Below are 96,362 nucleotides of genomic sequence, written 5' to 3'. Positions count from 1 at the left end.
GGCTTCCACCCCTGGCTCATTACTTGATCGGCGCGGTGGCTCACTTCTACTTCGGCGCGGACAGGCTTCGTGAAATCGCGTCGCCATCTCGTCGCCAATTGGGGATGTTCCGTTTTACCGATTGCGGTGATGTACGCCCGCAGCGCCGTCAGGTGATTGCGAAGTATCTGGGTCGGGTCTGATGCTCGGGTTTCGCGTCGAACGCGCTCCTCGTGAAATGTGATGAGTTGCTGGTATGTTGCCGCCATTTGCGCTGATGGCGAGCCGATAGTTGAATGGACTCCGTTTTTGAATCCCGTTATCGAATAACGGAAAATCTGCAAGTCGTTGATTTTCATGAACTTCTTTCGAATGTGTAGCCTGTACGCTTAAGAGGCAGAAGTTCAATGAATCGTTATTCAGGTCGGCTCGTCGCTTGGGAAGTTGTTGGTCTTCCTATAGCGATTCGTTTTAAACGAGTCCTCAGGGATATCGGGCCTCCTGCGCGATTTTGCGGCGATGCCACGACGGGCTGGCCCAAATCAATCAACGGAACGTGGCGTTGGGCTTGAGGCCCGCGAGTCGAGCCGGGCGGTCAAGACTGCTTTCGACGCTATGTACCCGACCTTGTCGTTTGGCGACGCAAGACCACAGGGCCGCGTGACTGCGAAATCGTTGTCTTGAAGGCGACTTGTTCGTGCCGACTTCACAGCCTTTGAAGTTCGTGGGTGGACTGACTGCAGGTAATCGAAGAACCGAAAGCGGCGTTACGGCGCAGGCATAGCTGCATCGCTCAACGTGTAGCGAGTCCTGGCAGCACCCAATCTGTCTAAAGCGCTTTCTAGCTGGACCGCAGCATTGAGAAGTATTGGCCCGCCGTGACTGCGTCAAGTAGCGCTAGTACTGAACGCTCCTTTGCCGGGGCAGCCTTTCTTGGTCGGCTAAGTCCGATAAGCTATCTTCAACAGCAAGACAGGATGTCGAGGATGGCCATTGCCTACTTTCATATGGAGAACGGGGACAAGCGTCCTTTCGTCATCCGCCTAGAGAATGACGAACTCAATGCCCACGCGCGGCATCTGATGGCTGGCACGATGACGAGCAAGTCTCGCGTTCAAGGGACCATCGTTTCAAATCTGGACGACCACAACCCTGGCTGGAGCTTTCACCCTCGAACCCGCCTCCATCGCGTTCTTCGACTACGCCATGGAGGCGTGCGACGCAGCTTCGCGCCATGTCGAAGAGCATTTGGGCGAAGTTGGTGGCCCTTTGCTTCCCGATGCCCACTGGTGATGCCCCTGGGGCTCGCATCTGACCGCAGAGGTCACAGAGTTTTTTGCACCGGGCAGTAAAGCAGAAGACGTTCTCTACGCTCGAGTAAACCAGCGCACAAATACTCATGATTGACCCAATCGACTCACTTGCCTTCTCGATGCACGCCAACAAGGGGGTGTTTGCCGTCCTCCTCGGTTCTGGAGTCTCTCGGTCTGCTCGAGTCCCTACCGGCTGGGAGGTCACCATCGAACTGGTGCGAAAGGCGGCTGCGCTCCAGGGAGCGAACTGCGAGCCGGACCCCGCCGCTTGGTTCCTGCAGACGACCGGCAAGGAGGCAGACTATTCGGCTTTGCTGGACGCGGTGGCGAAGACGCCTGCAGAGCGGCAGCAACTGCTGCGTAGCTACTTCGAGCCCACAGATGCCGAGCGCGATGAGGGCGCCAAGATGCCGACCAAGGCGCACAGAGCTATCGCGGAACTCGTGAAGCTCGGCTACGTCCGAGTCGTACTCACCACCAACTTCGACCGCCTGCTGGAAGTGGCGCTGAACGACGTCGGCGTGTACCCCACGGTGCTAAGCACGCCCGACCATATCGAAGGGGCACTGCCTCTCGTTCACACCGGGTGCACCATCGTCAAGGTTCACGGCGACTACCTGGACACGCGCATTCGGAACACGCCTGAGGAACTTTCTGCCTACCCAGAGCAGTTCAACCGTCTCCTTGACCGCGTGTTCGATGAATTCGGCATGGTCGTAGCCGGGTGGTCCGCGGACTGGGACGAGGCGCTTCGTTCAGCGATGACGCGCGCCCCATACCGACGCTTCTCCACATACTGGTCCAGTCGAGGTAAGCCGAGCGCGAAAGCCGCTGACCTCATCGCTAGGCGAGGCGCAACCCTCGTCAACATTGAAGACGCTGACTCCTTCTTCCACCGGTTGGCCGAGAAGGTCAAGTCTCTGGAGGAGTTCTCCAGACCCCACCCCCTGTCAGCGGCCGTCGCCGTGGCTTCGCTGAAGCGGTACCTGTCAGAACAGAAGCATCGAATATCTCTCAACGACCTGGTCAACGGCGAAATAGCGCAGGTCGCCTCCCACACAACTGGACCGGGGTTTGACGTCAATGACCGGGAGGTCTCGGGTCAGAGCGTGCTGAACCGCCTGCGGGCGTATGAGGCCGTCGCCTCGACGCTCATGCAGATGGCGTTCGTCGCCGGTCAATGGAGTGAAGGGGAGCAACTCCGTGTTTGGGAGAGAGCGCTGACAAGTCTTGCGACCCGGCGTGCCCAAGGTGGTGTTGTGCTTTGGAGTGAGCTGCAGCGCTATCCGGCGACGCTGCTCTTGTACGCGATGGGCATGGGTGCAGTATTGGCCGAGCGTTGGGAGACCCTCCATCGGCTGTTTTCTGTCCACGTGGGACGAGAAGGGCGAGAGGACAAACGCGTCGTGGAGGTTGTGCCGATTTGGGGCCTGTTCGAACTCGGCGCCGACGCCATGAAGGTGCTGCCAGGCCGGGAACGCGAGCACACGCCTCTGCAGAATCACATTGAAGGTCTGCTGCTTGACTTGGTCGGGGCCCACTTCGACTCACCGGCGGCCTTCAGCTTAGTGTTCGACCGCTTCGAGGTGATGGCCGCCCTAGCCTACGCTGCGCCCCAGGTCGCACGCTCGCAAACGGGCGAGCGGTATTGGACGCTGCCCGGCGCCTACGGCTGGCGCTCAGACAATCGGCAACGCATTTTTCAAGAAGTCTCGGACAGTTTGACCTCTACAGGAGACGGTTCGCCGTTGGTTACGTCCAGGTTGGTCGGCGCAACGGCGGAACTCGGGCAAGCCAACCTGAAAGAACTTCAGCAGTTCATCCCTCAGTTCCGATGGCGTTAGCGACAGCGGGCGTTCAGCGGCCGCGTCAAAGCGGTGGCTGATGCGGCGTCCAGCCAAGTCGCTCTTCAAAGGCCGTTCGAAATGTAGTACGAACCTGCAGCGGCGCCTTGCGCACGTACTCCTCGGCTTGCGCGAATACCGCGGGCGGTCTTGAGCGCAGGTAGTCCACCGCCTCCCTAGCGGAGGTAGGTTGTCGTCCATTCTCGTTCATGAACTTGGGGCCCAATGCTGTCCACAGCACATGGTCGAAGCCTTTGTTTCTCGCCCACGCCGCGATGGTGCCCCCGCCAAGACGCTTGTGCTCGTCAGGTCCCGGCCAAACGCCCACCCCTCCCGGCAAGCACCCTTCCCTAACCATGAGTGCCTCACGAGCGTCTTCCAGGCTTTCGTAGTCCAGGAGCACCCAGAGCGACTGAACCTCGGGAACGCCTGGTGTAACGACCAACGTCAGACGCCCCTTGCCCTCGTCCGACGTCCGCGTGAATTCCAAAGGGAGCATCGGGCCATCTAGTTGCCAGCCGCCGGCCGTCCGCAACTCTTTCGGCTGCCAACACAACGAACCCCAGCCCAAACAGGCAATCTTCGGTGACGTGGACGTCATGACATGAGCCTCCTGAACGACGCGCGATAGTCCATCGGTTCGAGGTGAAGCTGCTTGGCCAGTTCTCCTTGCAGCATGTACAGCCTCGGCGAGGTGCGAAATTGAAAGACGCGGTAGAGGTGAAAGGCAGGACCGACCTCGTCGGCAAAGTCGAGTTCGTTGCGACTGATGACGAATGACGAGGTGTACGACCCGTTCGTCGTCTTCACCTCGATAAATCGCTGCTGGTCGGCCTCGTCGAACGAAAGGATGTCGTAGCCAAGCCCATCGCCCACTCGGTCGGCCACCCAGTCCACACGCGCAAAGAGTTCAGCTAGGCCCGCCCGATGCAGCCGCTGCTGTTCGTACTCCAGCACCCACTGCTCGCCGGCGCGCCCGAGCTTGCGGTTGTTCTCGTCTCGCGCCGCATAGTCGACCTTTCGCGGCAATCGCGTTCGTTTCACCGCTAGCGCTGGCTTTGCCACCAGTTCCAATGCGGGTGCTTCGACGAGCACTGCCTTGAAGGTCTTCTGCGCTGGAGTCTTGACCTCTTCCATCGCATCGACGATGCGATGAACCAGTTCCGAATGCGCCAGAACGAACTTCTGGACCTCCTGACGCAGCAACAGCTGCGTGTTGCCGCGTGGCTTATAGCCGGAGATGAACGGGAGGCCCAGTACACTGAGCGCCGCGCTCACGTTCTGGTGCTTCATCTCTACTGAGCCCTTGCTGCGGTCCTTCAGCGTCTCGCGCAGCAAAGCGTTTCGCTGCGACTTGTTGTACTTCTCCTGACGAGCCTCCAGCAGGAGCATGTCGAAGTAAGCTGCGACCGTGTGGCTCACCTCTTCAGCGGACCAGTCGTCGCCGACCTTGACCGTCTCGTAGCCCAGCAGCTGCAATCTGGGAACAACGGTGGAATCGCCGCCGGAAAAGTCCGCGGCCGTCAGCGGGCCGACTTCCGGATGCTCAAACCCGAAGGCTGCGCCAACAATGGCCTTCGAGTCCGCAAGCTCACCTGTGCGCGGATTTCGCACGAGGTAGTCGCGAGACTTGCCGAAGCCATACCGCCTTAAGAACCCCGCTCTGCCTAGGTCGCCGTACTCATCCAGGGCGGCCTGTACTGCAGCGGGGCTTCGTAGGCGAGAAAGGTCTGATGCCAAGGTGTAGCCCCTCTAGCTCAGCGCCTCAACGAGCGCCGATAGTTCGTTGTTTTGACAGGATGCGATTTGTGGTCCACATCTGCTACTTAGCGCCTGTTCGATGCGTGCAACCTACCGACCGCTAGCTGAAGAGCGAATCGAGGACGGTCCTGGGATTGCCGAGAAGCGAAGTGGGCACAGCCGAGAGGTCAGCACGAAAACGCACGGCAGTGATTCGCGGGTTGCTCGGCTTATCGGGCGCGGGTACGTCGCCCATGGCATAAACGGCCAAACTGCGCTCAGCATAGGACGAATCAAATCGCCGGTCCAGCCGCTCCGAGAAGTCACTTCCAAGCGCGGCCGCGATGCTCTCCCAAAGCTTTTGTCGCAACCGCGGCTCGTCTGCGACACCGGATTCAATCTCGTTGGCGAGGTCCATGATGCCCACGCCACCGCCCTGAGGCTGTAGCAGTACCGAAACGACGTACCCTGCCCCGCCCAGCGGCGACTGTAGTTGTTCCAGGGCGAACTCATGCTGGCGCAACTCTCTAACCGCGGCTTTCACCTCAAGGCAGCCCGACGGCCAGGAGAAGTCAAAGCGCTCGAACTGGTCTGCGTGCCAGGCGCTCAAGGCCCGGGCCATGTTCTTGCTTTTGGCAACCACAAAGAGTTCAGCCCACAGGCCGGTCACCTCTCGACTGCTTGGCCGACCGAGCGAGCGAAAGAGGTCTAGAAGCGACTGCAGGCAGCGCTGCAGGTCCGAGGTTCCCACTGCGACCGGCAACTGTTCGACGGCCGCCGCAAGGCATCTGACGAACACCTCGTGGAGTTCAGGAACGCTTGCGTCGCAGGAAATGACCGCAAACTGGTCGTCGACCGAACCGCCGGCAGTAGTCACGCGACAGGTGCTATGGAACTGGACGGAGACATTCCTGAGTTCAATGGCAGGCGAGTAGCTCGCTGGACTTGAGTCCTTCAGAAGGAACACCGGGCCGCCGTCGCTTCCTCTGGCGAGGAAGTCGGCGCGAGGGCCGGGCAACGACAGAGCCGAGAAATCTGCGGCCGACGTGGCAGGCTGCAACGCTTGGAACGAGGCAAACAGGTTCACTCAGCTACGCTCCTCGATGAGCAGCGCCTTGCGCAACTTCGATGGAACATTCAGCGCAAACCAGGTTACATCCCTGACGTCGGCAGTACTTTGGTCTCGCTGATGAGTACCTAAATCGAACCGGCGTAGCTGCAGGCTGATGCGGTCCTTGAAGCAATGGTCACGGTCGTTGACCCCGGTTCCGGCACTCTGGCTGAAGTATTGGTTGATGGGCGCGTAGCGATGGGTCGCCGGAAGGCCATGGCCGGCAATGCGGGTGCGATAGCCAACGGGCGTCTGAAGCCGGTTCATCAGAAAGACGTCGACCTTCATTGTTTCGTCCTTCGCGAGCATCGACGCCAATGCAATCAACATCGCAGTGTGCTCCTCGGAGTCTCGCGCGTCACGCACACGGACATCGAGCATGAAGTCTTCGAGCACCGCCCGCAGCGGAACGGCTTCGATGACGTCATGCGGAGAGCTTGTCGCGCCAGGAAGAACCGTCGCAGCGTTGACTGGTTTGCCATAGGCCTGAGCCCACTTGGGCACAACCAAAGCCAACAACGTCCGATTGTCGGCGGCCGCGTCGTCGTCGTTTTGCATTGCAGCCGGAACCAGCCAGCCGTTGACTGGAATCCGACGAGTGCCCAATCCCACGACGTTCGCTCTTGTGGGCTTCAAGAGGTCAGTGAGAAGGAAATCTCGGCGCCAGTTGGAAAGCGGTTTGCCGCGATTGGCGGCCAGCGCGCCCCGCACGAACTCCTCGTGCTCGATGTACTCGGTGAAGGCTGCCTTGACGGTGGCTTGAAGGTATATGCGGCACAAGCCCAGGTAAGGCGCTTTGTAACCAAAGAAGCGAGCTCGCTGCTGCAGCGTGTCGGCCGCCGGCGAAGTTCCAAGCGGGCGCGGCATGTAGGTGGTGCATAGCCCTTCAACCGTGTAGCCCCGGTCGAGCTTGGCACCGCCGACCAGCACCCAGTACCGCGTGGCCTTCCAGTTGACCTTCTCCTCGGCATCCTTGGTGCCGTTGATTTCGACGACGTTGAGTTCGTCAAACACCTCATCCACAAGTTCGGCCGTCAATTCGGAGAGCGGTCGAATGCCAGGGAAAGTCTCGAGCAGCGAGTCGTACTCGTTCTTGAAGAGTGCTTCAGCCGCGGCAGGATTGCCGGCCTGAAGCTTCTCCATTGTCGACTTGAGCGTTCTCAGACCCTTGTCGAGCCACATCTTGTACTGCTTGTGCGAGGTAGTGGTGACTGCCGGATGCACCATCATCGACCGGTTTCGGTCCTTTGGCTTCGGCCCTCGCTGGCGCGTCAGTGAGTGATGCGCCGCCACCAGCAGGAATGACCTGAATGCCTCAAGCAGGGTCTTCGGAGGACTGGTGAGAGCACGCGTCGGCGTCGGAACCTGAGCTGGCGGAATGTCCACGACGAGACCAGGGGCCCCCGTGAAGAACGCCATACCGCCTGTGTACGCATTGCCGGGGGTGACCAGTTCGGCGAAGTTCGGGTTCAGGAAATCCGTCTGGGCCAGCAACAGCATGGCCTGCGGCGTGGCGGTGTACTGCAGGTACGAGTGATGTGGCAGCACTGCCCGCAGCGTCAAGATGGACTTGTAGGTGGTGCTGACGTCGGTAATAGCCGCCAGGCCCGCCTTGATGCGCGCTGCTTTGGTATTCAGGCTGGCCTGGTCGCTCTCGTCATCGATGATGAGACTAGGTACTGCATCGAGGTTAACGCTCTTCAGGACATTGGCAAGCTTCTCGAGCCAGCCACCGTGCTTGAGAACCGTGATGAGAACTGCCTTCTTGGTGGGCTTCCTTCGCCAAGCTGCAACTCTGGTTTCAATCTGGGCCTTGTGGCCCATTGTCGGATTATTCAGGTGATACCAATGGTCATCGCCATCGTCGATGCCGAAGTCCTTCTTCAGTCGTTCCTCGGACTGGTCAAGGAGGTTGTTCTTGGTACCCGCCAGCACGATGACGACGCCGTAGCCGTTGTCGCGTGCCAAGGCAATGACCGTCTCGAACGACAGCGTCTTGCCGCTCTGCACGTAGCCGGCGACCAGGCCGGTCTCAGAGGCACCGCTTTCCGATGGCGGGAGGCATCGTCCAAGGATGCGCTGCGCCTCCTGCAATACCGACTCCGGCCCCACCGTCAGGTCGTCATAGCTCGGGCCATTTGGGTCCCGAGACTTGCTTTCCAAAAAGGCGTGAGTGAATTCGCGTTGCTCAGGCACCCAACGGAGCGGTGGCTTGATGGTGTTGAGCACTTTGATTGAGGCGGTCATTCGTTGTTCAGGGCAGCGTGACTCAAGGCGCCGCGCATTAGCTGGTTGAAGTGGAGAAGCACAACCTCAGGGGCTTGCGTCGTGTAGTCCTCTGCAAGCACCAGCGAGACGCAAACTGCTGTTGCAACTCGCAAAAACAACTCGATGTTCTCGTTGTTGGCGCCAAGGAACTCGCTCGAGAATGGGTGCGCAAGAGCAAGTTCAACGACGAGTCGTCGGGTGTCGACAATGTCGCCGGGCTGAGGGTCTTGCTTGGCCAGCGAAACCCAGTCCTCCCGCGCCGGGTCGACGGACGTGCGAATGGTGATGACCCAGTCGTAGTCTCCATCGTTGATGCAGACAATCCGCTCGGACGACTGCAATGCGCTTGGCACCAAGGTCTGCGGCAGAGCGAGGGCTTCAGTTGGATTTACCTTGGCTTCGACGAGGACCGGCGCCACGTCATTTTCGATGTAATGCGCGACCGCCTCCGTGGCCGCGGCGGCTCGAGCCTCAATGCTCTTCTTCGATGGAAGCGCCCGGTAGTTCTCCGCTTGGGCCAGCAGGTTTAGCGGCTCTTCCTCCAGCTTCTCCTTCAGCAGTTCAAGAAAGACGTCTTCATACTCTTCCCAGCGAAAGCCGTCTTTGGTGTGACTGACCTCAAAACCTTCGACGTGCAACTCGCCGAACAGGCGCTGATAGGGGTAGCTGTTGGTCTGCTTGAAGATAAAACTTGGACGGTAGGTTTCGTCGTGACTGCCCTCAATGAGGCGCTTGCGCCGGAACAGTGCAAAGCCGGCGAGTGGCGTCGAGCCCGTCTCACGCAAAGCCGCAAAGCCCGTCACTCGCTGTCCCTCGCCAAAGTCCAACTCTATGTCCTTCCGCCATTCGACTGGACCCGCATCGGCGCCTGGGGCCGGCGCACCGGGGGAGGTGTATTTTCGCGCCTTCAGGACAGGGACTGCGGCGTACGCCAATGGGTCCCCGTTAAACTTGAGCACCATCAGGCCTTCTCGAAAAAACACGCGATAGATGCTCGCCAGGTGCTCCTTGATTTTTCCGAGCGTGCGCCCCTGTGGGACGTGGTGAAGGCCGCGCAGGGTGACCACCGTGTAGTGGGCCGACGGATTGCCGACGTCCCGGGCTTCCGTATTCAGGCTCTCAATCTTGTTGTCGACGATATGGCGAATGTCGAAATGAATCGTCCGCTCAAGAGACTCGCCGAAGGCCTTGGTCCGAACGCTCCACTGCTCCGCAAACCAGCAAGCCGCGCTCTTCATGCCCATGCCAAACTCGGACAGGCCCGTGCGGTCCGTGGGTACTTGAGCTGCGCGGAAGGCCCGCGGGAAGTCCGCCGTCGAGATGCCTGCAGCGTTGTCACTAACGACGATGAGGCCAGGTCCCGCCGTGTCGATGCGAACATCGACTTCAAGGCGGAAGTCAGGGCCGTGCATGGCCTCCAACGCCTTTTTATTCGCTAAGTAACTCTGCAGGGCGTTGTCGATGAACTCCGCTATGGCGAACCACGCCTTGTAGTTCAGGTGACGTAGCACCGAAAGCATCGTGACCTCAGGCCGAATCTCAATCGGCCCGGTGAACTGAGCGTCCTGCGTCGACCCCATCAGGCTGCGACCGCCACGGCCTGCCGGCGGCCCTTGTTGGTCTTGGGCGGCGGCTGAACTATCAGCAGCGCCCGCGCCACCTTCTCTACGACTTTAGAATTCACCGCGTTGCCCAATGCTGCGAACGCCCGGTTGGCGCTCTTCGGCAGTTCCTTGAGGCTGTCGAGGCTCTGCAGACGCGCGCATTCGCGCGGTGTCATGTAGCGCTTTTGCCAACCGATGATGGGCACCTGGGTGTCCGTCATCGCAATCAGGCTCGGAGCGGTGGTGCGTCGCTTGACCCGCACACCCGAGGCGCGGAACTGGATGACGTAGTCCCAGACGTTGCGCTTCCCGCCCTTCACGTTCCATTCGAACTTCTGCAGGCTCGACGGGAACTTCAGAATCCTTGGCAACCACGGGTCAATCCAGGCCTTGTTGTCTTCGTAGAACTGGCGGTTCTGCCGGATGAAGTCCTGCTTCCACTTGGGAAAGGTCAAGTCCGCAGTCCGTGCGTGGCTGGGCAACGCTTCCCACCGCCCGTTCAGCGACTTGAGGGTTCCGACCTTGATTCCATGGCTACCCTTGAAACCCTTCAAGCCGTCCAGACCGAGGAACTCCTTCAGTGCATGGGGTGTGGTCGTCTCGTACGGATAGGTCGCGCCCCACTCCATTGACCACAGCGGATACGACGGCAGCTCCACGTCCTTCGGACAGGCCTTCAGGAACTCATCCCAGACCTCCAGGCATTCCACAACCTGCGCCGACAGCTGCTTCGCGTCCGCCGGGTTGTCGTCGAGCACTGTGTCGATGTTGGTCTCGTCCTTGCTTGTTTTGGGCCACGCGAAGTCGTCGAGTGGCAAGAGCGAACCGACGATGTACACGCGCTCGCGAATCTGCGGGATGCCGAAGTGGTGCGGCGACAGTCGCTCTGCCCGAATGTCGTAGCCTAAGCCACCCTTGCCGACGCCCAGAATCTTCTGGATTTCCACCCACGTGCGGCCCTTATCGTGCTTGAGCAGGTTCGGCACGTTCTCAAGGATGAAGTACGTCGGCTTTTTCTCTTTCAAAATCGCCGCCACGTTGAAGAACAGATTGCCCTGCTCCGTGCATTCGAAGCCAAGCTGTTCTCCGGCCTTGGAGAAGGGTTGGCAGGGGAAGCCCGCTGTCAGAACGTCGTGGTCGGGGATGTCGTGCGGATGAACAAGAGTGATGTCGCCGGCGGGCTTGAGACCGTGGTTCGTCTCATAGAGCTCGCGCAGGTGCTCTTTCCACTCTGCGGCGAATACACATTGGCCTCCCATACGAGCAAGCGCCAAGTGAAAGCCGCCCAGGCCGGCAAAAAGGTCGACAAATCGGAAAGCTTTCATGTCCGTCGCACGCATTTATTGGTTTTTCATATTGACGGCGACGCTCAAACGCCGCACCAGCCCCGCACTTATCCAACGCTCTGATGGCCAAGACCCCGAACATTGGTAGCTGCCGGACAACTGTGTTTATATACAGCAATCCCGTTCGATGGTCAATTGCGAATTCATTACGACCAGGGGCTGCTCACTCCATCGTTGTCTCGAAGGTACATCTTGCCACGAGTAACGTCCGGTAACGCCTTCGCGGCTGGCGAGAATCCGCCCGTCCGCGTGCAACTTGCGAGGCGGTGGCGCCCTCAAAAGTCAGGACCCAGGAGGCCGCTGTGGCCGATGTCCGTTGCAGCCCGCAAATGGACGACGGTCGCACAGGCATATCGGCGCCAGATTCCAACTCCGCCGGTTGGAAATTGGATGAAAGTCGCGCACGGAAAGCCGACGCTCAAGCCCCCGGGCGCACCCGAGACGTTGGCGGCCCTCGAGCCCGCCCGAAAAGCATCGTCCACCCGAGGTCAATCGCGTGGCTACCGACGAGTTCCCCGAGTTCGAGGTCAAGGTGCGCGTCGCCCCGGAGGAGTTGACACCGTTTGCTGCGGCAACCCGGCGCATCTGTTCAAAGCGAAGCGAAACTGGCCACACGCTGTAGGCCCAGATGACGTTAAACATGTTGCGCGCTGCGGTCGAAGGTCTGAGTTGCAAATCAGTCAATGTCAGTGTCGTCGTCCAAGTGCAACCATGCGGCATTTTCGAAGCGCTCTGGAAAATCGCGGGCTATTTCGCCGCTTCGAACCCATTCCAATTCAGGGCGTTCAAACGCAGAGAACGTGTCTTGCACGCTCTGGTGGCCAAACAATGCAGGTCCGACAAACGCGCTCGACTCGGCGGCGCACAAGATGAAATCAAGATGCGTGTCATTGAGATTGAGTCTCGAAAATCTTAGACTCTCCCATTCATCGTCGAAAATATTGGGAATTGAGGTCGTCTTTGGTTTGGCCCGATTTCTTAGGAGAAGAAAGTATGTTGAACTCCAAGAGGGGTCAGGGAGCCTTTCTGGATAGTCGCTTCGACAGATGCTGAAATCAAATTCTTTCGCCATGCGAAGGAAAAGTCTGGGCATTACCTCTATTGCGGCTACCTGTGCGGGGATTTCTAATTTCGCCGCAACGATGCGACAAAGACTGTCTGTGTCTGCGCTCTTCAATATTGATAACTTGTCGCGTCCCACGACGACGGGCCAAGAGGGCTGTGAGATGAAAACGAAGTTGGGGACGCGAGTAACCCATTTCCATGCCTTATCGATTTCATCTGGCGAAGGCAATGCGTAGAAGTCGATGCCTCCCGGATTGCCGCGAAAATTGGTCTCCGTTGTCCAAATAAATCCCCGTGCCTTCGCGTAATGAAGCGCCTGATTGGGAGAGGAAAGGAAGTGGGTGCGGCCGCTCTCTTTGGCATCGGTTTCAATTCGATACCAGGTCGCAGGTGCGCAATTCATTGCGTTAATTAACCCTTTCTTATTTACCGCTTCAGAGAAGCTTCTATGGTAGTCAATTAGCAATTTTCTGAGCCAGCGCGCATGGTTCTCGAGTTCGCCCTTGGTCCATCGAAGAAACGCCTCATCAGGCTCGACGAGACGCTGCGTCAGTACAACTATCGGTGCCGCACCTCGTGCGCCGGTGTCGGAAACACAGGAAGGACGGTCCATCTGTTCGGTCGTGCTCGTTAGCGTGAGGACTGTCTTGTCGGGCTGCCTGTTCTTTCCGCATTCGTACGCCGAAAAACAGCTGGCGTTCAGGTTGAGAGCGGCGGACGGCGGGCTAACACGCTCAATCCCTCGAGCGTTTGTGCACAGAACGGCCGCGCCTGTTGCGCGCAAGGCGTCTCGAACTCGGGTATGCGGCAGCTTATAGGTGCCGTGCGCGCTCACGATGGCGATACGCGGTCTGAGCCAAAGGTAAGTTTGTTCGACGACTCCCGCATCTTGTTCGACTAGGTTGTCATCTTTCCTGTCCGCAAGGTAGACCATGCCTCCGTGGTGAGGCGCTTTGAGGACATCTATTCCTAAGCCTGCAGGGTGCCTCGAAGCGATGTACGACCAGTTTTCTTGGTCGCCAGTTAGCAGCACTCGTCTTCGCCGCTTGCCATCTAGCCAGACGTCTACCGCAATCACCAGGGACGTGTCGTTGAGCACCCGATTGCCGAAGAAATTAGGTTCTTTCGCCTCATCCTCGTACAGACCGGTCTTCTCACTCGGCCTGCTAGGCTCAGAGAAGGGTTCGGCTGGAAAGTCCTCGGGAATACTGAACGTGCGCTGTTCCAGGTCGAAACTGAATTCATCCTCCTCTCGCTCCTGGTCACTGGGGACCATCAGCCATTCGAGAGAAGTAGGTTGGGAGTTCAACAGCGCTTCCAAGTCCGAGTGATTCCCCGACATAAGTCGCTTGAGGAGGCGGGCCGGCGGCGAGATGACGCTCAAACTGATGTTGCCCGACGCTCGCCTGTCGGTGTGGCCTTCCATCGGGTAGTAAACGCTGACGCCTTTATTCTTGAAAAGGCGTTCCAACTCTGCGGCCCGGTCCACGGAATTCTGGACGCGCTTTGAAAAGAGCCACTTCAGTCGACGAAACGCGGGGAGGCAGGGGCCCCAATATTCGCCGATGCTTATGTCGTTGTTGTCAAGCAACTTGTGCAAGCCGCCCTGATGGTCGTGGTCGACGTGCGTGAGTACAACGATGTCCAAGTCCACGCCGCTCGAATTCCTGTTCGCGGTCAGGTAGGCCGAGAGCTGACCAATATGGTTCCCGGAATCCTTTCCCGCATCGCAAAGCATTCGAAACACTGGTGTGCCGCGTTGCTGAAGCTCGACGAGCACGCAGTCCCCGTGGCCGACTCCGAACGTGTGGATTTCCAACTTGTCTTCTGGTTGCGGTAGCACGCTCAATTCACTCATGTCATCCTTTTGCGGTTTCGTCGTCGTTTGAAAAGGCCGGGCGCGCGTCGGTCGCTGGGCGTTCTACGTGCCATTCCAGGGAACGATGCGGGAGGGGCGGCAGCGCTACGAGGCTTGACGAGGTCGTTGTGCGCCGATATGCGAGACGGCAAGACGTCGTGTCTTGGGTTCGCTCTTCTTGCGTTTGACTAGCGCGAGCCGAGTCGCGGTTGGCTCCGCTTGCCGAGGGTCGCAGCATGCCGGTCCAGGGTGACCCAACGCGCTCGAAGCTAGTACGTATCCGTGCGCATCCACTCGATGTGCTTGGACAGCCCGTCGAGGTCCGGGAAAAGGCTCGCACGATGAATGCCGTATCTGAAAAGAATGCTCTTCAGGTCTCTGCGGAACGCTTTGTCGATGATGAGCCTATCGACTTTCGCGCGATTCTTAAATGGCTGCTGTGGGTCGGGATGCGCGGTGAAAAGACCGGCCTGGGCCGTGATGCGGCGGGTCACGTGCCGAGGGATGAATCGTTCAACGCTGTTGATATCGAACGGGCTCTGATGTTTGTCTTTCAGGCTCTTTGATGACCGGTAGGCGTACACCGCGCTGTCGCCGCCTTGCGATTCCTCGACGGCAAAGTATGCAGCAACGAGTGGATTGCGGGACCAATCAAGCAGGCGTGTTGGTAGCCCATGATGTTGCGCGAGTGCGAGCCACTCCCATTCATTTTCCGGTTGGAAGCTGAGGTAGGGCGTAGCCTGGTCCTGGAAGAGCTTCAGGATTTGGCGCTCCTCCTTTTGCCGGTCGTCAGAGTGAAGCTTCTTGTACCGGCCAACCTTGGGGAGCAACTCAAAATCGACGCTTCGAACGCCGCGGAACACGACGGCGACGTCACTGTACTTGGTCACGATGTCGTGGTAGTCCGCGAAGGAGTTGATGCGATGTTCTGCCATGGGCGCTCAGTTGGCTCCGAGTTTTGGTTCTTGTTTCGACGTCACTTCTGCTGCCGCAGGTTGACAACCTGAAGACTTTAACTGCCGAGGCGTCGTTCGTTAGCCGAGCCACGCGTGGCAAGTTGCTCGAGGACGAACGATGGAAATTTCCAGGGGTGAACTCTATCGACGGGTGTGGGAAGCGCCGCTGACCAAGTTGGCAAAGGAGTTCGGCATTTCGGACGTCGGCCTGGCAAAGGCCTGCCGGCGCCACAAGATTCCGACGCCCCCGGTTGGCCACTGGATGAAAGTCGCCCACGGCAAACCCACGCTCAAGCTGAAGCTTCCAGGTGCGCCCGAAGAGACTGTGGTCCTCGAGCCCGACATGCACCGGCCACCGGAGGTCAATGGTGTGGCCGCCGAGGAGTTTCCCAAGCTCAAGGTCAAGGTGCGCGCCGCTCCTGAGGAGTTGGCGCCGTTTGCCGCGGCCACCCAGGCGCATCTGCTCAAAGCGAAGGCAACCTCCGGCCCTGTGTATTGCAGGGGACCTTCTGTCTTCAACTGCACCGTCAGCGCGGGCCAGGTTAAGCGCGCCGTGAGCTTGCTTGACGCCATCGAGCGGGCCTTGCCTGAGGTCGGAGCGAAGGTGGTGCGCGGCAGCAAGGACAACAATCCTTTGCATGTCGACGTCGAGGGGGAAACGGTCCTCTTCTCGCTCACCGAGAAATACAGCCGCTCGAGCTTCATCCCTGACAGCGAGCGCAAATCCGCGTACCCCCGCTACGACTACGAATACGACTTCAGCGGCGACCTGAAGCTCACGATTGACGGCTATTTCGACGGCCGGAAATCGTGGTCGGATGGCGTGCGGGAGCGCCTGGACACGAAGCTCGACGAGGTCCTCTTGGGGCTCGTCGCTGCGGGTCGGGCCATGCGCAAGCGCCGGGAAGAGGGCGAAGCGGAGCGCCGGAGGTGGGAGGAAGCGGCCAGGATTCGAGCGGAGGAAGAGAGCCGCCAGCGGAAGCTCCAGGCATTCCGAAGTCACTTCGCCCATGAGGCGGCCGCCTGGTTCCAGCATCGGCAGGCGGTCGCGTACCTTGAACACCTGAAGAACTGCATGGCCGGTGAGGAGGCGCTGCCCGAGGCGAGTGCGCACTGGCTCGAGGTCGCCGAGGCCTGTGTGGCAAGCCTGGACCCTTTGCCGACCCGGCTGCAGCTTCTGCGTGAGGGGTACAAGCCGGACGAGTGGGATGCACCATTCGGTGGCGTGTTGGTCGAGGAGCCGGTACCCACCAGCTCTTTCGTGGAAGGGACGTTGACTCCACGGGGTAGGCCGAGCTGGCTCAATAGGTAAAGCCCGTCTTTGGGCCACGCTCGCTACAATGAATTGACCCCTCGATTTCTGACACCATTTCTGTCAAGGGCGATGGGAAGGCAGTGCGAATGGCTGCGGATGAACGGATGTCAGTTGTCGTTCACATCGCGCTGAGCACTTGGGTTTGTTGAGAGTTGTGTGTGAGAGCGCATCACTGCGCACGCGGATGTCCCATTGAAAATCCGCGTGTCGGTGGTTCGATTCCGCCCCAGGCCACCAAATTCAGCAAAAGCCCAACCTTCCGAGGTTGGGCTTTTTGCTTTCTGGCGCCGTGCAGCGCCATGCCAAGGGGACTGCGCTCCCGTTATTCGGACTGCGCTCCCTCGATGTCATGCCCGCGGCGTTGGCGTTCGGTCTGCATCTTCTTCAATGCCGCCTGGCTTTGCTTTGCAGCGGCTTCGCAGCGTGCATGCAGCGCGATCAGTTCCTTGTCGGTGAGTTTCTCGATGCCGATGAATTCGTCCTGCGCGTCCGAGGTCCGGATCAGTTCGTCGATCTTGGTCTGCAGGGCAACGCTGTCGCGGTTCTGCGTGTTCTGAATCAGAAACACCATGAGGAAGGTGACGATGGTGGTGCCCGTGTTGATCACCAACTGCCACGTTTCGGAAAAACCAAAAAATGGACCCGCGGCGGCCCAAGCCACGACCACGACCACGCAAATCAGGAAGGCCGGGGGGCTGCCCGTCCAGCGGGCGACGGTGTTGGCAAAAGAATCAAAAAGTCGTTCCATGCGCGTGTCCTCCAGTCGGCGCGATGCTGCCGCGACGCGGCGCGCGACCGCGTCAGCCGGAACCCGCCCCGCATGGCATCGCAATTCCACGGACGCTGTCGGCGCAAAGCGGTGTGGCGTCGAACCCTCGGACAAGGCTTACACGCGTCGTCGGGACGAGACGACAGGCGATGTGCGGCGCCGTGTCGACCATGAAGCCTCATTGCAGTTTTTCTCAACCCGGTCGTCGCTGCGGCGCGACCCCTCATGGAGCAAGCACACATGGCCAACGATATCCACGCAACTGCCGCGGACGCAGTGTCGAACGATCAGGTGATCGACGTTCTGAACGACCTTCTGGAAAATTCTCGCGACGGCGAATACGGCTTTCGCGCCTGCGCGAAGGAGGTCGACTCGGCGCAGCTGAAGCCGGTGTTCGAAAGCCGCGCCTCGCAGTGCGCAAGCGCGGCGTCCGAACTCGTCGCGCTCATTCGCCAGCTCGGCGGCAAGGCCGACGACGGCGGTACGGTCAGCGGCGCAATGCACCGCGGCTGGGTGCACGTGAAGGGCACGGTCGGCGCGAACAGCGCGCTGTCGATGCTTGAGGAATGCGAGCGCGGAGAAGACGCGGCGGTTGCGCGCTACCGCAAGGCGCTGAAGGAAAACCTCCCGCCCGAGGTGCGCATGGTGGTGCAACGCCAGGCCGACGGCGCCCAGGCCAATCACGACCAGATCAAGGGCCTGCGCGACCAGTTCCGCAGCGCCAAGGGCTGATCGGCCCGCAAGGGGCTTTTCACCATGACAGGTGACCACCTCACGCCCGCCATGCCCAACTCGCCTTTGCCGCCGTCTGCGACCGAAAGCGCAGACGGCGGGGTCGAGCGTCTTCTCACCTTCAGCTATCTCGGCTGGTGGTTTTCGTGCGGCGCTGAGCAGGTCGACGGACAGACCTTCCGGCCGGTGGTCTTCTGCCGCGCCTACGGGGGCGGTGACGCCGAAGGCCCCGAGCACCGCTTGCCGCCGGACACCGACAACGTCGCATATGGCAGCGAACCCGAGGCACTGCGGCATGCGGAGCAGCAGGCCATTCGATGGGCGCACGACCGGTCGGGCGATGGGCAGGGGCAGTTCTGAGTTCCCTGTCCAGCTGTTGCGGATTCAGCCGTGGACGCGTGCGACGGTTGCCTCGTCCCGCATGCCATTGAAGTAACGCACCAACACATCGCCAAACACGGGTGCTTCAGGCGCCACGATCTCGAACAACGTCATGCATGAGCGCAGTTCCAGCGTGTCCGGCGAGCCAAAGATCGCATGCGCATCGGTGCTGTCGGGCCGTTGGAGCGGAAAGATGAACCACACCCAGTGCGTGCGCTTGTGGGCTGCAGCCAGTTGCGCGCAGACCTGCGCGTACACGGGCGCTTGCGCCGCCACGAAGCGTTCGAGTTGCCAGTCGACGGCCATCTTGCTCAGGCCCCTGGTGCCGATGCTGCCGCCGGATCGTGCTGCAGACGCGGGGGCAATCGGTGGTCGAGCCAGTCCATGCGCCACGCCAGCAGCAGCACCGCGCCGACCACGCAGGTGACGGCGGCCAGCGCGCCGGCGAGGCCGGGCCGCTGCCGGTACGGATCGGGCGCGATGCGCCGCGCCCCCGGTGGCACGTGCGCCGTCTGCGACAGCATGCCGCCCAGGCGCACATTGACCTTCATGCGGCCGTTGATAGCCCAACCGCTCGCATCAAGGATGGGCCCCAGGCTGCGCTGGCGCAGCTTCAACCACGCGATCAGCATGCTCGGCCCCGAGATCGCGATCACGATGCCGACCAGCGCCACGGGAATCCACTGACCCAGGTCGATGAACTTGCCGAAGATGCCGACAAGCACTGCGCTGATGCTGCCCAGCGCCACGCCGATGGCGGCCACGGTGCCCACATCGATGCGGCTGCCGCTGGGCAGGACCGGCCCCGGCCTGGCGGGCGCCTTCGCCGCCGTGCTGGCGTCTGCCGGCCGGTCCGCGGTGGCGACCCTGCCGGCCAGCGATTGCAGGGCGGTCTGCGAACCGGCCTCGCTGGCCGCCGCGCGCTTCGCCACCTGCTCCTCGATCAGCCGCACGAACTTCTTGTACGGCGCGAAGAAGGCCTGCGCCACGCTCGTGGGGTTCTCGATGAGCCTGGTGATGGTCGCGTCCCAGTCGCGGCCCTGGCGGTCGTAGAACACGCCGTTGCGGCCGACGAAAAGGAAGTCGACGTCGCCTGCGGTGAAGGCGGCGACGATGCTCATCTTCTGCCCCTGGCGCGTGCAGTCGCAATACGCGAGGCAGGTCTTCGCCAGGCCGGCCAGTGCAGCGTGACGGGCGGCGTCCTGCACCTGCACCGTGAGTTCGCAGCTGCGCCCGTCGAGGTAGAGCGTGCCGGCCTGGAAGATCGCGCCCTCGCGCCGGTAGAACGCCTTGAACGAGACAAAGTTGTGCAGCAGCACATGCAGGTCGCGCTGCAGACGCAGCAGTTTTTCGAGATCGGTCAGCAGGCGGTTGTGGTGTTCGGCCGCTTCGTCTTCGGCGATGAGGGCGAGCAGTGCATCGCCTGTCGCGAACAGGGCGTCGATGCGCTCGCGTGACAAGCCCGCGAGCGCGTTGGCCGGACGCGCAGCGATCCACGCGTCGCACGGCGCGAGCTGGCGGCGCAGCGATTGCCACCCGTCCTCGTCGAGCGTGTCGCGTGCGCCGAGCAGCGGCGCCACTGCGTCGCGCGCGAACGTGGCCATGGCCTCGGCCCAGGCGGGGTTCAGGCTGGCACCGCCGAGCGGCAACGCGCGATGGGGCGTCACGGGTGCCAGCGGCAACTCGGCCACCGGCTGCACGCTTGCATCGAGCGTGTGTCCGGCGAGTGCGTCGTACGCCTCGGGCGAGGGATTGAGCGCAACCACCGCCTGAACGTCGTACGCGGCGACGCGGCAGCGCGCGAAGAAGTCGTCGATCTTGGCCGCCACCGCGCGCACGGCCTCGGCAGCAGCCAGCGTGCGCGCGCCCAAAGGCAGCAGCGCGTCTTCGTCGCCGCGCGCATACCAGTCGCGCATCGCGTGTACGTCGGCCATGAAGGCCTCGGCGCGTGCGCGATCGAGGCCGGGCGTGTGTTCGTGACGGTCGGGCGTGCTGCCATGGGTGCGCATCGCTTCCTCGATGATGGCGCGCAGCGCGTCGTCGGTGGCGGTGGCCGGCGTGACCACGCCATCACCGTTGAAGCGCATCGCAGCCAGCCATTCGCCCCGATCGGAGATGTCGGCGAGTGTCAGCGTGTGCGTGTCTTTCTTGCCGAGCAGGTCGAGGATGCGGCGGCCTTCTTTTGCAAGGTCGGCACCTGGCGCGCGCGTGTCGTCGAGATCCTGCAGCGACAGCGTGCCGCCGCCGGCAAGCAGCACATCGGCACTGCGCAACCGCTCGCAAGCCCACTGGCAGGCCGCGATGACTTCGGGCGGGCGCACGCGACCGTCGCCGTCGGTGTCGATGAGGTCGAGCGTGCGCGCATCGAAGTCGATGCCGCGCGTGGGGCAGGCGAGCACGACCCAGAGCTTCTGGTCGAGCTCCGCGATGTGGGCGATGTCCTCGCCGTTGCGGAACACCACCTGGTCCACGCCGCCTGCACGCAGAAATTGCCAGCGGTGCGGCGCCCGGGTGGGCGCTTCGGTGCCGGGCGTGCCGGCGGAAGTGTGGGGGGTGGCGGTCGTCAACGGACTGGTTTCCTTCGGAACAGCGAACGGGGCGGAGATGACGCGGCGCGCGCGCGAGGCGTGGCACGGCGTCAGCCTAGATCGCGTGGCGCGCACGCGTTGAGGACAGACGGCGCGCAGCGATGTCGTCCTGCGCCGACATCGCACTCGCTCCCCATCGGAGGGGGCAAGCGAGGCTTGTGGGGCCGGGTGCCTTGGCGACTTATCCTCGTTCGCCATGGAGGCCGAGGCCACGCGCATCGATCTCGATTTGCCCCCCAGGCTGGAATTGCTGGCTCGAACTCCAGCAGTCTGCCCAGGCCCACTCGGCAAGGCGGGAAATTGCGAAGGCGAAAAACGAAAAAGCGACCTCCGAAGAGGTCGCCTTTTCTGGTGGGCAAAGGGTGTCGTTGCCCCCCGAATCTCAGGTCTGGTATGGCGCAGGTGAGCTGATAGGCACCAATTGGTAGCCCTGCCCATAGACCGCCCGAAGCACGAAGCCGTTTTCTCGCTGCAGCAGCAGCTTGCGCCGAACGTTGGTGGCGCAGGCATCGAGCGAGCGTGTGACCGGGCGCTCGGGCGGAATCTTCCACACCGAACTCATGAGCCAGGAGCGCGTCAGAACGGTGCCCAGGTTGCGGAACAGCTCAAGCGCAAAGGAGAACTGCCGAGGCTGAAGCGCGATTTCACGGTCGCGGTGCAGCACCGTGTTGTTGCCGTCGACGAAGCGGTATTCGCCCCAGGTCCAGCGGTCCGGGGTGGACTGGCGTGTGAGCGTGCCCGCGTCCTGCTCGGCGTACAGCGTCTGCATGTGTTGCACCAACGCTTCGTTCGAGACCCGGCGCAGGTCGAAGCTGATGCCGCCGCCGCTCGGCAGGGGCATCTCTTCGAAGTAGGAGGGCAGTGCGACCACGTCTGGCTTGCCCTGCGCGGTGATGGGGAGGGCCGGCATGCCCAGCACCCAGCACACGGAGAGAAGGCTCTCGCTGCTCATGGCATCCGGTGCGGCCAGCAGCAGGTCGAAGCGGGTGCCACGGCTCAGGGTGGACAGCAATTCACCGATGCCGCGGAACATGACGGGCCGGTGGCCCATGGCGCGCAGGCGTTCCTGAAGCACGGCGCAGCGCGAACTGCTGTTGTCCAGCAAGGCCAGGGAGAGTTTTCCCTCAAGGGTCATGGAATGGTCGTTTCCAAAAGGAGGCAATGACTCACAGCGAAACAGGCCAGCGATGTCGCATTGCTCGCAAGGAGCCGGGGCTGCTTTCGCGGTGCGCGAAGAGTCCACATTCTTCTCAGAGTGAGACGTTTTTTTGATCCGCTCCTGCTGCTCGATGATGTTCCCGTGACCAGCTTTTTGCGACGACCCATCTTGGCCGCCTGTTGCGTGCGATTTGCCCTGCCAGTTGTGCTTCATGGACGACCAGGAACGGACGCAGACCGGCGAGTCGGCGCAGTGGTGTGCGATCAGTCAGCACCGCGACACGTTGTCGTTGCGGGCATGTGCGGACCCGCTGGCCGACGGACTGTTGGCTGCGTTTGTGACCGCCGCCTACGACTGACGGTACATCCCTGCATTGGCGCGCAATGCGCCTGCTGCGGCGACAGTGCCAACGCCGGTGCCTTCCATGTCGAAGCGCGAGATGGGCAGCGTCTGGCCCTGGCTGTGGCGCATCGCGGTCTGCAGGCGGAACGCCTTGGGCGTCATGCCCTTGATCTTCAGGAAGCGCCGGTTGAAATTCGCAATGTTGTTGAACCCCGCGGCGTAGCAGATGCTCGAGATCTGCTGGTCGGTTTCCATGAGCAACTGACAGGCCTTGCCGACGCGCAACTGGTTCACGAAATCGGTGAACGCGACGTCAGTGGCCTGGCTGAACTGGCGGGAAAAGCTGCTCAGGCTGATGCCCGCGTGTTCGCAAACACTCGGTGCCGACAACGGTTGATCCAGGTGCAGCCGGATGTACGCAACGGCCTTGCCGATCGTCTCGACGTGCTCCGCATGACCCTTGATCGGTAGCCAGCCCGAAGAGAGCACGCGCTGGTTCTTGCATCGCACGAGTCGGCTCAGCAGCCGCAGGAATTCGGCAAACCGCTCCGGCCCCTCGGTGCATTGCATGCGATCGAAGTGCTCGCGCACGCTGTCGCTGATGCCGAAGAACTCGACGCCGTGGCGTGCCTTCTCCAGGAGCGGCGCGGCTTCCTGGAGTTCCTTGAACACCTCCATGCCCTTGCGCAGCGGCGCGTCGGCAAACTGAAGGGCCTGGCTGCGCAGTGCCACACCCTCGCACGGGAGGTTGTGCGAGACCCAGTTGTGCGGCAGCCGAGGTCCGGTGAGCACGAGGTGACCGGGCTCGAAGCGTCCGACGTGGTCGCCGATGAAGGCCCAGCCCCGGGTGTCCGCGATCAGGTGCAGTTCATATTCGTCGTGGCAATGCCAGCGTTCCAGCGGAGACGGACTGCCGTGCTGGAGGCAGTGCAGAAAACCGCGCTGGCCCGAAGGTGCGGGACCGGCCTGCGAGGAGCGCATGAAGCTGTGCTCGACTTCCGGCGCGGGGTTGCGTCGCGCGCTGGACGATGCCGCGGGTCTCATCGCGGACGCGGCGTGACTGTATGCGGTGCAATCGTTGTCTCGGCTCCTGGCATCGGACGCTCCTCCTTCGCATGTCTTGTGTCGGGTGGCAGGACCTCCGGCATCACGCGAGCGAGCGGTTGACCTTCAAGACGCTATTGGGGCGGAGCTTGGTAAATAAAAAGTAAATAGTGAAAAGAGATGACGAAACACTCGCAATGCAAACAAGTGTCTCGCTCCGCGCGCCCGCATCGGGAGGCTGCGGACGCCAGCTCAGGCAGAGCTTGCGATGAGGGGTGGCGCGTCGACGCCGTGTGGCGCGAGCGCGTGGGCGACGGCCTGGACCAGCGCGTCCGTGAGGAACGGCTTGCGCAGAATGCGCGTGTCCGTCGGCACTGCGTAGCGGCGTGCGAGCAGATCGGTGGGAAGGCCCGAGATCAGAACGACCGCGGTGTCGGGGTAGAGCCGATGCACGTCGCGCGCAAGTTGCAGTCCGTCGCCGCCGGGCCCCAGGCCGACGTCGGAAAGCACCAGGTCGAAGCCCTGGGTATCCAATGCCGCGGCCGCTTCTCGCGAGGAGGCCACCGCGCGCACGTGTGCACCCTGCCCCTTCAGGAATTCGAAAGTGGCATCGCGCACATCGGTGTCGTCGTCCACCAGCAGCACGCGCATCTGCGCGAACGACAACGTGGGCCGCACGGGTGCGGCCGCCGGCGATGAATGCGCAGGGGCCTCGGGCAGCGTCAGGGTGAAGGCGGTGCCCTGGCCGACCGCGCTCTGCACCCGGATGTCGCCGCCCGATTGCTTGAGGAAACCGTAGACGATGCTCAGGCCAAGTCCGCTGCCGTCGTTTCTCTTGGTCGAGAAGAACGGCTCGAAGATGCGTTCCTGCACATGGGGCGGCATGCCGCTGCCGGTGTCGCTGATGCGGATTTCTACCGTCCCGCCCTGCGGTCCGTTGGCTGCCGCGCCTGGCGCGGCAGGGCACAGTGCGCTGTGCAGGGTGAGCACGCCGCCCCGAGGCATTGCAGCGCCCCCGTTCAGCGCCAGATTGAGAATCGCGTTCTCGAGCTGCCCGCCGTCGACCAGCACACAGGCCCCACGGGACTGCAGATCGAGTTCGACGCGGATGTCCTTGCCCAGCGAGTAGGCGACCAGGTCCTGCAGACCGGTGAGCATCTGGTCGACATCGAGCACTTCGGCGCGCAACGCCTGCCGGCGAGCGAAGGCCAGCAGGCGCGTCGTGAGCACTGCGCCGCGCTCCGAAGCTCGGAATGCACGGTCGACGATGCGGCGCATGTCGGGCGACAGGTCGTCGCGCGATTGCAGCAGCTGCAGGTTGCTGAAGACCGCCGCGAGCAGGTTGTTGAAATCGTGCGCGACGCCACCCGTGAGCTGGCCCAGCACCTCCATCTTCTGGGTCTGCCGCACCTGCCGTTCGAGTGCGCGGCTTTCGCTCTGGTCGCTGTACAGCGCGACGAAACCGCCGGCCGGCATCGGATGGTTGCGCACGGCCAGCACCTGGCCGTTGTCGAGCAGATGGTCTTCGCGCTGCCGCGGTGCATCGGGCGCACCCAGCAGTTCGACGGCCGGACGGCCGCCGGCCAGCGGCGGCAGCGCGTCGCGCAGTGCGTCGAGCGTCGCGCCGGTATGCACCGTCTGAGAAGGAAGATGCAGCAGGGCGGCGAACCGCGGGTTCCAGGCGACGAGCCGGCCTTCGGCGTCGAACGCGCCCAGACCGTCGTCGATGCTGTCGAGCACCGTGCGCAGCAGGCGTCGCTGTTCCGAGATGTCCGCGCTCATTCGTCGCATCGATAGCGTGTTCGCCCGGAACACGTTGAACGCATGGATGAGCGCGCCGACCTCGTTGTCGCGAGGCGCGATCGAGTCCGTGACATCGGGCGGAGCCGTCGCGTTGCCATGCGACAGCTCGGTGATCGCAGCGGTCACCCGGGTCAGGTCGCCCAACGATTCCCGCAGGCTCCAGAAACCGAGTGCGAGCGCGGCGGCGGCGACCAGCAGCGCAACGACGACCGCGATCAGCCCTGAACCGACGATGAGGCCGACCGAATGGTCGAGCGATGAAACCTCGGCACTGAGCGTCGCGACGTGCCGATCGACCGAGCGCGTGACTTCTTCCGACAGCAGGCGCATCGCGTTGAGCAGGACGTTCTTGCGATCGCGCAGCGACAGGTGTTGCTTGCGCAACGCGAAGATGTTGTCGGCCTCGGTGGCGATCTGTGCGCGCATTCCCGCATCGATGCGCTGCATGGGGGCCGTCTGCAGTTGCGCGCGATAGACCTGCTCGGCATCGACCAGGTCGGTCACGTTGTGGGCGTACAGGGCCACACGCAGCATCTGCAGCAGATGGTCGGCTTCGCGCCGCTGCGGTGCCGGCAAGTGAAGGACCCGGCTCTCGAGCTCGTCCAGCGCCTGGATGCGTTCGCGGCCTTCTTTTCGCAGGCCGAGGTCCTGGCGCTTGAATTCGATCAGGTCATCCAGCGTCGCCTGCATGGCGCTCAGGACCTTCGTCACGCCGGTGGCCGATCCACTGTCTGGCGGCAGTTGTGCTGCGAGCGCCCGCAGCTCCTGCTGGCGCTGCCGAAGCGTCGACTGTTCCCGCTCGAGACGCGGCAGGTCGTTGATTTCCGCCACATAGGGCGCTGCCGCCGCGAGATCCGTGACCCGCTCCGACAACGCGAGCGATTTGGCGACCGACGGCAGGATCCGCTCGTCGAATCCCCGGACCGCGGTTCGGGCATTGAACAGCGCCACCATGGCCACGGCGGCCAGCACGATCAGCGCAATGGCCAGCCCCCCGAAGGTCAGGCTCCACCGGTTGCGCATGTTGCATGTCGGGCGGCGGCGGGCGCCAGACGGACGCCGGAAGACGTGACTCACGGCGTCGGAAAGCACCGCTGCCGGTCAGCAGCGAACCACATGCGCGGCAAATCGGTAGCCCGCGCCGCGTTCGGTGCAGATGAAGCGCGGGTTGTCCGGGTCGTCCTCGATCTTGCGGCGCAGCCTGGACACCAGCACATCGATCGTGCGGCTCACCGCGTCCGACTGGGTGCTGCGCGTCTTGAGCAGCAATTGCTCGCGATCGATGACCCGGTTCGCATGCAGCACGAAGACCTCGAGCAACGCGAACTCGCCGTGGGTCAGCTCGCACGGCGTACCGTCGCTCTGGCGCAGTTCGCGAGCGGTGATGTTGAGGGCCCAGTCGCCGAACAGGTAGCGCTCGTGGCTCAGGCGGTCGGTGCGCAGCGAGCGGGGCATGCCGCTTTCGGACGAGCGACGCAGCAGTGCGCGGATGCGCGCGACCAGCTCGCGGTTGTCGAATGGCTTGGCGATGAAGTCGTCCACGGCGGTTTCAAGACCCAGGATGCGCTCGGCGGCCGTGCCCTGGCCGGTGAGGATGATGATGGGGATGCGTGAACGCGTGCGCAGCTGCCGCGCGAGTTCGATGCCGTCTTCCTTCTTCAGCCGCAGGTCGATGATCACGAGCGAGAAGGCGCGCTGGTCGAGCCGGACCGCCATGGCCAGGCCGTCCGGCACGGCCTGTGCGCGAAAGCCGGAGGCTTCCAGCAGATCGACCAGCGTCTCGCAGACCTCGGGATCGTCGTCGACCACGAGGATTTCGGGTTTCACTACATCAAGCATGAGAATTCCAAAAGGCTGGGCGTTGCGCCCGGCCATTCAGAATTTTTACAGACGTATGAATACCAATTGATACTAAATGGTGACGTGTGACGTTTGTTAATGCCGGTTTGAGACTTAATGCCAGCGCCCCTTTACACATGCATCAGCGAAGGTGTTTGCGCCGCGTCAGGAGGCTGGCGGCTCGACCGGCAGCGCGCGCTTGTGGGCGCTCTTTCGATGCGTCGACAGGATCACCGCGCGCGCCGCCGCCGACACGGGCTTGCCTTCGAGGAAGTCGTCGATCTGCTCGTAGCTCACGCCGAAGGCGTCTTCGTCGGGCTTGCCAGGCACGAGCGATTCGAGGTCGGCGGTCGGCACCTTGTAGACCAGCGCATCGGGCGCGCCGAGCAGCGCCGCCAGGGCTCGCACGCGGCGCTTGTTGAGGCCGGTCAGCGGCGTCACGTCGGCCGCGCCATCGCCGAACTTGGTGAAGAAGCCCATGAGCGCTTCGGCCGCGTGGTCGGTTCCGATCACGAGGCCGTCGTGCGCGCCGGCCACCGCGAACTGCGCAATCATGCGCTGGCGTGCCTTGATGTTGCCGAGCACGAAGTCCTCGTGCGCCGCGTCGCGAAAGACCTGGCCACCCGCGTGCAGCGCGGCCAGCATCGCATCGGCGGCGGGGCGGATGTCCACCGTCAGCAGGCGGTCGGGGCGGATCACCGCCAGCCCGGCCTGCGCTTCGGCTTCGTCGCGCTGCACGCCGTAGGGCAGGCGCATCGCAATGAAGGTGGCGTCGCGGCCCTCGCCGCGCAGCTTTTCGACCGCGCGCTGTGCCAGGCAACCGGCGGTCAGCGAATCGACGCCGCCGCTGATGCCCAGCACCAGCGCCTTCAGGCCGGTGCTGCGCAGGTAGTCCGCGAGGAAGTCGGTGCGTCGCGCGAGTTCGGCGGCGGCATCGAAAACGGGCGCCACGTGCAGCGCCGAAATGATCTCGCGCTGCGTGGCATCGACTGGGGTGAGGTCTGCACTCATCGGTAAGGCCTGGAAGTGAGAAAGATCAGAAATCGACAAGACTGAGGCCGATGCTCAGCACGGTGCGCTTGCGGTTGTAGTCCACCAGCGTGTCGCCGTAGCCGTGGAACAGCTGCGTGTGGAAACGCAGGTTGCTCTTGGTCGGGTCGCCGATGGCCTTCAGCCATTCGAGGCGCACCGAGCCGCGGCCGCTGTCGCGCAGGTTGTTGCGCACCGTGATGCCCAGCTGGTTGTCGCGGTTGAGGTTCCAGCGGCCCGTGACTTCGGCGCGGCCGATGTAGTCGGCGATGTCGGGGTTGTCGTCCTTCGCGGCGCTTTCGGACATGCGCTTCCAGATGCGGCCGGTGATGGTGAAGCGGTCATCCAGCTCGACGCCGCCCATCAGGTACACGCGGTTCCAGCTGCGCGACAGCGGCAGGCTCTGACCGTTCGACTGGTGCACGATGCCCACGCCCGCATAGCGCCAGCGCCAGCCGCCGGGCAGCTTGAAGTCGGTCGGGTAGACATACATCAGCTCGGGCTCGTGGTCGGTGGTGCGAAACGGCCGCGAGATGTCGCCGTTGAACAGCTGCCATGTCGACTGCTGCGAGTACGCGAACCACAGCGAATCTTTCTTGACCGGGTCGTTCTGCGTGAGCATGCCTTGCGCGAGCTTGGTGCGCACCGACAGGCCGATGCGCATTTCGTTCGCCTGGTAGGCCACGGGCTCGGCCGTGTGTCCGGCCGACGGCGAAGTGGGCGGCTGCGGCTTGTCGGTGGCGGCCGAAACCGACACCGTGAGCGGACGGTAGCCGCGGAAGCCGAAGGTGCCGCAATCGGTCGCGTTCTCGAGTTCCCAGAAGCGCGACAGCGACGAGTACTGGCGGTCGCGACAGCCTTCGGTGGTAGCGACCGAGACCACGCGCGTGGCCGGAATGCTGCCGTCCACCGGCGGCTGCGTGCTCGCGAGCACGGGCGGCGCCACGGGCACGGACACCGAAGGCAGCGTTTGCTGCTGCGACCAGCGGTCGTAGCAGGCCAGGCGTGCCTCGTTGTTCGCGCCGAGTGCGGCGCACTGCTGCCAGGTGAGCTGCGCATCGGCCAGCGGGCTGGCGGGCTTGTCGACGGCTTGTGCTTGCGCGGCAAGTGCGCCGCCGAGGCACGCGGCCACGGTCGCAACGGTGCGCAGATTGAAGAATGAAGCAGGGTGTCGTCGTGTCGTCTTCATGGCTTTCCTTCCTGTGCGGCGGTCTTGCGCAGCACGAACGGGTAGGTGCGCTCGGTCGCGGCATCGCGCCACGTGCCGCGGAACTCACGGCCGCAAGCGCCGGGTTGCAAGGTGCCCGACCAGACGCCGCTGATGGCGCGCCCGTCCAGCGATTCGTCGATGGACAGTGCGCCCTCGTCGTCGACATCGCCCGCGAGTTGCGCGACCGTCGTCTTGGTCGAGGTGTCGGTGTGGCGCGTGATGGTGCCGCGCACGCCGGCGTATTCGGGGTGCTTGCCCAGTTGCACGACGGCCGCGCCGGGCAGGTCGTCGAAGCGGGCTTCCCACTGGCCGTACAGCGCCTGCAGCGGCAGCTCGCGCGCGTCGGCGGGGCAGTTCGGGTCGCGGGGCGCGGCGCAACCGGCCGCGAGGGCGGCGGCGAGCAGCGCGGCCGCGATCCTCGCCGTCTTCATGGCATGGCCGCGGCCTTGGCCGCACTGTCGAGTGCCTTGCGCGCAAACTCGGCACGCAGCGCCTTCAGCTTTTCGCGCGGATCTTCCTTGGTCGTGGCCTTGTCCAGGCCCATCTCGGCGATGAAGCGGCTCGGCATGCAGGGCACCATGTCGCGGCCCTGCTTGCGCTTCTTGGTCCAGCTCACGGCCAGGCTGCGCTGCGCGCGGGTGATGCCCACGTACATCAGGCGGCGCTCTTCCTGCAGGCGCTGCGTGGTCTCGTCGCTCACCACTTTCTGGCGGCCGTTGTCGTCCTCGAGCTTGAAGGGCAGCAGGCCCTCGGTCACGCCGATGAGCATCACGTGCGGCCATTCGAGGCCCTTGGACGCATGCAGCGTGGAGAGCGTGACCACGTTCTGGTCTTGTTCGCGCTCGCTGATGGTCGACAGCAGCGAGATGGTCTGCGCCACCTCGAGCAGGCTCTTGTGTTCGTTCGGGTTCGTGTCGTCGGCGCCCGAGGCGTCGTCGAGCGCACCGCCGGCGCGCTGCGACATCCAGTCGACGAACTCCAGCACGTTGGTCCAGCGCGTGGCGGCCGCGGCTTCGCTGTCCTCGCCTTCGTAGAGATGGCGCTCGTAGTCGATCTCCTTGAGCCATTCGAGCATGAACGCACGCGAGGCTTCGGCGCCCATGGTGCGGCGCGCGCGGTATTCCAGGTCGTTGATGTAGCGGCCGAACTCGTGCACGCCCTCGAGCGTGCGCTTGGGAATCACGCTCGGCAGCGACGGGCTGAACAGCGCCGCGAACAGGCTCAGCTTGTACTGGCTCGCGAAGCTGCCCAGGCTGGCCAGCGTGGTGTGGCCGATGCCGCGCTTGGGCGTGGTGATGGCGCGCAGGAATGCCGGGTCGTCGTCGTTGTTGACCCACAGGCGGAACCAGCCACACAGGTCCTTGATCTCGGCGCGGTCGAAGAAGCTCTGGCCGCCCGACACCTTGTACGGAATCTGGGCCTTGCGCAGCGCCTGCTCGAAGATGCGGGCCTGGTGGTTGGCGCGGTACAGGATCGCGAAGTCGCGGAACTCCTTGTACTGCTTGCCCTGCGACACCGTGTCGCCCGCGCGCAGGCTGATGATGCGTGCCACGGCGCGCTCGGCCTCGTGCAGCTCGGTGTCGGCATCGACGATGCGCACCGGTTCGCCTTCGCCGAGTTCGGAGAACAGCGTCTTCGGAAACAGCTTGGGGTTGGGGCCGATCACGTTGTTGGCCGCGCGAAGAATGGCGCTGGTGGAGCGGTAGTTCTGCTCCAGCTTGATGACCTTGAGCGTCGGGTAGTCGACCGGCAGCTTCTTCAGGTTGTCCAGCGTGGCGCCGCGCCAGCCGTAGATCGACTGGTCGTCGTCGCCCACCGCGGTGAACTGGCCCCGCTCGCCGGCCAGTGCCTTGAGCACTTCATATTGCGTGGCGTTGGTGTCCTGGTATTCGTCCACGAGGATGTGGCCCAGCGCCGCCTGCCACTTGGCGCGCACCTCGGGAAACTCATACAGCAGCTTCAGCGGCATGCCGATGAGGTCGTCGAAGTCCACGCTCTGGTAGGCCTGAAGCCGCTCTTCGTACTGGCCCATGATCTCGGCCGTGATGCGCTCGTTGTCGTCCACCGCGGCGGCCGCGGCCTGCGTGGCGTTCAGGCCCATGTTCTTCCACTTGCTGATCGTCCACTGCCAGATGCGGGCGGTGGCAATGTCGACGGTGCCGCCGCAGTCTTTCAGGATCTTGGTGACGTCGTCGCTGTCCAGGATGCTGAAGGCTTTCTTCAGGCCCAGCACGTGGCCGTCTTCCCGCATCATGCGCACGCCCAGCGCGTGGAAGGTACAGACCACCACCTTGCGCGCGTCGCGTCCGATCAGGTCCTTGGCGCGCTCGCGCATTTCGGCAGCCGCCTTGTTCGTGAAGGTGATGGCCGCAATGCGCTCGGGCTTCAGGCCCGCCTGGATCAGCCGGCCGATCTTGTGCGTGATCACGCGCGTCTTGCCCGAGCCCGCGCCCGCGAGCACCAGGCAGGGACCGTGCATGTAGTTGACCGCTTCTTGCTGGGCGAGATTGAGACCGTGGGACATGGGGGGGGGGAACCGGGAAAGCGAAAAGGCGGAACGCAGGAGGGGCCGCAGGGCGCGACCATCATCGCAAAGCGCGCAATGATACGGGCCCGGCTCCGGCCAGCCGTGTCAGCGGGCATCGCGCGGGAAAGGAGGACGACAATGCCGGCGTGCTGCCTGTTTTTCTTGTTACTTTTCCTTTCTTCGCCCTGATTGCGGCCGGCTACGCCGCCGCCCGCACCCGCGTCCTGCCGCTGGAAGCAATTCCCGGGCTCAACACCTTCGTGCTGTATTTCGCGCTGCCCTGCATGCTGCTGCGTTTCGGCGCGGGCACGCCCATCGCACAGCTGCTGGACGGCAGCGTGGCACTGATCTGGGGCATCTGCGCGCTGGCCGTGGTGGCGGGCGTGGTGCTGTTCACGCGCAATGCGCGCATCGGCTGGAACGACGCGGCCTTCGGCGCGCTGGTGGCAGCTTTTCCGAACACCGGCTTCATGGGCGTGCCGCTGCTGGTGGCGCTGCTGGGCGCGCAGGCGGCCGGGCCGATCATCATCACCATCGCGTTCGACCTGGTCGTGACCTCGTCGCTGTGCATCGCGCTGTCGCGGCTCGACGGCGCCGGCAGCGCGGGCCGCCAGGGCGCCACGCTGGCCGCGCGCAAGGCGCTGCGCGGCATCCTCGTGAACCCGATGCCGTGGTCGATCCTGCTGGGCGTGCTGTTGTCGGCCATGCGCTGGCAACTGCCCGGGCCGGTCGAACGCACCATCGCCATGCTGGCCGATGCGGCCTCGCCCGTGGCGCTCTTCACCATCGGCGCGGTGCTCGCGCGTTCGGCGCTGGTGGCGCGCGAGCATGGCGCCAGCGCCATGGTGGCGGCGGCCATGGGCACCGGTGCCGGGCCCGCGCCAAAAGCGCCGCTGGCCGACGTGTTGCCTGTGGTGCTGGTCAAGCTGGTGCTGCATCCGCTGGCCGTCTGGGCGCTGGGGCGTGGCGCCATCGCACTCGGGTTGCCGCTGACACCGTCGGCGCTGGCCGTGATCGTGCTGGTCGCGGCGCTGCCAAGCGCGAGCAACGTGTCGATGCTGGCGGAGCGCTTCGGCGCCGACAACGGCCGCATCGCCCGCATCATCCTGTGGACGACGGTGGCGGCGTTCTTCACCTTTCCGGCGGCGGTCGGCGCGCTGCGCTGACCTGGCAGGCGCTACTCGGTCAGCACACCGAGCTTGTACGGGTCGGCATCCGAGAGCCGCTCGCACTTCGAGAAATCGCGGCCCTGCGTGCCGTCGCAGTAGTAGGTGTTGTAGACGCGGCCGAACAGCGTCGGGCTGGCCGTGAAGAGCACGCCGTGGTCGGGCTGCCAGTTGTCCCTGGGCGCGGGCGCGGTGGCTTCCATCGGGCGGGCCGCGTCGGTGGTGCCGGGGGCGGGCGTGAAATCGGCCAGCGTCTTGCGGGCTTCCTCGCCGCGCCAGCGCACCGCCAACTCGGCCGCCGCGGGGCGGGCCGCCACTGGCAGCAGGATGCCGTTGACCTGCAGCCCGTCTGCGAAGCGGTGCGTCTTGCCGGCCAGGAAGGCATATGCGCAGGCCGCCATGCAGTGGCCGCGCGCCTCGGTCTGCACGCCGCTCTCGCGGATCGCGTCGGCATAGGCGCCCGCGGCTTCGGCAGTACCGCCGAACGAATCTTCGAACACCACGGTGCGCACCGCGCCGCTGCCCAGGTGCTCGATGAAGGCCTTGACCTTGCTGCCGTCGAGCGTGCCCGACACCACCAGCCGCCGACCCTGCAGATCGAGTTCCGCCGCGCCCGCCAGCTCCGCCATGGCAAGGCACGAGAGCGACACGGCGACAGCAACACCGACCCCAGCCAGAAGAGACGACGAGTTCACGGCGACCTTTGCATCAAGCGAGCGGGCACGAAACACCGCGGACCCGGCGACGGGAGCCGCACGCGCACAGCTTGTGCAAGGCGCGGGGTACCGTCAACTCCTTTTGCAGATTATTTCGGGGTAATCCCGGGGCATGCCTTAAGGCATAGCGTGCGTTATCTCTTCAGATGAATGCTTGCGTATGCAAATGCGCTGCTACAGTGATTCCGAGTCCAAGGTGGAATGGTGCAAGTGAGGCAATGGGGCGCGCGATGGCAATACTGGTTCGCATCCTGATGTGGTTGGCCTGGCTCGCTGCGGTGGGCTGGTTCTGGCATGCCGGCACGCTCGGCACGGGCGCCGCGCTCGCGCTGGCCGCGCTGAGCCTCGTCGTGTTCGCCTGGCCGAACAGCATTGCGCGGCGACGGCACAACGAACTGCGCTACGTCGACATGGGCAAGGAGCCGACCGGCTACCACTGACGACCGACGCCGCGCGTTCGGTCTGCATCTAGGACTTTGGTCCAATGCGCGCCTGCGCAGAGCTTCCTAGGATGGCGGCGCCTTCCCGCCTTCCAGGAATTTCGCCGTGCCTCTTTTCCCCCTGCGTTTTCGTTTCGCCCGTCTTCTGCTGCTGTCCGTTCCGATGGCCGTGCTCGTCGCCTGCGGCGGCGGAGGAGATGGAGGTTCTGGCGTCGGCTTCCTGCCAAACAGCGGCACGGGCACCGCACCGCCCGTCGCGACCACGCCGCCCACGGCGCCCGACATGCCCGACACGCCCGATACGCCCGATACAGCCGACGACGGCGATGCCTTGCGCAACGCGCCCTGGGTCGAGGGCGTGTTCCGGACCGCGAGCCTCTACAAAGACCGCTGCGCGGCACCGCGCACTGGCACGGGCTACGACGGCAAGCCTTTCGCCGACAAGGCCGGCCGCACGGTCGACGAGAACAACTGGCTGCGCGCGTGGACCCACGACACCTACCTCTGGTACGACGAGGTGCCGGACCTGGACCCCGCGCTGTTCGCCACGGCCGACTACTTCGACCTGCTCAAGACCCACGCCGTGACGCCGTCGGGCAGGGACAAGGACCAGTTCCATTCCACCTACACCACCGAGGAGTGGAATGCGCTCTCGGGCGCCGGCACGTCCGTCGGATACGGCGCGCAGTGGGCTTTCTTTGCCCTCTCCCCGCCGCGCGAGCTGCGCGTGGCGTACGTGGAGCCCGGCTCTCCCGCGACCATGCCGGGTGTCGATCTGAGGCGCGGTGCGCGGGTGCTCAGGATCAACGGCATCGATTTCGTGAACGACCCCACGCAGGAAGGCGTCGATGTCATCAACGCGGCGCTCTTTGACGCTGCACCGGGGACGTCCACGCGGTTCACCGTCGTCGACGCGGGCAGCAACGCCCCGCGCGACATCACGCTGACGGCGGCGCCGGTGATCTCGACCCCCGTCCAGAACGTCAAGACGCTCCCGAACGCGGGCCGCACGGTCGGCTACCTGCAATTCAACGACCACATCGGCACGGCGGAACTGCAACTGAAGGCCGCCATGGAGTGGCTGCGCACGGAGCGGGCCACCGAGCTGGTCGTCGACCTGCGCTACAACGGCGGCGGCTACCTGGATCTGGCCAGCCAACTGGGCTTCATGGTTGCCGGCGAGACGCAGACGCGCGGCAAGACCTTCGAGAGCGTGCGGTTCAACAACAAGCACACCGAGCGCGATCCGGTGACTGGCGCCCCGCTCCTGCCCACGCCTTTCCAGTCCTCCACTTTCGGCTTTCTTTCTCCCGCCGACCAGCCCCTGCCCAGCCTCGACCTGCGACGCGTCTACGTGCTCACGGGCCCCGACACCTGCTCCGCCAGCGAGGCGTTCATCAACGGCCTGCGCGGCATCGACATCGACGTGGTCCAGATCGGCGACACCACCTGCGGCAAGCCCTATGGCTTCTATCCCCAGGACAACTGCGGCACCACCTACTTCAGCGTGCAGTTCCAGGGCGTGAACGCCAAGGGCTTTGGCGACTACGCGGACGGCCTCGCACCCACCTGCTTCGTACCTGACGATTTCAGTCGTGCGCTCGGCGATCCGCTGGAGGCGCGCCTGGCCGCCGCACTGGCGCACCAGGTCTCGGGCGCCTGCCCCGCCGTACCAGCCGGTCGCCTCGCCAAGAGCGCGGTCGCCGGCCCCGCCGCCGCCTTGCTGCGCAAGCCCGAGGGCCTGCGCAACCGCATCCTGCGCCCGCGCTGAAACGCAGGCGCCTTCGCGCTTCGCTCAGATACTGTGCGGGTCCACGTCCACCAGCCAGCGGATCACGCCCTTGCCCTCCGGCGTGCGCCGCAGTTCGTGCAGCAGCGGCTGCCAGGCGGCCAGCAGGCGCTGCAGCGCGGCGCGTGAGGGGCTTTCGATGAGCATCTGCGCGCGCTCCACGTTCGCCACGCGCTGGATCGCCAGCGGCACCGCCGGGTAGCGCGTGACGAGGTCGGCGCCGGGCAGCGCCTCGGCCTTGTCGGCCGCGAGGTTCAAAAAGCCCTGCGCCACGGCCTGCTCGCGTGCGTCGGCACGCAGCAGCGCCTGGAACGCGAAGGGCGGCATGGCGGCGGCCTGGCGCTCTTCGAGCTGTTGCTTGGCGAAGGCCTCGTAGTCGTGCCGGCGCAGCGCCGCGAACAGCGGGTGCTGCGCGTGGTGCGTCTGAATCCACATCTCGGCCTTGGCACCCTGCGCTGCGAGGTAGGCGGCATCGCGTCCCGCGCGTCCCGCCGACTGCATCAGCAGGCTGAACAGGCGTTCGGGCGCGCGGAAGTCGCTGGAGAACAGCGCGCCGTCGGGGTTCACCGCAGCCACCAGCGTGATGCGGCGGAAGTCGTGGCCCTTGGCGATCATCTGCGTGCCGACGAGCACGTCGACCTCGCCCGCGTGCACGGCCGCGAGCTGCGATTCGAGCGCGCCCTGTTTCTTGGTGCTGTCGGCGTCGATGCGTGCGATGCGCACTGCGCTGCCGTCGGCATGTTTCACGCCGGCGAACAGCTCGGCCAGGTGTTCTTCGAGCCGCTCGGTGCCGCGGCCGACGGGCGCGATGTCGGGGTTGCCGCAGGCCGGGCAGGCGCGCGGCACGCGCTCGGTGAAGCCGCAGTGGTGGCAGCGCAGCGTGCGGTCGATCTTGTGGAACACGCGGTACGCGCTGCAGTGCGGGCATTCGCTCTTCCAGCCGCAGTCGCCGCAGGCCAGCACCGGCGCGTAGCCGCGCCGGTTCAGGAAGATCATGCTCTGCTCGCCGCGCGCGATGCGCTGGCCGATGGCGTCGAGCAGCGCGCCCGAGATCACCGTCTTCGGCGGCTGCAGGTTCATGTCGACCAGCCGCACGGCCGGCAGTGCACCTGCGCCGATGCGCGAAGGCATCGCCAGCCGCACATAGCGCCCGCCCGGGTCGTCGCCCTCGGGCGGGCGGCTCTGGTGCCAGCTTTCGAGCGAGGGCGTGGCCGAGCCGAGGATCACCTTGGCTTTTTCGCGCTGGCCGCGCCACACGGCGAGGTCGCGCGCCGAGTAGCGTGCGCCTTCCTGCTGCTTGTAGCTCGGGTCGTGCTCCTCGTCGACCACGATGAGCTTCAGCCCCGGGATCGATGCGAACACCGCCATGCGCGTGCCCAGCACGATGCGCGCGACGCCGCTGTGCGCCGCCAGCCAGCTCGCGAGCCGCTGCGGGTTCGTCATGCCGCTGTGCAAGGACACCACGGCCTCGTCGCCGAAGCGGGCCTTGAAGCGCGCTTCGAGCTGCGGCGTGAGGTTGATCTCGGGCACCATCACCAGCGCCTGCGCCTCGGGGTCGCGTGCCAGCAGGTCGGCCACGCAGCGCAGGTAAACCTCGGTCTTGCCGCTGCCGGTGCTGCCGACCAGCAGGAAGGTGCCGGTCTCGGTCTCGATGCGGGCCAGCGCGGCCGACTGTTCCTCACTCAAGGCGATCAGGTTCGCGGACTCGGCCGTCTCGGCCACCGGGCCGGCCGTGGTCTTGCGCTTGAGGCGGCGCGCCAGCTGCGCCGTGCTCAGGTCGCGCAGCTGCGGCGGCAGCGCGGCCAGAGCGATCTCGCCGATCGAGCGCTGGTAGTAGCGTCCGGCAAAGGCCACCAGGTCGCGCCAGGCCGCGCCCAATGGCGCCAGCGCGTCGAGCGCCGCGCCCACGGGCTTGAGCGCCATGTCCGGCTCGGCGCTTTCCAGCGAAGTCGGTTCGTTCCAGACCACGCCCAGCACTTCGCGCTTGCCCAGCGGCACGCGCACCAGCGTGCCCGGCACCAGCGGCTCGGCGCTGGCGTAGCTCAGCAGGTCACCGAGCGCGGCATGCGCGGGCGTCTGCACCGCGATGTCGAGCCGCCAGGGCAAGGAGGCATGCGTGGCGGATGGGGCCGCCGGCATGCCGTCTGCGAGCGGTGATTCGGCGGCGGGGCTGGGCGTCCTTTTTGGCAAGGTTTGTTAATGCGTTTTGGAGCAAGACCGCTTAAGTTGTTGATTTCACAGCGCTTTGGCGGCCATCCAGAGTTTCTGTGGATAACTTTGTTGACAAGACGGCCGGATGGTCGCCGGAGCCTTGATTTTCAAGGCTTCCACTGGAATGCCCGGAAAAAAAGCAAAAATCAAATCCTATATAAATCAACCACTTAGCGTCGCTATTGGTTTAGGAGCAGAACGAACGCCCCCTCAGATAATCTTGCGCAGTGCAGCACGCGTTTTGTGCATAAGTCGGGCGTCCGGGGCCGTTTTAGGGCTTGACAAACGCGAGCCGACTGGCTTTCGAGGGGGCGCAGTGTCGGCCAACCGAACGGTCGGCAGATCACAGTTGTCAACTCAGGCGCGCAGCGCGCGCGACTGGTCGTGCACGGCCTGGACCAGCGCCAGCACATGGTCGGGCGGCGTGAACTGGCTGATGCCGTGTCCAAGGTTGAAGATGTGCGTCGGGCCCGCGGTGGTGCGGTCGGTGTGGGGCTTGCCGAAGGCCTGCAGCACCTTGCCGACCTCGGCCTCGATGGCCGCGGGCGGGGCGAACAGCACGTTCGGATCGATGTTGCCCTGGATCGCCTTGGCCTTGTCCTCGGTGCCTTCGGCCACGAGGCGGCGCGCGGCGGCCAGGTTCACGGTCCAGTCGACGCCGAGCACTTCGCAGTCGAGCGCACGCATTGCGCCCAGCCACAGGCCGCCGCCCTTGGTGAAGACGATGCGCGGCACCGGCTGGCCGTCGGGGCCGTGGCGCTTCAGGCCGGCGAGCACGCGCGCGGTGTAGGCCAGGCTGAATTCGTGGAAGGCGCCGTCGGCCAGCACACCGCCCCAGCTGTCGAAGATCATCACGGCCTGCGCGCCGGCGTCGATCTGCGCGTTGAGGTACGCGGCCACCGAATCGGCATTGACCGCGAGCACGCGGTGCATCAGGTCGGGGCGGCCGTACAGCATGCTCTTCACGAGGCGGTAGTCGCTCGAGCCCGCGCCCTCGACCATGTAGCAGGCCAGCGTCCACGGGCTGCCCGAGAAGCCGATGAGCGGCACGCGGCCGTTCAGGGCCTTGCGGATCGAGCCCACGGCGTCGAACACGTAGCGCAGCTTGTCCAGGTCGGGCACTTCGAGCGCGGCCACCGCCGCCTCGTCGCGCACGGGACGCGCAAAGCGCGGACCTTCGCCGGCCTCGAACGACAGGCCCAGGCCCATCGCATCGGGCACCGTGAGGATGTCCGAGAAAAGAATGGCGGCGTCGAGCGGGTAGCGCGCCAGCGGCTGCAGCGTGACCTCGGTGGCGTAGTCGGTGTTGGTCGCCAGCCCCATGAAGCTGCCGGCCTTGGCACGCGTGGCCACGTACTCGGGCAGATAGCGGCCGGCCTGGCGCATGAGCCAGACGGGCGTGTGATCGGTGGCCTGGCGCCAGCAGGCCCGCAGGAAGGTGTCGTTTTGCAAAGGGGCGAAAGGCATGTCCCGATTGTCGCAGGGCCCCCGCAGACCGCGGCGGCCCAGGCACGGAAGTCATGGCGCGTCTTGGGGCGAGGTCGTTGGGCTCGAGGGCGGGCCGGGCTTCCCGACCGGGACGTGACGAGGCGCGTCAGGTCGCTGTCAAGGCAGCGCGCCGCGCAGCGGGCGGCGCGTGCAACACGCTCAACTCTTGTACTTGATCGAACACCCGTACGGTCGCGTGCTCGCCATCGACACCGGCTTGCCGCCGAGCGCTTCACCCAGCGCCTGGTTCACGTAGTTGGTGGCGGTCTTGATGTCGTCCACGCGCGCCGAGGCAATGCTGTCGATGCCGCCTGCATACACCAGCGTGCCCTTGGGGTCGATGATGAAGATGTGGGGTGTGGTGCGCGCGCCGTAGACCTGGCCGATCACGCCGTCTTCGTCCATCAGCACGGCGGTGGGCGCGGCCTTTTGCGACTTCATCCAGGCGTCGAGTGCGTCGGCCTTCAGGTAGTCGCTGGCGGCGCGTTCGGTGGAGTTGATCGCGAGCCAGACCACGCCCTTGTCGGTGGCCGCCTTCTGCGTGGCGGGCATGTTCCCGCTGCCGTAGTGCTTGCGCACGAAGGGGCAGCCGGGGTTGGTCCATTCGAGCACCACGAACTTGCCCGCGAAGTCGGACAGCTTGTGCTTGGCACCGCTGGTGTCGACGGCGACGAAATCGGGCGCCTGCTGGCCCACAACGGGCGCGGCGAAGGCGTTGGTGCCCATGAGGAAGGTGGCGCCCAAGGCCACGGCCGCAGCAACGACGGCGCGGCGGGATGCGCGGCTGAGGGCGGCGCGCGCCTGGCGCGCAGCGCGAAGGGAGCGTGAGTCGACAGTGGGCGAGAGCGTCATGGCCAGCTTGAACTCCAGAAAACAAAATTCCAAACAACAACTGCAGCTTAGAACGGTTTCTTCAAGTGCGTGTGACAACCCATGACAGCGGCGTTGTCATCTCGCTTCAATTCACCGCATCGGCGCTCAAAGCGCTGCCAACGCGGCGCGCACCTCGTCTTTGCTGAGGATTTCGGTCAGCACGACGGGCGCCTTGCCCGGCGCCTGCAGCACGTACACCGGCACGCCGCTGCGGCCCAGCGCGGTGAGCGCGGCGGTGATGGCCGGGTCGCGGCGGGTCCAGTCGGCGCGCAGCATGGCGACCTGCTTCGTGTCGAAGTCGGCGAGCAGCTCGGCGTCGGCCAGCGTGCTCTTCTTGTTGTACTGGCAGGTCACGCACCAGGCGGCGGTGAAGTCGATGAACACGGGCCGGCCCGCGCTCGCCAGATCGCTCACGCGTTGCGCGGACCACGGCTGCCAGCGCTCGCCGTCGGCCGGCGCTGCGGCCAGCTTCGCGGGTTCGGGCACTTGCACGATGTTCCGGCCGATGGCGCCGGCCAGCACGGCGGTGAAGGCGATCATCACGGTGGCGATGACGACGCGCGTGCGTCCGCGCAGCGTGAACGCCCAGACCACGGCGGCCAGGCACACCAGCAGCGCGAGCAGCGTGCCCGCGCCGTCGATGCCGCTTTGCTGGCCCAGCACCCAGACCAGCCAGGCCACGGTCGCGAACATCGGGAAGGCGAGCAGGCGGCGCAGCGTGTGCATCCACGGACCCGGCTTGGGCAAGAGGCGCGCCACGGCCGGCACGAAGCCCGCCACCAGGTAGGGCAGCGCGAGGCCGAGACCCAGCGCCGCGAACAGCATCAGCGCCTGCGTGGCCGGCAGCCCGATGGCAAAGCCCAGCGAGGCGCCCATGAACGGCGCGGTGCAGGGCGAGGCGATCACCACGGCGAGCACGCCGGAAAGGAAGTCGTTGGCCAGCGGGTGCTTGACCTGCGCGCCGCACACCGATTGCGGCGCCGCGCGGCCGAACTCGAACACGCCGGCCAGGTTCAGGCCGAGCAAGGTGAAGAGCGCCGCCAGCGCCGCCACCACGGCGGGCGACTGCAGCTGGAAGCCCCATCCGAGCTGCGCACCGGCCGCGCGCAGCGCGAGCATGGCGCCGCCCAGCGCGAGGAACGACAGCATCACGCCGCCCGTGTAGGCCAGCCCGGCCTTGCGGTGCGCGCTGGCATTGCCTGCCTGCCGCGCGAAGCCCAGTACCTTGATTGCGAGGATCGGGAACACGCAGGGCATGAGGTTGAGCAGCAGGCCGCCGAGCAGCGCACCGAGCAGGGCGACCATGAAGGTGCCGGCGGGCTGGGCTTGCGCAGGCGCGGGGGCGGCAGCCTGCGCCGCGTTGGCGGCCAGCGCCGCCTGCAGCGCGGGCGATACCTCGGCGCGGGCAGCCACCGTCGCTGCCGGCCAGGTGCCCGACACCGGTGCCTCGGCGCGCCATGCCACGGGCTGGCCTGCTTGGCGGTCGGCCTCGGCCAGCGCCACCACGACCGGCATGGCCGTCGGGCTCTCGCTGCGCTGATCGGCCAGCGGCATCGTGGCGGTCCAGGTCGCGCCGTCCCAGGCTTGGGTCCAGTCCTGGCCGGAGACGGCGGCGGTGCGGATGACCTCGGGTGTTTCGGGGAAGAACTCGAGCGTCTTGCCGCGCGCGGCGGCGGGCAGGCCGTCGAGGCGCACCTTCAGTTGCTGGCCTTCGACGGCGATGGTGCCGGGCGCGCCCAGCGGCTGCGGCTGTGCGGCCTGTGCGGTGTCGAAGGCGGCCTTGTTCAGCGCGGTCGAGCCGCGGGTGGGCAGCGAGAGCGTGAACTCGCCCTCTTCGGGAATGCATTCCTTGCGGCAGACCAGCCAGGAGGCCTGCAGCTTGATGTCCATGGCCGGCGAGCCGCCGGTGAGCGCCACGTCGGGCCTGTAGAGCGTCGAGACCTCGAGCGGCACCGGCAGCAGCACGGTGTTCTCGTAGCCGTAGTTGGCGAGCGTGCCGACCGGGATCTTCTTGGGCACCGGCCAGGCGATTTCGCCGGTCGAGACGCCGGCGGGCAGCGTCCACTTCAGCTCGGTGGGCAGGCCGGAATCGCCGGCGTTCTTCCAGTAGGTGTGCCACTCGGGCTGGTGGGTGATCTGCAGCCCGACCCAGGCCTGGGCGCCGGGCGCCACGCCGTCGGGCGCATGGGCAACCAGTTCGGCGCGCACATGGGGGGTGGTGACCACGGCCCCGGTCTTCGGGGCCAGCTGGGCCGCAGCCGGCATGCAGGCTGCGGCGGTAGCTATCAGAAAAGTAGCGAAAGAGATGCGCGAAAGGATCATGCCGGACAGTCGGAGCCAGAGGGCGGGGCGAAGTTCCTGGGGGCCGGGTCTTTCCCGGGTTCAGGCCGTAGCCCAGCCCAGGACCACGCGCCGGGTGGTCGCGCTCTTCTTCTCGATCTTGGTGACGACCACGGCGCCGATCTCGGCGGTGTTGGCCACGTGCGTGCCGCCGCAGGGTTGGAAGTCGATCGACGGCGCGGAGCCGTCATCGCCCGTGCCGCCGATGCGGATCGTGCGCACGGTGCCCGTGCCGCGCGGCGGCTGCACGCTCATGCTCTTGACCAGCGCGGGGTTGGCGTCGAGCTCGGCATCGGTGATGGCGCCCACGGTCAACGGGTGGGCGGCCTCGACCAGCTTCGCAAGGCCCGCGGTGAGCGTTTCCTTGTCGAGCGGATCGGTGATGTGGAAGTCGATGCGCGCGTAGTCGGGCGTGATCGAGCAGCCGTTCACCGGCACCGGCACGAGGTGGCACAGCAGATGGCTGGCGGTGTGAAAGCGCATCAGCCGGTGGCGGCGCTCCCAGTCGAGGCGGGCGGTGACGGTGTCGCCGGTTTTCAGCGCGGCCAGCAGGGCGGCCTGGTCGGGCGCGGGCACGTGGACGAACTCGGCGGTCGGCTGGCCTTCGGCATCCTTGGCCTTGCGGGTGTCGGCGATGGCGATTTCGCGGCTGTCGGCGAGCACCAGGACGCCGGTGTCGCCGGCCTGCCCGCCGCCCAGTGGATAGAACACGGTGCGGTCCAGCACGATGCCGGTGTCGTCGATGCGCAGGATGCGGGCTTCACAGGTGCGCAGGTAGGCGTCGGCGCGGAACAGGTCGTCGGTCATGCGGCGATGGTAGCGACGATGCGCGAAGGAGGTGCGCGCACGCCGGAAAGCGCCCACGACCGACACGCCCGCGCCGTGCGGTTGCGCATGATCCGGCGGTCTGCGGCCGCCTGCCGCGCAAGGAACCTGCATGAACGCATCGCCGCATCGTCCCGTTCGCCTCGCCGTGTTGTCCGCAGCGGCCCTGGCTACCGCGCTGCTCGTCGCTGGCTGCGGCGAGACCGCCAAGCTCTCGCCCGAGCTCACGACCGGCCCCCGGCCCCAGCTCGTCGACCCGAACAAGACGCTGATTCCCACCGTCAACGTGGCGCCCGCCGTCGGCTGGACCGACACCGCCGCGCCCACCCCCGCCGAAGGCCTGCGCGTGACGGCCCTGGCGCGCGGGCTCGACCACCCGCGCTGGGTCTACACCCTGCCCAACGGCGACGTGCTGGTGGCCGAGAGCAACAAGCCGCCCAAGCCCGAGGGCAGCAGCGACGGCGGCAGCGGCCCGGTCGCGAAGGTGCGCAACTGGGTCATGGGCAAGGTCATGGGGCGCGCCGGCGCCGGCGTGCCCAGCGCCAACCGAATCACCCTGCTGCGCGATGCCGACGGCGACGGCCTGGCCGAAGTGAAGCAGGTGTTCCTGTCGGACCTTGTGTCGCCCTACGGCATGGCGCTGGTCGGCAACGAGCTCTTCATCGCCAATGCCGATGCGCTCGTGAAGGTGCCTTACACCGAAGGCGACACCACGGCCCGCGCCAAGCCGGTGGTCGTGACGGCGCTGCCCGCCGGCATCAACCACCACTGGACCAAGAACGTCATCGCCAATGCCGACGGCAGCAAGCTCTACGTCACGGTCGGCTCCAACAGCAACATCGGCGAGAACGGCATGGCGGCCGAAGAGGGCCGCGCCGCGATCTGGGAGGTCGATGCGAAGACCGGCGAGAAACGCCTGTTCGCGAGCGGCCTGCGCAACCCCAACGGCCTGGCCTGGGAACCCGAGACGAACACGCTGTGGACCGTGGTGAACGAGCGCGACGAGATCGGCAGCGACCTCGTGCCCGACTACCTCACCTCGGTGAAGGAAGGCGCCTTCTACGGCTGGCCCTGGAGCTACTGGGGCGGCGTGGTCGATGCGCGCGTCACGCCGCAAAAGCCCGAGCTCGTGGCGAAGGCGCTGGCACCCGACTACGCGCTGGGTTCGCACGTCGCGCCGCTCGGCCTGGTCTTCTCCCACCCGCGCGGCATGCCGCCCGAGTTCGCAAGCGGCGCCTTCATCGGCGAGCACGGCTCGTGGAACCGCAAGCCCAAGTCGGGCTACAAGGTGGTGTTCGTGCCCTTCATCGGCGGCAAGCCGAGCGGGCCGCCGGTCGACATCCTCACGGGCTTCCTGAGCGCCGATGAAAAGGCGCACGGCCGGCCAGTCGGCGTGGCGCTCGACAAGAGCGGCGCGCTGCTGGTGGCGGACGACGTGGGCAACGCGGTGTGGCGCGTGTCGCGCAGCAAGCCCAACTGACGCGCACGCGCAGCAGAAGGGGCGGTCAGCCCTGGCGTGCCGACGACAGCCGCGGCACCAGCTGCGCCGCCGGCCCGTCGACGCGGCGCCGGCTGGTGTCGCCGCGCAGGTGGTCGAAGAGCAGCGCAATCGCCTGCTGCGCGACCTCGTCCAGGTGCAGGTCGACGGCCGTGAGCGGTGGTACGCAGGTGCGCGCGCGCAGGCCGTCGTAGCGCGTGACGACCATCACGTCGTCGGGAATGCGCCGGCCCGATTCGACAACCGCCGTCACGGCGCCCGAGGCGAACGCATCGACCGGCACGCAGAAGGCGTCGATGTCGGGATGCGCCGCCAGCAGCGCCAACGCGGCTTGCCGGCCGCCGTTCTCGCCTTCGGCCTCGTCGACCAGCGACAGCAGCGGTGTCTGCTCGTGCGCGGCGGCGAAGGCCTGGTAGGCCGCCTGGCCTTCCACATACGAATTGCGCGCGGCCGCGCCGAGGATCATCGCGACCTTGCGCGCGCCCTGGTCGTGCAGGTGGTCGAGCAGCAGGCGCGTGGTCTGGCCCGAGTGGATGTCGACATAGGGCGGCATCGCCGGCCCGTCGGCCGCTTCTTCGGCCGGCTTGCCGATGGCCACCACCGGCAGGCCGCGCCGCAGCAGGTACGCCAGGTTCGGATCGCCCGCCGAGGGCTCGATGACCAGTGCGCCATCGACGTCGAGCAGTTCCATCGGCACCCGGCCGGTTTCCATGGGCGGCGCCAGCACCAGCGCCAGGCGGCGGTCGAGCGCCGCTGCCGCGGCCACGGCCGCCACTTCCATCAGGAAGCCGAGGCGCGACGGGCCGCCGGCCACCGCGAAGGGCATCGACGACAGCAGCACGATCATGTGCGCCTCGCCCGTGCGCAGCCGCTGCGCATTGCGGTTGGGCCGGTAGCCCAGCTTCAGCGCCGCCTGCTCGACGCGCGCGCGGGTTTCCGCATCGACCTGGCCCCGGGCGTTGAGCGCGTGCGAGACGGTGGTGGGCGACACGCCCGCTTCGCGCGCCACGTCCTTGATGTTTGCCCGCGGCGATGGATCAGTGCTCATCCCGTTGACCTTTTCGAAAAGCGGTGATTCAATTCCCAAATCGTTTTGGGGCTCGTTGCCACGGAATGTACTTCACCCGCTTCGGCGGCTTTTTTTGCCAGTGCGCCCAAATCGATTTGGGCGTGGTCCCGGTTCAAGGATTCCATGATGTCCCGTGTGCCCGATGCCTCCGCTGTGCCTCCTGTCGTGCCCGTCGGCACGCCTCCCGCCACCACCGCCTCGGTGGCCCCCGTCGACGCGATGCTGCCCCTGTCGCAACTGCTCCTGTTCGGCCTGCAACACGTGCTGGTGATGGCGGCCGTGCCCATCACGTCCGTGTTCCTCGTGGCCAAGGCGCTGGGGCTGGAGTCGGCGCTCACGGTCAACCTGATCAGCGCCACCTTCCTGCTGTGCGGCGTGGGCACCTTGCTGCAGTCGTTCGGGCCCTGGAAGTTCGGCGCGCGCCTGCCCTTCGTGATGGTGCCGGGCGGCGCGCCCATCGTGATGTTCGTGACCATCGCCCAGCAGCGCGACCTGCCCACCGCCTCGGGCGCGGTGATCCTCACGGCGCTGTTCTACTTCCTGGTGCTGCCGGTGTTCGCGCGCTGCCTGCGCTACTTTCCGAAGATCGTCATCGGCACCTTGCTGCTGCTGGTGTCGATCAACCTCGTGAAGGTGTACGGCGGCATCATCGCGGGCAAGGCCGGCACGTCCACCTTTGCCGACCCGGTGAACATCGGGCTGGCGCTCGCGACCATCGGCTTCACGGTGCTGTTCGCGCGCGTGTTCAAGGGCACGCTCGGCCAGCTCGCGGTGCTGCTGGGCCTGCTGGCCGGCACGGTGCTGGCCGCGGCCTGCGGGCTGATGGATTTCAGCAGCGTGGCGGCCGGCCCGTTCTGGAGCGCGCCGACGCTGCTGCCCTTCGGCATGCCGCGCTTCGACGTGGTGGCGGCCGTGCCGCTCTTGATCTTCAGCATCATCTCGATGGTCGAGGCCACGGGACAGACCGTGGCGGTGGCCGAGGTGGTGGGCCGCAAGATCGATCCGCGCGACGTGGTGCCGCGCACCATCCGCGGCGACGCGCTGGTGTCGCTGGCGGGCGGCTTCTTCGGCACCTCGATGATCATCACCAGCGGCGAGAACATCGGCATCGTGCGCGCCACCAACGTGCGCTCGCGCTACGTCACGGCAGCCGCCGGCGTGATCCTGGTCCTCATCGCGCTGTCGGCGCCGCTGGGCCGGCTGGCCAGCGCCATTCCCTCGGCCGTGGTCGGCGGCACCGCGATGGTGGTGTTCGCGATCATCGGCACCATGGGCATCGACATGCTGCGCAAGGTCGACCTGCACGAGCGCGGCAACATGTTCGTGCTGGCCGGCGCGCTGACCATGGGCCTGCTGCCCATCGTCGTGCCGGGCCTGTACAGCCGCTTTCCCGACACGCTGCAGCTGGTGCTGGGCAACGGCCTGGCCATGGGCTCGCTCACGGCGGTGGTGCTCAACCTGGTGTTCAACCGCGTGCAGGCCGACAGCCCCGTCATCGCATCGTCGCCGCAATGAGCGACGCGCGCCTCTTCCTTTCTTTCTTTCCCGCTCTCTCCTTTCACCATGCCTCCTGAACTCGATGCCGCGCTCTTCGCGGCCGACGAGCTGCTGCTCGTTCCCGACCACCTGATGCTGCGCGACGGCCCCGCCACCGGCCATGCCGTGCGGATCGAAGGCGGGCGCTTTCGCGAGGTCGGCCCCGCCGACGCGCTCATCGCCCGCCACTCGCACCTCACGCCGCTGCAACTACCGGGCAAGCTGGTGATGCCCGGCATGATCGACGCGCACCACCACCTCACGCAGTCCTTCGGCAAGTCGCTGGCCTATGGCGAGCCGTCGGAAATCTTCCGCCGCGTGTGGGTGCCGCTCGAGTCGAGCCTGGACGACGAGTTCGTCTACATGGCTTCCAAGCTCGCGGCGCTCGAATCGCTGCGCGGCGGCTTCACCACCGTGTGCGACGCGGGCACGCGCGCACCGGGTGACATCGGCGCCGTGGCCGCGGCCGTGAAGGAGGCCGGGCTGCGCTGCGTGTTGGGCCTGATCTGCAACGACGGCGGCAACGACAGCACCGCCGCCGAGCGGAAGGCGATCCAGTCGCACGCCGCGCAGTTCCTGCAGCAGTGGTCGGGTGCAGAGCTGGTGCATCCCTCGCTCGCCATCTCGGTGCCCGAGGCGGCCTCCGACGAGATGCTGGTTGCGGTGTCGGCCCTGTGCGCCGAGGCGCGCACCGTGTTCCAGACGCACGTCAACGAGCACCTGGCCTCGGTCGAGCGCTCGGTCGTGCAGCGCGGCAAGCGGCCGCTGGAACTGCTGGCGGACCTGGGCGCGCTCGGCCCGCAGGTGCTCATCGCGCACGGCACGCTGGTCACGCCGTCGGAACTCATGGTGCTGCGCGACACCGACACCGCCGTGAGCTACAACCCCGTCGCCAGCCAGTGGAAGGGCAACGCCGTGGCGCCCGCGAACCTGATGGCCGCGCTGGGCATCCGCTTCGGCCTCGGGACCGACGCCACGCGCAGCGATGCCTTCCGCCTCATGGACGCGGCCGAGGCCGCGCAGAAGCTGGTCTTCGGCATGGCCATCGGCGATGCGTCGAGCGGCGGCGGCTGGACCTGGTTCGACCATGCCACGCACGAAGGCGCGCGCGCCGTGGGCCTGGGCCACCTCACGGGCGAGATCGCCGTGGGCAAGGCGGCCGACTTCCTCATCGTCGATGTCGATACGCCCGAGATGTGCACCTCGGTCGACCTCACGTGGGACCTCGTGCGCCTGGGCAACCGCGACCAGATCGTGGCCGTGTTTGTCGACGGAAAACTGCGCCTGTGGGAAGGCTGGCCGCCCGACTGGGACGCGCGCGCGCTGCAGCGGCAGCTGGCGCGCGTCGCCCATGCGGCGATGGACCGCGCGCCCATCGTGCGGCTGCATCCGCCAGCGGCCGCGCACCGCCGCCTGGCCTCGGAGCGGCACTCGCAGTGAGCGCGCAACACCTTGTCCTCGTCTCGCTCGCCGTGCTGTTCGCCGCCTTCGTGCAGGGCGCGACCGGCGTCGGCTTTGCGCTCATCGCCGCACCGGTGATCGGCATCGTGCGACCCGACCTGCTGCCCGTGTGCGTGCTGGTGCTGATGCTGCCGCTGAACTTCTACGTGATGTGGCGAGAGCGCGGCGCCATCGACCGCACCGGCGCCCGCTGGATCACCGGCGGGCGCCTGCTCGGCACCGTCGGCGGCCTCTGGGTGCTGGCGGCGCTGAGCGCGAGCCACCTGTCGCTGTTCGTCGGTGCCTCGACCATCGCGGCGGCGCTGGTCACCTTGATGATGCCGGCCTTCTCGCCGGGGCGCACCGCCTTCGTGGCGGCGGGGCTCGTCACCGGCGTCACCGAAACCGCGACCGGCATCGGCGGGCCGCCGCTGGCGCTGGTCTACCAGCACCAGCCGGCGCCCACCATGCGCTCGACCATTGCGCTGTGCTTCCTGATCGGCGAGCTGGTGTCGCTGGCCACGCTGATGGTGGCGGGGCGCATCGACGGCTCACAGCTCTACGCAGCGGCCCTGTTGCTGCCTGCGTTGGTCGTGGGCGCGGTGCTCAGCCGCGTGGTGCATCGGCGCATCAACGGCCGCGTGCTGCGGATCTTCGTGCAGGTCTTTGCGATCGTGTCGGGCGCCGCGCTGCTGCTGCATTCATTCTGAGGCGCGCTGCGCGGCCAGCCATGCCGCCCGGTCGATGCGGAACAGCCGGTGGCGTCGCAGCGCATGGCCTTCGGGCACCGCCGGATGGTCGAAGGCGCCGGCCACGTCCTCGTGCATGCCGAGGCGCGCCATCACCGCGGCCGAGCGCACGTTGCTTTCGGCCGTGAACGCCACGATCTCGCCGAGCCCGAGCCGCTCGAACCCGACCTGCAGCGCGCCGCGCGCCGCCTCGGTCGCGAAGCCCTGGCCCCAGCTGGCGCGTGACAAGCGCCAGCCGATCTCGACGCACGGCGAGAAAGGCAGCGCGGCCATCGGCACGTTCAGGCCGGTGAAGCCGATGAACGCGCCCGTGTCCTTGCGCTCGACGGCCCAGAAACCCCAGCCGTGTTCGGCGATGAGGGCCTTGGCGCGCGCGGCCAACGCGTCGCTGTCGGCGCGAGTCGGCAAGGGCAGCAGGAACTCCATGACCTGCGGGTCGGCGGCCATGCCGAAAAAAGGAGCGCCGTCGCTCTCGCGCCATTGGCGCAGGCGCAGGCGGTCGGTATCGAATTCGATCAGGGGAGTGGTCATGCGGCCATTGTGAATCAGCGCATTTTCATCATGTTGTGATGTAATTCGGCCTGCCCCGAACTGAACCTGCGACACCGGCATCGACGCCGGACATCGTCGCGCCACATCCCACCATGACCCCCACCCCCCATCCGCCCCGCGGTGATTTCGCGCTCAACACGCGCCTGCTGCGCATCACCGCCATGGCGGTCGTCATCGGCGCCGTCAGCACCTTGGCAGCGCGCGTGCTGCTCGACCTGATCCGCTTCTTCACCAACCTGTTCTTCTTCCAGACCTTCTCGCTGGCCGACCGATCGCCGGCCGACCACACGCTGGGCGCCTGGGTCATCGCCGTGCCGGTGATCGGCGGGCTCATCGTCGGCCTCATCGCACGCTACGGCTCCGACAAGATCCGCGGCCACGGCATCCCCGAGGCCATCGAGGCGATCCTGTTCGGCAAGAGCAAGATGTCGCCGAAGGTCGCCCTGCTCAAGCCGCTGTCGTCCGGCATCGTGATCGGCAGCGGCGGGCCGTTCGGCGCCGAGGGGCCGATCATCATGACGGGCGGCGCCATCGGCTCGCTGATCGCGCAGCATTTCCACCTCACCGCCGCCGAGCGCAAGGCGCTGCTGGTGGCGGGTGCCACCGCCGGCATGACGGCCGTGTTCGGCACGCCGGTGGCTGCGGTGCTGCTGGCGGTCGAGCTGCTGCTGTTCGAGCTGCGCCCACGCAGCCTGCTGCCAGTGGCCGTGGCCTGCGCGGTCGCCGGCTTCACGCGCCCGCTGCTCATGGAGGCGGGCCCGCTGTTCCCGCTGCAGACGGCCGTGCCCGGCCCGCTTGCGATGGTCTCGTGCGTCATCGCCGGGTTGCTGTGCGGCATGCTGTCGGCTTCGCTCTCGATCTCGCTGTACAAGGTGGAAGACCTGTTCGGCAAGCTGCCCATCCACTGGATGTGGTGGCCGGCCATCGGCGGCCTGGCGGTCGGCATCGGCGGCTACTTCGAGCCGCGTGCGCTGGGCGTGGGCTACGACGTCATCGGCGACCTGCTGCACAACCACCTGGCACTCGGCGTGGTGGCGACGCTGCTGGCGGTGAAGGCCATCATCTGGGTCATCTCGCTGGGCTCGGGTACTTCGGGCGGCGTGCTCGCGCCGCTGCTCATGATGGGCGCCGGCCTGGGCGTGGTGCTCTCGCATGTGCTGCCCGGCAACGACCCGATGCTGTGGCCGCTGGTGTGCATGGCCGCCACGCTCGGCGGCGTGATGCGCGCGCCGCTCACTGCCACCATCTTCGCCTTCGGGCTCACGCACGACAGCAACGCGCTGCTGCCGCTGTTGACCACATCGGCTGTCGCTTATGGCTTCACGGTGCTCACGATGCGCCGCTCGATCCTCACCGAGAAGATCGCGCGCCGCGGCTATCACATCTACCGCGAATACGGCATCGATCCGCTGGAGCGGCACTCGGTGGAAGAAGTGATGACGCGCGAGGTGCGCACCATCGACGCTGCGCTGCCGGTGGGCGAGGCGCTCGCGCAGTACTTCGGCGAAGGCCAGGTGCATCGCGCGTACCCCGTGCTGCGCGGCAACGCGGTGATCGGCATGGCCGACCGCACGTTGCTCGCAACGTTCAGCGTCGGGACGGTGGGCGATGCCTGCGGTACCGCGCCGCCGCTGGTGTTTGCGCGGGCGGGCGAGAACTGCCGCGCGGTGGCCACGCGCCTGGCGCGCCACCGGCTCGAACGCCTGCCGGTCGTGAAGGACGCGCAGTCGCTCGCACTGGTCGGCCTCGTTGCCCGCAGCGACCTCATCAAGCCTTCGCTCGCGCACTTCGACGAAGAGGAAAAGCGCGAGCGCATGCGCGGCCTGCCCTGGCAGACCTGAACCCGCAGCGCGTCAGAACCCGGCCAGCACGACCTTGCCCTGCGCCTTGCCGCTCTCGATGAGCGCATGCGCCTTCTTCAGGTTGGCGGCATTGATGGTGCCGAAGCTCGCATTCGCCGTGGTGCGAATGCGGCCCGCGTCGACCAGCGTGGCCACTTCGGCGAGCAGCTTGCCTTGCTCGGCGATGTCGGGCGTGGTGAAGCGCGCGCGCGTGAACATCATTTCCCAGTGCAGAGAAATGCACTTGGTCTTCAGCGGCATCGCGTCGAGCACCTTCATGTCGTCGATCACCGCGAGCTGGCCCTGGGGCTTGAGGCTTTCGATGATCTGCGCGTAGTGCTGGTCGGTCTGCGTGAGGCTGGCGACCATGTCGACTTCGTCGATGCCCGCGGCCTTGAGTTCGGCGGCGAGCGGCTTCGAATGGTCGATGACCACATGCGCGCCCAGTGCCAGGCACCATTCGCGCGTTTCGGCGCGCGACGCGGTGGCGACGACGCGCAGCTTCGTGAGCTGGCGCGCGAGCTGGATGAGGATGGAACCCACGCCACCGGCGCCGCCGGTGATCAGCAGCGTCTGGCCTTCGCCGCCGCCCTTGGGCACCTGCAGGCGGTCGAACAGCAGCTCGTAGGCGGTGATGGTGGTCAGCGGCAGCGCGGCGGCCTGGGCATCGTCCAGGCTTTTCGGGGCGAGGGCGGCGATGCGCTCGTCGACCGCGTGCAGCTCCGAGTTGGCGCCGGGGCGAATGATGGAGCCGGCGTAGTAGACGCGGTCGCCGACCTTGAAGCCGGTCACGTCGCTGCCGATGGCTTCGACGGTGCCGACCGCGTCCCAGCCCAGCACCTTGGCCTGTCCGGCCTCGGGGGCGGCGTTCTTGCGGACCTTGGTGTCGACGGGGTTGACCGACACGGCCTTCACGCGCACCAGCAGGTCGCGCGCGCCGGGCACGGGCGCGGGAAGCTCGATGTCCTGCAGCGATTCAGCGTGGTCGATGGGCAGGGGCTGGTAGTAGCCGATGGCTTTCATGGGAGGAACCTTTCTGGAACGATGGCTCGACTGTAGGATGGCAAAGGCCATTTGATAAGCCGGCGTCGAACAGCAACACTCTCAAATGAAAATTGAAAATACCTCGGACCTGCGGGTGCTCGTGCAGACGGCGCGCGGGGGCACGCTCACGGCGGCGGCCCATGCGCTGGGCATCACGCCGGCGGCGGCCAGCGCGACCTTGAAGCGGCTGGAGGCGCAGTTGGGGGCGCGGCTGTTCGAGCGCTCGACGCGGGCGATGCGATTGACGCCGCAGGGGCAGACGCTGCTGGACTATGCCGTGCGCGCGTTCGAACTGCTGGATGAAGGGGAGTCGCTGGTCACGGCGGATCGGGGCGAACTGGTCGGCACCTTGCGCGTGGCCGCACCCTCGGACCTGACGCGCAGCACGCTGCTGCCGTGGTTCGATGAATTCCTGGCGCTGCATGGCGGTGTGCAGCTGTCGCTGTCGGTCGGGGACCGTCCGCTGGACGTGATGCGCGATGAGGTCGATGTGGCGCTGCGCTATGGCGCGCTCGCCGATTCGCGGCTGGTGGCGCGGGCGTTTGCGATGACGAATCCGCTGCTGACGGCCTCGCCGGAGTACCTGCGGCGGCATCCTGCGCCGAAGGTGCCGCAGGACCTTGTGCATCACAACTGCCTGATCTTCAACCGCGGGGGGCGGCGGCATCGCGTCTGGCGTTTTGCGCAGAACGGGCAGTGGACGGAGGTGCGGGTGAATGGGAATCGCAGTGTGGACGACGCGTCGCTGGCGCGCGAGTGGGCGGTGGCGGGGCATGGCGTCACGCTGAAGTCGGCGCTGGATGTGCGCGACGATATCCGCAGCGGCCGGCTGGTGCATCTGATGACCGACTGGGAGACGGGGCCTTATCCGCTGCATGCGCTGCTGCCGAGCGGGCGGTTCGTGCCGGCGCGTGTGCGGGCGTTTGTCGATTTTCTTGTTTTGAAGTTCGAGGGGTTGTTGGCGGAGGTTTGATGCTGCTGGCCGGGACTCGCCCCGGCGGGCGACTCACTTTCTTTTGCTTCGCCAAAAGAAAGTAAGCAAAGAAAAGGCGACCCCACTGTCCGCGTCCCTGCGCTTCGCTGCGGGCAACCTGCGGTGCTCGCGTTTCGCGGGGTCTCGCAGAACTCGCTTCGCTCAAACAGCTGCGAGCCCTGATCCGCGAAACGCTGCGCTCCTCGGCGCGGCCAGAGGGGAGGGGGAGCCTTCGGGCCGTCGCTTCGCTCGGCCCTAGGGGCGCTTCACTGCGTTCGCCTTCTGGGCTACGCCCATCAAATCATCGGCGTCACCGCCCCGTCCATCGCCACGATCGCCCCCGTCACATAGCTCGCCTTCGCCGACGCCAGGAACAGCACGGTGTTGGCCACTTCCTCCGGCGTCGCGATGCGCCCGAGTGGGAGCCGTGCGGTGGCGCGTTCCAGCGCTTCGTCGGTGTCGATGCCTTGCAGCTTTGCATCGGCCTTCATGCCTTCCTGCAGCCGCGCGGTCAGGGTGAGGCCGGGGTTCACGGCGTTCACGCGCACGCCTTTGGCGGCGTAGGCCGCGGCCATGCCGGCGCTCACCAGCATGAGGGCGGCGTTGGCGGCGCCGCCGGCCATGTGGACGGGGCTGGCGACTTTGCCGCCCTGGCCGATGACGTTGACGATCGCGCCGCGGCCGCGCGTGCCCATGCGCTTGACCACCGGGTCGATCATGTGGATGTAGGTGAAGTACTTGGCGTCCATCGCGTCGTGCCACGCGGCGGGCGTGAGTTCGTCGGGCGGGGTGCGGCGGGCGGCGCCGGCCGAGTTGACGAGCACGTCGACGGGGCCGAAGGCCTGTTCGGCGGCATCGAGTGCGGCGACGGCGCTGGCGGGGTCCTTGAGGTCGGCGGCGTGCAGCGAAATGCGGCCTTCGGCCTGGGGGCATGCGGCGATCAGCGACTGCTGGCCCTGCTGCAGGTTCTGCAGGTCGCGCGAGACCAGGCTCACGCGCGCGCCTTCGCGCAGGAAGCCCAGCGCGCAGGCCAGGCCGATGCCCTTGCTGCCGCCGGTGATGAGAACGTGCTGGTCCTGGAGCTGGAGGTCCATGTCGGGGTTCCTTGAGGGAAGAAGGTGATTCGATCGCGGGGCTGCTGTGCCGCCGCCGCGATTGAATCACCGCCCCGAAATTTCTGCAGCGACACGGCCGAAAGGCCGCGTCGGTTTCCCTCGCCCTGCGCTTCAGGCCTTGCGGCGCTGCGTCGGTGCTACTTCTTCGAGCGCGGCCGGCGCGCTGTCGGTGGCGTCGCGCAGTTGGCCGTGGGGGTCGTGGTGCGCCAGCAGCTGGCGCGTGCGCTGCCAGGCCGACAGGCGCGCGGGCGGCACCTCGATGTACGACGCCAGCGCGAACAGCGACGACTGTTCCTTCTCCGGCGGCGTTTCGCGGCCGTGCTGGCGGCGGCGCAGCGGGCCCATCACCAGCATCGAGGCGAGGATCACGCCGATGACGATGGTGTACAGGCCCAGCAGGTGCAGCACCTCGGGCTGGGCGCGTGCGCCCATCACGTAGGGCCACGCGTACCAGATGGCGCAGAACCAGATTGCGACGGTGATCGCGGGGCGCAGCACGCGCAGCCACAGGTACATGGCGAGCGTGCGCGCCGGCGAGCGGCCGTTGCCGAAGGCGTGCAGCGGGATGCGCGCGGCGTCGATGATGGGTTCGTCCATCGCGGGTTGGCCCCACGAACGGGTGCGGGGCGGCGGGGCTTCGTGGCGCGCCGGCGAAGATGGCATGTTCTCAGGATGCATCGGAAGAAACTCCTCGGTCAGGGCTCGTCCACACCGCGCGCTTGCCGCGGCGGCGTATCAGGGCTTGGGGAAGGGCGACCACCGTGGTGGCCATCGTGATCGTCCAGAACGCGATCGGGTACCAGATCGTTCCGGCGAAATAGCGCATGAGGTCGCGGTCGTAGCGACGGTCGATCCACAGGCTCAGCAGCATCTGCAGGATGCAGGTCATGGCCAGCAGCGTGCCCTGCCAGTGCGGCAGCAATGCCGAATGCCAGGCCGACTCCTGCGGCAAAAAGGGGCGGATGAAGCTGATCAGCAGCACCAGCGCCATCGCATAGGCCCACACGACGCTCACCATGTACTCGCTGTAGATGAGCCACAGGCGCCAGCTGCGCAGGCGCAGGATGGACGGCGTGATGCGCAGCATGGTCTGGATGCCGCCCACGGCCCAGCGCAGGCGCTGCTTCCACAGGCCGCGCAGCGTCTCGGGCATGAGGATCCAGCACAGCGCGCGCGGCTCGAAGCGCAGGCGCCAGCCGGCGAGCTGGAGCTTCCAGCTCATGTCGATGTCCTCGGTGAGCACGTCGGGGCTCCAGAAGCCCACCTCGAGCACGGCGCGGCGGCGGAACATGGCGAGCACGCCCGACACCGTGAACAGCGTGCCGATGAGCTGCTGCGAACGCTTGATGAGACCGATGATCGACGAGAACTCGCCCACCTGCATGCGCCCCAGCAGCGTGGTGCGCGTGCGGATGCGCGGGTTGCCGGTGACCGCGCCGATGCGGTCCGAGGCCAGCATCCGCTTGAGCATCCACGCGATGGCGTTCGGGTCGACCAGCGCGTCGCCGTCGATGCCCAGGATGTACTCGCCGCGCGCCAGCTGGCAGGCGGTGTTCAGGCCCACGGCCTTGCCCTGGTTGCTGGCGTTGTGGATCACGCGCAGGCGGCTGAACTCGAGCGTCATCTGATCGAGCAGCTCGCCGGTGCCGTCGGTGCTGCCGTCGTTGACCGCAATCACCTCGTAGTGCGGGTAGCGCGTGCGCATGAGCTGCTCGATCACTTCGCGCAGGTGCGGCGCCTCGTTGAAGCAGGGCACGACCACCGTGACGAGCGGCTGCGAGGGCAGCAGCGGCAACGGGTCGATCTCGACGTCGCGCTTGCGCTCGAACGACCACGCGTGCGAGAGGCCGCCAGCCATCCACACCCACGCCATGAAGAACGGGTAGTAGAAGACGAAGCCGAAGAGCACTGGCGGGATCTGGTCCACCAGCATCTGGAGCGTGTTCATCGGGACTGTCCTTCAGGTGGCAGGGTCGCGGCGGTGCCGGCACGAAGCGGCGCGCGCGACAGCAGCGAGCGCACCGAGATCACGCGGCGCACGGTCTCCAGCGAGGGCTGGTTGTTCAGGAAGTCGTCGGGGTAGTAGCCCAGGTGCCGCACGCCTGCGCGCTGCAGCAAGGTCCACTGTCGCGTGAGCTCGGCATCGGGCACGGGTTGCCCGGTGCGCCAGTCGCGCGCCTGCAGCTCGAACACCGTGCGGTCCAGGCCGCGCGGCGTGGTGGCCGCGCGCTGCGCGAGGCGACCCAGCCACGCGTCGCTGTCGGCCGGGGTGCGGGCCTCCTGCTCCATGCGCGGCATGGCCATCAGGCCGACGTAGTCGTAGGCGGCGAGCGAGGCCTCGTAGTTCTGCGCGAACCACTGCTCGGCGGCGGGGTCGAGCACCGGCCGTGCGTAGAGGTTGCGCGCGGTCTCCAGCGCCGGGCGCCAGGTGCCCACGCGCGCCGCCAGTTCCTTCGTGAAGTCGATGAGGTAGCCGGTCTTGGCGGTGGTCCAGCGCGCCATCAACTGTCGATCGGCGCGGATCGCTGCCACGTCGGCCGGCAGACCCCACTTCGCATAGGTGGCCAGTGCGGCGGGGCTCGCGTCCTCGTCGTCGGAGAGCATCGCGTCGTCGTGGAACAGCAGGCCTTCGAAGAAGGTGTGGCGGCCCAGGTCTTCGTACAGGTCGCCGACCAGCGTGCGCACGGCCGGGTCGAAGGGCGAGAGCCGGTGGTAGCGATCGGCCGGCGCGTCGCCCTTCAGCGTGCGCACCGTATGGGTGGTCAGCGGGTTCGACGCCGGCAGCCGGTAGGCCGTGACGGGCATCCACGCGTAGACCTTCACGCCCGTGCGGCTGCGCAGCTGCCAGGCGGCGCGGGCGAACAGGTCGGCGCGCATCGGCAGGTGGCGGTTGGGAAAGTACAGCGCGTCGGCCACGCCGTCGCCGTCGGGGTCGGCGTAGGCCTGCAGGAACACCGAGCGCGGGCGCACGGCGGCCACGCGCTCGATCAGCGCCGAGAGGTTGCGCTCCTGCTGGGCCGGGTCGGGGTCGTACACGTAGTCGAGGTCGACGTGCATCACGCGGTTGATCGGCCGCACCTCGCCGCCCACCGGGCTGCGCAGCATCTGCACGTAGTCGGGCGCCTCGTTGTCGTAGGCGGCCAGCGCGCGGCGGATGCGGTTGAGCGGAATCTCCCTGGTGTTCGCGCCGTCGTCGAGCGTGAAGGTGATCGGCATGCCCACGCGCGCCGAGGCTTCCAGCGCGGGCGTGTTGTAGGCGCCGTAGGGCCACACGGTGGCGCGCACCTTGGCGCCGGTGCGCTGCTCGATCAGCTCGCGGCTGCGGCGCAGGTCGGTCTCGATGCGGCGCAGGTAGGCCGCGTCGTCCTCGTAGCGGCCGGTGGCCGGGTCGTAGCGGTGCGTGGCCGCGGCGGGCAGCATGTTGCCCTGCGGGTTGGCCTGGATGCCGGTGTGCATCGCGTGGGTGTGGCTGGCGAACTCGACCAGCGGCGAGCGCGCCATCTCGGCGGCCTCGCGCCACAGCAGGAAGTTCTCGCGCGACGCGGGCTTGTCGCCCCAGTGCACGGGCTGGCCTTCGGGCACTTCGAGCCAGCTCGTCACGAGTGCGAACAGCGCGGGGTAGTTGAAGCGCTGGAGCAGCGGGAACACGTGGGTGTAGGCGCTGCGGTAGCCGTCGTCGAAGGTCAGCAGCACGGGCTGCGACGGCAGCGGCTTGCCGCCGCTGCGTGCATCGATGATCTGCTGCAGGCTGACCGGGTGGTAGCCGTTGTGCTGCAGCCAGGCGAACACTTCGGCGAGCGTGCGCTCGTCGATGGCGGTTTCGTCGGGCGAGGTCTCGAAGCTGGCGCGCACGTTGGGGCGCACGTCGTGGAACGAGATCACGCGGAAGTCGACGCCGTTGTCGGGATCGGCGGGCAGCACCGGCGCAGCGAGCGCCGGCAGTGCCGTCGCCAGCAGCAGCCCGAGCAGGGCGGCGCGCAGCCGGAGGAAGAAGGTGGGGGCTTGCATCGCGGGCCTCACTGCAAGGGCATCGAAAGGTTCAGGAACACACCGCGCTGCTTTTCGCGCACGCCGTCGTAGGGGTGGCTGCCGAAGGTCAGGCCGTAGCGCAGCGTGAGCTTCTGGCCGAGGGCCCAGCGGTGCTCGTAGCGCACGTTCCACAGCGGACCGCTGCCGAAGCCGGCCTGGTCGTAGCGGCCGCCGCCGAGTTCCAGCACCTGGAAGAACTGGCGGTCGTCGCTTTTCCAGGTGAGCCACTGGCCGCGCACGGACAGCTGCGCGCTGGCGTCGCGCGAGGGGCTGTAGTAGCGCACGTCCTGCAGGCGGCTGCGGCTGGCATCGACGCCCAGCCGCGTCTCGAGCTGGAAGCGCGGCGTGCTGACCCAGCGCTCGCGCCAGCCGAGGTCCAGGCCGTCGCGCAGGTTGCCGTCGCTGAAGTCGAGCCGGCGCCATTGCAGGTCGAAGCGGCGCGATTCGTTGACGATGTGGGCCACGCTGGCGCCGAACTCGCGCGCGCCGATGGCCTGCGCGCCGAAGGGCACGGCGCGGGCCTTCCAGGGCAGCTCCTTGCTGTCGCCGTCGTAGGTGGCCGACAGGCGCCAGGCATCGCCGGCGCGGTAGTCGACGCGGCCGGCCACGCTGTGGCGGTAGCGGCCGTTGTTCGCATGCTGCAGCACGCCTTCGGCCAGCCAGCGGCCTTGTTGCCAGCTCGCGCCGAGGCCGCTGCGGGCCCACTTCGCGGTGCCTTCGGAGGTGTAGCCGCGGCCCAGCGTCTGTGCGTAGAACACGCGCCACGCATCGCCGATGAGGCCGGAGCTGAGCCGGCTGTCGACGCGCCATTCGCGGCTGGCCAGCGTGCCGCCGCCGCGTGAGCCTTCGGCATCGATCTCGAGCTGCGGGCCGACCAGCGAGCGCCGCTTGCGCGCCATCTCGCGCACTTCGGCGGCGTCGGGCGCGTCGGCCTCAAGCGACTCGGCACGGATGCGGGCCGCGCGGAATTCGTCGGCGTCGAGCAGCGCCTCGACATGGCCGGTGCGCACGCTCAGGTCGTCGGGGTGGTCGGCGCTCAGCGCCTCGAAGCGCGCCACGGCCGCCTCGGGGTGCTCGCGCAGCCGCTCGGTGAGCGCGGCGCCGTAGGCGTAGCCCGCGTTGAGCGGGGCTTCGTAGGTGAGCGTGTCGAAGCGCGGCTGCGCCACCTTCGGCCGATCGCCGTAGAGCTGCAGCAGTGCGCCCAGGCCGCTCACTTCGGAGAACTGGTCGTTCGGTCGGCCGGCTTCCGGGGCCAGCCGCATCAGCACCGGCGTGGCCTCTTCGATGCGCTGGAGCAGCGAAGAGGCATCGTCGAAGCGGCCGGTGTCGAGGTAGGCGTAGACCAGACCGAAATGCAGGGGGTCGGGCATCGGCAGATCCGCGACCGCCTTTTCGAACAGCGGCACGGCATCGACCGAGCGGCGCTCCTGCGCCAGCGCGCGGGCGGCAGTGCCCAGTGCGTAGGGCGGCAGCACGGTGCCATCGGCACGCAGGGTGTCGTACAGCGCGAGGGTGTCGGCGGGACGGCCGCGCTCCAGCAGCGCCAGCATGCGGTCCGACTGCAGCCGCGTGCGCAGGGTGCGCCAGGTGTCGGTGTCTTGCGCGCCGGGCTGCGCGAGCGCGGCATCGACCCGGGCCAGCGCAGCGCTCTGGGCGGCCAGCACCTTGTCGAGGTCGGTGACGCGTGCCGCGCCCACGCGTTGATCGCGCGCCTTCACGGCCCAGCGCAGCTGCTGCGCCAGCGCCTGTTGTTCGAGCATCGCCAGCGTGAGCGGGGCGATGCTGCCGGGCTGCTGGCGTTCAGTCGCCTGTGCATCGTCGAACGCGGCGGTGGCGCCGCCGTACTCGGCCAGCAGGAAGTCGGCGTCGCGCCGCGCATCGCGCCGATCGGGCTGCAGCGCGGTGATTTCGCCGTAGGCCGACAGCGCCTGGAACGGCTGGCCTTGCGCACGCGCCAGCGCCGCGCGCAGGTCGAGCAGCGCGACGCGGTCGGCGACCCCGGTGGGTGCGGGCTGGGCCAGCGTGCGGTAGATGGCTTGCGCGCCTGCCGTGTCGCCGCTGGCCAGTCGCCAGAAGGCTTCGTGGATGCGCGGCTCGCGGGCGGCCGGCTGGCGTTCGCGCCAGACGGCGACCGTGTCGCCTTGCAACGCCACGTCGCCCGTGCGCCGCGCAGCGCCGGCCAGCGGGCCGAGTGCGTAGTCGCTCAGTCCGGCGGGTTGCACCTGGCGGCCCACGGCCACCGCGTCGGCGAAATGGCCGTCGGCCACCGCGATCGCGATGGCGTCGGACGCCACGCGGCGACGCTGATCGTCGGTCAGCGCAGCGGCCAGCCATTGGCGCAGCTGCTGCAGGGCGGCGGCCGGCGCGATGCGTCCGGCGCGGCGCGCGACGATCAGTGCGTCGTGCTGCGAGGCGTCATAGGCCACCGCGCCGCCATGGGTGGCGGCCGGCGAGGGCGCGACAGTGGAATCCGCGAAGGCGGCGCCGGTTCCGAAGACCAGCACGCACACGATCGGCGGCAAACCCCGCACGGCGCGTGCGAGGCGATGAGGCAATGCCTTGAGGGGCGCGACTTGGCGCCCGGCAACGACGGTGCCTCCAATTCTTTGTGGATGGATGGACACGCAACTCCCTTTTTTGCTTGAACTTTCCTGGGCCGTGACAAGCCATGACGGAAAGTTCGTGAAGGGACTCTAGGTCAATTTGTTAACAATTGGATTGAAAATGGGCAAAGATGAGAACTAATCGTGAACAGATTCGCGATCGATTCGTCTGATGTCAGGAGGTTGTGTGCGGTTGTTGGCATGTGTCGCCCCGTAGGCCGCCTCTTGGCCCCGCCCTAAGATCGCCGCATGAACGCACTTCCGGTCCCCTTGCCCCGTTTCTGGTCTCAACTGACGACACGCGACTTCGCCGCGCTCGACGCGGCGACGACTGTGGCGGTGCTGCCGGTGGGCGCGACCGAGCAGCACGGCCCGCACCTGCCACTGGGCGTGGACACCGTGCTGGTCGACGGCATCGTGGCCGCCGCGCTGCCGTTGCTGCCGCCGGAGTTGCCGGCGCTGTTCCTGCCCACCCAGCAGATCGGGCTGAGCCCCGAGCACGCGCGTTTCGCGGGCACGCTCACGCTGTCGGCCGAGACGCTGATCCGCGTGTGGAAGGAGATCGGCGCGGGCGTGGCCCACGCTGGCGTGAAGAAGCTGGTGCTGTTCAACGCCCACGGCGGCCATGTGGGCGCGATGGACATCGTGGCGCGCGAGCTGCGGGCGGCGCACGGCCTCATCGTCTACAGCGTGAGCTGGTTCAACCTGCCGCTGGGCGATGCGAACGCGCAATTCAGCGCGCAAGAGCACCGCTTCGGTGTGCACGCAGGCGAAATCGAGACCTCGATGATGCTGGCGCTGACGCCCGCGCTGGTGCGCACGGGCGAGGCGAAGGATTTCCGCTCGACGTCAGAACAGCGCGCAGCCGATTACGCGATCCTTGGCAACGGCAAGAGCGCCAAACTCGGCTGGGCGATGGAGGACTACAACGCGCAGGGCGCGGCGGGCAATGCCGCGGCGGCCACGGCGGAGAAGGGGCAGGCGGTGATCGATGCGGCTGCGCAGCAGTTGGCCTTGCTGCTGGCCGAGGTGTCGCGGCTGCCGTTGAGCACCGCGAACACCGACCCGCTGCCTTAACGCGTCAACGCCTGCCGAGCACGCCGGCGAACATGTCGGCATCGACATTGCCGCCGCTCAGCGCGATGCCCACGGTCTTGCCGCGCCAGCGCTCCTCCTGCTGAAGCGCCCCCGCCAACGCAGCGGCGCCCGCGCCTTCGGCCACGTTGTGCGTGTCGGTGAAAAGAACGCGCATCGCTTGCGCCACCTCGTCGTCGGTCACGGTGATCACGTCGTCGGCTTCGCGCAGGATCACGTCCAGCGACTCGGGCACCGGCGTGCGGCAGGCCATGCCGTCGGCCAACTGCGTGGTCGCGGGCGACTCGATGGCGCGACGTGCACGGAAGGAGTCGCGATACGCCGTGGCATGCGCCGACACCACGCCGATGAGCTTCGTCGACACGCCGCAATGCGCGCGCGCCGCTGCCGCGCCAGCAAAGCCGGAGCCCAGGCCGATGGGCACGAACAGCACGTCGGGCGGTGCGTCTTTGAGCGCGCTGAAGAACTCGACATACGCGGTCGACACCCCCCGCACCAACTCGCGATGGAACGAGGGCACGCGATGCAGCGCGTCGCGCTCGGCCAGCACGCCCGCATGTTCGGCGGCGGCCTGGAAGTCGTCGCCATGCTCGACCAGCGTGACCCCGAGCGCGCGCATCGCCGCATTCTTTTCGCGCGAATTGCCGTGCGGCACGACGATGGTCGCGGCCAGTCCGTGGCGCTGCGAGGCGAAGCCGACCGACTGGCCGTGGTTGCCGCGCGTGGCGCTGATCACGTGGCGCACCCCGGGCTGTTCGCGCGCGAGTGTCTCGAAGTAGGTCAGGCCGCCGCGGATCTTGAACGCGCCGACGGGCGTGTGGTTCTCATGCTTGGCCCACACCGTGGCGCCCAGGCGCTGCGACAGCAGCGGCCACGTGTATTGCGGCGTGGGCGGCATGGCTGCATGCACGGTGCGCTGTGCGGCTTCGATTTCTTCGCGGGTGAATCGCATCGGGCGTCTCTCGTTCTTACTTGCGTTCGGTGAGCGCCACGCGCACGGCCAGCGCGGCCAGCACGCTGCCCATGATGTAGCGCTGCGCGCGCAGCCAGCCGGCGCTTTGCGACAGCACGGCCGTGATGCTGGCGGCGCCGGCGATCATCACGGCGTTGACCAGCGCGCTGCTCGCCATCTGCGCCAGTCCCAGTTGCAGGCTCTGCAGCAGCACCGAGCCGCGCTCGGGATGGATGAACTGTGGAAAGAACGACAGGTAGAACATCGCGACCTTCGGGTTCAGCAGGTTGGTGAGAAAGCCCATGCGGAACAGCCTGGCCGGTGGATCGGCCGGCAGCGAGCGAGCCTCGAAGGGCGCGTTGCCGCCGGGCTTGACCGCCTGCCACGCGAGCCACAGCAGGTAGGCCGCGCCCGCAAAACGGATCGCATCGAACGCGACCGGCACCGCCAGCAGCAGCGCCGTGAGGCCCAGCGCCGCCGCGAACAGATGCACCAGGAAGGCCATCAGCACACCGCCCAGCGAGATGAGCCCCGCGCGGCGGCCCTGGATCAGCGTGCGCGACACGCAATAGATCATGTTCGGCCCCGGCGTGAGCGCCAGCAGCAGCGAGGCGAGGGCGAACCAGGCGATTTCGGTGAGGGTCAGCATGTCAGAGTCCCTTCGATTCAAGCGTGACGGGGCCGCGCGGCGTGTCGAACACCGCGACAAGGTTGGGCGGACCGCCATCGACCGGCAAGCGGCCCATGCCGATGGCCGAAAGCGCGGCCGACAGTGCCGGTGCACGCGGATGCGCCACGCGCAGCGAACGCAGCGTGAGGCCCGAGGCGGGCATGGCGTCGGTGGGATGCACGGCGCCCCACTGGATCAGCGTCGGTAGCGCGCCGTAGAACAGGCGCTGGCCGTCGTCGCGCACGGTGATCTGCCATTCGAGCCGGCCGGCCGGCGTGTCGCGCGAGGCAGCGAGCAGGGGGCCGCGGTCGATGTGCGCATGCTCTTCGCGGGCCAGCGCCTGCGTGGCGGCGTGCGCATCGGGCACGCGCGCCACGAAGTGGATCAACCGCGGGCCGTGCTGCGCGAGCGCGGCCTGCAGCGCAGCGTCGTCGAGGTCGAACCAGCGGCGCGTCTTCGGCCGCGACGGCGCCTTGCCGGGCTCGATCGCGATGATCTCGGCATAGGCGCGCGGGAACGCGTCGCTCGCGATGTTCAGCAGTCGGTTGTGCGTGCCCATCAGCGGGTGCGCGCCGCCCGGCGCGGGCGTCACGCCGAGTGTGGCTTCGCACCATGCCACGCCCTCCGCCAGCGAAGCGGCGGCAATCACGAGATGGTCGACTTCGGCGGGCTGCGGCATGGTGGTCCGTTCGTTCAGAGGGAAACGTGGCCGTCGACGCAGGTCACGGCATCGCCGCCAACCCAGATCGTGCCGTCGCTGTCGCGCTCGATGTACACGCGGCCCGCGCGGCCCAGGCACTGGCCTTGCGCGGCCAGGTAGCGCTCGGGCATGTGGCCGTCGGCGATGAGCCATTCGGCAAGGCTGGCGTTCAGGCTGCCCGTGACCGGGTCTTCCTGCACGCCGATGGGCTCGGCGAAGGCGCGCACCTCGAGGTCGATCTTTGCGCCGTCGTCGTTCGGCGTCGCGGGCCGGTTGCCGAAGGCGCGCGCCTCGCGGTTCGAGCGGCCGATGAGCAGCGAGGTGTCGTGTGCCGAGGGCACGCCGGCCACGCCGGCCTTCACGCCCAGTTCCTTCAGCGCGCGGTGGTCGGGCTGCAGCGCCAGCACGGCGTCGGCGTCGTTCAGCAGCAGGCCGAACCAGACCGGGCCGTTGTCGAGCACCTGGGCCGCAACGACCTGCTGTGCCTTCAGGCCCAGCGCACCGGCCACCTTGGCCAGCAGCGCGGGGCTCGGGGCACTGCGCTTGAGCGGCGGCGCGGCAAAGGCCAGGCGCCCGCCATCGCGCCGCAGCGGCACCAGGCCCGCGCCGCACTGCTGCACCACGCGGCCTGCGGCCTTGGGCTTGCCGCCGGCCTGCAGCCACGCATGGCAGCTGCCGATGGTCGGGTGGCCCGCAAAGGGCAACTCGCCACCGGGGGTGAAGATGCGCACGCGGTAGTCGGCGGCCGGGTCGGTCGGCGGCAGCAGGAAGGTGGTCTCGGACAGGTTCGTCCATTGCGCGAAGCGCTGCATGGCGGCGTCGTCGAGGTCCTGGCCGTCGATCACCACCGCGAGCGGATTGCCGAAGTAGGCGGTGGCGGTGAAGACGTCGACTTGCTTGAAGGGGCGGGATTTCATGAGATTCATTCGAGGGACAAGTCCAGCACGCCACGCGTGCCAGGGCGGGAAAGCAATTCGGCATACCAGCGCTCGACATTCGGCCAGGTCGGCCGCCGGTATTCCGCGCCGGGCAATCCGAACCAGCGGTGCGCCTCGCAGCCGATGGGGATGTCAGCGATGGTGAAGCGATCGCCCGCCATGTAGGGGCGCTGCGCGAGGTGCGCGTCGAGCATCGCGAACAGTGCCTCGCTCTCGCGCACCGACGCGGCGATCAGCGCGGGCTGCCGCTCCGACGGCGGCGTGCGCACCCATTGCACGAAGGCGTCGCGGCTCGCGCGGTTGAGCGTGGTCTGCTGCCAGTCCATCCAGCGCTCGGCGTCGAAGCGCGCCGGCAACTCGCTCGGGTAGAGCGAGCCGTGCGCGTGCTTGGCACACAGGTAGCGCACGATGACGTTCGACTCCCACAGCGTGACGCGCTCGGCGCCTTCGCCGTCGTCGATGGTGGGCACCATGGCGTTCGGGTTGAGCGCGCGGTATTCGGGCGTCTGCACCACGCCGAACTTGCCGCCGGCTTCGGTGCGCTGGAAGTCGAGCCCGAGCTCCTGCGCGCACCAGACGACCTTGCGCACGTTGATCGAGCTGATGCGGCCCCAGATGTTGAGCATGGTGTTCAGTGTCCTTGTGCGGGAAGTACGGAAAGCGGGGCGGCGGGGCGATCGAGCAGCAGCAGGCGCACGGCCAGTCCCACCATCACGAGCGCCAGCAGCGTGCGCTGGAACTTTTCGGCGCCGGGGCGTTGCTGCAGCCAGCGTCCGACCTGCCCGCTGCAGGCGCCCAGCAGCGTGTTGAATGCGAGCGCGGCCAGCGACAGCACCACGCCGAGCTGCACCAGTTGCAGCGGCACGCTGCCACGCGACGGATCGACGAACTGCGGCAAGAACACCATGAAGAACAGCAGCGCCTTCGGATTCACGAGGTTGTTCAGCAGCGCCATGCGCACGATGCGGCCGAAGCCGGCCGGCTGCGCCTGCGCACCCGGGCGGAAGCCGCCGCCGCTGCGCAGTGCCTGCACCGCGAGCCAGACCAGGTACAGCGCGCCCGCGTAGCGCAGCACGTCGAAGGCCGGCGGCCACGCCGCGACGAGTGCGGTGACGCCGGTGGCCGCGAACAGCGTGTGGACCAGGTCGGCCGCCGAAATGCCCACCGCCGCCGCGAAGCCGCCGCGCGGGCCGTGCGCCACGCCGTGCGACATCACGAAGGCCATGTTCGGGCCGGGTGACAGAAACAGCGCCAGCACCGCGAGCAGGAAGAGCGAGAGGGTTGCGAGTCCGATCATGTCCGTGTTCCGTGGATCAGTGGATTCAGGCCGTGGCCGGTTGTTTCGCCTGCAGGTACGGCGCGATGTTGCGCATCGCGCGCGCCACGTAGTCGTCTTTCTCGCCGACCGGCGCGACGTAGTGCAGCGCGCTCTTCGCGGCTTCGAGGCCTTCGGTGCGCGCGATGAGCCACGCCGCGAGGTAGGGCGCCGAGAAGCAGCCGCCCGCGGTGGCCACGTTGCCCTGCGCGAAGAAGGGCTGGTTGAGCACTTCGATGCCGGCCTCCTGCACCCAGGGCTTGGTCGTGAGGTCGGTGCAGGCCGGCACCGTGCCCAGCAGGCCGAGCTTGGCCAGCAGCAGCGTGCCCGAGCATTGCGCGCCGATGAGCTGGCGCGACGGGTCGAGCCCGCGCAGCACGCCCATGAGGCCCGCGTCGGCGGCGATCTCGCGCGTGCGGATGCCGCTGCCGACGATCACCGCGCCCGCCTCGCAGGCCGCCTCGAGCGTGGAGCTGGCGTGTACGGTGACGCCGTTCATCGAAGTCACGGTGGCACTGGGCGAGGCCAGCGTCACGCGCCAGCCGGGTTGCTTCACGCGGTTGAGCACACCGAGCGCGACCAGCGAGTCGAGCTCGTTGAAACCGTCGAAGGTGAGGATGGCGATGTGCATGGTCGTGGGCCGGTTCAGGCGTGGGCGGGGGCAGGGGCGAGCAGCGCCAGCTCTTCGCGCAGCGTGAGGGCGAGCGCGGCGATGGCGGTGTCGATCTCTTCGACGCTGGCCGTCACGAAGGACAGGCGCAGCGTGCGCGGATCGCCTTCGCCCGCGTAGAACGGCGCGCCGGGCACGAAGGCCACGTTGCGCTCGACCGCCTTGGGCAGCAAGGTCACGGTGTCGATGCCCTCGGGCAGGCGCGCCCACAGGAACATGCCGCCCTTGGGCGCGTTGAACTTCACGTCCAGGCCGGCCATCTCGCGCGTGAGGGCGGCCATCATGGCGTCGCGCTGGCGCTTGTACAGCGCGCGGATGGTGGGCACGTGGCGGTCGAGGAAACCGTCCCGCATCACGGCCGAGACCATGCGCTGCGTGAAGATCGGCGTGTGCAGGTCGACCGCCTGCTTGGCCTGCAGCAGCTTGGGGAAGATGGCCTTCGGCGCCACCAGGAAACCCAGGCGCAGGCCCGGGGCCAGCACCTTCGAGAACGAGCCCAGGTAGATCACGCCCTCGGGGTTGCGCGCGGCCAGCGGCAGCGGCGGGGCTTCGTCGAACCAGAGCTCGCCGTAGGGGTTGTCTTCGACGATCGGCAGGTTGGCCGCAGCGGCGGCGGCCGACACGGCGGCGCGGCGCGCCTCGGTCATGGTGCGGCCGGTGGGGTTCTGGAAGTTGGGCAGCAGGTAGACGAAGCGCGCGTCGGCGGCCTTGCTCACGAGGTCGTCGACGATCACGCCGTCGTCGTCGCTGGCCACGCCCACGGGGTGCGGCTCCATCGGGCCGAAGGCCTGCAGCGCGCCCAGGTAGGTGGGCGTTTCGACGAGCACGTTGCTGCCCGGATCGATCAGCACCTTGGCCACGAGGTCGAGGCCCTGCTGCGAGCCGGTGGTGATGAGGACCTGCGAGGCGTCGACGTCCCAGGGCAGCATGTCGGCCACGGCCTGGCGCAGCGGCGCATAGCCTTCGCTGGCCGCGTATTGCAGCGCGGCCGCGCCGTCGTTGTGCAGCACGTCGGCGCAGGCGTCGGCGAAGGCCTGGATGGGGAAGGTCTTGGGCGAAGGCAGGCCGCCGGCCAGGCTGATGATGCCGGGGCGCTCGGTGACCTTGAGGATTTCACGCAGCACCGAAGGATTCATCTTGGCGGCGCGGGCGGCGAGTTTCCAGTTCATGGGGCGCTTTCTTCTTTCTGGCGAATGAGAGGTGAGTCTGAGTGTGGGTGTGTAGTCAGGCGGGCGGAATGTCGCCACGGTGCACGACATGGATTTTGTTGCCGTCCGGGTCGCGCAGGTACGCGCCGTAATAGCCCTGCCCGTAGCGGGGACGCGGACCTGGCGCGCCTTCGTCGCGGCCACCGTGGCGCAGGGCCGCCTCGTGGGCGGCGTGAACGGCCTGCAGCGAGGGCGCGCAGAACGCGACCATGCTGCCGTTGCCGGCGCTGGCGGGTTCGCCGTCCAGCGGGATGTACACGTAGAAGCGAGGCAGTGTCTGGCCCGGCACGATCCAGCAGGCGGCGTCGGGGCCGCCGTCGGGCGTCACGGGTCGGCGGATGAGGCCGAGCGGCGCGAGCACCGCGTCGTAGAAGGCGGCGGCGCGCGACAGGTCGGTGCAGCCGACGGTGACATGGCTGAACAGCGTCATGGTCCTCAGCTCCTGGCCTGCGGCTCGGTGCCGCGCGGCACGGCGGGCGCGGCCTGCGGTTGCGACAGCCGCTTGCCCACGACCACCGTGGCGACCACGGCGGCGGCGAAGCCCAGCGTCACCACGTCGAGCGGCTCGCCCAGCAGCGGGATCGAGGCAAGGATCGACAGGAAGGGCTGCAGCAATTGCGTCTGGCTCACACGCAACGCGCCGCCCAGGGCCAGGCCGCGGTACCACGCGAAGAAGCCGATCCACATCGAAAACATGCCCACGTAGGTGAAGCCGACCCATGCCGAGGTGGCCACGGGCTGCTGCGGCCACAGGACGATCGTGGCGGGCAAGGTCACGGGCAGCGCCATCACGCAGACCCAGCAGATCACGCGCTCGGCGCCGAGCGCGGGCGTGACCTGCGCGCCGTAGATGTAGCCGACCGACGCCGCGATGACCGCACCGACCAGCAGCAGGTCGGCCCATTCGAAGCCGAAGCCGTGTGCGCTCTGCTGTGCGCGCAGCACCGAGAACACCACCACCAGCAGGCTGCCCGCGATGGCGCAGAGCCAGAAGCCCAGCCGCGCGCGCTGGTGCAGCACCCAGGCCGCGACCGCGGCCGTCACCAGCGGCAGCAGTGCCGTCACCACCGCCGCGTGGCTGGCCGTGACCACCCTCAGCGCGTAGCCCAGCAGCAGCGGATAGCCGATGGCATTGCCCAGCACCGCCATGCCCAGCGGCTTCCATTGGTGCGCCGCCGGGCGCGGCGAGCGCGTCACCAGCAGGAAGATGGCCGACAGCACGCCCGCGAGCGCCGCGCGCCCGAGCGTGACGAACCACGGCGACAGTTGCGGCGCCTCCTGCGTGCCGGTGGCCAGCCGCGTCATCGGCAGCGTGACGGCGAACAGCGCGACGCCCACCACGCCGAGCCACATGCCCAGCGTTTCGTCCTTGATGTGGAGCTTGGTCATGGTCAGACGCTCACCATCCACCACGCTGTCAAGACGAGGATGAGGCCCATCGCGCGGTTGAACCACAGCAGGCGCGTGCCCTTGGACAGCCACTCGCGAAGCAGCGCGCCGACCAGCGCATAGGCGAAGTTGCTCGCGAAGGCATAGGTCAGCATCACGGGGGCGACGATGGCGAAGCGCGCGAGCGCGTCGGGCTGGCCGGCGATCCAGCCGGCCACCAGCGTGAGCGCGAGCAGCCAGGCCTTGATGTTCACGAACTGCAGCATCACGCCCTGCGTGAACCCGACCGAGAGGCTGGCGTTGTCGGCCTTGCCCAGCTTTGCGCTGCCGCTGAGCTTGTAAGCCAGCCAGAGCAGGTAGGCGATGCCCAGCCCCTTGATCGCCAGGCGCAGCGGCGGCATCGCCACCACCAGCGCGCCGAGGCCGGCCGCGCAGATCGCGAGCAGCAAGGTCCAGCCGACCGGCACCGCGACCACGAAGCGCATCGCGCGCGGCAGGCCGCCGTTGGCCGCTAGGGCGGTGGAGAGCGTGGTGTTGGGTCCGGGCGAGAAGCTCATCGCCGTGGCCAGCACCAGCAGCGCGGTGAATTCTTGCCAGTTCATGTCACAGACTCTAAACTTTGGACCATTACAGTTCCAGTACAGATGATCGAACAAATCTGAAATCTGTATTGGTCATTCCTTCGACACACACCGCCCCTTTCCCACTCTCCGTGCGATGCAGACAGACCCGATGCTGACCCGAACCTCCACCCAGTCGCTGACCGGGCAGTTGGCCGACCGCCTCGCCGAGCGCATCCGCAACCGGCTGCTGGCACCCGGCGCGCGGCTGCCGTCGGTGCGCGAATGCGCGCGCCAGCAGGGCGTGAGCCCGTACACCGTGGTCGCCGCGTACGACCAGCTGCTCGCGCAAGGCCTGGTCGAGGCGCGCCGCCAGCGCGGCTTCTATGTGCGCGACGCGGCGCCGGTGCCCGAGAGTTCGCGCAACCCGGCGCATGCTGCGCCCGTGGTCCCGCCGATGATGGCCTCGCGCGTGCCGGCCGACGCCAGTTCGCTGATCCGCAGCATGTTCCACCGCCCGAGCGACAAGCCGCAGCCGGGCATGGGCGTGTTCCCGCCCGACTGGATGGCCTCGACCTTCCTGGCGACCGCGGTGCGCCGCGTGACCACCACCTCGGCGCTGCAGGAGCTGTCGCTGCAGTACGGCGAGCCGTCGGGCGACCTCGCGCTGCGCCGCAGCCTGTCGCAGAAGCTGGTGCGCATCAACGTGCCGGCCGGGCCGGACCAGATCGTCACCACCATCGGCGCCACGCACGCGCTGGACATCGTGAGCCGCACGCTGCTGCGCGCGGGCGACCCGGTGATGGTCGAGGAGCCTGGCTGGGCGCTGGAGTTCGCGCGGCTCGAGGCGCTGGGCATGCGCATCCTGCCCGTGCCGCGCCGTGCCGACGGGCCCGACCTGGACGTGATGGCGCAGTACTGCAAGCTGCACAGCCCCAAGCTGTTCGTCAGCGTGAGCGTGCTGCACAACCCGACCGGCTACAGCCTCACGCCGGGCAGCGCGCACCGCGTGCTCAAGCTGGCCAACGAGCACGACTTCCACATCGTCGAGGACGACACCTACAGCCACCTTGCGCCCGAGCACGCCACGCGGCTCAGTGCGCTCGACGGGCTGCAGCGCACCATCTACGTCAGCGGGTTCGCGAAGATCCTGGCGCCCAACTGGCGCATCGGTTTCCTGGCCGCGTCGCCCGCATTGAAAGAGCGGCTGCTCGAGACCAAGTTGCTGGCCACGCTGACCTCGCCCACGCTGTTCGAGCGGGCGCTGTCATGGTGCATCGACCAGGGCCAGTTGCGTCGCCATTCGGAGCGCGTGCGCATCCGCTTGGACGGCGCGCGTGGTCGCGCCGTGAAGCTCGCCATGTCGCACGGCTGCACCTTCGCCTCGGAGCCCGCGGGGCTGTTCGGCTGGGTCGATACGGGCGTCGACACCGACGCGCTCACGCAGCGCATGCTCGATCAGGGCTACCTGCTGGCGCCGGGCTCGCTGTTCCACGCGCGCCGCCCGCCCAGCACGATGATGCGGATCAACTTCGCGACCTCGCAAGACGCGAATTTCTGGAAGGTTTTCAGCCGGGTCAGGGACGAGCTCTGATTCGCTTGCAAGGGGCTTGGAGTAAGCTGGCAACACAAGAAAACCCAGTCAGGAGACCCCATGAGTAACGCCAGCAAACCCTTCGACTTCAGCCAGTTCGTCCCCGGATTCGACTTCCTGAAGAACCTTGCCGGCGGTGCTGCGGCGAGTTCCGGGTCGGTGCCCGGCATCCCCAGCCTCGCCAGCTGGGTCGCGCCCACGATGCGCGTCGAAGAGGTCGACAAGCGCATCCAGGAGTTGAAGACGGTCCAGTACTGGCTCGAACAGAACGGCCACGCGCTCAAGGCGACGATCCAGGCGCTCGAAGTGCAGAAGATGACGCTGTCGACCCTGCGCGGCATGAACGTGCGGATGGAAGACATCGCCACCGCGTTCACCCAGCAGGCCGCGGCCATGGCGCCTGCGCCGGCTCCCGCCGCACCGGCTGCGCCTCCTCATGCTGAACCGCCCGCCGCCGAGGAAGAGGAAGACTTCGGCGAAGACGATGCCGAGGACGAAGCCGAAGAAGACACCCCGCCGCCGAAGAAGAAGTCGCGCGCCAGGCCCGCATCGTCCAACGGTGCCGCCGGCGGGGTCGACCCGATGCAATGGTGGGGCTCGCTCACCGAGCAGTTCCAGCAGATCGCGAGCACCGCGCTGCAGGACGCGGCGCAGCTCAAGGTGCCGGCCATGGCGCAGCCGCTGGCCGACGCCGTGGGGCAGGTCATGGGCAAGGCGACGGCAGCGCGCAAGCCGGCCGCCACGACCGCCGCGAAGAAGACCGCCCCGAAAAAAACCGCGCCGTCGCCTGCCGCGCGCAAGAAAACCACGTCCGCCGCCGCGCGCAAGCGAACCTCCGGCCGGCGCTGACGTCTTACAGCCACCTCTTCAGACGACGACGCACGGGTCGGCCCGCACCATGAAACTGTTTCCCACCGGCCATGCCACCCACCCGCAATGGCGCATGGCCGCCGGCCTCGTGCTGGCCCAATTGCGCGCGCAGATGGCGCTGCCCGATTACGCGTCGAACCCGACGCTCGGGCTGCTCTACATCACCGACCACTACGCGAGCGAGGCGCAGGAGATCCTCGATCACCTGAGCGCCGAACTGCCCGAGGTGACCGACTGGTCGGGCACCGTCGGCATCGGCGTGTCCGCCAACAACGCCGAGTACTTCGACGAGCCCGGCCTGAGCCTGATGCTGTGCGCGCTGCCGAGCGACCAGTACCGCGTGTTCTCGGGCGTGGCACCGCTGGGCAGCTCTGAAATGAGCGGCTTCGAGGCGCACACCGCGCTCGTGCACGCCGACCCGGCCACGCCCGACCTGAGCGAGCTCATCGGTGAGATGGCGGGCCGCACCGACACCGGTTACCTGTTCGGCGGGCTCTCGTCCAGCCGCCGTGGGGCGCTGCAGTTCGCGGTGGGCGGCAACGGCAACATTCGTGGCCATGGCGCGGCGGGCGGCGTGTTCTCGGGCGGCCTGTCGGGCGTGGTCTTCGGCGAGGGCGTGCGCCTGGTGTCACGCGTCACGCAGGGCTGCCAGCCGCTGCGCACCGGCGGCGCGCGCGAGCGCGAGATCACCGAGGCCGATGGCAACCTGTTGCTGTCGCTCGACGGAGAACCGGCGCTCGACGTGCTGCTGGCCGATTTGCAGGTGTCGCTCGACCGGCCCCAGGAAGCCATCGACGCGGTGCGCAACACGCTGGTCGGCCTGGCCGACGCGGGCAGCGACGGCCTGCGCCGCACCGGCGACCTGGGCGCCGACGTGCTGGTGCGTCACATCATCGGCCTCGACCCGACGCGGCGCGGCATCGCCATTGCCGACAACGCCGAGGCTGGCATGCGGCTGAGCTTTTGCCGCCGCAACGCACAGGCGGCACGCGCCGACCTGATGCGCATCTGCGCCGAGATCCGGGAAGAACTTGAACCCGAAGAACAGACGCTGGCCACCGCGCGCGCCGTGGCAGCCGGCGAGGCCGAGGCCGCGCCGCATCCCGCGCGGCGCATCGCGGGCGCGGTGTACGTGAGCTGCTCGGGACGCGGCGGTCCGCACTTCGGCGCACCGGGCGCCGAGCTGCAGATCGTGCGGCATGCGCTGGGCGACGTGCCGCTGGTCGGCTTCTTCGCCGCCGGCGAAATCGCGCGCCACCACCTGTACGGCTACACCGGCGTGCTGACGGTGTTCACCGCGCCAGACTGACGCCAGGCGCCGGTCGCGTTCAGGCCGGTTGCAATGCGCGCGGCGCGGGTGCTGGCATGCCGGCGAACGCGAAGTCGACCTCGGGCGCCAGCCCGCTCACGATGCGCGCAATCGACTTGCCCGAGCCGCAGGCGTGCGTCCAGCCGAGCGTGCCGTGGCCCGTGTTGAGGAACAGGTTCGGCAGCTTGGTCTTGCCGATCAGCGGGACGTTGCTCGGCGTGGCCGGGCGCAGGCCGGTCCAGAACTGCGCGCGCTCGGTGTCGCCGGCGCCGGGGAAGAGTTCCTCGACGCGCCGCACGATGGCTTCGCAGCGCACGCGGTTCAGGTCGCGGTCGTAGCCGTTGAGTTCGGCCGTGCCGGCGATGCGCAGGCGGTCGCCCGACTCGGACGTGTAGCGCGAGAACACCAGCTTGTATTCGTCGTCGGTCAGCGAGACCTGGTGCGCCTTCGACGCGTCCTTCACGGGCAGCGTCACCGAGTAGCCCTTGGCCGGGTAGATCGGCAGGCGGATGCCCAGCGGCGCAGCGTACAGCGGGCTCAGCGAGCCCATCGCGAGCACGAAGGCGTCGCCGCGGATGCGCTGGAAGCGGCCTTCGTTGTCGGTCGCCTCGACGTGGTCGATGCTGCCGCCGGCTTCGCGCAGCGCGGTCACCGTGTGGCTCATGAGGAACTTCACGCCGGCCGCCTCGGCCAGCTTCACGAGTTCGCGCGCGAAGCGGTTGGCGTCGCCCGATTCGTCTTCTGCGGTGTAGGTGGCGCCGGCCAGTTGCGGGCGGATGTGGGCGAGGGCGGGTTCGATCCTGATGGCCTCGTCGGCCGAGATGACCAGGCGTTCGCAGCCCAGGGCACGCATCTGCTCGGCGGGCGCGAGGGCGCCGTCGAATTCCTTCTGCGTCGTATAGAAGTGCAGGATGCCTTGCGTGCGCTGGTCATAGTTCAGGCCGGTGTCATGACGCAATTGCTGCAACATTTCCCGGCTGTATGTACCCAGACGCACGATTTGTTCGATGTTGTGGCGGGTCCGTGCGGGGGTGCATTCGCGCAAGAACTGCAGGCCCCAGAGCCACTGGCGCATGTCGGCGCGGATGCGAAAGAGCAGCGGCGCATCTTCCTTGCCGAGCCATTGCAGCACCTTCAGCGGCGCGCTCGGATTGGCCCACGGTTCGGCATGGCTGACCGAAATCTGGCCGCCGTTGGCGAAGCTGGTTTCGGCGGCGGGGGTGGCCTGCCGGTCGATCACGGTCACCTCGTGGCCGAGTTGCTGGAGGTAGTAGGCCGAAGTCACGCCGAGCAGGCCGGCGCCAAGAACGATCACACGCATTGCAAGTACCTTTGAGTTTGCAGCGCTTGAACGGCGGGCGTGAAGTGCTATTGAATCAATAGCAAGCAACCGGACGACCGCTGTCCAAGTTGCCGCTCCCCCTGTCCTCGGTACCTGAGAGATTCACCCGCTGCACCCGCAGCGGGTTTGCTCCTTCGGTGCGCCACATGGCGTGGCGGCTCTCCAGACGGCTGTATCGATGAATGCAGTACTGACCCCTTGCCGACGTTCCTTGTTTGCACCTGGAACTCCGTCGGGCCGACCTGAGCGTTTATGGGAGTTTGCGCCTTCGGTAGGGCCTCCGTGAGACCCGCTCTCCTGCAATTGTTGGGGATTGTAGACGGGGCCTCTGACCGGGCCAAGTCCCGTACATCGGCCCGTCACGCCGATGGGATAATTGACTGTTAATTTCTCGTAAAGCAAACTTTTTTCTACAGGCGGGGGACTTCATGATCCTGGTTACCGGCGGCGCAGGCTTCATTGGCGCCAATTTCGTGCTTGACTGGATCGCGCAGGGCGGTGAGCCTGTCATCAACCTCGACAAGCTGACCTACGCGGGCAACCTCGAGACCCTCGCGTCGCTCAAGGACAACGCCAACCACGTCTTCGTGCAGGGCGACATCGGAGACAGCGCGCTGCTCGACCGCCTGCTGGCTGAACACAAACCCCGCGCCGTCGTGAACTTTGCCGCGGAATCGCACGTCGATCGCTCGATCCACGGCCCTGAAGACTTCGTACAGACCAACGTGCTCGGCACCTTCCGCCTGCTCGAGTCGGTGCGCGGTTACTGGAACGCCCTGCCGGCCGACCAGAAGGCGGCCTTCCGCTTCCTGCACGTGTCGACCGACGAGGTCTACGGTTCGCTCTCCAAGACCGACCCGGCCTTCACCGAAGAGAACAAGTACGAGCCCAACAGCCCGTACTCGGCCAGCAAGGCCGCCAGCGATCACCTCGTGCGCGCCTGGCACCACACCTACGGCCTGCCGGTGGTCACCACCAACTGCTCGAACAACTACGGCCCGTTTCATTTCCCCGAGAAGCTGATCCCGCTGATGATCGTCAACGCACTGGCCGGCAAGAACCTGCCCGTGTACGGCGACGGCATGCAGGTGCGCGACTGGCTCTACGTGAAGGACCACTGCAGCGCCATCCGCCGCGTGCTCGAAGCCGGCCGCCTCGGCGAGACCTACAACGTCGGCGGCTGGAACGAGAAGCCCAACATCGAGATCGTCAACACCGTGTGCGCGCTGCTCGATGAACTCAGCCCGCGCGCCGACGGCAAGCCGTACAAGGAACAGATCACCTACGTCACCGACCGCCCGGGCCACGACCGCCGCTACGCCATCGATGCGCGCAAGCTCGAACGCGAACTCGGCTGGAAGCCCGCTGAGACCTTCGACACCGGCATCCGCAAGACCGTCGAGTGGTACCTCGCCAACGGCGAGTGGGTGCGCAACGTGCAAAGCGGCGCGTACCGCGAATGGGTCGAGAAGCAATACGACGCCGCGGCGGCGAAGGCCGGCGCATGAAGCTGCTGCTGCTTGGCAAGGGCGGACAGGTCGGCTGGGAGCTGCAGCGCAGCCTCGCGCCGCTCGGCGAGCTGGTCGCACTGGACTTCGACAGCACCGACTTCCACGCCGACTTCAGCCGTCCCGAGCAGCTGGCGGAGACGGTGCTGGCCGTGCGCCCCGACGTCATCGTCAATGCCGCCGCCCACACCGCCGTCGACAAGGCCGAGAGCGAGCCCGACTTTGCGCGCAAGCTCAATGCCACCTCGCCCGGCGTGGTGGCCGAGGCCGCGCAGCAGATCGGCGCACTGATGGTGCATTACTCCACTGACTACGTCTTCGACGGCAGCGGCACCAGGCCCTGGAAAGAAGACGATGCGACCGGACCGCTCAGCGTGTACGGCCAGACCAAGCTCGAAGGCGAGCAACTGGTGGCCGGGCACTGCGCGAAGCACCTCATCTTTCGCACCAGCTGGGTCTATGCCGCACGCGGCGGCAACTTCGCCAAGACCATGCTGCGCCTGGCCAAGGAGCGCGACAAGCTGACCGTCATCGACGACCAGTTCGGCGCACCGACCGGTGCTGAGCTGCTGGCCGACATCACCGCGCACGCCATCCGCGCCACGCTGCAAGACCCGGCCAAGGCCGGGCTGTACCACGCCATCGCCGGGGGCGAGACCACGTGGCATGGCTACGCGCGCTTCGTGCTCGAGATGGCGCAGCAAGCTGGCGTCGAACTCAAGGCCGGCCCGCAGGCGGTGGAAGCCGTGCCCACCAGCGCCTTTCCGACACCCGCGACGCGTCCGCACAACTCCCGGCTCGACACCACCAAGCTGCAGACCACCTTTGGCCTGCGCCTGCCGCCCTGGCAGGAAGGCGTGGCGCGCATGCTGCGCGAGACGCTCTGACCGACCGACCGATTTCCCCCGCTCTCCACAAAAGAAGACTCCCATGACGCAACGCAAAGGCATCATCCTCGCCGGCGGTTCCGGCACCCGCCTGCACCCGGCCACGCTTGCCATGAGCAAGCAGCTGCTGCCGGTGTACGACAAGCCCATGATCTATTACCCGCTGAGCACCCTGATGCTCGGCGGCATGCGCGACATCCTGATCATCAGCACGCCGCAGGACACGCCGCGCTTCCAGCAGCTGTTGGGCGATGGCAGCCAGTGGGGCATCAACCTGCAGTATGCGGTGCAGCCGAGTCCCGATGGCCTGGCGCAAGCCTTCATCATCGGTGAGGAGTTCGTGGGCAATTCACCGAGTGCGCTGGTGTTGGGGGACAACATCTTCTATGGGCACGATTTCGTGCACCTGCTGTCGGACGCCGATACCAAGCAGAGCGGTGCGACCGTGTTCGCGTACCACGTGCACGACCCGGAGCGCTACGGCGTGGTGGCCTTCGATGCCAACGGCAAGGCCAGCAGCATCGAAGAAAAGCCCGTCAAGCCCAAGAGCAGCTACGCCGTGACCGGCCTGTATTTCTACGACAACCAGGTCGTCGACATCGCCAAGGCCGTGAAGCCCAGCGCGCGTGGTGAGCTGGAGATTACGGCGGTCAATCAGGCGTATCTCGACCTCAACCAGCTGAACGTGCAGATCATGCAGCGCGGCTATGCATGGCTCGACACCGGCACGCACGAAAGCCTGCTTGAAGCGGGGCAGTTCATTGCGACGCTGGAGCATCGACAGGGGTTGAAGATCGCGTGCCCTGAAGAGATTGCGTGGCGCAATGGCTTCATCGACCGCGCGCAGCTTGAGAAGCTGGCGGCACCGCTGCAGAAAAACGGTTACGGCAAGTACCTGAACCATTTGCTGGCCGAAGAGGTGCGCTCGTGAATGTCATCCAAACCGGGATCCCCGACGTTTTGATCATCGAGCCGAAAGTCTTCGGCGATGCGCGCGGTTTTTTTTACGAGAGTTTCAATGGAAAGGCGTTCGATGAGGCTGTCGGGCGGCATGTCGAATTCGTCCAGGACAACCATTCGCGCTCGACCAAGGGGGTGCTGCGTGGCTTGCACTATCAGATCCAGCAGCCGCAGGGCAAGTTGGTGCGCGTGGTGCGCGGCGTGGTGTTCGACGTGGCCGTGGACATCCGCCGATCTTCGCCCACCTTCGGAAAATGGGTTGGTGTCGAGTTGACGGAGAGCAATCACCGCCAGCTGTGGGTGCCCGCAGGGTTTGCGCACGGATTCCTGGTCGTGAGCGATACGGCTGACTTTCTCTACAAGACGACGGACTACTACGCGCCTGCGCATGAGCGATGCATCTTGTGGAGCGACGCCTCTCTCGGTATTGCGTGGCCGGATGTGGGGCAGGCCCCTGCGCTTTCAGCCAAAGACAGCGCGGGGCTGCCGATGACGCAGGCGGAATTCTTCGACTGAGAGACGAGCATGGCGGATGGGTTCGCTGCTGCCATGACAAAGAGGTGGTCAAGACCGTCGCATCTGCCTGCCAACCCAATTTTTATAACTCCCACCCGGAATTTTTATGCCTTCATTCTTTCCAGATCACCAGATACAAGATGCTGGGCTGTACGCGGACGCGTATTTCGAAAGAATCACGGCCGCAGCCAAGACCGTGGACCGTGGCGCGCTGGCAGCCGCAGGGCGCCTCCTTGCGGAACGTGCTGCCCAGGGAAAGATGATCTTTTCATGTGGTAACGGGGGGTCGGCAGCCATCTCCAACCACCTGGTCTGCGACTGCATGAAAGGTGTTCGCAGCAACAGCTGGCTGAAGCCCAAGGTGAACAGCCTCTCGTCCGCCGTCGAACTGATTACCGCGATCGTCAATGACATCGGGCCCGACGAGATGTTCTCGTTCCAGCTGACGTCCATGGCGACCGAAGGCGACGTCCTGATCGCCATCAGTTCGTCTGGCGCATCGCCCAACATCATCAAGGCGCTCAATACGGCGCGCGAGATGAAGATGGCAACGATTGCCATGACCGGGTTTGCGGGGGGCGATGCCGCACGTCTCGCCGATGTCAGCCTTCACGTCGATGCGCAGAACTACGGTGTCGTCGAGGACGTGCACCAGTCGCTCATGCACATCCTGGCGCAATACCTTCGCCAGAGTCACCTGACGGATCCTTCCCTGCTGGGAACGCTTAAGTTCTAGCAGCCGACATGCCGGCCTGGGCAAGTAACTTCCAACTCGAGGTCGGCCTTCTTATTGTGAGATCCCCATGAAATTGCACCTGATCACTGGTGGCGCTGGTTTTATCGCCGTCAATCTGACGCGCCGTCTGCTTGAAGAAGGTGATGCTGTTCTCGCCCTGGATGACCTGTCGCGTGGACGGCGTGAACTGGTGGCGGAATTCGACAGTGAGCCCCGTTTCAGTTTCAAGCAGGTGGACTGCTCCGATCTGGAAGCTCTGTCGGCAGCGATCCGCGAGGCGGGTGCCCCTGTGGCGCATGTCTGGCACCTAGCCGCCAATTCGGACATCCCGGCGGGGGTGGCCGATCCGCGCATCGACCGCGATCGCACGTTCTTGACCACCTTTGCCGTGCTCGAGGCGATGCGCCGGCATGACATTCCCGAGCTGCACTTCGCATCGAGTTCGGCCATCTACGGCGATCTCGGCGAGCGCGAAATCCACGAAGACATCGGCCCGTTGCAGCCGATTTCCAACTACGGAGCGATGAAGCTGGCATCGGAAGCGCAGATCCGGGCGGCCGTCGAGGCATTCCTCCCGCGCGCAGACATCTTCCGATTCCCGAACGTCATCGGCGTGCCGGCGACGCACGGCGTGATCTTCGATTTCATCCGCAAGTTGAAGGCAACCCCCGAGCAACTGCAGGTTCTGGGGGACGGCTCGCAGCAGAAGGCGTATCTGCATGTCGATGACCTGATCGACGCCATGCTGCACGTGAGCCGGCTCGAGGGGCGCTACAAGGTGTTCAACATCGGGCCGAAGGACGATGGTGTCACGGTGCGCATGATTGCGCAGACGGTGCGCGACCGGGTGTCTCCGAAAGCCGACATCGTCTTTGGCGAGGGCAACCGCGGCTGGGTGGGCGATGTGCCGCGCTTCCGCTATTCGACCCAGCGCCTGGCCGCCAGCGGCTGGAGCCCTCAGCTTGACTCGACGCAGGCCATGGTGCGCGCGGTCGACGAGATCGCGCGCGAGGAGCTGGCGGAGTGACGCAGGCGGTCATTCTTGCGGGTGGCAAGGGCACCCGGCTGGCAGAGCGTCTGAACGGGCGTCCCAAGCCGCTCGTGGATGTCAATGGCACGCCATTGCTGGAGCTTCAGATCCGCACGCTCGCGCACCACGGGATCGACGACGTCGTCGTTCTGGTCAACCACGCAGCAGACCAGATCCAGGCCTTCTTCGAGCAGCGCCAGTTTCCCAGTCGGGTGCGCCTTTTCGACGACGGCGAGCCACGCGGGACGGCGGGCGCCCTCCTGGCCTGCCTGGGCGACCTGGACGATCGATTCATCGTCGTCTATGGCGACACGCTGTTCGACATCGATATCGGGCACATGCTGGCCGCACACGAGGCTTCGGGTGCGGATGCCACCTTGTTGCTGCATCCGAACGACCATCCGGCGGATTCGGACCTGGTGGAAATCGATGCCTGCGGTCGAGTGCAGGCGTTTCATGGTTACCCGCACCCGGATGGCGCCGAGTTGCGCAACCTCGTCAATGCTGCCTTCTACATCGTCGAGAAGAAGGCGCTCCTCGCCTGGCGCGAATTTCCCGTGCCCAGTGATTTCGCCAAGGATCTCTTTCCGGCCATGGTGCGTGCCGGGGCGCACATCTCGGGCTATGTCAGCTTCGAGTACATCAAGGACCTGGGCACGCCCAAGCGACTCGACAAGGTGGAAAAGCACCTGCGTTCAGGCGTGGTCCAGCGCGCCAGCCGGCAGCACTTGCAAAAGGCGGTGTTCCTGGACCGGGACGGAACCCTCAATGTGCTTCGCGACTATGTGCGCAGGCCCACGGATTTCGAACTCCTGCCGCATGCCGCCGAAGCAGTGCGTGCGTTCAACAACGCGGAGTACCGCGTGGTCGTGGTGACGAACCAACCAGTGCTTGCGCGTGGAGAGGCCAGCTTCGACGACCTGCAGCGTATCCATAACCGGTTGGAAAGCCGGTTGGGCGAGGCTGGTGCTTATGTCGACTCGATCTACTTCTGCCCGCACCACCCCGATGCCGGTTTTGTCGGCGAAGTGCCGGCGCTGAAAGTCGCGTGCGATTGCCGCAAGCCCCAGCCCGGCATGATGCGCGAGGCCATGACGGCGATGAACATCCAGGCCAACGACTCCTGGATGATCGGTGACAGCACCGCCGACATGCTGGCAGCGCGGCGAGCCGGGCTGCGTTCGGTTCTGGTGGAAACCGGAGAAGCCGGGCGCGATGGCAAGTTCATGGCGGCGCCGGACTTCCGCTTCGCACATATCGGCGCTGCAGCACATTTCATCGTTCACACCTATCCGCTGCTCGCCGCTGCCGTCAATGAATGGGTGCTCAAGGTCCAGCCGGGGGATCTGGTGCTGGTCGGAGGCTCGGCGCGCACTGGGAAGTCGACCATTGCCAGCGTCTTGAAGTCCGAGCTGGTGGTTCGCAAGCTGAATGCCCAGGCGCTGTCGCTCGATCGCTGGCTGCGGCCCGCCGCGGAACGGGGCGCGGGCGTGCTGGGACGCTATGCGCTGGAAGAAGCGCAAGCAGATCTCAAGGACTGGCTCCGCGGCGGCGCGATCGAAGCGGACCTGCCCTCCTACGACCGGATGCTGCGCGACCGGGGGCAGGCCGAGCGCACGGTGCTGGCGCAAGACACGGTGCTGATTCTGGAGGGGGTTCCCGCGCTGCTCGCCGATTGGCAGGGCACGCGGCGGATCTGGCGCCTTCAGATCGAAGGGGCCGAAGCACCGCGGCGCGCTCGCGTCGAGGCCGACCTCATCGCACGTGGCCTCGCCGATGCACAAGGGGCGGCGAATGCCTACGAGCAGCGACAGCAAGACGAAACGCCCTCGGTGGCCGCAGCGCGGACCACGGCGGACGGCGTGCTCGACTTTGATTCCATTTTTTCCATCCACACCCCATGATCATTAGCCGGACACCGTTGCGGATGAGCTTTGTCGGAGGCGGAAGCGATCTGCCAAGCTATTACCGACAGCATGGCGGAGCGGTGCTCTCGACCGCCGTGGACAAATATGTCTATGTGAGCGTCAACAAGAAGTTCGACGGCGGGATCCGAATCGCGTATTCCAAGACCGAAGAAGTCGATCACATCGAAAAGATCGAGCATCGCCTGGTTCGCGCGACGCTTCAAATGCTGGAAATCCCGGGGGGCATTGAAGTCACCAGCACCGCCGATATTCCATCGCGCGGCACCGGACTCGGGTCGTCGAGCGCCTTTACCGTTGGCCTGATCAATGTCCTCTCGGCCTATTTGGGGCGGCATGTCTCCGCAGAACAACTGGGGCGATTGAGCTGTGAAATTGAAATAGATCGGTGCGGTGAGCCGATCGGAAAGCAGGACCAGTACGCGTCGGCGTATGGTGGGTTAAGTCTCATCGAATTCAAGCCGGATGACAGTGTCCTAGTGACGCCGCTCGTGTTGCAGCGCAGTATCCGAGAGGCCGTCGAAAGCAATATTCTTGTTTTCTACACGGGTATCACGCGCAGCGCTTCAGGCATCCTGAAAGAGCAGTCGTCGAATGTGGCCGACAGTGCGGGCAAGCAGAAAATGCTGAATCGCATGGTTGAGCTGGTCTATGAGTTGCGCGACGAATTGCAGAACGGCCACCTGGATTCGATGGGTGAAATTCTGGATGAAAACTGGCGACTCAAGAAGCAGTTGGCCTCTGGGATTACGAGTGATGCAATCGACGACTGGTATGCGAAGGCCAAGGCCAATGGTGCACTCGGCGGCAAGTTGCTGGGGGCGGGGGCCGGCGGATTTCTGATGTTCTACGCGCCGTCTGAACGCCATGACGCCATTGAAAAGGCGCTGGGACTGCGCCGGATTCATTTCGGATTTGAACCGCTGGGCAGCCGGATAATTTTCTACAACCCGACCGACCTGTAGCTCTAATGCGAATTTTCTCCGTGTTCACATTCATCCCGCGCAAGCCATCATTTTGAATTAAAAAATAAAACAGCTCATGTATCCACCACGCGTATCAGTTGTTATCCCAACGCGAAATTCCGAAAAGTACCTGAAGGAGGCGTTGGACAGCATCCTGGGGCAGACCTTCACGGATTTCGAGCTGCTGATTGTTGATGACAACTCGACAGATGGCACCCTGGACATCATTCGTGGCTATGAGGATGCTCGCATCACGGTACTGAAGGGGCCTGGCAAAGGCCTGGCTGCCGCGTTGAATTTCGCCTACCGCGAAGCCCGGGGGGAATTCATTGCACGCATGGACGCTGATGACATTGCGGATCTGACGAGACTTGGGAAACAGGTGGCGTTTCTCGACGAGCACCTCGATGTCGGGGTTTGTGGCACGAAATTCCAGCAATTCATGGACGGTGATGCCATTCACCATCACATGGAGCATGTCCGCTATGCCGACATGCTCATGGGCTGCTATATCGGCCATCCCACTGCAATGCTGCGGCGCCAATTGTTCGTAGAAAACAATCTTTTCTACGACGAGTCGATGCGTTTCAGTGAAGACTACGATTTGTGGACGCGCGCCATTCAGATCACGAAGCTGGCAAATGTCCAGGAGGTTCTGCTTCGCTATCGCCGACACAATGAAAGTGCGTCGATTGCCCACATGGACGCAATGCATCGGCTGGATGTCGGTGTCAAGGTCCGGATGATCGGTTACCTCGTGGGCGGTCTCTCGTCAGCCGATACCGAACAGGTCACGGCGATGTTAAAGGGCGAGGCCATCAGCGAGGCCGCCAGAATGGACATATTGGTGAAGCTGATGGCTTCCATCAAGCGCACCGACCTGTGCTCACCGCTTGAGCTTGCTTCCGTGTTCCACCAGATCAAGCCACTGGCCAAGGATGATTTCATTCGCCTGTGCAGGGACATCGTCAGCAAGATTCCGATTTTCGTCATCTCGTTCAATCACCTGACTTACCTGCAGGCAAGTATTGCGTACTTTGAAAAAGCAGGCTTCAAGAACATCCACATCATCGACAACGCGTCGTCATATCCGCCGCTTATCGAATATCTGCGTGCCTCTCCGCACAAAGTGCACTACATGGGGATCAATTACAAGCATACGGTGCTGTTTGACTCCTTGAAATTCAAGGAAATTGTCGACTCGAAGTATTTTGTGTTGACGGACCCGGATGTTTTGCCAGTTGAAGAATGTCCGCTGGATTTCTTGTATGTATTTTTCGATGTTCTGTTGAGTCATCCGGCCAAGAATAAGATCGGGTTTTCTCTCAAGTTGAATGATCTGCCGGATCATTATGAGCTGAAGGAAAATGTGCTCAAGTGGGAAGGACGGTTTTACGAGAAATTGAAGAATCACGGCGAATTGACCGTTTACGATGCGCCCGTGGACACGACATTTGCGTTGTATCGCCCACGAGCGCAATGGCGCACGTCCGACTTTTTCTCGGCGTTCCGAATGGGCTACCCCTACGAAGCGCGGCATTTGCCGTGGTACCGGGATCTTTCGAAGCTGACAGACGAAGAGATCTACTATCGCAGTCTGGATCAGGGAAGCAGCAACTGGAACGGCACGATGAGCGCCGAGCAGCTTCACAAGAAATACGGAACAGGTGTCGCGCTGGATGCAAATTCTGCCCAAGCGAGCGAATCGGATGCGCTGGCTGCGAAGGGCACCTTCGGTGACACCTTCAGGCGTCGCCGCATTGGTGAATTGCGCGGCTACTTTCTCAATGGGCGCTGGCCTTTACTCAATTTGCAAACCATTCCCGGCGAGAGCATCTGCACCACGCTTTATGTCTTTGGAAAATTGCCTCTGATGAGCAAGATTACCGACAGTCGGCATCACATGTATCGCGTATTCGGCGTACTTCCAGTCTGGAAGAAGGAAAAAGAGGATATTGAATGAAGCGTTTGTGCCTTTTTGCTGGATATAGCCCCGAGAATCGGGTCGATGACTATGTCGTTCATTATCTGAAAGAGCTCTCTAAATTTGCCGACGTCTATTATCAGGCGGCAAATCATGCTAATGAAGAAGAGCTCCAAAAGCTGGATGCAGTCACCCAGGGGCGATGGGCACAGGCACATGAAAAATATGATTTCGGCTCTTGGCAAAAATTGATTTTTCGGCTTGGGTGGCAGGAAATAGAAAAATACGACGCTGTCATCTTGGTGAATGACAGCAACTATGGCCCCGTACGGGATTTGGCAGAAATTTTCAACCGCATGGATGCGGCCGGCCTGGATGCGTGGGGTATCACTGAAAACTATGGCAACGCCCGTCACCTGCAGAGTTATTTCCTGACACTGAATCGGCCTGTTGTCGAGAGTCCGTTTTTCCGGAATTTCTTCGAATCCATCGCGGTCGAGGAATCCAAGCAGAAAATATGTGAAAAATACGAGATCGGTTTCAGCAAGCTGCTGGCCGAGAACGGATTTTCCTTTGCATCATTGATCGACAGATCCGTTCTGGACATTCCGTTCGGTGCGGATATCTCGACCTATCAGAACACGCTTCTTCAGAAAGGCTCGCCTTTCCTGAAGCGCAAGGTGTTTTCGTCGCGCAACTTTGCGAGTGAAGACCTTGCGCAGACACGGGCGCTGTTGGAAGAGCTGAAGTATCCCCTCGACTGGATCGCTCCCCCTGAGGCACTGCAAGAGCCGCTGGGCGAAGGTGGCTTGGGCGCCGCGCAAACGCAATCGGACGCGCATGCGAAGGACGCCGCAGACTTTCAGGCGCAAGTGGGGTCACCGCCTGCGACGCCCCTGTCCATTCGCGCTGTGGTCAAGCGGATGCTGTGGCCGCTCTACCGCCCCTTCAAGCTGAGGGTGGTCGACAGGCTGGCCGGCATCGAACATCGAGTCGGTCATCTGGCGGAAAGAATCGACACCGATGGCAGGGATCTGCGAAGCGATGTCGGCAGCCTGCGGCGTGACTTCAGCGAGCTGCGAAGCTCGACTGATGGCCTGCCCAGCTTCTTTGTCGATGTCCGCGCGCAAGTGTCGGGCTTGGCTCAGGGATCCAGGGACACCGCTGCACAGATTGCCGCGCTCCAAGCACAGATGACGGCGCTCTCTCGGAACTCGACGGATGCGGTCGCCCGCCTGAGCGACGTTCAGACATCCGTCGCGGAACTCCACGGGCATCTGGATTGGGTGCAACGAGATATCCTGATTGCGCTTATGTCGAACATCGACCTCGACAGCCTGAAGGGCTTCAAGTGCGTTACGGACTATCCGGTGGCCTATGACAGCCCGGATCACATCCATCCCGTCGGAACCGTTCTCGATCACACGCGGCACCCGCGCTTCATCCGCGCGTGCGAGGACTACTTTGCTGGTTCAGGCAAGCAGTTGTCCTTCTTGGACCTCGGCTGCTCGGCGGGCGGGATGGTGCTCGACGCAGTCCTGCGGGGTCATATTGGCGTTGGCCTCGAGGGAAGCGACATCTCCAGGCTGCAGCAACGTGCTGAGTGGCGGCTCCTGCGCGATTCTCTTTTCACGTGTGATGTGACCCGCCCCTTTGCACTGGGTCGCGGCGAGATCGAGACGTTCAAGTTCGACGTGATCTCGGCCTGGGAGGTGCTTGAGCATCTGACGGCGGAGGGGGTCGAGGGCCTGTTTGCCAATCTTGCGCGCCATACCCGTCCGGGAAGCATCTTCGCCTGCTCCATCTCCCAGGTGGACGGTGGCTTCACGGAAGATGGCACGCCCTTGCACCAAACGTTGGAGCCGCTGCCGTGGTGGCAGGAACGGGCAGCGAAGCACGGATTTGATGTGCTGGAGTCCCAGGCGTTCTTGCCGCTGGACTTCGCTCGGGGCAATGGCAATTCCAGCGTTTACTACCGCCCGGCGCACAGCTACCAGGAGAAGGAAGGCGATTGCTTCCTCGTCGTTTTCCAGCGCCGGTGAAGCTGGCACGGCATGCGGGTCGGGGCCGGCATGCCATGCCGCATGTGGCCCGGAGCATTACCGGCCCTTCGCGCTGAACCTCAGCTTTCGACGATCCGCCCGTGTTCCATATGGATCACGCGATTGCACTCCTTGGCAATCAGCTCAGGCGAGTGCGAGGCCAGCACCAGGATGCCCGACTTCGACACCACGTCGCGCATCCGCTTCTCGGCCTTCTCGGTGAACGCCGCGTCGCCGACCGACAGCCATTCGTCCATCAGCAGGATGTCGGCTTCGACGCTGGTCGAGATCGAGAACGCCAGCCGCATCATCATGCCGGTCGAGTAGGTGCGAACGGGCATGTTCACGTACTCGCCTAGTCCGCTGAATTCGCAGATCTCGGGCGTGAGCCGTTCAATTTCCTTCATGCTCATGCCCATCACGAGGCCGCGCAGCATGATGTTCTCGATGCCGGTGGCGTCCATCTCGATGCCCAGTGCGGGGTCGATCAGGCTGGCCACCGAGCCCTGGCGCGTGAATTCACCCGCCGACGGCTCGTAGACACCCGCCAGTGTGCGCAGCAGTGTGGACTTGCCCGCGCCGTTGTGTCCGACCAGGCCCAGCCGGTCACCGCTTTTGAGTTCGAGGTTGAGGCCGCTGAGCGCCTGCACCACGGTGACCCCGGTTTCCTTGCCGAAGCGCCCGCCCGTGACCGAAGCCGCCAGCGTTTTCTTGAGCGATGCCGAGCCCGCCCCGTAGATGGGAAAGCTGACCGAAACGTTTTTGAGTGAAATGGATGCCATGGATCAGAGCCAGTAGACGACGCGGCGGCGGTATTTGATGAACAGCACGCTCGCAATGGACACGCACAGCACGGTCCACACGCCGATGCCGATCCAGCTGTGCAGGTGCGCCACGCCACCCATGAGCGGCGTGCGCAGCAGGTCGAGCATCTGTGCGAAGGGGTTCCACAGCACGTACTTGGCGCGGCTTGGAAGGTTTTCGGGCAGCCAGAACACGGGTGTGAGGAACATCAGCATTTGCATGAGACTGGTGATGATCTGGGTCACGTCGCGGTAGCGCGTGCAGATGAGGCCCAGCAACAGGCCCAGGGCGTGCGCGTTGATGATGAGGATCACGAAGGCGGGAATGATCAGGAGCACCGACCACGACAGCGTGACACCTGCCCAGATGGCAACGGGGATGTACAGCACGATCTGGTGAAGGAACTGGATCAGGTTGCGCGCCAAGCCTCGCCAGACGAACAGGCTGATGGGAAAGTAGCCCTGTTTGAGGTAGTTGGACGAGCCTACGAAGGCATTGCAAGCGTCGGTGACCACCGCGTTGAACGTTCCCCAGAAGATCACACCCAGCGCCAGATGCGGGAAGAATTTGTCAAGGTGGGTCCCGAAGAGCGAGGCATACAGCGGCCCCATGCCGCCGATCATGACGCCCATGCTCAGCGTGAGCCACAGCGGCCCGAGCATGGAGCGGCGATAGCGCAGCACGATGTCGAACCAGGCCAGCGTCCACCAGATGTCGGTGCGGCGGGTGCCTTCCCACCAGTCGGCCAGGGCGCTTCGATGGAGATTGGAATGAACTTGGCTCATGCGTGTGCGGTCGTGTTTTTGTCTGCCATGCGGACAGTGAGGTCCAGGGTCAGGGTCCCACCACCGCATGACACGGCGATGAGCAAAAGCGCTTCGTGGCCGAGGGGGATCAAGCGGGATTTCTTGGAGGGCTATGGCCGCGGGGGCCGGAACGGTGCTCGTGCGAGCCCGCGCATTTTATTCAGAGTATCAACTGAGAGATAATTTTACCGGCTCCGGTTCCCCTGCAATTCGTAACCATGGAAGAGCCCACCGCTCCCCCCGATCGGCCGGGTTGCAGCTGCCATCGGCAGCATGCCCGACAGAAAAATCGATCAACCCATGCGCAGTTCCCATCCCCTCGAAGTCTCCGTCGCCCTGTGCACCTACAACGGCGCCCGCTTTCTGCGCGAACAGGTGCGCAGCATCTGCCTGCAGACCCGGCCGCCGATCGAGATCGTGCTGTCCGACGATGCCTCGCGCGACGGCTCGGTCGACGTCGTGCGTGCCACGGTCGCCGAATGCGCGGCGGAGCGCCCCGGGCCGCCCATTGCCCTGCGGGTCTTCGAGAACCCGGTGGCCCTGCGGGTCGTCAAGAACTTCGAGCAGGCCATCTCGGCCTGCACCGGCGACCTGATCGCGCTGAGCGACCAGGACGACGTGTGGGTGCCGGACCGGCTCGAGCGGATGGTGGCGCCATTCGTGCAGGACGACAACCTCTGGCTGCTGCACACCGACGCGCGCCTGGTGGATTCCCAAGGCCTTGACCTGGGCAACACGCTGTTCCACGCGCTCGAGGTCACGCCGTCCGAGCTCGAGCGGATTCACACCGGCCGGGCCTTCGACGTGTTCCTGCGCCGCAACCTCGTGACCGGCGCCACCACGGTTTTCCGTCGTGCGCTGCTCGCCGATGCGCTGCCGCTGCCGGTCGAATGGGTGCACGACGAATGGCTGGCCATCATCGCGTCGACGACGTCGCGGGTCGAACTGCTGGAAGAGTCCCTCATCGAGTACCGCCAGCACGAATCCAACCAGATCGGCGCCCGCCGCGACACCTTCAAGGAAAAGGTGCACAAGGCGCTCGCCTCGCGCGGCAACACGCACGTCGAGCGCGCGGTCAAGGCCGAGCTGCTGCTGGAGCGCCTGCTGCAGCTGGGCGACCGTGTGCCCCCCGAAATCATCGACAAGGTGCGCAGCAAGATCGTGCACCAGCGCTTTCGCGCTGCCTTGCCGGCGTCGCGGCTCTCGCGCATCGTCCCGATCGCCCGCGAAGCCATGACCGGGCGCTACGACAAGTTCGGCCGCGGGGTGCGCGGCGTGGTCCGCGATCTTTTCGAATCCGTCTGACACAACAACAATGAACCCAACCAACGTCCCCGCGAACTCTTCCCGGCCCGGCGAGCCGACGGCCTGGCCCAACGTCGTGGTCATTATTCCGTTCTACAACGGCGCCGATTTCATCGAGCGCTCGGTGAAGAGCGTGTTCGAGCAGTCGGTGCCCGCGCACGAGGTGATCGTGGTCAACGACGGTTCCCGCCCCGAAGAGCGCGCCGCGCTCGACGGGCTGGCCGCGCGCTATCCATTTCGCATCCTCGACAAGGAGAACGGCGGCCAGGGCTCGGCGCGCAATGCGGGCGTGGCGGCGTCGACCTCCGAGTACATCTGCTTCCTGGACCAGGACGACTTCTACCTGCCGAACCACATCGAGACGCTGGTGTCGTCGATTCCGGCGGACGACCGCCTGTTCGGCTACATCTACGCCGACCTGTACGAGGCGGACGGCGACGGCAACGTGATCCGCACGGGCGTGATCAAGGAGCATGCGACGCACCCCAAGCGCAACATCAACGACCTGCTGCGCAACGACATGTTCGTGCTGCCGTCGGCTGCGCTGGTGAGTCGTAGGGCCTTCGAGGCCGTAGGTGGTTTCGATTCGCAGTTCATGGGCTTCGAGGACGACGACCTGTTCCTGCGCATCTTCCGCAAGGGCTTCAGCAACTACTTCGTAGACAAGGCGGTCACCGTCTGGTGCATTCACACGGCGAGCACGTCCTTCGGTATCCGGATGATCCGCAGCCGCTTCAGGTACTTCAAGAAGCTCACCGAGATGTTCCCCGACGAGCACCTGCGCGGGCGCTACTACCTGCGCGATTTCCTGATGCCCCGCTTTCAACCGTACTTCGTCAACCACGCGATCGAGTCGATCAAGAACGATGACCAGTACCGCGAGGAGATGAGCGCGATCCTCAACGAGTACGGAGCGATGGTGCTTTCCAACCCGTATGTGGGGCGCAAGAAGAAGCTGCGCCTGCGGATCACGTTGTTCCTGCTCAATCACTGCCCGCCGGGCGTGGTTCGACTGGTTGGCGCGTTGACGAAGCTGCCGGTCATTCGCGGTCTGCGCAAGGTCTACAAGTCCTGAGGAGCGATGCGGCAGCCCGAAGGCCGCCACCACCCCATCCTTAGCGCGCTGGGGCGGAGGTCGTCATCACCGGGTCCATGTAGGTCGCGTGCTTGCGCACGTACTCGGCGCGCAGGTGGCCGGCGTCCTTGTAGATCGGCGTGGCGTCGGCGTCCGCCCGGGTGCACTGGTCTTTCTCGCACAGCGTCGGGATCGGGTCGATCACGATGGCGCCGCTGCGTTGCGCGATTTGGCGCATGCGCTCGTGCAGCACCTTTTGCTCGGGAAGCCAGGGCGTGGTCGGCGACATGCGACCGACGGTCATATCGCCCAGGCGATCGCCCTTCACGAATTCTTCGGGTCCGAAGCCTTCGCCGACCGGGTTGTCCAGCAGCAGGTAGACCTGCTTGTGCTTGGACAGGGTGGTCAGCACGGTCTCTAGCATGTTGAGCGCGAAGTCTGCGCCACCACCGCCCATGAAGCGGCGCTGATTTTTGCCATCGAGGTAGTAGTAGCGGTCCGACGCAGCGTTGTTGGCGGTGGGCTTGTCGGTTTCCGAAAAGTAGCAGTTCCAGCAGCCGCCGAAGACGACGGCGTCGAACTTGTCGCTCATCGCCAGGCGCATGCCGCCATCACGGCGTTCGCCGCAGAGGTTGTTCTGCTCATCGACCACGTTGGGAATCGGCGGGCAGGCGCCCCAGGTCACGAAGGAGAGCGAGTCGAGCGTGCCCGGCGAGGTCTTGGCGAGCTCGACCGCGCGCGGCCCGTACTGCTCGACGTGGCTGTCGCCGAAGAACAGCACGCGCCGCTTGCCCTGGCCGATCTGCTGCAGCACTTCGCCATCGACCTTGATCGGGCTCAGGCCGTCCGGGTAGGCCCAGTCCTTGGCGGCGGCGGCGGTCTTGTTGAAGTACGGATCGCTGTGGCGACCCACGTAGTAGCGCGTGGTCGCGAGCAGGCCGAGCACCACGAAGCCGACCATCACGGCTACCAGCCCGGCCGTCACTGTCGGGTTCTCGCTGCGGCGCGTGTAGCGCTCGACAAAGCGGTAGGTCAGCCACGCGAGCACGAACGAAGCCACCAGCATCAGCGCGCGGATGCCGTCCGATGGCAGCTTGCCTTCCAGGATGCGCGCGTACGCGAGCAGCGGCCAGTGCCAGAGGTAGAGCGGGTAGCTGATGAGCCCCACCCACACCATCGGCTTGGACGCAAGCACGTAACGGTTCAGCATGCCGGTCGGCCCGGCGGCGATGCAGAAGAAGGCGCCCAGCGACGGCAGGATGGCCCAGAAGCCCGGGAAGGCCTTGCCGCCACGGATGTAGCACAGGCCCAGGATGATCAGCACAAGGCCGGCGATCGACTGCGCATGGCGGGTCCATCCCGGCTTCGGCGGCGGCCTGTGCAGGCGCGCGTAGGCCAGCATGCCGCCGATCATCAGCTCCCAGAAGCGCGACAGCGGCGAATAGAACGCGGCCGTGCGATGGCTGTGGATGGTCGTCACGTTGAGCAGGAACGACATCGCCGCCACCGTGCCGAGCACTGTCAGCATGCGCCACTTGCGCTTCCAGGCCAGGCCCAGCAGCACGGGCCAGAAGATGTAGAACTGCTCCTCGATGGCCAGCGACCACAGGTGCAACAGCGGCTTGGTCTCGGCGGCGTTGTCGAAGTAGCCGGCCTCGCTCCAGAAGGCGAAGTTCGAGACGAAGCCCGCGCCGGAGGCCACATGCTTGCCCAGCTGTTCCCACTCGTGCGGCAGCAGCGAGAACCAGCCGAAGGCCATGGTGGCCAGCAGCACCAGCGCCAGCGCCGGAAAGATCCGCTTCACGCGGCGCGCATAGAACTCGCGGTAGCTGAAGCCATCGCCCTGGAAGCTGCCCAGGATGATGGTCGTGATCAGGAAGCCCGAGATGACGAAGAAGATGTCGACGCCGATGAAGCCGCCCTTGATCCACTGCGGGAACGCGTGGTAGCCGAGCACCGAGAGCACCGCGACCGCGCGCAGTCCGTCGATGTCGGGGCGGTATTTCGGGTGAACCAGGTGGGCGTGTTCGGAGAGAGGGGGCGGGCTGCTCGTGGTCGTCATCGTCGGTGCTGAAAGCGGCGCTTGCGGGCTTCGGTGCGGGGCTTTTCGGCCCCGATTGTCCCCGCAAACGTCGCGGCGCCTTTTTTCAGGCGGTGGTGCGCTGCAGCCGCCGGTAGCGCCAGAACGCCCCCGACAGCCACACCTTGAGCAGGCTGGTCACGTGCCAGTACAGGTACTTCCTGCTGCGGTGGCTGGCGCGCTGGGCGTCGTGGCGCGCGTGCAGGTCTTCGGCCACCTGGAGCTTCCAGCCGGCCAGGCGGGTGCGGGCGCAGATGTCGAAGTCTTCCCCGTACATGAAGAAGCGCTCGTCGAAGCCGCCGATGCGGCGGTAGGCCGCGCTGCGGAACAGCATGAACAGCCCGGGAATCCAGGCCGGCACGGCCGGCGGCTGGTAGCCGGGCTTCTTGCGGCCCAGGATCTCGAACGGGGTCAACAGGTCGCGGTGCGGTTCGGGCACGAGGCGGCCCGACTCCAGGATGCGCGGCGTCATCAGGCCGGTGTCGGGCGCAGCCTGCGCGAGCATCGGGGCGAGTACGTCGGCGTCGAAGCGGATGTCGGGGTTGAGCACCAGGAACCAGGGCGTGTCGCAGCGCGCGAAGGCCTGGTTGTGGTTGGCGCCGAAGCCCAGGGGCGACGCGTTCTCGATGCGCTCGATGGCGAAGCCCCAGTCGCGCCCTGCGCTCAGGTCGGCCTCGGGAATGTTCAGCGTGAGCACGACCTTGGCGATCGAGCCTTGGCTGTGCCGGTCGAGCTGCTCGAGCAGCGGCAGCACCAGCGCGAGCTGGCCGTGGCTCACGATCGACAGGGTGACCGGGGCGTGGGGTGAAGAAGGGGGCGTGGGCATGGTCTAATTTCGCTCGGGAATTCTAGGGTTCCCCCAACCCCACACATGATTGCCCTGATCATCCTCAGTTTCTTCGTCTCCGCCGTCGCGGTGCAGCTGTTCATGCGCCGCGCGCGCAGACACGCGCGCCGCTACGGCGCCGACATGCCCCAGCGTTTCCACAAGGGCCACGTGCCGCGCCTGGGCGGGGCCGGCATCATGCTCGGCATGAGCACGGCCTGGCTGGGCGCCGGCCTGATCGA

At 66.0% G+C, this 96,362-nt stretch carries 81 protein-coding genes and 2 riboswitches (1 of these 83 running past the window's edge); of the genes, 31 read left to right on the top strand and 50 right to left on the bottom strand.

Annotated elements, in window-relative coordinates:
- Positions 1-338, bottom strand: a 338-nt coding sequence (locus tag ASD34_RS27510; protein ID WP_157609666.1) for a hypothetical protein, incomplete at its 3' end; no start/stop codon positions are given.
- A 1,040-nt stretch (positions 339-1,378) separates the two neighbouring features.
- On the opposite strand from ASD34_RS27510, the gene ASD34_RS09590 reads away from it, so the two are divergent.
- A complete protein-coding gene (locus ASD34_RS09590; protein WP_056576150.1) occupies positions 1,379-3,136 on the top strand; it encodes an SIR2 family protein in 1,758 nt (585 codons plus the stop codon).
- A gap of 25 nt (positions 3,137-3,161) precedes the next feature.
- Here ASD34_RS09590 and ASD34_RS09585 read toward each other — a convergent pair whose 3' ends face one another.
- From ASD34_RS09585 to ASD34_RS09550, 8 genes are all read right to left on the bottom strand, one after another.
- Positions 3,162-3,737, bottom strand: coding sequence for a hypothetical protein (locus ASD34_RS09585; protein ID WP_056576148.1), 576 nt, complete (start codon positions 3,735-3,737; stop codon positions 3,162-3,164).
- A complete protein-coding gene (locus ASD34_RS09580) occupies positions 3,734-4,876 on the bottom strand; it encodes a DUF3883 domain-containing protein (protein WP_056576144.1) in 1,143 nt (380 codons plus the stop codon). Before ASD34_RS09580 ends, ASD34_RS09585 begins: the two co-directional genes overlap by 4 nt.
- 121 nt (positions 4,877-4,997) lie before the next feature.
- A complete protein-coding gene (locus ASD34_RS09575; RefSeq protein WP_056576141.1) occupies positions 4,998-5,963 on the bottom strand; it encodes a PD-(D/E)XK motif protein in 966 nt (321 codons plus the stop codon).
- Entirely contained in the window at positions 5,964-8,234 is a 2,271-nt protein-coding gene (locus tag ASD34_RS09570) for a Z1 domain-containing protein (protein WP_056576138.1), read from the bottom strand.
- Positions 8,231-9,775: an ATP-binding protein gene (locus tag ASD34_RS09565; protein WP_056576256.1), complete on the bottom strand. Its 1,545-nt coding sequence runs from the start codon at positions 9,773-9,775 to the stop codon at positions 8,231-8,233. The genes ASD34_RS09570 and ASD34_RS09565 overlap by 4 nt, the downstream gene beginning before the upstream one ends.
- Positions 9,776-9,834: 59 nt before the next feature.
- Entirely contained in the window at positions 9,835-11,199 is a 1,365-nt protein-coding gene (gene dcm, locus ASD34_RS09560; RefSeq protein ID WP_235510019.1) for a DNA (cytosine-5-)-methyltransferase, read from the bottom strand.
- Positions 11,200-11,881: 682 nt separating this feature from the next.
- The gene (locus tag ASD34_RS27505) at positions 11,882-14,128 is read right to left on the bottom strand and encodes a ComEC/Rec2 family competence protein (protein WP_157609665.1); all 2,247 of its coding nucleotides are present in this window, start codon (positions 14,126-14,128) and stop codon (positions 11,882-11,884) included.
- 269 nt (positions 14,129-14,397) lie between these two features.
- The gene (locus ASD34_RS09550) at positions 14,398-15,063 is read right to left on the bottom strand and encodes an FRG domain-containing protein (RefSeq protein ID WP_056576133.1); all 666 of its coding nucleotides are present in this window, start codon (positions 15,061-15,063) and stop codon (positions 14,398-14,400) included.
- Positions 15,064-15,202: 139 nt separating this feature from the next.
- Here ASD34_RS09550 and ASD34_RS09545 point away from each other — a divergent pair, with 139 nt between their 5' ends.
- Positions 15,203-16,396, top strand: coding sequence for a hypothetical protein (locus tag ASD34_RS09545; protein ID WP_157609664.1), 1,194 nt, complete (start codon positions 15,203-15,205; stop codon positions 16,394-16,396).
- A gap of 325 nt (positions 16,397-16,721) precedes the next feature.
- Here the strand turns inward: ASD34_RS09545 and ASD34_RS09540 are convergent, their stop codons facing one another.
- Positions 16,722-17,147: a low affinity iron permease family protein gene (locus ASD34_RS09540; protein WP_056576127.1), complete on the bottom strand. Its 426-nt coding sequence runs from the start codon at positions 17,145-17,147 to the stop codon at positions 16,722-16,724.
- Positions 17,148-17,408: 261 nt separating this feature from the next.
- Here ASD34_RS09540 and ASD34_RS09535 point away from each other — a divergent pair, with 261 nt between their 5' ends.
- Together ASD34_RS09535 and ASD34_RS09530 are read left to right on the top strand one after the other, a co-directional pair.
- The gene (locus ASD34_RS09535) at positions 17,409-17,900 is read left to right on the top strand and encodes a ferritin-like domain-containing protein (RefSeq protein WP_056576124.1); all 492 of its coding nucleotides are present in this window, start codon (positions 17,409-17,411) and stop codon (positions 17,898-17,900) included.
- Positions 17,901-17,951: 51 nt separating this feature from the next.
- Positions 17,952-18,260, top strand: a complete 309-nt coding sequence (locus ASD34_RS09530) for a hypothetical protein (protein WP_056576121.1) — start codon at positions 17,952-17,954, stop codon at positions 18,258-18,260.
- Between the two features lie 24 nt (positions 18,261-18,284).
- Here ASD34_RS09530 and ASD34_RS09525 read toward each other — a convergent pair whose 3' ends face one another.
- The 3 genes from ASD34_RS09525 to ASD34_RS09515 all read right to left on the bottom strand — a co-directional run bounded on the left by ASD34_RS09525 (position 18,285) and on the right by ASD34_RS09515 (position 22,241).
- Entirely contained in the window at positions 18,285-18,587 is a 303-nt protein-coding gene (locus tag ASD34_RS09525; protein ID WP_056576118.1) for a DUF1810 family protein, read from the bottom strand.
- A 5-nt stretch (positions 18,588-18,592) separates the two neighbouring features.
- Entirely contained in the window at positions 18,593-20,848 is a 2,256-nt protein-coding gene (locus ASD34_RS09520; RefSeq protein ID WP_082548566.1) for a hypothetical protein, read from the bottom strand.
- Positions 20,849-21,251: 403 nt separating this feature from the next.
- Positions 21,252-22,241, bottom strand: a complete 990-nt coding sequence (locus tag ASD34_RS09515; RefSeq protein WP_082548565.1) for a helix-turn-helix domain-containing protein — start codon at positions 22,239-22,241, stop codon at positions 21,252-21,254.
- Between ASD34_RS09515 and ASD34_RS27500 the strand changes: the two genes are divergently transcribed.
- Positions 22,240-22,386, top strand: a complete 147-nt coding sequence (locus ASD34_RS27500) for a hypothetical protein (protein ID WP_157609663.1) — start codon at positions 22,240-22,242, stop codon at positions 22,384-22,386. The two genes, ASD34_RS09515 and ASD34_RS27500, sit on opposite strands and share 2 nt — an antisense overlap.
- Here ASD34_RS27500 and ASD34_RS09510 read toward each other — a convergent pair.
- The 7 genes from ASD34_RS09510 to ASD34_RS09480 all read right to left on the bottom strand — a co-directional run bounded on the left by ASD34_RS09510 (position 22,377) and on the right by ASD34_RS09480 (position 31,819).
- Entirely contained in the window at positions 22,377-23,414 is a 1,038-nt protein-coding gene (locus ASD34_RS09510) for a helix-turn-helix domain-containing protein (protein WP_082548564.1), read from the bottom strand. The two genes, ASD34_RS27500 and ASD34_RS09510, sit on opposite strands and share 10 nt — an antisense overlap.
- A gap of 252 nt (positions 23,415-23,666) precedes the next feature.
- A complete protein-coding gene (locus ASD34_RS09505) occupies positions 23,667-26,240 on the bottom strand; it encodes an ATP-binding protein (RefSeq protein ID WP_056576111.1) in 2,574 nt (857 codons plus the stop codon).
- Between the two features lie 78 nt (positions 26,241-26,318).
- Positions 26,319-27,056 (bottom strand): response regulator, encoded by a 738-nt coding sequence (locus tag ASD34_RS09500; RefSeq protein WP_056576108.1) that lies wholly within the window; start codon positions 27,054-27,056, stop codon positions 26,319-26,321.
- A gap of 165 nt (positions 27,057-27,221) precedes the next feature.
- A complete protein-coding gene (gene nadE, locus ASD34_RS09495) occupies positions 27,222-28,067 on the bottom strand; it encodes an ammonia-dependent NAD(+) synthetase (protein ID WP_056576106.1) in 846 nt (281 codons plus the stop codon).
- Between the two features lie 25 nt (positions 28,068-28,092).
- Positions 28,093-29,274, bottom strand: a complete 1,182-nt coding sequence (locus ASD34_RS09490; protein ID WP_056576103.1) for a phospholipase A — start codon at positions 29,272-29,274, stop codon at positions 28,093-28,095.
- Entirely contained in the window at positions 29,271-29,726 is a 456-nt protein-coding gene (locus tag ASD34_RS09485) for a hypothetical protein (RefSeq protein WP_056576101.1), read from the bottom strand. The genes ASD34_RS09490 and ASD34_RS09485 overlap by 4 nt, the downstream gene beginning before the upstream one ends.
- Entirely contained in the window at positions 29,723-31,819 is a 2,097-nt protein-coding gene (locus ASD34_RS09480) for an ATP-dependent helicase (protein ID WP_056576099.1), read from the bottom strand. The genes ASD34_RS09485 and ASD34_RS09480 overlap by 4 nt, the downstream gene beginning before the upstream one ends.
- A gap of 149 nt (positions 31,820-31,968) precedes the next feature.
- On the opposite strand from ASD34_RS09480, the gene ASD34_RS09475 reads away from it, so the two are divergent.
- Positions 31,969-32,988, top strand: a complete 1,020-nt coding sequence (locus ASD34_RS09475; RefSeq protein WP_056576096.1) for an AEC family transporter — start codon at positions 31,969-31,971, stop codon at positions 32,986-32,988.
- Positions 32,989-32,999: 11 nt separating this feature from the next.
- Here ASD34_RS09475 and ASD34_RS09470 read toward each other — a convergent pair whose 3' ends face one another.
- Positions 33,000-33,617 carry a hypothetical protein gene (locus ASD34_RS09470; protein ID WP_056576093.1) on the bottom strand — a complete coding sequence of 206 codons (618 nt, stop codon included), beginning with the start codon at positions 33,615-33,617 and terminating at the stop codon, positions 33,000-33,002.
- 317 nt (positions 33,618-33,934) lie between these two features.
- On the opposite strand from ASD34_RS09470, the gene ASD34_RS09465 reads away from it, so the two are divergent.
- Together ASD34_RS09465 and ASD34_RS09460 are read left to right on the top strand one after the other, a co-directional pair.
- Complete coding sequence (locus tag ASD34_RS09465) at positions 33,935-34,144, top strand: hypothetical protein (protein ID WP_056576248.1); 210 nt, start codon at positions 33,935-33,937, stop codon at positions 34,142-34,144.
- A gap of 106 nt (positions 34,145-34,250) precedes the next feature.
- Positions 34,251-35,915, top strand: coding sequence for a S41 family peptidase (locus ASD34_RS09460; RefSeq protein WP_200937557.1), 1,665 nt, complete (start codon positions 34,251-34,253; stop codon positions 35,913-35,915).
- A 24-nt stretch (positions 35,916-35,939) separates the two neighbouring features.
- Here ASD34_RS09460 and priA read toward each other — a convergent pair whose 3' ends face one another.
- The 5 genes from priA to ASD34_RS09435 form a co-directional block, all read right to left on the bottom strand.
- Positions 35,940-38,072: a primosomal protein N' gene (gene priA, locus ASD34_RS09455; RefSeq protein WP_056576091.1), complete on the bottom strand. Its 2,133-nt coding sequence runs from the start codon at positions 38,070-38,072 to the stop codon at positions 35,940-35,942.
- A gap of 429 nt (positions 38,073-38,501) precedes the next feature.
- A complete protein-coding gene (gene hemE / locus ASD34_RS09450) occupies positions 38,502-39,611 on the bottom strand; it encodes a uroporphyrinogen decarboxylase (protein ID WP_056576088.1) in 1,110 nt (369 codons plus the stop codon).
- A 180-nt stretch (positions 39,612-39,791) separates the two neighbouring features.
- Positions 39,792-40,484: a thioredoxin family protein gene (locus ASD34_RS09445; RefSeq protein WP_200937556.1), complete on the bottom strand. Its 693-nt coding sequence runs from the start codon at positions 40,482-40,484 to the stop codon at positions 39,792-39,794.
- A 126-nt stretch (positions 40,485-40,610) separates the two neighbouring features.
- Entirely contained in the window at positions 40,611-42,827 is a 2,217-nt protein-coding gene (locus ASD34_RS09440; protein WP_200937554.1) for a protein-disulfide reductase DsbD family protein, read from the bottom strand.
- A gap of 60 nt (positions 42,828-42,887) precedes the next feature.
- Entirely contained in the window at positions 42,888-43,652 is a 765-nt protein-coding gene (locus ASD34_RS09435) for an alanyl-tRNA editing protein (protein WP_056576238.1), read from the bottom strand.
- Positions 43,653-43,782: 130 nt separating this feature from the next.
- Here ASD34_RS09435 and ASD34_RS09430 point away from each other — a divergent pair, with 130 nt between their 5' ends.
- On the top strand, positions 43,783-45,150 hold the full coding sequence (locus tag ASD34_RS09430; protein WP_056576082.1) for a PQQ-dependent sugar dehydrogenase: 1,368 nt from the start codon (positions 43,783-43,785) through the stop codon (positions 45,148-45,150).
- Between the two features lie 25 nt (positions 45,151-45,175).
- On the opposite strand, the gene ASD34_RS09425 is transcribed toward ASD34_RS09430, so the two are convergent.
- Complete coding sequence (locus ASD34_RS09425) at positions 45,176-46,216, bottom strand: LacI family DNA-binding transcriptional regulator (protein ID WP_056576080.1); 1,041 nt, start codon at positions 46,214-46,216, stop codon at positions 45,176-45,178.
- A gap of 240 nt (positions 46,217-46,456) precedes the next feature.
- Here ASD34_RS09425 and ASD34_RS09420 point away from each other — a divergent pair, with 240 nt between their 5' ends.
- Genes ASD34_RS09420 through ASD34_RS09410 form a run of 3 tightly spaced genes read left to right on the top strand, consistent with a single transcriptional unit; the run spans position 46,457 to position 49,923 of the window.
- Positions 46,457-47,752 (top strand): uracil-xanthine permease family protein, encoded by a 1,296-nt coding sequence (locus ASD34_RS09420; protein WP_056576236.1) that lies wholly within the window; start codon positions 46,457-46,459, stop codon positions 47,750-47,752.
- Positions 47,753-47,800: 48 nt separating this feature from the next.
- A complete protein-coding gene (locus tag ASD34_RS09415; protein WP_056576077.1) occupies positions 47,801-49,213 on the top strand; it encodes an amidohydrolase family protein in 1,413 nt (470 codons plus the stop codon).
- Positions 49,210-49,923, top strand: a complete 714-nt coding sequence (locus ASD34_RS09410; RefSeq protein ID WP_056576074.1) for a sulfite exporter TauE/SafE family protein — start codon at positions 49,210-49,212, stop codon at positions 49,921-49,923. Before ASD34_RS09415 ends, ASD34_RS09410 begins: the two co-directional genes overlap by 4 nt.
- Here ASD34_RS09410 and ASD34_RS09405 read toward each other — a convergent pair.
- Positions 49,915-50,493, bottom strand: a complete 579-nt coding sequence (locus ASD34_RS09405; RefSeq protein ID WP_056576071.1) for a GNAT family N-acetyltransferase — start codon at positions 50,491-50,493, stop codon at positions 49,915-49,917. The genes ASD34_RS09410 and ASD34_RS09405 overlap by 9 nt on opposite strands.
- A 113-nt stretch (positions 50,494-50,606) precedes the next feature.
- Here ASD34_RS09405 and ASD34_RS09400 point away from each other — a divergent pair, with 113 nt between their 5' ends.
- Entirely contained in the window at positions 50,607-52,355 is a 1,749-nt protein-coding gene (locus ASD34_RS09400; protein ID WP_056576069.1) for a chloride channel protein, read from the top strand.
- 12 nt (positions 52,356-52,367) lie between these two features.
- Here the strand turns inward: ASD34_RS09400 and ASD34_RS09395 are convergent, their stop codons facing one another.
- Positions 52,368-53,378, bottom strand: a complete 1,011-nt coding sequence (locus tag ASD34_RS09395; RefSeq protein ID WP_056576067.1) for a zinc-binding alcohol dehydrogenase family protein — start codon at positions 53,376-53,378, stop codon at positions 52,368-52,370.
- An 85-nt stretch (positions 53,379-53,463) separates the two neighbouring features.
- Here ASD34_RS09395 and ASD34_RS09390 point away from each other — a divergent pair, with 85 nt between their 5' ends.
- Complete coding sequence (locus tag ASD34_RS09390) at positions 53,464-54,372, top strand: LysR family transcriptional regulator (protein WP_056576065.1); 909 nt, start codon at positions 53,464-53,466, stop codon at positions 54,370-54,372.
- Between the two features lie 296 nt (positions 54,373-54,668).
- Here the strand turns inward: ASD34_RS09390 and ASD34_RS09385 are convergent, their stop codons facing one another.
- From ASD34_RS09385 to pgaA, 5 genes are all read right to left on the bottom strand, one after another.
- Positions 54,669-55,466, bottom strand: coding sequence for an SDR family oxidoreductase (locus tag ASD34_RS09385; protein ID WP_056576064.1), 798 nt, complete (start codon positions 55,464-55,466; stop codon positions 54,669-54,671).
- A gap of 132 nt (positions 55,467-55,598) precedes the next feature.
- Positions 55,599-56,165 carry a poly-beta-1,6-N-acetyl-D-glucosamine biosynthesis protein PgaD gene (locus ASD34_RS09380; protein WP_056576062.1) on the bottom strand — a complete coding sequence of 189 codons (567 nt, stop codon included), beginning with the start codon at positions 56,163-56,165 and terminating at the stop codon, positions 55,599-55,601.
- Positions 56,155-57,435, bottom strand: a complete 1,281-nt coding sequence (gene pgaC / locus ASD34_RS09375; RefSeq protein ID WP_082548562.1) for a poly-beta-1,6-N-acetyl-D-glucosamine synthase — start codon at positions 57,433-57,435, stop codon at positions 56,155-56,157. Before pgaC ends, ASD34_RS09380 begins: the two co-directional genes overlap by 11 nt.
- A complete protein-coding gene (gene pgaB / locus ASD34_RS09370) occupies positions 57,432-59,495 on the bottom strand; it encodes a poly-beta-1,6-N-acetyl-D-glucosamine N-deacetylase PgaB (RefSeq protein ID WP_056576060.1) in 2,064 nt (687 codons plus the stop codon). The genes pgaC and pgaB overlap by 4 nt, the downstream gene beginning before the upstream one ends.
- 8 nt (positions 59,496-59,503) lie before the next feature.
- On the bottom strand, positions 59,504-62,020 hold the full coding sequence (pgaA, locus tag ASD34_RS09365) for a poly-beta-1,6 N-acetyl-D-glucosamine export porin PgaA (protein WP_162248696.1): 2,517 nt from the start codon (positions 62,018-62,020) through the stop codon (positions 59,504-59,506).
- Positions 62,021-62,368: 348 nt separating this feature from the next.
- On the opposite strand from pgaA, the gene ASD34_RS09360 reads away from it, so the two are divergent.
- Positions 62,369-63,196, top strand: coding sequence for a creatininase family protein (locus ASD34_RS09360; protein WP_056576053.1), 828 nt, complete (start codon positions 62,369-62,371; stop codon positions 63,194-63,196).
- 4 nt (positions 63,197-63,200) lie between these two features.
- Here the strand turns inward: ASD34_RS09360 and ASD34_RS09355 are convergent, their stop codons facing one another.
- Genes ASD34_RS09355 through ASD34_RS09305 form a run of 11 tightly spaced genes read right to left on the bottom strand, consistent with a single transcriptional unit; the run spans position 63,201 to position 71,658 of the window.
- The gene (locus tag ASD34_RS09355) at positions 63,201-64,166 is read right to left on the bottom strand and encodes a threonine dehydratase (RefSeq protein ID WP_056576048.1); all 966 of its coding nucleotides are present in this window, start codon (positions 64,164-64,166) and stop codon (positions 63,201-63,203) included.
- 16 nt (positions 64,167-64,182) lie between these two features.
- On the bottom strand, positions 64,183-64,815 hold the full coding sequence (locus ASD34_RS09350; protein ID WP_056576046.1) for a LysE family translocator: 633 nt from the start codon (positions 64,813-64,815) through the stop codon (positions 64,183-64,185).
- A 1-nt stretch (position 64,816) separates the two neighbouring features.
- Positions 64,817-65,515 (bottom strand): VOC family protein, encoded by a 699-nt coding sequence (locus ASD34_RS09345; RefSeq protein WP_056576043.1) that lies wholly within the window; start codon positions 65,513-65,515, stop codon positions 64,817-64,819.
- A 14-nt stretch (positions 65,516-65,529) separates the two neighbouring features.
- Positions 65,530-66,453 carry a PhzF family phenazine biosynthesis protein gene (locus ASD34_RS09340; protein WP_200937552.1) on the bottom strand — a complete coding sequence of 308 codons (924 nt, stop codon included), beginning with the start codon at positions 66,451-66,453 and terminating at the stop codon, positions 65,530-65,532.
- Between the two features lie 5 nt (positions 66,454-66,458).
- On the bottom strand, positions 66,459-67,100 hold the full coding sequence (locus ASD34_RS09335; protein ID WP_056576037.1) for a glutathione S-transferase family protein: 642 nt from the start codon (positions 67,098-67,100) through the stop codon (positions 66,459-66,461).
- Between the two features lie 5 nt (positions 67,101-67,105).
- The gene (locus tag ASD34_RS09330) at positions 67,106-67,771 is read right to left on the bottom strand and encodes a LysE family translocator (RefSeq protein WP_056576034.1); all 666 of its coding nucleotides are present in this window, start codon (positions 67,769-67,771) and stop codon (positions 67,106-67,108) included.
- Positions 67,772-67,796: 25 nt separating this feature from the next.
- The gene (locus ASD34_RS09325; RefSeq protein ID WP_056576030.1) at positions 67,797-68,420 is read right to left on the bottom strand and encodes a DJ-1/PfpI family protein; all 624 of its coding nucleotides are present in this window, start codon (positions 68,418-68,420) and stop codon (positions 67,797-67,799) included.
- A gap of 14 nt (positions 68,421-68,434) precedes the next feature.
- The gene (locus tag ASD34_RS09320) at positions 68,435-69,628 is read right to left on the bottom strand and encodes a PLP-dependent aminotransferase family protein (RefSeq protein WP_056576027.1); all 1,194 of its coding nucleotides are present in this window, start codon (positions 69,626-69,628) and stop codon (positions 68,435-68,437) included.
- A gap of 55 nt (positions 69,629-69,683) precedes the next feature.
- Positions 69,684-70,091, bottom strand: coding sequence for a VOC family protein (locus ASD34_RS09315; protein ID WP_056576230.1), 408 nt, complete (start codon positions 70,089-70,091; stop codon positions 69,684-69,686).
- 11 nt (positions 70,092-70,102) lie between these two features.
- The gene (locus ASD34_RS09310; protein WP_056576026.1) at positions 70,103-71,056 is read right to left on the bottom strand and encodes a DMT family transporter; all 954 of its coding nucleotides are present in this window, start codon (positions 71,054-71,056) and stop codon (positions 70,103-70,105) included.
- A 2-nt stretch (positions 71,057-71,058) separates the two neighbouring features.
- Entirely contained in the window at positions 71,059-71,658 is a 600-nt protein-coding gene (locus tag ASD34_RS09305; RefSeq protein WP_056576022.1) for a LysE family translocator, read from the bottom strand.
- 130 nt (positions 71,659-71,788) lie between these two features.
- Here ASD34_RS09305 and ASD34_RS09300 point away from each other — a divergent pair, with 130 nt between their 5' ends.
- Genes ASD34_RS09300 through ASD34_RS09290 form a run of 3 tightly spaced genes read left to right on the top strand, consistent with a single transcriptional unit; the run spans position 71,789 to position 75,389 of the window.
- Positions 71,789-73,210 carry a PLP-dependent aminotransferase family protein gene (locus tag ASD34_RS09300; RefSeq protein ID WP_056576019.1) on the top strand — a complete coding sequence of 474 codons (1,422 nt, stop codon included), beginning with the start codon at positions 71,789-71,791 and terminating at the stop codon, positions 73,208-73,210.
- Positions 73,211-73,270: 60 nt separating this feature from the next.
- Positions 73,271-74,059 (top strand): PhaM family polyhydroxyalkanoate granule multifunctional regulatory protein, encoded by a 789-nt coding sequence (locus ASD34_RS09295; RefSeq protein WP_056576016.1) that lies wholly within the window; start codon positions 73,271-73,273, stop codon positions 74,057-74,059.
- Positions 74,060-74,108: 49 nt separating this feature from the next.
- On the top strand, positions 74,109-75,389 hold the full coding sequence (locus ASD34_RS09290) for an FIST C-terminal domain-containing protein (protein WP_056576012.1): 1,281 nt from the start codon (positions 74,109-74,111) through the stop codon (positions 75,387-75,389).
- A 19-nt stretch (positions 75,390-75,408) separates the two neighbouring features.
- Here the strand turns inward: ASD34_RS09290 and ASD34_RS09285 are convergent, their stop codons facing one another.
- Positions 75,409-76,710, bottom strand: coding sequence for a D-amino acid dehydrogenase (locus ASD34_RS09285; RefSeq protein ID WP_056576010.1), 1,302 nt, complete (start codon positions 76,708-76,710; stop codon positions 75,409-75,411).
- A gap of 91 nt (positions 76,711-76,801) precedes the next feature.
- Positions 76,802-76,907: riboswitch (glycine riboswitch) on the bottom strand.
- A 44-nt stretch (positions 76,908-76,951) separates the two neighbouring features.
- Positions 76,952-77,041: riboswitch (glycine riboswitch) on the bottom strand.
- Positions 77,042-77,159: 118 nt separating this feature from the next.
- On the opposite strand from ASD34_RS09285, the gene rfbB reads away from it, so the two are divergent.
- The 10 genes from rfbB (at position 77,160) to ASD34_RS09235 (ending at position 89,224) form a co-directional block, all read left to right on the top strand.
- Positions 77,160-78,239 carry a dTDP-glucose 4,6-dehydratase gene (gene rfbB / locus ASD34_RS09280; RefSeq protein ID WP_056576007.1) on the top strand — a complete coding sequence of 360 codons (1,080 nt, stop codon included), beginning with the start codon at positions 77,160-77,162 and terminating at the stop codon, positions 78,237-78,239.
- On the top strand, positions 78,236-79,126 hold the full coding sequence (rfbD, locus tag ASD34_RS09275; protein WP_056576005.1) for a dTDP-4-dehydrorhamnose reductase: 891 nt from the start codon (positions 78,236-78,238) through the stop codon (positions 79,124-79,126). The genes rfbB and rfbD overlap by 4 nt, the downstream gene beginning before the upstream one ends.
- Before the next feature lie 43 nt (positions 79,127-79,169).
- Positions 79,170-80,057, top strand: a complete 888-nt coding sequence (rfbA, locus tag ASD34_RS09270) for a glucose-1-phosphate thymidylyltransferase RfbA (RefSeq protein ID WP_056576003.1) — start codon at positions 79,170-79,172, stop codon at positions 80,055-80,057.
- The gene (gene rfbC / locus ASD34_RS09265) at positions 80,054-80,602 is read left to right on the top strand and encodes a dTDP-4-dehydrorhamnose 3,5-epimerase (RefSeq protein ID WP_056576001.1); all 549 of its coding nucleotides are present in this window, start codon (positions 80,054-80,056) and stop codon (positions 80,600-80,602) included. Before rfbA ends, rfbC begins: the two co-directional genes overlap by 4 nt.
- A gap of 106 nt (positions 80,603-80,708) precedes the next feature.
- Complete coding sequence (locus ASD34_RS09260) at positions 80,709-81,338, top strand: SIS domain-containing protein (protein WP_056575997.1); 630 nt, start codon at positions 80,709-80,711, stop codon at positions 81,336-81,338.
- 67 nt (positions 81,339-81,405) lie between these two features.
- Positions 81,406-82,365: an SDR family NAD(P)-dependent oxidoreductase gene (locus ASD34_RS09255; protein ID WP_056575995.1), complete on the top strand. Its 960-nt coding sequence runs from the start codon at positions 81,406-81,408 to the stop codon at positions 82,363-82,365.
- Positions 82,362-84,272 (top strand): HAD-IIIA family hydrolase, encoded by a 1,911-nt coding sequence (locus ASD34_RS09250; RefSeq protein ID WP_056575993.1) that lies wholly within the window; start codon positions 82,362-82,364, stop codon positions 84,270-84,272. Before ASD34_RS09255 ends, ASD34_RS09250 begins: the two co-directional genes overlap by 4 nt.
- Positions 84,269-85,258, top strand: a complete 990-nt coding sequence (locus ASD34_RS09245; protein WP_056575991.1) for a GHMP kinase — start codon at positions 84,269-84,271, stop codon at positions 85,256-85,258. Before ASD34_RS09250 ends, ASD34_RS09245 begins: the two co-directional genes overlap by 4 nt.
- A 76-nt stretch (positions 85,259-85,334) precedes the next feature.
- Positions 85,335-87,221, top strand: a complete 1,887-nt coding sequence (locus ASD34_RS09240; RefSeq protein WP_082548560.1) for a glycosyltransferase family 2 protein — start codon at positions 85,335-85,337, stop codon at positions 87,219-87,221.
- Positions 87,218-89,224 carry a rhamnan synthesis F family protein gene (locus tag ASD34_RS09235; RefSeq protein ID WP_082548559.1) on the top strand — a complete coding sequence of 669 codons (2,007 nt, stop codon included), beginning with the start codon at positions 87,218-87,220 and terminating at the stop codon, positions 89,222-89,224. Before ASD34_RS09240 ends, ASD34_RS09235 begins: the two co-directional genes overlap by 4 nt.
- Before the next feature lie 80 nt (positions 89,225-89,304).
- Here ASD34_RS09235 and ASD34_RS09230 read toward each other — a convergent pair whose 3' ends face one another.
- Together ASD34_RS09230 and ASD34_RS09225 are read right to left on the bottom strand one after the other, a co-directional pair.
- Entirely contained in the window at positions 89,305-90,006 is a 702-nt protein-coding gene (locus ASD34_RS09230; RefSeq protein WP_056575985.1) for an ABC transporter ATP-binding protein, read from the bottom strand.
- A 3-nt stretch (positions 90,007-90,009) separates the two neighbouring features.
- Positions 90,010-90,813 (bottom strand): ABC transporter permease, encoded by an 804-nt coding sequence (locus ASD34_RS09225; RefSeq protein WP_056575982.1) that lies wholly within the window; start codon positions 90,811-90,813, stop codon positions 90,010-90,012.
- 321 nt (positions 90,814-91,134) lie between these two features.
- Here ASD34_RS09225 and ASD34_RS09220 point away from each other — a divergent pair, with 321 nt between their 5' ends.
- Positions 91,135-92,139 carry a glycosyltransferase family 2 protein gene (locus ASD34_RS09220; RefSeq protein WP_056575980.1) on the top strand — a complete coding sequence of 335 codons (1,005 nt, stop codon included), beginning with the start codon at positions 91,135-91,137 and terminating at the stop codon, positions 92,137-92,139.
- Between the two features lie 10 nt (positions 92,140-92,149).
- Positions 92,150-93,214 (top strand): glycosyltransferase family 2 protein, encoded by a 1,065-nt coding sequence (locus ASD34_RS09215; RefSeq protein ID WP_056575978.1) that lies wholly within the window; start codon positions 92,150-92,152, stop codon positions 93,212-93,214.
- 40 nt (positions 93,215-93,254) lie between these two features.
- Here ASD34_RS09215 and ASD34_RS09210 read toward each other — a convergent pair whose 3' ends face one another.
- Together ASD34_RS09210 and ASD34_RS09205 are read right to left on the bottom strand one after the other, a co-directional pair.
- The gene (locus ASD34_RS09210; protein ID WP_082548558.1) at positions 93,255-95,276 is read right to left on the bottom strand and encodes an acyltransferase family protein; all 2,022 of its coding nucleotides are present in this window, start codon (positions 95,274-95,276) and stop codon (positions 93,255-93,257) included.
- An 85-nt stretch (positions 95,277-95,361) separates the two neighbouring features.
- Positions 95,362-96,120, bottom strand: a complete 759-nt coding sequence (locus ASD34_RS09205; RefSeq protein WP_056575976.1) for a galactosyltransferase-related protein — start codon at positions 96,118-96,120, stop codon at positions 95,362-95,364.
- Between the two features lie 45 nt (positions 96,121-96,165).
- Here ASD34_RS09205 and ASD34_RS09200 point away from each other — a divergent pair, with 45 nt between their 5' ends.
- A protein-coding gene (locus ASD34_RS09200; RefSeq protein WP_056575974.1) for a glycosyltransferase family 4 protein crosses the window boundary here: on the top strand, positions 96,166-96,362 show its start. The gene runs 895 nt beyond the window's last position; the window shows 197 of its 1,092 coding nt (coding positions 1-197); its start codon is at positions 96,166-96,168; the stop codon falls past the right edge of the window.

This window comes from Variovorax sp. Root473 (assembly GCF_001426505.1).
Classification (GTDB): Bacteria; Pseudomonadota; Gammaproteobacteria; order Burkholderiales; family Burkholderiaceae_C; genus Variovorax.
Note: the sequence above shows the minus strand (reverse complement) of the source record. Positions and strands in the feature narration are given on the sequence as shown.

Excerpts from the sequence above, each read along its gene's own strand:
- ASD34_RS09590 (WP_056576150.1), top strand. The coding sequence starts at position 1,379 with ATGATTGACCCAATCGACTCACTTGCCTTCTCGATGCACGCCAACAAG.
- ASD34_RS09585 (WP_056576148.1), bottom strand. The coding sequence starts at position 3,737 with ATGACGTCCACGTCACCGAAGATTGCCTGTTTGGGCTGGGGTTCGTTG.
- ASD34_RS09570 (WP_056576138.1), bottom strand. The coding sequence starts at position 8,234 with ATGACCGCCTCAATCAAAGTGCTCAACACCATCAAGCCACCGCTCCGT.
- ASD34_RS09565 (WP_056576256.1), bottom strand. The coding sequence starts at position 9,775 with ATGCTTTCGGTGCTACGTCACCTGAACTACAAGGCGTGGTTCGCCATA.
- dcm (WP_235510019.1), bottom strand. The coding sequence starts at position 11,199 with ATGCGTGCGACGGACATGAAAGCTTTCCGATTTGTCGACCTTTTTGCC.
- ASD34_RS27505 (WP_157609665.1), bottom strand. The coding sequence starts at position 14,128 with ATGAGTGAATTGAGCGTGCTACCGCAACCAGAAGACAAGTTGGAAATC.
- ASD34_RS09550 (WP_056576133.1), bottom strand. The coding sequence starts at position 15,063 with ATGGCAGAACATCGCATCAACTCCTTCGCGGACTACCACGACATCGTG.
- ASD34_RS09545 (WP_157609664.1), top strand. The coding sequence starts at position 15,203 with ATGGAAATTTCCAGGGGTGAACTCTATCGACGGGTGTGGGAAGCGCCG.
- ASD34_RS09540 (WP_056576127.1), bottom strand. The coding sequence starts at position 17,147 with ATGGAACGACTTTTTGATTCTTTTGCCAACACCGTCGCCCGCTGGACG.
- ASD34_RS09535 (WP_056576124.1), top strand. The coding sequence starts at position 17,409 with ATGGCCAACGATATCCACGCAACTGCCGCGGACGCAGTGTCGAACGAT.
- ASD34_RS09530 (WP_056576121.1), top strand. The coding sequence starts at position 17,952 with ATGCCCAACTCGCCTTTGCCGCCGTCTGCGACCGAAAGCGCAGACGGC.
- ASD34_RS09525 (WP_056576118.1), bottom strand. The coding sequence starts at position 18,587 with ATGGCCGTCGACTGGCAACTCGAACGCTTCGTGGCGGCGCAAGCGCCC.
- ASD34_RS27500 (WP_157609663.1), top strand. The coding sequence starts at position 22,240 with ATGGACGACCAGGAACGGACGCAGACCGGCGAGTCGGCGCAGTGGTGT.
- ASD34_RS09515 (WP_082548565.1), bottom strand. The coding sequence starts at position 22,241 with ATGAAGCACAACTGGCAGGGCAAATCGCACGCAACAGGCGGCCAAGAT.
- ASD34_RS09510 (WP_082548564.1), bottom strand. The coding sequence starts at position 23,414 with ATGAGACCCGCGGCATCGTCCAGCGCGCGACGCAACCCCGCGCCGGAA.
- ASD34_RS09505 (WP_056576111.1), bottom strand. The coding sequence starts at position 26,240 with ATGCGCAACCGGTGGAGCCTGACCTTCGGGGGGCTGGCCATTGCGCTG.
- ASD34_RS09500 (WP_056576108.1), bottom strand. The coding sequence starts at position 27,056 with ATGCTTGATGTAGTGAAACCCGAAATCCTCGTGGTCGACGACGATCCC.
- nadE (WP_056576106.1), bottom strand. The coding sequence starts at position 28,067 with ATGAGTGCAGACCTCACCCCAGTCGATGCCACGCAGCGCGAGATCATT.
- ASD34_RS09490 (WP_056576103.1), bottom strand. The coding sequence starts at position 29,274 with ATGAAGACGACACGACGACACCCTGCTTCATTCTTCAATCTGCGCACC.
- ASD34_RS09485 (WP_056576101.1), bottom strand. The coding sequence starts at position 29,726 with ATGAAGACGGCGAGGATCGCGGCCGCGCTGCTCGCCGCCGCCCTCGCG.
- ASD34_RS09480 (WP_056576099.1), bottom strand. The coding sequence starts at position 31,819 with ATGTCCCACGGTCTCAATCTCGCCCAGCAAGAAGCGGTCAACTACATG.
- ASD34_RS09470 (WP_056576093.1), bottom strand. The coding sequence starts at position 33,617 with ATGGCGGAGCTGGCGGGCGCGGCGGAACTCGATCTGCAGGGTCGGCGG.
- ASD34_RS09465 (WP_056576248.1), top strand. The coding sequence starts at position 33,935 with ATGGCAATACTGGTTCGCATCCTGATGTGGTTGGCCTGGCTCGCTGCG.
- priA (WP_056576091.1), bottom strand. The coding sequence starts at position 38,072 with ATGCCGGCGGCCCCATCCGCCACGCATGCCTCCTTGCCCTGGCGGCTC.
- hemE (WP_056576088.1), bottom strand. The coding sequence starts at position 39,611 with ATGCCTTTCGCCCCTTTGCAAAACGACACCTTCCTGCGGGCCTGCTGG.
- ASD34_RS09445 (WP_200937556.1), bottom strand. The coding sequence starts at position 40,484 with ATGACGCTCTCGCCCACTGTCGACTCACGCTCCCTTCGCGCTGCGCGC.
- ASD34_RS09440 (WP_200937554.1), bottom strand. The coding sequence starts at position 42,827 with ATGATCCTTTCGCGCATCTCTTTCGCTACTTTTCTGATAGCTACCGCC.
- ASD34_RS09435 (WP_056576238.1), bottom strand. The coding sequence starts at position 43,652 with ATGACCGACGACCTGTTCCGCGCCGACGCCTACCTGCGCACCTGTGAA.
- ASD34_RS09430 (WP_056576082.1), top strand. The coding sequence starts at position 43,783 with ATGAACGCATCGCCGCATCGTCCCGTTCGCCTCGCCGTGTTGTCCGCA.
- ASD34_RS09425 (WP_056576080.1), bottom strand. The coding sequence starts at position 46,216 with ATGAGCACTGATCCATCGCCGCGGGCAAACATCAAGGACGTGGCGCGC.
- ASD34_RS09420 (WP_056576236.1), top strand. The coding sequence starts at position 46,457 with ATGCTGCCCCTGTCGCAACTGCTCCTGTTCGGCCTGCAACACGTGCTG.
- ASD34_RS09415 (WP_056576077.1), top strand. The coding sequence starts at position 47,801 with ATGCCTCCTGAACTCGATGCCGCGCTCTTCGCGGCCGACGAGCTGCTG.
- ASD34_RS09405 (WP_056576071.1), bottom strand. The coding sequence starts at position 50,493 with ATGACCACTCCCCTGATCGAATTCGATACCGACCGCCTGCGCCTGCGC.
- ASD34_RS09400 (WP_056576069.1), top strand. The coding sequence starts at position 50,607 with ATGACCCCCACCCCCCATCCGCCCCGCGGTGATTTCGCGCTCAACACG.
- ASD34_RS09395 (WP_056576067.1), bottom strand. The coding sequence starts at position 53,378 with ATGAAAGCCATCGGCTACTACCAGCCCCTGCCCATCGACCACGCTGAA.
- ASD34_RS09390 (WP_056576065.1), top strand. The coding sequence starts at position 53,464 with ATGAAAATTGAAAATACCTCGGACCTGCGGGTGCTCGTGCAGACGGCG.
- ASD34_RS09385 (WP_056576064.1), bottom strand. The coding sequence starts at position 55,466 with ATGGACCTCCAGCTCCAGGACCAGCACGTTCTCATCACCGGCGGCAGC.
- ASD34_RS09380 (WP_056576062.1), bottom strand. The coding sequence starts at position 56,165 with ATGCATCCTGAGAACATGCCATCTTCGCCGGCGCGCCACGAAGCCCCG.
- pgaC (WP_082548562.1), bottom strand. The coding sequence starts at position 57,435 with ATGAACACGCTCCAGATGCTGGTGGACCAGATCCCGCCAGTGCTCTTC.
- pgaB (WP_056576060.1), bottom strand. The coding sequence starts at position 59,495 with ATGCAAGCCCCCACCTTCTTCCTCCGGCTGCGCGCCGCCCTGCTCGGG.
- ASD34_RS09360 (WP_056576053.1), top strand. The coding sequence starts at position 62,369 with ATGAACGCACTTCCGGTCCCCTTGCCCCGTTTCTGGTCTCAACTGACG.
- ASD34_RS09355 (WP_056576048.1), bottom strand. The coding sequence starts at position 64,166 with ATGCGATTCACCCGCGAAGAAATCGAAGCCGCACAGCGCACCGTGCAT.
- ASD34_RS09350 (WP_056576046.1), bottom strand. The coding sequence starts at position 64,815 with ATGCTGACCCTCACCGAAATCGCCTGGTTCGCCCTCGCCTCGCTGCTG.
- ASD34_RS09345 (WP_056576043.1), bottom strand. The coding sequence starts at position 65,515 with ATGCCGCAGCCCGCCGAAGTCGACCATCTCGTGATTGCCGCCGCTTCG.
- ASD34_RS09340 (WP_200937552.1), bottom strand. The coding sequence starts at position 66,453 with ATGAAATCCCGCCCCTTCAAGCAAGTCGACGTCTTCACCGCCACCGCC.
- ASD34_RS09335 (WP_056576037.1), bottom strand. The coding sequence starts at position 67,100 with ATGCTCAACATCTGGGGCCGCATCAGCTCGATCAACGTGCGCAAGGTC.
- ASD34_RS09330 (WP_056576034.1), bottom strand. The coding sequence starts at position 67,771 with ATGATCGGACTCGCAACCCTCTCGCTCTTCCTGCTCGCGGTGCTGGCG.
- ASD34_RS09325 (WP_056576030.1), bottom strand. The coding sequence starts at position 68,420 with ATGCACATCGCCATCCTCACCTTCGACGGTTTCAACGAGCTCGACTCG.
- ASD34_RS09320 (WP_056576027.1), bottom strand. The coding sequence starts at position 69,628 with ATGAACTGGAAACTCGCCGCCCGCGCCGCCAAGATGAATCCTTCGGTG.
- ASD34_RS09310 (WP_056576026.1), bottom strand. The coding sequence starts at position 71,056 with ATGACCAAGCTCCACATCAAGGACGAAACGCTGGGCATGTGGCTCGGC.
- ASD34_RS09305 (WP_056576022.1), bottom strand. The coding sequence starts at position 71,658 with ATGAACTGGCAAGAATTCACCGCGCTGCTGGTGCTGGCCACGGCGATG.
- ASD34_RS09300 (WP_056576019.1), top strand. The coding sequence starts at position 71,789 with ATGCTGACCCGAACCTCCACCCAGTCGCTGACCGGGCAGTTGGCCGAC.
- ASD34_RS09295 (WP_056576016.1), top strand. The coding sequence starts at position 73,271 with ATGAGTAACGCCAGCAAACCCTTCGACTTCAGCCAGTTCGTCCCCGGA.
- ASD34_RS09290 (WP_056576012.1), top strand. The coding sequence starts at position 74,109 with ATGAAACTGTTTCCCACCGGCCATGCCACCCACCCGCAATGGCGCATG.
- ASD34_RS09285 (WP_056576010.1), bottom strand. The coding sequence starts at position 76,710 with ATGCGTGTGATCGTTCTTGGCGCCGGCCTGCTCGGCGTGACTTCGGCC.
- rfbB (WP_056576007.1), top strand. The coding sequence starts at position 77,160 with ATGATCCTGGTTACCGGCGGCGCAGGCTTCATTGGCGCCAATTTCGTG.
- rfbD (WP_056576005.1), top strand. The coding sequence starts at position 78,236 with ATGAAGCTGCTGCTGCTTGGCAAGGGCGGACAGGTCGGCTGGGAGCTG.
- rfbA (WP_056576003.1), top strand. The coding sequence starts at position 79,170 with ATGACGCAACGCAAAGGCATCATCCTCGCCGGCGGTTCCGGCACCCGC.
- ASD34_RS09260 (WP_056575997.1), top strand. The coding sequence starts at position 80,709 with ATGCCTTCATTCTTTCCAGATCACCAGATACAAGATGCTGGGCTGTAC.
- ASD34_RS09255 (WP_056575995.1), top strand. The coding sequence starts at position 81,406 with ATGAAATTGCACCTGATCACTGGTGGCGCTGGTTTTATCGCCGTCAAT.
- ASD34_RS09245 (WP_056575991.1), top strand. The coding sequence starts at position 84,269 with ATGATCATTAGCCGGACACCGTTGCGGATGAGCTTTGTCGGAGGCGGA.
- ASD34_RS09240 (WP_082548560.1), top strand. The coding sequence starts at position 85,335 with ATGTATCCACCACGCGTATCAGTTGTTATCCCAACGCGAAATTCCGAA.
- ASD34_RS09235 (WP_082548559.1), top strand. The coding sequence starts at position 87,218 with ATGAAGCGTTTGTGCCTTTTTGCTGGATATAGCCCCGAGAATCGGGTC.
- ASD34_RS09230 (WP_056575985.1), bottom strand. The coding sequence starts at position 90,006 with ATGGCATCCATTTCACTCAAAAACGTTTCGGTCAGCTTTCCCATCTAC.
- ASD34_RS09225 (WP_056575982.1), bottom strand. The coding sequence starts at position 90,813 with ATGAGCCAAGTTCATTCCAATCTCCATCGAAGCGCCCTGGCCGACTGG.
- ASD34_RS09220 (WP_056575980.1), top strand. The coding sequence starts at position 91,135 with ATGCGCAGTTCCCATCCCCTCGAAGTCTCCGTCGCCCTGTGCACCTAC.
- ASD34_RS09215 (WP_056575978.1), top strand. The coding sequence starts at position 92,150 with ATGAACCCAACCAACGTCCCCGCGAACTCTTCCCGGCCCGGCGAGCCG.
- ASD34_RS09210 (WP_082548558.1), bottom strand. The coding sequence starts at position 95,276 with ATGACGACCACGAGCAGCCCGCCCCCTCTCTCCGAACACGCCCACCTG.
- ASD34_RS09205 (WP_056575976.1), bottom strand. The coding sequence starts at position 96,120 with ATGCCCACGCCCCCTTCTTCACCCCACGCCCCGGTCACCCTGTCGATC.